The 112,714-nt window shown below is 73.4% G+C and carries 95 protein-coding genes and 5 pseudogenes (1 of these 100 cut by a window edge); 53 read left to right on the forward strand and 47 right to left on the reverse strand.

Annotated elements, in window-relative coordinates:
- Positions 1 to 133 (forward strand): annotated as a pseudogene (locus ACZ7RU_RS23885) (transposase); the annotation flags it as partial.
- 75 nt (positions 134 to 208) lie between these two features.
- Here the strand turns inward: ACZ7RU_RS23885 and ACZ7RU_RS23890 are convergent.
- The 3 genes and pseudogenes from ACZ7RU_RS23890 to ACZ7RU_RS23900 all read right to left on the reverse strand — a co-directional run.
- Positions 209 to 406: pseudogene (locus tag ACZ7RU_RS23890) on the reverse strand (DNA primase); the annotation flags it as partial.
- A 377-nt stretch (positions 407 to 783) separates the two neighbouring features.
- On the reverse strand, positions 784 to 1,197 hold the full coding sequence (locus ACZ7RU_RS23895; protein WP_470342985.1) for a hypothetical protein: 414 nt from the start codon (positions 1,195 to 1,197) through the stop codon (positions 784 to 786).
- 153 nt (positions 1,198 to 1,350) lie between these two features.
- Positions 1,351 to 1,578 (reverse strand): hypothetical protein, encoded by a 228-nt coding sequence (locus tag ACZ7RU_RS23900; RefSeq protein WP_387755465.1) that lies wholly within the window; start codon positions 1,576 to 1,578, stop codon positions 1,351 to 1,353.
- 502 nt (positions 1,579 to 2,080) lie between these two features.
- Here ACZ7RU_RS23900 and ACZ7RU_RS23905 point away from each other — a divergent pair.
- A complete protein-coding gene (locus ACZ7RU_RS23905) occupies positions 2,081 to 2,284 on the forward strand; it encodes a cold-shock protein (protein WP_030303996.1) in 204 nt (67 codons plus the stop codon).
- Positions 2,285 to 2,652: 368 nt separating this feature from the next.
- A complete protein-coding gene (locus ACZ7RU_RS23910) occupies positions 2,653 to 4,170 on the forward strand; it encodes a DEAD/DEAH box helicase (RefSeq protein WP_470342986.1) in 1,518 nt (505 codons plus the stop codon).
- Between the two features lie 152 nt (positions 4,171 to 4,322).
- Here ACZ7RU_RS23910 and ACZ7RU_RS23915 read toward each other — a convergent pair whose 3' ends face one another.
- Together ACZ7RU_RS23915 and ACZ7RU_RS23920 are read right to left on the reverse strand one after the other, a co-directional pair.
- On the reverse strand, positions 4,323 to 5,045 hold the full coding sequence (locus ACZ7RU_RS23915) for an alpha/beta hydrolase (protein WP_470342987.1): 723 nt from the start codon (positions 5,043 to 5,045) through the stop codon (positions 4,323 to 4,325).
- A gap of 180 nt (positions 5,046 to 5,225) precedes the next feature.
- A complete protein-coding gene (locus ACZ7RU_RS23920) occupies positions 5,226 to 6,416 on the reverse strand; it encodes a CapA family protein (protein WP_470343176.1) in 1,191 nt (396 codons plus the stop codon).
- A gap of 268 nt (positions 6,417 to 6,684) precedes the next feature.
- Here ACZ7RU_RS23920 and ACZ7RU_RS23925 point away from each other — a divergent pair, with 268 nt between their 5' ends.
- From ACZ7RU_RS23925 to ACZ7RU_RS23935, 3 genes are all read left to right on the forward strand, one after another.
- A complete protein-coding gene (locus ACZ7RU_RS23925; RefSeq protein ID WP_470342988.1) occupies positions 6,685 to 7,251 on the forward strand; it encodes a GNAT family N-acetyltransferase in 567 nt (188 codons plus the stop codon).
- 157 nt (positions 7,252 to 7,408) lie between these two features.
- Positions 7,409 to 7,981 carry a type 1 glutamine amidotransferase domain-containing protein gene (locus ACZ7RU_RS23930; RefSeq protein WP_470342989.1) on the forward strand — a complete coding sequence of 191 codons (573 nt, stop codon included), beginning with the start codon at positions 7,409 to 7,411 and terminating at the stop codon, positions 7,979 to 7,981.
- A 161-nt stretch (positions 7,982 to 8,142) separates the two neighbouring features.
- Entirely contained in the window at positions 8,143 to 8,364 is a 222-nt protein-coding gene (locus ACZ7RU_RS23935; protein ID WP_387755482.1) for a DUF6480 family protein, read from the forward strand.
- Between the two features lie 269 nt (positions 8,365 to 8,633).
- Here ACZ7RU_RS23935 and ACZ7RU_RS23940 read toward each other — a convergent pair whose 3' ends face one another.
- Positions 8,634 to 9,305, reverse strand: coding sequence for a hypothetical protein (locus ACZ7RU_RS23940; RefSeq protein WP_470342990.1), 672 nt, complete (start codon positions 9,303 to 9,305; stop codon positions 8,634 to 8,636).
- A 109-nt stretch (positions 9,306 to 9,414) separates the two neighbouring features.
- On the opposite strand from ACZ7RU_RS23940, the gene ACZ7RU_RS23945 reads away from it, so the two are divergent.
- The 4 genes from ACZ7RU_RS23945 (at position 9,415) to ACZ7RU_RS23960 (ending at position 11,201) form a co-directional block, all read left to right on the forward strand.
- Positions 9,415 to 9,849 carry an Hsp20/alpha crystallin family protein gene (locus ACZ7RU_RS23945; protein WP_470342991.1) on the forward strand — a complete coding sequence of 145 codons (435 nt, stop codon included), beginning with the start codon at positions 9,415 to 9,417 and terminating at the stop codon, positions 9,847 to 9,849.
- 125 nt (positions 9,850 to 9,974) lie between these two features.
- On the forward strand, positions 9,975 to 10,253 hold the full coding sequence (locus ACZ7RU_RS23950; RefSeq protein ID WP_470342992.1) for an STAS domain-containing protein: 279 nt from the start codon (positions 9,975 to 9,977) through the stop codon (positions 10,251 to 10,253).
- A 64-nt stretch (positions 10,254 to 10,317) separates the two neighbouring features.
- The gene (locus tag ACZ7RU_RS23955; protein ID WP_470342993.1) at positions 10,318 to 10,722 is read left to right on the forward strand and encodes a DUF2267 domain-containing protein; all 405 of its coding nucleotides are present in this window, start codon (positions 10,318 to 10,320) and stop codon (positions 10,720 to 10,722) included.
- Between the two features lie 77 nt (positions 10,723 to 10,799).
- Complete coding sequence (locus ACZ7RU_RS23960) at positions 10,800 to 11,201, forward strand: DUF2267 domain-containing protein (protein WP_470342994.1); 402 nt, start codon at positions 10,800 to 10,802, stop codon at positions 11,199 to 11,201.
- A 439-nt stretch (positions 11,202 to 11,640) separates the two neighbouring features.
- Here ACZ7RU_RS23960 and ACZ7RU_RS23965 read toward each other — a convergent pair whose 3' ends face one another.
- Positions 11,641 to 12,912, reverse strand: coding sequence for an MFS transporter (locus ACZ7RU_RS23965; RefSeq protein WP_470342995.1), 1,272 nt, complete (start codon positions 12,910 to 12,912; stop codon positions 11,641 to 11,643).
- 182 nt (positions 12,913 to 13,094) lie between these two features.
- On the opposite strand from ACZ7RU_RS23965, the gene ACZ7RU_RS23970 reads away from it, so the two are divergent.
- The 6 genes from ACZ7RU_RS23970 to ACZ7RU_RS23995 all read left to right on the forward strand — a co-directional run bounded on the left by ACZ7RU_RS23970 (position 13,095) and on the right by ACZ7RU_RS23995 (position 18,862).
- Positions 13,095 to 14,114 (forward strand): ABC transporter substrate-binding protein, encoded by a 1,020-nt coding sequence (locus tag ACZ7RU_RS23970; protein ID WP_470342996.1) that lies wholly within the window; start codon positions 13,095 to 13,097, stop codon positions 14,112 to 14,114.
- On the forward strand, positions 14,104 to 15,162 hold the full coding sequence (locus tag ACZ7RU_RS23975; protein ID WP_470342997.1) for a FecCD family ABC transporter permease: 1,059 nt from the start codon (positions 14,104 to 14,106) through the stop codon (positions 15,160 to 15,162). Before ACZ7RU_RS23970 ends, ACZ7RU_RS23975 begins: the two co-directional genes overlap by 11 nt.
- On the forward strand, positions 15,159 to 15,962 hold the full coding sequence (locus ACZ7RU_RS23980; protein ID WP_470342998.1) for an ABC transporter ATP-binding protein: 804 nt from the start codon (positions 15,159 to 15,161) through the stop codon (positions 15,960 to 15,962). The genes ACZ7RU_RS23975 and ACZ7RU_RS23980 overlap by 4 nt, the downstream gene beginning before the upstream one ends.
- Positions 15,963 to 16,051: 89 nt before the next feature.
- Positions 16,052 to 16,849 (forward strand): Rossmann-like domain-containing protein, encoded by a 798-nt coding sequence (locus ACZ7RU_RS23985; protein ID WP_470343177.1) that lies wholly within the window; start codon positions 16,052 to 16,054, stop codon positions 16,847 to 16,849.
- Entirely contained in the window at positions 16,846 to 17,916 is a 1,071-nt protein-coding gene (locus tag ACZ7RU_RS23990; protein WP_470342999.1) for a GHMP family kinase ATP-binding protein, read from the forward strand. Before ACZ7RU_RS23985 ends, ACZ7RU_RS23990 begins: the two co-directional genes overlap by 4 nt.
- Positions 17,837 to 18,862, forward strand: coding sequence for a pyridoxal-phosphate dependent enzyme (locus ACZ7RU_RS23995; RefSeq protein ID WP_470343000.1), 1,026 nt, complete (start codon positions 17,837 to 17,839; stop codon positions 18,860 to 18,862). The genes ACZ7RU_RS23990 and ACZ7RU_RS23995 overlap by 80 nt, the downstream gene beginning before the upstream one ends.
- A 105-nt stretch (positions 18,863 to 18,967) precedes the next feature.
- Here ACZ7RU_RS23995 and ACZ7RU_RS24000 read toward each other — a convergent pair whose 3' ends face one another.
- From ACZ7RU_RS24000 to ACZ7RU_RS24040, 9 genes are all read right to left on the reverse strand, one after another.
- A complete protein-coding gene (locus ACZ7RU_RS24000; RefSeq protein ID WP_470343001.1) occupies positions 18,968 to 21,994 on the reverse strand; it encodes a glycoside hydrolase family 2 TIM barrel-domain containing protein in 3,027 nt (1,008 codons plus the stop codon).
- Between the two features lie 195 nt (positions 21,995 to 22,189).
- Complete coding sequence (locus ACZ7RU_RS24005) at positions 22,190 to 22,864, reverse strand: hypothetical protein (RefSeq protein WP_470343002.1); 675 nt, start codon at positions 22,862 to 22,864, stop codon at positions 22,190 to 22,192.
- Positions 22,865 to 23,168: 304 nt separating this feature from the next.
- The gene (locus tag ACZ7RU_RS24010) at positions 23,169 to 23,339 is read right to left on the reverse strand and encodes a hypothetical protein (protein ID WP_470343003.1); all 171 of its coding nucleotides are present in this window, start codon (positions 23,337 to 23,339) and stop codon (positions 23,169 to 23,171) included.
- A 141-nt stretch (positions 23,340 to 23,480) separates the two neighbouring features.
- The gene (locus tag ACZ7RU_RS24015) at positions 23,481 to 24,041 is read right to left on the reverse strand and encodes an SRPBCC family protein (protein ID WP_470343004.1); all 561 of its coding nucleotides are present in this window, start codon (positions 24,039 to 24,041) and stop codon (positions 23,481 to 23,483) included.
- 72 nt (positions 24,042 to 24,113) lie between these two features.
- A complete protein-coding gene (locus ACZ7RU_RS24020) occupies positions 24,114 to 25,460 on the reverse strand; it encodes a carotenoid oxygenase family protein (protein WP_470343005.1) in 1,347 nt (448 codons plus the stop codon).
- A gap of 50 nt (positions 25,461 to 25,510) precedes the next feature.
- Entirely contained in the window at positions 25,511 to 25,951 is a 441-nt protein-coding gene (locus ACZ7RU_RS24025; RefSeq protein ID WP_470343006.1) for an SRPBCC family protein, read from the reverse strand.
- Positions 25,952 to 26,003: 52 nt separating this feature from the next.
- Positions 26,004 to 27,446, reverse strand: coding sequence for an MFS transporter (locus ACZ7RU_RS24030; protein ID WP_470343007.1), 1,443 nt, complete (start codon positions 27,444 to 27,446; stop codon positions 26,004 to 26,006).
- Positions 27,447 to 27,506: 60 nt separating this feature from the next.
- Positions 27,507 to 27,962 carry an SRPBCC family protein gene (locus ACZ7RU_RS24035; protein WP_470343008.1) on the reverse strand — a complete coding sequence of 152 codons (456 nt, stop codon included), beginning with the start codon at positions 27,960 to 27,962 and terminating at the stop codon, positions 27,507 to 27,509.
- An 82-nt stretch (positions 27,963 to 28,044) separates the two neighbouring features.
- A complete protein-coding gene (locus ACZ7RU_RS24040; RefSeq protein WP_470343009.1) occupies positions 28,045 to 30,750 on the reverse strand; it encodes an ATP-binding protein in 2,706 nt (901 codons plus the stop codon).
- A 199-nt stretch (positions 30,751 to 30,949) separates the two neighbouring features.
- On the opposite strand from ACZ7RU_RS24040, the gene ACZ7RU_RS24045 reads away from it, so the two are divergent.
- Together ACZ7RU_RS24045 and ACZ7RU_RS24050 are read left to right on the forward strand one after the other, a co-directional pair.
- Positions 30,950 to 31,315 carry a MerR family transcriptional regulator gene (locus ACZ7RU_RS24045; protein WP_470343010.1) on the forward strand — a complete coding sequence of 122 codons (366 nt, stop codon included), beginning with the start codon at positions 30,950 to 30,952 and terminating at the stop codon, positions 31,313 to 31,315.
- Between the two features lie 46 nt (positions 31,316 to 31,361).
- The gene (locus ACZ7RU_RS24050; protein ID WP_470343011.1) at positions 31,362 to 32,363 is read left to right on the forward strand and encodes an NADPH:quinone oxidoreductase family protein; all 1,002 of its coding nucleotides are present in this window, start codon (positions 31,362 to 31,364) and stop codon (positions 32,361 to 32,363) included.
- Positions 32,364 to 32,564: 201 nt separating this feature from the next.
- Here the strand turns inward: ACZ7RU_RS24050 and ACZ7RU_RS24055 are convergent, their stop codons facing one another.
- A complete protein-coding gene (locus ACZ7RU_RS24055; protein WP_470343012.1) occupies positions 32,565 to 33,026 on the reverse strand; it encodes an ATP-grasp domain-containing protein in 462 nt (153 codons plus the stop codon).
- A gap of 201 nt (positions 33,027 to 33,227) precedes the next feature.
- Entirely contained in the window at positions 33,228 to 36,272 is a 3,045-nt protein-coding gene (locus ACZ7RU_RS24060; RefSeq protein WP_470343013.1) for a hypothetical protein, read from the reverse strand.
- 109 nt (positions 36,273 to 36,381) lie between these two features.
- Here ACZ7RU_RS24060 and ACZ7RU_RS24065 point away from each other — a divergent pair, with 109 nt between their 5' ends.
- On the forward strand, positions 36,382 to 36,696 hold the full coding sequence (locus tag ACZ7RU_RS24065; RefSeq protein WP_470343014.1) for a transposase: 315 nt from the start codon (positions 36,382 to 36,384) through the stop codon (positions 36,694 to 36,696).
- On the opposite strand, the gene ACZ7RU_RS24070 is transcribed toward ACZ7RU_RS24065, so the two are convergent.
- A complete protein-coding gene (locus ACZ7RU_RS24070) occupies positions 36,686 to 37,675 on the reverse strand; it encodes a site-specific integrase (protein ID WP_470343015.1) in 990 nt (329 codons plus the stop codon). The genes ACZ7RU_RS24065 and ACZ7RU_RS24070 overlap by 11 nt on opposite strands.
- A 306-nt stretch (positions 37,676 to 37,981) precedes the next feature.
- A complete protein-coding gene (locus ACZ7RU_RS24075) occupies positions 37,982 to 38,941 on the reverse strand; it encodes a pirin family protein (protein ID WP_470343016.1) in 960 nt (319 codons plus the stop codon).
- Positions 38,942 to 39,035: 94 nt separating this feature from the next.
- On the opposite strand from ACZ7RU_RS24075, the gene ACZ7RU_RS24080 reads away from it, so the two are divergent.
- Both ACZ7RU_RS24080 and ACZ7RU_RS24085 read left to right on the forward strand, forming a co-directional pair.
- A complete protein-coding gene (locus tag ACZ7RU_RS24080; RefSeq protein WP_470343017.1) occupies positions 39,036 to 39,524 on the forward strand; it encodes a carboxymuconolactone decarboxylase family protein in 489 nt (162 codons plus the stop codon).
- A 178-nt stretch (positions 39,525 to 39,702) separates the two neighbouring features.
- Positions 39,703 to 40,956 (forward strand): serine hydrolase domain-containing protein, encoded by a 1,254-nt coding sequence (locus ACZ7RU_RS24085; protein WP_470343018.1) that lies wholly within the window; start codon positions 39,703 to 39,705, stop codon positions 40,954 to 40,956.
- Positions 40,957 to 41,083: 127 nt separating this feature from the next.
- Here the strand turns inward: ACZ7RU_RS24085 and ACZ7RU_RS24090 are convergent, their stop codons facing one another.
- Entirely contained in the window at positions 41,084 to 41,836 is a 753-nt protein-coding gene (locus ACZ7RU_RS24090; RefSeq protein WP_470343019.1) for an acetoacetate decarboxylase, read from the reverse strand.
- A gap of 167 nt (positions 41,837 to 42,003) precedes the next feature.
- On the opposite strand from ACZ7RU_RS24090, the gene ACZ7RU_RS24095 reads away from it, so the two are divergent.
- Positions 42,004 to 42,885: a 3-hydroxyacyl-CoA dehydrogenase family protein gene (locus tag ACZ7RU_RS24095; RefSeq protein ID WP_470343020.1), complete on the forward strand. Its 882-nt coding sequence runs from the start codon at positions 42,004 to 42,006 to the stop codon at positions 42,883 to 42,885.
- A gap of 23 nt (positions 42,886 to 42,908) precedes the next feature.
- Here the strand turns inward: ACZ7RU_RS24095 and ACZ7RU_RS24100 are convergent, their stop codons facing one another.
- A complete protein-coding gene (locus ACZ7RU_RS24100) occupies positions 42,909 to 43,793 on the reverse strand; it encodes an IS5 family transposase (RefSeq protein ID WP_470343021.1) in 885 nt (294 codons plus the stop codon).
- Positions 43,794 to 44,080: 287 nt separating this feature from the next.
- On the opposite strand from ACZ7RU_RS24100, the gene ACZ7RU_RS24105 reads away from it, so the two are divergent.
- The 5 genes from ACZ7RU_RS24105 to ACZ7RU_RS24125 all read left to right on the forward strand — a co-directional run bounded on the left by ACZ7RU_RS24105 (position 44,081) and on the right by ACZ7RU_RS24125 (position 48,408).
- Positions 44,081 to 44,809, forward strand: coding sequence for a hypothetical protein (locus tag ACZ7RU_RS24105; protein WP_470343022.1), 729 nt, complete (start codon positions 44,081 to 44,083; stop codon positions 44,807 to 44,809).
- A 117-nt stretch (positions 44,810 to 44,926) separates the two neighbouring features.
- Positions 44,927 to 45,532 carry a TetR/AcrR family transcriptional regulator gene (locus tag ACZ7RU_RS24110; RefSeq protein WP_470343023.1) on the forward strand — a complete coding sequence of 202 codons (606 nt, stop codon included), beginning with the start codon at positions 44,927 to 44,929 and terminating at the stop codon, positions 45,530 to 45,532.
- Between the two features lie 85 nt (positions 45,533 to 45,617).
- Positions 45,618 to 46,385 (forward strand): leucine-rich repeat domain-containing protein, encoded by a 768-nt coding sequence (locus ACZ7RU_RS24115; RefSeq protein WP_470343024.1) that lies wholly within the window; start codon positions 45,618 to 45,620, stop codon positions 46,383 to 46,385.
- A 243-nt stretch (positions 46,386 to 46,628) separates the two neighbouring features.
- Positions 46,629 to 47,915, forward strand: a complete 1,287-nt coding sequence (gene thrS, locus ACZ7RU_RS24120) for a threonine--tRNA ligase (RefSeq protein ID WP_470343025.1) — start codon at positions 46,629 to 46,631, stop codon at positions 47,913 to 47,915.
- A 208-nt stretch (positions 47,916 to 48,123) separates the two neighbouring features.
- Positions 48,124 to 48,408 (forward strand): hypothetical protein, encoded by a 285-nt coding sequence (locus tag ACZ7RU_RS24125; protein WP_470343026.1) that lies wholly within the window; start codon positions 48,124 to 48,126, stop codon positions 48,406 to 48,408.
- Positions 48,409 to 48,528: 120 nt separating this feature from the next.
- On the opposite strand, the gene ACZ7RU_RS24130 is transcribed toward ACZ7RU_RS24125, so the two are convergent.
- Positions 48,529 to 48,936, reverse strand: a complete 408-nt coding sequence (locus ACZ7RU_RS24130) for a VOC family protein (protein WP_470343027.1) — start codon at positions 48,934 to 48,936, stop codon at positions 48,529 to 48,531.
- Between the two features lie 81 nt (positions 48,937 to 49,017).
- Here ACZ7RU_RS24130 and ACZ7RU_RS24135 point away from each other — a divergent pair, with 81 nt between their 5' ends.
- Entirely contained in the window at positions 49,018 to 49,503 is a 486-nt protein-coding gene (locus ACZ7RU_RS24135; RefSeq protein ID WP_470343028.1) for a MarR family winged helix-turn-helix transcriptional regulator, read from the forward strand.
- Positions 49,504 to 49,566: 63 nt separating this feature from the next.
- Here the strand turns inward: ACZ7RU_RS24135 and ACZ7RU_RS24140 are convergent, their stop codons facing one another.
- From ACZ7RU_RS24140 to ACZ7RU_RS24165, 6 genes are all read right to left on the reverse strand, one after another.
- The gene (locus ACZ7RU_RS24140) at positions 49,567 to 50,193 is read right to left on the reverse strand and encodes a C40 family peptidase (protein ID WP_470343029.1); all 627 of its coding nucleotides are present in this window, start codon (positions 50,191 to 50,193) and stop codon (positions 49,567 to 49,569) included.
- Between the two features lie 260 nt (positions 50,194 to 50,453).
- Positions 50,454 to 50,942, reverse strand: coding sequence for an SRPBCC family protein (locus ACZ7RU_RS24145; protein ID WP_470343030.1), 489 nt, complete (start codon positions 50,940 to 50,942; stop codon positions 50,454 to 50,456).
- Positions 50,939 to 51,346 (reverse strand): ArsR/SmtB family transcription factor, encoded by a 408-nt coding sequence (locus tag ACZ7RU_RS24150; protein WP_470343031.1) that lies wholly within the window; start codon positions 51,344 to 51,346, stop codon positions 50,939 to 50,941. The genes ACZ7RU_RS24145 and ACZ7RU_RS24150 overlap by 4 nt, the downstream gene beginning before the upstream one ends.
- 209 nt (positions 51,347 to 51,555) lie before the next feature.
- Positions 51,556 to 52,836, reverse strand: coding sequence for a hypothetical protein (locus tag ACZ7RU_RS24155; protein ID WP_470343032.1), 1,281 nt, complete (start codon positions 52,834 to 52,836; stop codon positions 51,556 to 51,558).
- A 71-nt stretch (positions 52,837 to 52,907) separates the two neighbouring features.
- The gene (locus ACZ7RU_RS24160; protein ID WP_470343033.1) at positions 52,908 to 53,753 is read right to left on the reverse strand and encodes a DUF4389 domain-containing protein; all 846 of its coding nucleotides are present in this window, start codon (positions 53,751 to 53,753) and stop codon (positions 52,908 to 52,910) included.
- A gap of 185 nt (positions 53,754 to 53,938) precedes the next feature.
- The gene (locus ACZ7RU_RS24165; RefSeq protein ID WP_470343034.1) at positions 53,939 to 54,523 is read right to left on the reverse strand and encodes a hypothetical protein; all 585 of its coding nucleotides are present in this window, start codon (positions 54,521 to 54,523) and stop codon (positions 53,939 to 53,941) included.
- Positions 54,524 to 54,689: 166 nt separating this feature from the next.
- Here ACZ7RU_RS24165 and ACZ7RU_RS24170 point away from each other — a divergent pair, with 166 nt between their 5' ends.
- The 5 genes from ACZ7RU_RS24170 (at position 54,690) to ACZ7RU_RS24190 (ending at position 60,899) form a co-directional block, all read left to right on the forward strand.
- Positions 54,690 to 56,072: a BTAD domain-containing putative transcriptional regulator gene (locus ACZ7RU_RS24170; RefSeq protein ID WP_470343035.1), complete on the forward strand. Its 1,383-nt coding sequence runs from the start codon at positions 54,690 to 54,692 to the stop codon at positions 56,070 to 56,072.
- A 149-nt stretch (positions 56,073 to 56,221) separates the two neighbouring features.
- The gene (locus ACZ7RU_RS24175) at positions 56,222 to 57,598 is read left to right on the forward strand and encodes a M14 family metallopeptidase (protein WP_470343036.1); all 1,377 of its coding nucleotides are present in this window, start codon (positions 56,222 to 56,224) and stop codon (positions 57,596 to 57,598) included.
- Positions 57,599 to 58,173: 575 nt separating this feature from the next.
- Positions 58,174 to 58,911, forward strand: a complete 738-nt coding sequence (locus ACZ7RU_RS24180) for a ScbR family autoregulator-binding transcription factor (RefSeq protein ID WP_470343037.1) — start codon at positions 58,174 to 58,176, stop codon at positions 58,909 to 58,911.
- A gap of 300 nt (positions 58,912 to 59,211) precedes the next feature.
- The gene (locus ACZ7RU_RS24185) at positions 59,212 to 60,054 is read left to right on the forward strand and encodes an AfsR/SARP family transcriptional regulator (RefSeq protein WP_470343038.1); all 843 of its coding nucleotides are present in this window, start codon (positions 59,212 to 59,214) and stop codon (positions 60,052 to 60,054) included.
- Positions 60,055 to 60,188: 134 nt separating this feature from the next.
- Positions 60,189 to 60,899, forward strand: a complete 711-nt coding sequence (locus tag ACZ7RU_RS24190) for a TetR family transcriptional regulator (RefSeq protein WP_470343039.1) — start codon at positions 60,189 to 60,191, stop codon at positions 60,897 to 60,899.
- Between the two features lie 155 nt (positions 60,900 to 61,054).
- Here ACZ7RU_RS24190 and ACZ7RU_RS24195 read toward each other — a convergent pair whose 3' ends face one another.
- Complete coding sequence (locus tag ACZ7RU_RS24195; RefSeq protein WP_470343040.1) at positions 61,055 to 64,090, reverse strand: DUF7507 domain-containing protein; 3,036 nt, start codon at positions 64,088 to 64,090, stop codon at positions 61,055 to 61,057.
- A gap of 376 nt (positions 64,091 to 64,466) precedes the next feature.
- On the opposite strand from ACZ7RU_RS24195, the gene ACZ7RU_RS24200 reads away from it, so the two are divergent.
- Positions 64,467 to 65,258 carry a putative protein N(5)-glutamine methyltransferase gene (locus ACZ7RU_RS24200; RefSeq protein ID WP_470343041.1) on the forward strand — a complete coding sequence of 264 codons (792 nt, stop codon included), beginning with the start codon at positions 64,467 to 64,469 and terminating at the stop codon, positions 65,256 to 65,258.
- 97 nt (positions 65,259 to 65,355) lie between these two features.
- Here ACZ7RU_RS24200 and ACZ7RU_RS24205 read toward each other — a convergent pair whose 3' ends face one another.
- Complete coding sequence (locus tag ACZ7RU_RS24205; RefSeq protein WP_470343042.1) at positions 65,356 to 65,784, reverse strand: PPOX class F420-dependent oxidoreductase; 429 nt, start codon at positions 65,782 to 65,784, stop codon at positions 65,356 to 65,358.
- A 224-nt stretch (positions 65,785 to 66,008) separates the two neighbouring features.
- Between ACZ7RU_RS24205 and ACZ7RU_RS24210 the strand changes: the two genes are divergently transcribed.
- A complete protein-coding gene (locus ACZ7RU_RS24210) occupies positions 66,009 to 66,455 on the forward strand; it encodes a hypothetical protein (RefSeq protein ID WP_470343043.1) in 447 nt (148 codons plus the stop codon).
- Between the two features lie 110 nt (positions 66,456 to 66,565).
- Here ACZ7RU_RS24210 and ACZ7RU_RS24215 read toward each other — a convergent pair whose 3' ends face one another.
- Complete coding sequence (locus ACZ7RU_RS24215; protein ID WP_470343044.1) at positions 66,566 to 67,972, reverse strand: pyridoxal phosphate-dependent decarboxylase family protein; 1,407 nt, start codon at positions 67,970 to 67,972, stop codon at positions 66,566 to 66,568.
- 273 nt (positions 67,973 to 68,245) lie between these two features.
- On the opposite strand from ACZ7RU_RS24215, the gene ACZ7RU_RS24220 reads away from it, so the two are divergent.
- From ACZ7RU_RS24220 to ACZ7RU_RS24240, 5 genes are all read left to right on the forward strand, one after another.
- Complete coding sequence (locus tag ACZ7RU_RS24220; RefSeq protein ID WP_470343045.1) at positions 68,246 to 69,652, forward strand: cytochrome P450; 1,407 nt, start codon at positions 68,246 to 68,248, stop codon at positions 69,650 to 69,652.
- 79 nt (positions 69,653 to 69,731) lie between these two features.
- Complete coding sequence (locus ACZ7RU_RS24225) at positions 69,732 to 70,709, forward strand: terpene synthase family protein (RefSeq protein ID WP_470343046.1); 978 nt, start codon at positions 69,732 to 69,734, stop codon at positions 70,707 to 70,709.
- A gap of 86 nt (positions 70,710 to 70,795) precedes the next feature.
- A complete protein-coding gene (locus ACZ7RU_RS24230) occupies positions 70,796 to 71,995 on the forward strand; it encodes a cytochrome P450 (RefSeq protein WP_470343047.1) in 1,200 nt (399 codons plus the stop codon).
- Between the two features lie 189 nt (positions 71,996 to 72,184).
- Positions 72,185 to 72,466, forward strand: coding sequence for a hypothetical protein (locus ACZ7RU_RS24235; RefSeq protein ID WP_470343178.1), 282 nt, complete (start codon positions 72,185 to 72,187; stop codon positions 72,464 to 72,466).
- A 371-nt stretch (positions 72,467 to 72,837) separates the two neighbouring features.
- Positions 72,838 to 73,047, forward strand: a complete 210-nt coding sequence (locus tag ACZ7RU_RS24240; protein ID WP_470343048.1) for a hypothetical protein — start codon at positions 72,838 to 72,840, stop codon at positions 73,045 to 73,047.
- Between the two features lie 66 nt (positions 73,048 to 73,113).
- On the opposite strand, the gene ACZ7RU_RS24245 is transcribed toward ACZ7RU_RS24240, so the two are convergent.
- Entirely contained in the window at positions 73,114 to 73,830 is a 717-nt protein-coding gene (locus ACZ7RU_RS24245) for a TetR/AcrR family transcriptional regulator (RefSeq protein WP_470343049.1), read from the reverse strand.
- A 124-nt stretch (positions 73,831 to 73,954) separates the two neighbouring features.
- Between ACZ7RU_RS24245 and ACZ7RU_RS24250 the strand changes: the two genes are divergently transcribed.
- Positions 73,955 to 74,656, forward strand: coding sequence for an NAD(P)-dependent oxidoreductase (locus ACZ7RU_RS24250; RefSeq protein WP_470343050.1), 702 nt, complete (start codon positions 73,955 to 73,957; stop codon positions 74,654 to 74,656).
- Positions 74,657 to 74,899: 243 nt separating this feature from the next.
- Positions 74,900 to 75,388 carry a hypothetical protein gene (locus ACZ7RU_RS24255; RefSeq protein ID WP_470343051.1) on the forward strand — a complete coding sequence of 163 codons (489 nt, stop codon included), beginning with the start codon at positions 74,900 to 74,902 and terminating at the stop codon, positions 75,386 to 75,388.
- 188 nt (positions 75,389 to 75,576) lie between these two features.
- Here the strand turns inward: ACZ7RU_RS24255 and ACZ7RU_RS24260 are convergent, their stop codons facing one another.
- From ACZ7RU_RS24260 to ACZ7RU_RS24270, 3 genes are all read right to left on the reverse strand, one after another.
- Positions 75,577 to 76,467: a transglutaminase-like domain-containing protein gene (locus ACZ7RU_RS24260; protein WP_470343052.1), complete on the reverse strand. Its 891-nt coding sequence runs from the start codon at positions 76,465 to 76,467 to the stop codon at positions 75,577 to 75,579.
- Between the two features lie 153 nt (positions 76,468 to 76,620).
- Positions 76,621 to 79,599, reverse strand: a complete 2,979-nt coding sequence (locus ACZ7RU_RS24265; protein ID WP_470343053.1) for an RNA repair domain-containing protein — start codon at positions 79,597 to 79,599, stop codon at positions 76,621 to 76,623.
- Entirely contained in the window at positions 79,599 to 81,404 is a 1,806-nt protein-coding gene (locus ACZ7RU_RS24270; protein WP_470343054.1) for an RNA ligase family protein, read from the reverse strand. Before ACZ7RU_RS24270 ends, ACZ7RU_RS24265 begins: the two co-directional genes overlap by 1 nt.
- Before the next feature lie 197 nt (positions 81,405 to 81,601).
- On the opposite strand from ACZ7RU_RS24270, the gene ACZ7RU_RS24275 reads away from it, so the two are divergent.
- Both ACZ7RU_RS24275 and ACZ7RU_RS24280 read left to right on the forward strand, forming a co-directional pair.
- Positions 81,602 to 82,387: a class I SAM-dependent methyltransferase gene (locus tag ACZ7RU_RS24275; protein WP_470343055.1), complete on the forward strand. Its 786-nt coding sequence runs from the start codon at positions 81,602 to 81,604 to the stop codon at positions 82,385 to 82,387.
- 43 nt (positions 82,388 to 82,430) lie between these two features.
- A complete protein-coding gene (locus ACZ7RU_RS24280; RefSeq protein ID WP_470343056.1) occupies positions 82,431 to 83,147 on the forward strand; it encodes a flavodoxin family protein in 717 nt (238 codons plus the stop codon).
- A 224-nt stretch (positions 83,148 to 83,371) separates the two neighbouring features.
- On the opposite strand, the gene htpG is transcribed toward ACZ7RU_RS24280, so the two are convergent.
- Positions 83,372 to 85,306: a molecular chaperone HtpG gene (gene htpG / locus ACZ7RU_RS24285; RefSeq protein ID WP_470343057.1), complete on the reverse strand. Its 1,935-nt coding sequence runs from the start codon at positions 85,304 to 85,306 to the stop codon at positions 83,372 to 83,374.
- A 91-nt stretch (positions 85,307 to 85,397) separates the two neighbouring features.
- On the reverse strand, positions 85,398 to 86,084 hold the full coding sequence (locus tag ACZ7RU_RS24290) for a type III effector protein (RefSeq protein WP_470343058.1): 687 nt from the start codon (positions 86,082 to 86,084) through the stop codon (positions 85,398 to 85,400).
- 416 nt (positions 86,085 to 86,500) lie between these two features.
- On the opposite strand from ACZ7RU_RS24290, the pseudogene ACZ7RU_RS24295 reads away from it, so the two are divergent.
- Positions 86,501 to 86,653: pseudogene (locus tag ACZ7RU_RS24295) on the forward strand (flavodoxin family protein); the annotation flags it as partial.
- A 50-nt stretch (positions 86,654 to 86,703) separates the two neighbouring features.
- A pseudogene (locus tag ACZ7RU_RS24300) lies at positions 86,704 to 86,865 on the forward strand (pirin family protein); the annotation flags it as partial.
- Between the two features lie 64 nt (positions 86,866 to 86,929).
- Here ACZ7RU_RS24300 and ACZ7RU_RS24305 read toward each other — a convergent pair.
- The 4 genes from ACZ7RU_RS24305 to ACZ7RU_RS24320 form a co-directional block, all read right to left on the reverse strand.
- Complete coding sequence (locus ACZ7RU_RS24305) at positions 86,930 to 89,299, reverse strand: SDR family NAD(P)-dependent oxidoreductase (RefSeq protein WP_470343059.1); 2,370 nt, start codon at positions 89,297 to 89,299, stop codon at positions 86,930 to 86,932.
- A 202-nt stretch (positions 89,300 to 89,501) separates the two neighbouring features.
- Complete coding sequence (locus ACZ7RU_RS24310) at positions 89,502 to 91,208, reverse strand: acyl-CoA dehydrogenase (RefSeq protein WP_470343060.1); 1,707 nt, start codon at positions 91,206 to 91,208, stop codon at positions 89,502 to 89,504.
- Positions 91,205 to 97,177 carry a type I polyketide synthase gene (locus tag ACZ7RU_RS24315; protein ID WP_470343061.1) on the reverse strand — a complete coding sequence of 1,991 codons (5,973 nt, stop codon included), beginning with the start codon at positions 97,175 to 97,177 and terminating at the stop codon, positions 91,205 to 91,207. The genes ACZ7RU_RS24310 and ACZ7RU_RS24315 overlap by 4 nt, the downstream gene beginning before the upstream one ends.
- Positions 97,174 to 98,919 (reverse strand): methyltransferase, encoded by a 1,746-nt coding sequence (locus ACZ7RU_RS24320; protein ID WP_470343062.1) that lies wholly within the window; start codon positions 98,917 to 98,919, stop codon positions 97,174 to 97,176. The genes ACZ7RU_RS24315 and ACZ7RU_RS24320 overlap by 4 nt, the downstream gene beginning before the upstream one ends.
- A gap of 196 nt (positions 98,920 to 99,115) precedes the next feature.
- On the opposite strand from ACZ7RU_RS24320, the gene ACZ7RU_RS24325 reads away from it, so the two are divergent.
- On the forward strand, positions 99,116 to 99,685 hold the full coding sequence (locus ACZ7RU_RS24325) for an EF-hand domain-containing protein (protein WP_470343063.1): 570 nt from the start codon (positions 99,116 to 99,118) through the stop codon (positions 99,683 to 99,685).
- A 234-nt stretch (positions 99,686 to 99,919) separates the two neighbouring features.
- Here ACZ7RU_RS24325 and ACZ7RU_RS24330 read toward each other — a convergent pair whose 3' ends face one another.
- Positions 99,920 to 101,641 (reverse strand): hypothetical protein, encoded by a 1,722-nt coding sequence (locus ACZ7RU_RS24330; RefSeq protein ID WP_470343064.1) that lies wholly within the window; start codon positions 101,639 to 101,641, stop codon positions 99,920 to 99,922.
- Positions 101,642 to 102,106: 465 nt separating this feature from the next.
- Here ACZ7RU_RS24330 and ACZ7RU_RS24335 point away from each other — a divergent pair.
- Positions 102,107 to 102,250 (forward strand): annotated as a pseudogene (locus tag ACZ7RU_RS24335) (IS481 family transposase); the annotation flags it as partial.
- Between the two features lie 166 nt (positions 102,251 to 102,416).
- Here ACZ7RU_RS24335 and ACZ7RU_RS24340 read toward each other — a convergent pair.
- Positions 102,417 to 102,818: a MerR family transcriptional regulator gene (locus ACZ7RU_RS24340; protein ID WP_470343179.1), complete on the reverse strand. Its 402-nt coding sequence runs from the start codon at positions 102,816 to 102,818 to the stop codon at positions 102,417 to 102,419.
- 430 nt (positions 102,819 to 103,248) lie between these two features.
- Between ACZ7RU_RS24340 and ACZ7RU_RS24345 the strand changes: the two genes are divergently transcribed.
- The 4 genes from ACZ7RU_RS24345 to ACZ7RU_RS24360 all read left to right on the forward strand — a co-directional run bounded on the left by ACZ7RU_RS24345 (position 103,249) and on the right by ACZ7RU_RS24360 (position 107,994).
- Positions 103,249 to 104,754 carry a SulP family inorganic anion transporter gene (locus ACZ7RU_RS24345; RefSeq protein ID WP_470343065.1) on the forward strand — a complete coding sequence of 502 codons (1,506 nt, stop codon included), beginning with the start codon at positions 103,249 to 103,251 and terminating at the stop codon, positions 104,752 to 104,754.
- A gap of 627 nt (positions 104,755 to 105,381) precedes the next feature.
- Positions 105,382 to 105,858 (forward strand): universal stress protein, encoded by a 477-nt coding sequence (locus ACZ7RU_RS24350; protein ID WP_470343066.1) that lies wholly within the window; start codon positions 105,382 to 105,384, stop codon positions 105,856 to 105,858.
- Positions 105,859 to 106,438: 580 nt separating this feature from the next.
- Positions 106,439 to 107,221, forward strand: coding sequence for a hypothetical protein (locus ACZ7RU_RS24355; RefSeq protein WP_470343067.1), 783 nt, complete (start codon positions 106,439 to 106,441; stop codon positions 107,219 to 107,221).
- Between the two features lie 341 nt (positions 107,222 to 107,562).
- On the forward strand, positions 107,563 to 107,994 hold the full coding sequence (locus ACZ7RU_RS24360; RefSeq protein ID WP_470343068.1) for a helix-turn-helix transcriptional regulator: 432 nt from the start codon (positions 107,563 to 107,565) through the stop codon (positions 107,992 to 107,994).
- Between the two features lie 136 nt (positions 107,995 to 108,130).
- On the opposite strand, the gene ACZ7RU_RS24365 is transcribed toward ACZ7RU_RS24360, so the two are convergent.
- The gene (locus ACZ7RU_RS24365) at positions 108,131 to 108,550 is read right to left on the reverse strand and encodes a hypothetical protein (protein WP_470343069.1); all 420 of its coding nucleotides are present in this window, start codon (positions 108,548 to 108,550) and stop codon (positions 108,131 to 108,133) included.
- 210 nt (positions 108,551 to 108,760) lie between these two features.
- Between ACZ7RU_RS24365 and ACZ7RU_RS24370 the strand changes: the two genes are divergently transcribed.
- Entirely contained in the window at positions 108,761 to 110,917 is a 2,157-nt protein-coding gene (locus tag ACZ7RU_RS24370; protein ID WP_470343070.1) for an AfsR/SARP family transcriptional regulator, read from the forward strand.
- Positions 110,918 to 110,936: 19 nt separating this feature from the next.
- Here ACZ7RU_RS24370 and ACZ7RU_RS24375 read toward each other — a convergent pair whose 3' ends face one another.
- Positions 110,937 to 111,530, reverse strand: coding sequence for a sigma-70 family RNA polymerase sigma factor (locus ACZ7RU_RS24375; RefSeq protein WP_470343071.1), 594 nt, complete (start codon positions 111,528 to 111,530; stop codon positions 110,937 to 110,939).
- 229 nt (positions 111,531 to 111,759) lie between these two features.
- On the reverse strand, positions 111,760 to 112,714 hold the 3' portion of the coding sequence (locus ACZ7RU_RS24380; RefSeq protein WP_470343072.1) for an aminotransferase-like domain-containing protein. It continues 251 nt past the right edge of the window; only the last 955 of its 1,206 coding nucleotides appear in the window; its start codon lies beyond the right edge, outside the window — the gene reads right to left on this strand; the stop codon is at positions 111,760 to 111,762.

Below are 112,714 nucleotides of genomic sequence, written 5' to 3' on the forward strand. Positions count from 1 at the left end.
CGCTCGACCGGGCTCGAAGCACCACGTGATCACCGACGGCCGGGGCACGCCGCCGGCCATCACCCTGACCGGCGGCAACCGTCACGACGTCACCCAACTCCTGCCGCTGCTGGACTCGATCCCGCACCTGCGAGCGCAGCCGTGGCCGAGCGCACTGTTCTCGCCCCGGCACAGCTCCTCCCCGCACCCGTGGGGTCTGCTGACACCCGCGCCGCCAGACGGCGAAGCCACCGGTGCCCACCTCGGGGCGGTGGTTGCCGAGCAGCCAGAGCTTGTGGGTGGGCTCGAAGGAAAAGAAGTCCTGGCGCATCCGGCGGGCCTTGATCTTGTCGCCGCCGGTGAGCAGCTTGACCCGGGCCTCGTCGAAGCGGTCGCCGGGCTTGAGCTCGGAGCAGACGATGATGCGTCCCATGGTGGTCTCCGCCTTCCGTTCCGCGTGGTCCGGGCCTGAGGCCGCGGCGGTGGGGATGCTAACGCCCGGTCGGCGCGGCGACGGTGCCGGCTGCTCGCGCGCTCGACCGGCGCGTCGCCGGCCGACCGGGCGGGTGGACGGGGGCGGCTCGGAGCGGCGGCGCGATGGCCTGGCACGGAAGGGGTCCGGGCGGCACCTGACGGCACCCCCGGACGCGAGCGCGCCGCGCACGTCAGGTGCGCGGCGCGGAGGTCGTCAACGAGAACGAAGGAGGCCGAGGGAGCGGCCGGTGTTCGCGTGGGGGCGGTGGGTGCCGTGGCGGTGCGGGTCGAGCGGGCCGTCGGCCCGCTCGACCCTCCCTGGGCGATGCGTCACTGGTCGGAGTAGCTGAGGTCTCCCACCGTCCAGCAGCTGATGTCGGCGATGGCGATGCGGTACATGCCCCCGGTGTGGGGCAGGCCGTAGCTGCCCTGCAGGATGCGGGCGACGTGCAGGTGCAGGTGGGTCGGCGGTGAGGCGGGCGGCGCCGCTCCTTCGCCCGCCGCTCCACTGCCGGCGGTTGCGGGCGCGTCGGCGGTCGCGGGCGCGGCGAACAGTGTGGCGAAGGGCTTCAGGAAGTCCGAGGTGGCGAGGACTTCGGCCACCCGTTCGTTCCACAGGCTCTCCGGTGCCAACCGGCCGGTGATGACCGCCCCGGGGACGACCACGGTCAGGGGCATCTGGGTGCTGTGCTCGGACTCCACCATCGTGGCGATGTCGACGAGCAGCCCATCAGGGTTCGACATGGACTTGAGGATAGTGCCCGCCGGACGTTGCCCGCACGGACTTCCCCGGGCGGCCGCCGGCCCGCCGCCCGGCGGTGCCCCGGGGACGACACTCATCGGCCGCTCCGCCCGCGAGGCGTGGGACCACGGGCGGAGGAGCCGGGAGCGTCCGGGTCAGAGCGCGAACATCGCGCTGTACGGCGGGGTGACACGGGCCTGCTGCGAGCCGAAGTCGACGAGCACGGCGGTGTCGCCGTCACCCTCGACGCCGATGACCCGGCCCAGGCCGTACCTGTCATGGGTGACCCGGTCGCCGACGGCGAAGTGCTTGAGGGGCGCCTCCGGCGGGGCCTTGAAGGGGCTGTGCGGCAGGGGGCGGCGGACTGCTGCGAAGTTTTTCATCCCTGCCAGTATGGGCCGGAAATCGCGGGAGCGGGTCTTTTCGGCGCACTCGGGTTCGAGTCGGGGCCGCAACGCCGCAGGTGCCGTCCGGTACGCCTGTGGACGGCACCGGCGCGCGGCGCGATCACCCGCGCGGCGCCGGCGGGGCCGGGGCGACCTCGCCGTGCCCGCGGGAATCTTCCTTCCGGGCGCTCGGCGCCGACGCCGCGCGGTCACGCCAACCAGCCTGCTACCAAGCCGAGTTGAAGTCCGTGACGGCTTCGGCCGGTGACGCCGGGAACGCCCCGCCCGAAACTGGGGGTGAAATATCCGCCCACAACGTGCTCGGGCCTGCTACTGTCGTCTTAGTTGCAGTAGTGGTTCCCATGAACTTTGTGTGCGCCTGCTGATGTATTCGCAGGCGCATTTTTTCTTTCCCGGCTCTTCCGGGTGGGTGCCTCCCGCGGCGACTCGAAGCGTGCGCTGTGTGCGCTTCGGACAGCCCCTTGAAGGAGATTTCTTAATGGCTAATGGCACCGTGAAGTGGTTCAACTCGGAAAAGGGCTTCGGCTTCATCGAGCAGGACGGTGGCGGCCCCGACGTCTTCGCCCACTACTCGAACATCAACGCCAACGGCTTCCGTGAGCTGCTCGAGGGCCAGAAGGTCGAGTTCGACGTCACCCAGGGCCAGAAGGGCCCGCAGGCCGAGAACATTCGCCCGCTGTAATTTCTGCCACGGCACCCGCCAAGCAGCGAGGGGCCCGCACCGCGCACACACGCCTGGTGCGGGCCCCTCGGCATTGCGCCACGCGCATCCCCCGGCCGTTCAGGCCCCCCGGCTCCGCCACCGGCGCCCATCCCCACGCGAGACGCGCAGCGTCGCGTCCGGATCGGCGCCCTGCCGTGACATCTCACGGCTTCGAGGTTCCCCGCTCCCGCTCCGCGCGGTGAGCGCCGACCGTAGGTGACGTGCCGCACGGTTCCACCGTCCACGCTCCGACCGTCACATTTCCGGCCCGTTCCCTTGCGGTCTCCGCGCTGCCCTGCGCCGCGGAGCCTTTCTCGTGACGTGCCGCTCCGAGGAAGGTCTCCCGCATGAACCGCTCCAGCCGCTCCCCGTACCGGAACACCGACTCCCGCTCCGGCGGCAACTCCTTCTACGGTGACCGCCCGGCCGGAGGCCGGCGTCCGTTCGGCCGTGGCGCCGGCCAGGGCTCGTCCCCGTCCGGTGAGTTCGCGATGCCGGTGAGCACCACCCCGGCCCTGCCGGCCGTCGAGTCCTTCGACGAGCTCGACATGCCCAAGGCCCTGCTTCCGGTGCTGGCCCGCCGGGGCGTCACCGCGCCGTTCCCGATCCAGGCCGAGACCCTGCCGAACTCGCTGGCCGGCCGCGACGTCCTCGGCCGGGGCCGCACCGGCTCGGGCAAGACCATCGCGTTCGGCCTCGCCGTGCTGGCCCGCACCGCCGGGCAGCGGGCCGAGCCGCGCCGCCCGCTGGCCCTGGTGCTGGTCCCCACCCGCGAGCTCGCCCAGCAGGTCACCGACGCCCTCACCCCCTTCGCCCACGCGGTGCGCCTGCGGATGGCGACCGTGGTGGGCGGGACGTCGATGAGTCGCCAGGCGTGGCTGCTGAACCGTGGGGCGGAGGTCGTGGTCGCCACCCCCGGCCGGCTCAAGGACCTGATCCAGCGCGGCGACTGCCAGCTGGACGGGGTCGGCATCACGGTCCTCGACGAGGCCGACCAGATGGCCGACATGGGCTTCCTGCCGCACGTGACCGAGCTGCTCGACCAGGTCGCCGAGGGCGGCCAGACCATGCTGTTCTCGGCCACCCTGGACCGCAACGTCGACCGCCTGGTGCGGCGCTTCCTCAAGGACCCGGTCACCCACTCGGTCGACCCGTCCGCCGGAGCGGTCAGCACCATGGAGCACCACGTGCTGCACGTGCAGAACTTCGACAAGAACGCCACCATCGCCCACATCGCGTCCCGCGACGGCAGGGTGATCATGTTCACCGACACCAAGGACGGCGCGGACCGCCTGGTGGAGGACCTGCTCAGGAACGGGGTGAAGGCCGCGGCGCTGCACGGCGGCAAGTCCCAGCCCCAGCGCACCCGGACCCTGGAGCAGTTCCGCACCGGCCAGGTGACCGCGTTGATCGCGACCAACGTCGCCGCCCGGGGCATCCACGTCGACGGGCTCGACCTGGTCGTCAACCTGGACCCGCCGGCCGACCACAAGGACTACCTCCACCGGGGCGGCCGCACCGCCCGGGCCGGCGAGTCCGGCACCGTCGTCACCCTGGTGCTGCCCAACCAGCGCCGCGCGATGACCCGACTGATGACCACCGCCGCCATCACCCCCGTCACCACCAGGGTCAGCGCAGGCGACGACGACCTGGCCCGGATCACCGGCGCCCGCGTGCCCACCGGCATCCCCACCGTGATCCCCGACCCCGTCATCGAGCGGCCGCGCCGCGGCGCCTCCGCGAGTGGCCCCCGCCGCAGCCGCCCCGCCCCCACCGGGGGCGACCCGCGGGCCGCCGCGGGCCGCGACAACCAGGGCTCCTCCGGCCGCCGCCGGGCACCCCGGCAGGCCACCCTCGCCGCGTAGCGCGGTCGGGCCGGGTCGGGCCTGGCCCGGCCCGACCCGTCGAGGTCCACTCCACTCCCTCATCGAGAGGTGGAGGCGAACGCCTTCTCCAGCCGACCCCGGTCCGTCGATTTCATCGAGACCACCCGGTGTCCCTGGACCTGCGCACCGAGCTAGCCGGCCGGGGTGAGGCGGTCGGCGGTGGCCAGGTGGTGGAGTAGCCCGATGGTCTCCTCCTGGTGGGACGCGAAGACTCCGTGGTCGCTGTGCCAGGTGTGCACGTGGGTCGCGCGAGTGGCGAATCGGCGTTGCAGGTCCGGGTGCATGACACGGTCCTCGGTACAGACCACGTAGCTGCTGGGCCGTTGGTGCCAGGCGGCGCTGGTCGTCGGTTGATGGGCGGGGGCCATCAGCTGGGGGACGAGTCCGGCGGCGTGGCGGGCGCGTTCTTCGTCGCCGAGTCGGGAGTGGAAGAGCCGTCCCGCGGCCTCGGGGTCGATCGTCGTGGTTCCGGCGGGGTCGCCGATCATGCTGGTCGCCAGGTCGGTGGGCGGTGCACTGGCGAGGAGGCCGAGGGCGGTCTCGCCGAGGTCGGGCATCATCGCGGCGAGGTACACGAGGTGGTCGACCTTGTGCGGCGGAAGGCCGGTGATGACGGCGCCGCCGTAGGAATGGCCGCACACGACGGCGGGTCCGGCATCGGTCAGCTGGTCCAGTGCGCTCTCGGCCGTGGCTGTGTCGGCCGCCAGTGACCCGCGGTGCAGTTCGGCGACGGCCACGGCGACACCGCGTGCCCGCAGGCCGGCCGCGACGCCGTCCCAGGCACGGCCGGTGTGCCACGCGCCGTGCACCAGCAGCACCCCTCGGGACGCACAGGGGGACGGGGAAAGGTTCATGAAGGGCCTCTCGGTGTTCTGTCGATCGCGGAACAGGCGGAACCGGGGGAGCGCGGGCGGCACCTGCACGCGTGTGCCGATGTGCGGGACGGCGGCGCGCACCGCCCACGGCTCCGACCTGTAAGAGGCACCGGCCGGGGAAAAGGATTCGGCGTCCGCCCGGGCAGTCGTGGCAGGTGCTCAGGACGCCATGGTCAGCCCTGCCGCGCCGCCGCCGCGGCTCAGCACGACCGACCGGATGTGGTCCAGTGCCCGGGCGTAGTCGCCGCGGCCCGGTTCGCGGCGGACGGCCTCGGTCAGGTCGAGGACCCGGTAGGGCGGACCGAGGTCGGTCACCTGGGGGACGAACTCGGCCCTGGCGACGGTCCAGCGCTGCCCGGGCCCGGCCGGCGGCGAGAAGGTGAAGCGGGCGATCGAGCTCCAGTTCCCCCGTGGGTCCTCCGCGCCGGTGGGGTTGAACATGTGTCCGGCGAGCTGGTCGCCCAGGCCGTAGACGATCCAGGTGTCGTTGATCTTCTCGTAGGCCTGCGGGATGTGGGCGTGGGTGCCGAGGACCAGATCGATGTCCGGCCGACCTGCGGTCTGCCCGGCGGCCAGGTCGCGGGCGAGGGCGAGCTGCTGCCCGTCCGGCGCGTCCTGCCACTCGGTGCCCCAGTGGAGGCTGACCACCACGACGTCCGCCCCCTGCTCCCGGGCGGCCCTGGCGTCGGTGAGGATCCGCTCCCGGTCGATGAGGTTGACCGCCCAGGGGTGCTCCTTCGGCAGCGGGATGCCGTTGGTGCCGTAGGTGTAGGCGAGTTGGGCCACCGTGGCGCCGCCTGCCGTGAGCAGCGCGGGGCGGCCGGCCTCGTCCGCGCTGCGGGCGGATCCCGTGTGCTTCAGGCCGACGGCGTCCATGGCGTCGAGCGTGCGCCGGATGCCGGCCGGCCCGTCGTCGAGGGTGTGGTTCGAGGCCGTGTCGCAGGCGGTGTAGCCGGTGTCCCTGAGCGCCCGGGCCACCTGCGGGGGCGACTTGAACGACGGGTAGCCGGTGAAGGGCCCGCCGTCGGCGCCGTACACCGTCTCCATGTGGCAGATGGCCAGGTCGGCGGCGCCGACGACCGGCTTGACCCCGGCGAGCATCCGGGCGAAGTCGTAGCCGTCGCCCCCGGCGTCCTCCTGGGCCTGCCGGATGATCTCGGTGTGCGGCAGCACGTCCCCGGAGGCGACCAGCGTGAACGCCCGCGGCCCGGGAGGGGGCGGCGTGGCCGTGGTGCCGGGATCGCGCGGTGGCGACGGGACGGCCTGTCGGGCCTGCGGTGCCCCGCAGCCGGCGAGGGCGAGCAGCAGGGCGGTGGCGGCTGTGAGGATCTCTCGGCGCGGGAATCGCATCATCGGCTCGTCCCATGATCGGCGGGTGTGACGGTCCGACTATGCGAGGCATCGACCGGCCGACGCGGGAACCCGCGCTCGGGGATCACCCGACGGGGCCAGCCGCCCCGGCCTGGCTCGGGGGCTTCGGCCCACGGCCACGTGAAATTCGATTGCGCAGCTGGTGGCGAGGGTCTAGAACGGCGTTGTTGTTCAGGACGAGTCGTGGGGGCTCCGCGGTCCGGTCGCTTCGGCCGGCGGGTGGCCCTCGGGGGAGAACGCCGGATCGATGACCATGCTCTCGCTGCCCATCACCACCGAACGGCTCTTTCTGCGTGCGTTCACGCCGGACGACCTCGACGACCTGTACGAGTACCAGAGCCTCCCCGAAGTCGCCCGCTACCTCTACCGGCCGCCGCTCACCAGGGAGCAGTGTGTGCAGGCCCTGAAGCGCCGCGCGGCCGCCACGGAGTGGGCCCGGGACGGCGACTCCCTGGCGGTCGCCGTCTGCCCGGTCGGCGGGTCGAAGGTCGTCGGCGAGATCGTCCTGAAGCTCGCGAGTGCGGGGGCGCGCCAGGCCGAGATCGGCTGGAGCGTCAACCCGGCGTACGGCGGGCGGGGTTACGCGACCGAGGCGGCGCGCGCGACCGCCGGGCGGGCCTTCGCCGAGCTGGGCGTCCACCGGCTCTTCGCCCGCCTCGACGTACTCAACACCGGGTCGGTGCGCGTGTGCGAGCGCCTCGGCATGCGCCGGGAGGCGCACCTCGTCGAGAACGACCTCGACGGCGAGCGCTGGGGGAGCGAGTACGTCTACGCGACACTCGCTCGCGAGTGGAAGGCCGATCGGGCCCGATGAGAGGTCCGGACGAAGCCGCCTGAGGCGCCCGGCCGCACCCGGTGACGCTCCGGATCGGGCCGGTGAACCCGGCATGGCCGGGGGCTCGGCGGGTACCCGCAGCGCTTGGGGTGCGCGTGCGCGCGCCCCGGGTGAACCGGCCCGAACAGGAGGAGACATGAACCGGCACGGCAAGGTCCTGGCGATCGTGACGAACTACGGCGTCGAACAGGACGAACTGCTCGTCCCCGCCCGGCACCTGCGCGAGAACGGCGTCCAGGTCGACATCGCCGCCCCCGAGCGGGACGACATCCGCACGCTGGTCGGGGACAAGGAACCCGGCGAGACGGTGCGCCCGACACTCACCCTCGACGAGGTCGACGCCACCGGCTACGACCTGCTGCTCATCCCGGGCGGCACCGTCAACGCGGACACCCTCCGGCTCCGGCAGCCCGCCGTCGACACGGTGCTCGCCTTCACCACCTCAGGGCGGCCCGTCGCCGCCATCTGTCACGGTCCCTGGCTACTGGCCGAGGCCGGCGTCGCGTACGGCAAGCGGCTCACCTCCTACCCGTCCCTGCGCACGGACCTCGCCAACGCGGGCGCCACCTGGACGGACGAGCCGCTGGTCACGGACGACACCAACGACTGGCGCCTGGTGACCTCGCGCAACCCCGACGACCTCGACCAGTTCCTGCACGGCATCGACGCCGCCCTGCAGGCCCGGGCCGAGGCGGTCAGCCCGCGCTGACGGAACGGGGCGGCGTGAGCCGACGGGAACCGGGGCCGGTCAGGGCGAGAGCTGGTGCCCGAGCTGTCGTGCCCGCCGACGTGGTGGCGTGTGTGACGTTTCCGGCCCCTCGCCCGGGGAAGCCGCCCCGCATCGGAGCCCCACACCTTCCGGGATGCACCATGACCACACCTGACCCAGACCCGGACCGCACTCCGGCGCTGGACGAGCACGGCGCCCTGCCCGGCGGGGACACCCCGCCGGCTGAGGGTGGCACGTCGGGCATCTCCCACCCCGAACCCGAGGAACTGCGCACGGCTTGGGGCATCTGGCCCGCGGTCGTGATCGTGGCGATCGCCGTGGCCGTGTCGGTCATGCTCGTCGCCATGATCTTCGTCGCCTGACCGGACCCGGCGTCGGTGGTTTGTCGTCCACGCGACCGGGCCCGGTGGGCCGGGGGTTGCCCGTGTCCCCGTCGTGCGGTCGCCCGTTTCCGGGTGGCTACCCCCCGGTCCAGGGCCAGGTGGGTTGGGCGAGCCGGTGGCGGAGGGCGTCGAGACGGGCGAGGTGCGCGTCGAGCGTTGCGGTGACCTCGTTGCCCACGGTGTGGACGTGCGCTTCGAGGGCGCCGATCCGGTCCAGGATTGGTTGCCACCGGTCCTGGTCGGCGTGGTCAGGCGCGTCGCCGGTTGCTGTCGTCGCGGAGCTGGTCGGTGCGGTGGGTGAGGGCATCGAGGTCGTTGGCGAGGTCGTGGTGGTCGGGACCGAGGTGGGGGCGGATGTCGGCGAGGGGTTCGATGAGGTCGGCGGCGTCGGTGCCGCCGAGGGCGGTGGTCAGGGCGGTCTGGGCGCCCCGGGCGCGGGCGCCGAGGCCGGCAGCGGTGATCCGGGCGGCCAGGACGCGCAGTTCGGCGGCGTTGTCGCGGGCCCAGGCGGTGACGGCGCGGTCGGCAGCCCGGCGGTCGCGGACCGCCTTCACCCGCTCCGCGCCGGTGTCGGTGGCGGTGCGGGCGGGGCGCAGGCGCAGGTAGCGGTTCTCGGCGGCCTGGCGGCTGGCGACGCCCATCGGGCGGGCGAGGTCCGCCCAGGTCGCGCCGCCGGCCCGGGCAGCCTCGACCAGCGGGGCCTCCCAGTCCGCGAGCTGGGCGCGCAGCTCGCGCAGCAGCACCAGGGCGGCCAGCGCCTGCCCGGCTCCGTCCTGTCGGGCGTCCCGGGGCGCGGCGTCGGGCGCGGCGTCGGGCGCGTGGGCGGAGCGGACCGCGTCGTCTATGGCGGCGAGCGCCGCGGCGGCGGCCAGGAAGGAGACCGGCTCGGAGCCGGGGGCGGGCGGTGGCTTCGTACTCATGACGTCATTCTACGAATGACACGCAGCATTTGTCATCGGATGGATGACGTGTTACAACGAAGACAGGTGAAGCGCACTGGCACCCATCGATCAGTGGAGGTGTTTCGCGATGCTGATGCGCACTGACCCGTTCCGCGAGCTGGACCGGCTGACCCAGCAGTTCCTCAACACGACGGGTACCTGGTCGCGGCCGACCCCGATGCCGCTGGACGCCTACCGGACCGGCGACGAGTACGTGATCTGCTTCGACCTGCCCGGGGTGGACCCGCAGGCGATCGACATCGACGTCGAACGGAACATGCTCACCGTCAAGGCCGAGCGCCGTCCGCGCCAGGAGAACGAGGGCGTGAAGTGGGAGCTCTCCGAGCGCCCGCTCGGGGTCTTCTCCCGGCAGGTCATGCTCTCCGACACCCTCGACCCGGAGGGGATCACCGCCGACTACGACTCCGGCGTGCTGACGCTGAAGATCCCGGTCGCCGAGAAGGCCAAGCCCCGCAAGATCGCGATCAGCCACAGCGGCGGTCGCAAGGAGATCCAGGCCTGATCGCCCCCGGAAGCCGTTCCGTGCCGCCGCTGATCCCCCCGGGCGGCGGCACGGGACACCCTCTTCCCGTACACCCGTACACCCGTGGCCCGGTACCCGCGGGCCCGCGGACAGCGAGCACTGCGATGACCACCCTGGTGAACCCGTTCACGGTCCGGGCGTGCGGCGAGATCGACCTCGACACCGCCCCGCGCCTCCGCCGTGAGATGGAACGCGCACTCGCCCAGCATCCGGAGGTGGTCCTCGATCTGTCGGAGGTCACCTTCATGGACTGCGCGGGCCTGAGCGCCCTCATCCGGGCCCGCGAGCTGGCCGAGCACCTCGGCCGACGCCTCGTCCTGCACGGCATCGGCCACCCCGTGGCCCGACTCCTCAAGCTCACCGGCGTCAGCCTGTCCCCATGACCCGGTCGGCGAGAGGTCGGACTCGTTCCGAGAGAAAGCTCGTCCCACGAGAAAGGAGAGCGCTGTGGCGATCCGCTGGGAGGCGTTCCTGGACCAGGTCCGGGAACGCGGCGAGTACGACACTCCTGCCGAAGCCGAACGCTGCGCCCGCGTCATCCTCGCGCTGCTCGGCGCCCACCTGGCCGGCACCGTACGCGCCCAGCTCGCGGCGCGGCTGCCCGAGACCCTCGCCCTGGTCCTGCTCAACCCCTTGCAGGCCGCCGAACCGCTCACTCCGGATCGGTTCGTGCGCGCCACCGCGGCCTGGATAGAGGGCGCCACCGAATCCACGGCGCTGTGGGACATCGGCGCCGTCCTGTCCACAGTCGCCGACGCCGCCGGTGACGAGCTCATGGAGCAGGTCCTGCTCCAGCTGCCGCCCGGCTACGACACCCTCTTCGGCCGCCCCGACTTCGGCCGACGCCCCTGACCCCGCCCCGCGCCGCCGCGACGTCGTGTCGTCCGCGAGTCGCGGCGGCGCGGCGACCGTCCCGGAAGGCCACCGCCATGACCCGGTACCGCCGACTGATCCAGCAGCTCCGCGCCCTCGGCCGCTACGCCGACGACGAGGAGGCCGAACGCGTCCTCGACACCGTCCTCGGCATCCTCGGCTCGCAGCTTACCGGCGAGGAACGATGCGACCTCGCCGCCGTCCTGCCCGACCACGCCCGCGCGAAGCTCGTCGCCCAGATCCCCCTCGACCGCCCCGTCACCGCCCCGGCCTTCGTCGAAGCCGTCGCCCACAACCTCAACACCACGCTCGCGAGCGCCCGCTGGCACACCTCCTGCACACTCACGGTGGTCGCCGACCTCGCCGGCGACCACCTCACCAACCGCCTCCTCGCCCACCTGCCCCGCGGCTACGCGCTCCTCTTCGGTCGCGCCGACCTCACCCCCGTCGCGGCCTGATCCGTACCGAAGGACGACCGCCCAACGGGCCCCTGCCAGCAGGCACCACAGCACACCGTCGACCCCTTGCCACCCCGGGCGGACGGCCGCGAACGCCGCGCCCGTCCGCCCGGGGCGGCAAGGGGTCCACCCACTCCCGCACCGCGTCTGGCAGCTCGGATCCAACTGACGGGTCGTCAATCCGCTGATCTGCCGCCCGAAATGCGACGGGGACGGCAGAGGTCGACGTGGCCGCTGCCCCGCAGGCGCGGGTTCGAAGAGAGACCCTGGCCCTTGCCGCCCTGGTTCATCATGCCGCCGAGGGCGCTGAGGTTGCCGGCGCCTGCGGGCTCGTGGACTGCCCACCACCGCGGTGGCCTGGGGGGCGACCGCAGTGGCACCGTCTCGAGGCCGAGGGCTGGGTCGGCGGCCTGGCGGCCGGCGGGCTCGGGCGGGTGGGTCAGTCCGTCGCCGGGGGTGTGCGGGCGAAGTGACGGGCGGTCGGGACCAGGGCGGCGGCGGCCGGTACCAGGAGGCAGGCGGCGGCGCACAGGGCGAGCACGGCCGTGACCCCGAACCGGTCGATCGCCGGGGCGATCACGGCCAGGCCGACCGGCGCCAGGCCGTAGGACACCAGGAAGTCGAGCGAGGAGACCCGGGCCAGCTTGTCCGGGGCGACCTCGCGCTGGGTGGCCGTGAACCAGGGGACGTTGAACAGCTCGATGCCGACGCCGGCCACCGCGTAGGCGGCGACGACCACGACCGGGTGCACGGGCAGCATCAGGCTGAGCGGGGCGACGCCGTACGCCGACAGTCCGGCGAAAGCGGCCCAGCCCTGGGAGCGGGGCCGCCATCGGGCGATGACCACGGCTCCGCCGAGGGCGCCGACCGTGTACGCCGTCATGGCGGCGGCCAGCACCCATTCGGTGCCGTAGCGGTCCCGGCTGATCAGTGGCAGCGCGACGCTGGTGGCCGAGTAGCCGAGGGCGATGACCGCGACGAGGGCGGCGAGTCCGGCCAGGAACCACGGGTGACGGCGCGCCTCGTGGATTCCCTCCAGGAACTCCGCGCGGAATCCGGCGCGCGGGGCCGCTCCGGAGGCGTGATCGGCGTCGGCGGCCGGGGCCGTGGCCGTTCCCCGGCCCGGGACGAGCGCGGCGACCAGCCAGAGCAGGCCGATCCCGAGCAGCAGCGCCCGGACGTCGAGGAACGCCGCGAGCAGTGCGGTCAGGGCCGGTCCGGCGAGCGTGGAACCGCGGACGGCCATGGTCGTCGCGGCGTTGGCCTGCTGGCGCCGCTCGGGCGCGACGGTCTCGGCCGTGAGCGCCTGGAACGCCGGGCGGCAGGCGCCCTGTCCGGCGCCGGCGAGCACGGCGGCGGCCGTCATCAGCACGAGCGAGCGGCCCAGACCGGCGGCGAGTAGGGGCGCGGCGAGCGCCGCCGCGAGGGCGGACCAGAGCACGACCGCGCGGCGGGAGTGCCGGTCGGCGAGCACTCCGCCGACGGCGACGGCGGCGAGGAAGCCCGCGGTGCGCGCGGCGAGGACCAGGCCGAGGCCGGCGGCGCCGAGGTCGCGGTGGAGGACGGCGAGTCCGAGGACGAAGGGCAGGGCCCAGGTCGCGAGTCCGGAGGCGGTGGTGCCCGCCCACAGGCGCAGGAACGCGGGGTCGCGGAGGACCGAACGCGTGGGCGGGGCACCGGTGTTGGCTGTCTGCGGGGGCGTGGTGGTCACGGTGTGGTGGGCTCCTTGGCGGTGCGGGAGCGGGGCGGCGGACCGACCCCGGGTGTGATTAATGGAAATGATTACCATTACAGTACCGTGAGGACGCGGCGCCTCGACCAGGGGTCGGGGTCGACCGACCGCGCCCGCGCCCAACCCGGACCCGCCCGCGCCCGACCCAGACCGGAGAACTCATGCGTCACCCCGCCCGCCTGGGCATCGCCCTGACCCTCGCTCTCACCGCCGTGGGCTGCGCCTCCGCCACCGGCGGCTCCGGGGCAACCACCGGCTCCGCCGCCCAGGCGGCCTCCGTCACCAGCTGCGGCCGCCAGGTGACCGTCACCGAGCCGCCGAAGCGCACCGTCGCGCTGGACCAGACCTCGACCGAGACGCTGCTCGAACTCGGGCTCCAGAACCGGATGGTGGGGACGGCCAACCTCAAGACCAGGATCCCCGCGAAGTACGCGGCCGCGTACGCCGCCGTGCCGGTGATCGCCCCCAAGATCGCCACCGGCGAGCAACTGCGCGCCGCGCTGCCGGACTTCGTCGTGGCCGGCGAGACCGGCCTGTTCACCAAGGACCGGGCCGGCACCCGCGAGGAGCTCGACGCCCTCAAGGTCCCGAGCTTCGTGAGCGCCGTCGACTGCCCGCAGCAGAATCCGGCCGGACGGACCCCGTTCGAGCTGCTCTTCTCCGACTACGAGAACCTGGGCCGGATCTTCGGCGCCGAGGAGCGGGCCGGCCGGCTCGCCGCCGATCAGCGGGCGGCCGTCGCCAGGGCCGGGGAGAACGCCGCCAAGGTGCCCCAGGGCGCGGAGCAGCCGACCGTGGTCTACCTCTACTCCGTCTTCAACGGGATGCCCTACGTGGCGGGCAGGACCGGCCTGCCCAGCGAGATGAGCCGGATCGTCGGGGCGAAGAACGCCTTCGACGACGTGGCCGAGGACTGGCCGGAGGTCACCTGGGAGGAAGTCGCCAGGCGCAACCCGGACTTCATCGTGATCGGCGACCTGTCCGAGCGCGGACGACCCGGCGACAGCGCCGCCGAGAAACGCGCCACGATGACCGGGCACCCGGTGGTCTCCAAGCTGCCCGCCGTACGGGACAACCGGATCCTGGAGGTGCCGGGCATCGAGCTGGACCCCTCGGTGCGCTCCGTCCACGCCCTCGGGCTGCTGGCGGACGGCATGAAGGGCCTCGGGTATGTCCGCTGAACCGGTCGCCCCGGCCGGGCCGGCCGCCGCTGCGGGCCGGCCTGCGGCCCGGGCACTCCTCCTCGTCCTCGCCGTCGGCGCCCTGGCCGGCTCGGTGGCGGCGGCCGTGCGGATCGGCACCGCCGACGTCGGCTGGGGCAGCCTCGCCCGGGCCCTCGGCGCCCGGCTCGGCCTGGCCGTCGAGCCGCTGCCCCCGCTGCTGGACTCCCTGCTCTGGGACCTCCGGCTGCCGCGCGTCCTGATGGCCGCCCTGGTCGGCGCCTCGCTCGCGGTGTGCGGCGCGGTGCTCCAGGCGGTCACCCGCAACGCGCTCGCCGACCCCTACCTGCTCGGCGTCTCCTCGGGCGCCTCGGCGGGCGCCGTCACCGTGGTCGTCCTCGGGGTCGGCGCGAGCACGCTCGGCGTCACCGGCGGGGCGCTGGCCGGGGCGCTGCTCTCGTTCGGGCTGCTCCTGCTGCTGCTTCGGCGCACCGGCCTCGACTCGCGTCGCATCGTCCTCACCGGTGTGGTCGTCGGCCAGCTGTTCACCGCGCTGACCTCGCTCGTCCTGATGGCCTCGGCGGACGCGGACACCACCCGGGCCGTCACCCACTGGCTGCTCGGCTCGATGGCGCCGGCCCGCTGGGACACCGTCGCGGTCTGCGCCACCGTCACCCCGCCGGGGCTGCTGGCGGTGTGGCTGTGCTCGAACGCCCTCGACGGTCTCGCCTTCGGCACCGACACCGCCCGGTCGCTCGGGATCGGCGTCCGGCCCACCCGGATGCTGCTGCTCGTGGTCACGGCCGCGCTGACCGCGGTGGCGGTGGCCACCGTCGGCGCCATCGGCTTCGTCGGGCTGATCGTCCCGCACGGGGTGCGGTTCCTGGTCGGCTCGCTGCACCGGGTGCTGCTGCCGTACACGGCACTCGCGGGCGCGGTGTTCCTGGTGTGGACGGACACGCTGGCCCGGGTCGCCTTCGCGCCCCGGGAGGTCCCGGTGGGCGTGGTCACCGCGCTGCTCGGCGTGCCGCTGTTCCTGCTCGTCCTGCGCCGCAGGGGTGAGCTGTGAGGATCACCGCCGAAGGGCTGAGCTGGTCGGTGGCGGACACACCGGTCGTCCGCGAGGTCGACGTGGACATCGCTCCGGGCGAGACGGTCGGACTGCTCGGCCCCAACGGCTCGGGCAAGTCCTCGCTGCTGCGCTGCCTGGCGGGCCTGCGCCCGCCGAACGCGGGCACGGTCCGGTACGACGGCGAGTCCGTCCGGGGCTGGAGCCCGCGTCGGATCGCCCGCAGGGTGGCCTTCGTGGAACAGGACTCGGGCGTGGACAGCGATCTGCGGGTCGCCGACGTGGTGGGCCTGGGGCGGACCCCGTTCCGGGACCGCTGGAGCGGACCGGACGCCACCGACCGGGCCGTGGTCGCGGCCGCGCTGGAGCGCGTCGGCCTCACCGCGCTCGCCGACCGCTCCTGGAAGGCGCTCTCCGGCGGCGAGCGCCGACGCGCCCACATCGCCCGCGCCCTGGCCCAGCAGCCGGACGCGCTGCTGCTGGACGAACCCACCAACCACCTCGACGTCAGGCACCAGTTGGAGCTCATGGAGCTGCTGACCGGCACCGCCCGGACGGTCCTGGTCGCGCTGCACGACCTCTCGCTCGCCGCCCGGTACTGCGACCGGCTGCTGCTCCTGCACCGCGGCCGCCTGGTCGCCGCGGGCCCGCCCGGCACCGTCCTGACGGCCGAGCGGCTCGCCGAGGTCTTCGAGGTGGACGCCGAACTCACCACCGACGCCTTCGGGCACCCCTCGGTCGCCTACCGGGGGCCGCTCGGCGTCCCGAACGCCATACCCACCCCCCAGCCCACCCCATGACGAGGAATCCCGTGAACCGGACAACCACCACCCCCGCCACCACCGCCCCGACCGTCGACGCGACCACCGCTCCGACCGTCGACGCGCTCATCGAGGCCGTCCTCGCGGGCCGACACGGCCCGCTGCCCGCCGACCTCGTCGCGACCAGCGTGTTCTGGATCCACCACGGCACCCGCCTGGCCGGCGGCGAGACCACCTACCTCAACCAGTACGTACTGGTCCGCCTCGGCGGCTCGTTCGGCGGCTGTGCCTTCGAAGCCGGCGAGATCGACCCCGTGATCTGCCGGAACTCCTCCGGCACCCCGCTCGACGTCCTGCTGCGCGAGGCCCCGCGCCCGTTGCGGATCGCCGCCCTCGACGCCTACCTCTCCGAGTCCCGCCCGCACCGCCTCGCCGCCGCGGCCGGCGAGGCCGAGCCCGTCACCCTCCCCACCGGCACCCCCGAGGTGCGCGCACGGGCCCGCGACGCGGCCATCGCCGGACTGCTGGACATCGAGAAGGGCGCCAAGGTCGGCCTGATCGGCGTCGTCAACCCCCTGGTCGCGGCGATCCGCGAGCGCGGCGGCGAACCGCTGCTCTGCGACTTCAACCTCCGGGCCACCCAGTGGGGCGACCCGGTCACCGACGACATGAACGAGGTGCTGGACCGGGCCGAAGCCGTCGTGGCCACCGGGATGACCCTGAGCAACGGCTCGTTCGACACCGTCCTGGCCCGCTGCCGGGCCCGGGACATCCCGCTGATCGTCTACGCGCAGACCGGCAGCGCCGTCGCCCGCGCCTTCCTCGGCTCGGGGGTCACCGCGCTCTCCGCCGAGCCGTTCCCGTTCTCCCAGTTCAGCGCCGAGGAGACGGTCCTGTACCGCTACCGCGTGGCGGACGGCGCATGACCTCCACCGCCCGAACGGGCGCGCCCGGTGCCGGTGGCCTCCCCACCGGCACCGGGTACGCCCCGTGCCACCACGGCGAGCTCCTCCAGGGCGTCTTCCGCGACGGCGACGGGCACCGGTGCGCGGGCCTGGTCACCCTGCCCATGGCGGGGCCCGGCAGCGACGCCCGGTTCGTCCGCCGACCCGGCACCCCGCCCGAGGCGCTGACCGTCCTGCCCGCCGACCGGACCAAGGCCGCGCGGGCCGCCGCCCTCACGGTGGCGGAGTGCGCGCGGCGGACCGCCCTGCCGCCCTGCGGCGGCGAGTTGAGGCTCACCGGCGACATCCCGGTGGGCCTGGGCATGGGCAGTTCCACCAGCGACGTGATCGCCGCCGTGCGCGCGGTCGCCGACTCGTACGGGCTGCGGCTCCCCGCCGACACCGTCGCCCGGCTGGCCGTGCGCGCCGAACTGGCCTGCGATCCGCTGATGCTGGACGGCCGGCCGGTGCTGTTCGCCCAGCGCGAGGGCCGGGTCCTGGAGGTCCTCGGCCCGGCCCTGCCGCCGCTGGTCGTCGTGGGCTGCACCCTCGGCGGGGGCACGCCGGTGGACACCCTGGCGCTGCCCGCACGGACCCCCGCCGAGGCCGGCGCCGACGAGGTCCGGGCCTACGAGCGGCTGCGCGCCATGCTGCGCCGGGCGGTGGCGACCGGCGACGTCCGGCTGCTCGGCGAGGTCGCGACCGCCAGCGCGCGGCGGGGCCAACAGGTGCTCCGGCACCCGGAGTTCGAGGCACTGACCGCCGTCGCCCGGCGGGCCGGGGCGGTGGGCGTACAGATCGCGCACAGCGGCGCGGTGGCCGGCGTGCTGTTCGACCCGGCGGCGCCGGGCCTGCGGCACCGCGTACGCGACTGCGTGCGGGGGCTGGACGCCCACGCCATTCCCGCCACCCGGACCTTCACCACCGTTTCCACCGCCACCACCGTCACCAGCAGCAAGGAGCCTGCGCATGGACCAGCACATCGCGGAGTCGATCGGCCGGCCGGACCTGATACGCCTCGACAGCCGGCTCGTCTGCCTGCGCTTTGAGACGATGAAGGTGGTCTCCGCCCTCGCGGCGGTACGCCACCTGCTCGACACCGGGGCCGTGCGGCGCGGGGACACCCTGCTGGACAGCTCCAGCGGCATCTACGCCTACGCCCTCGCCCTGGCCTGCCACCGGCACGGCATGCGATGCCACATCGTCGGCTCGACCACGGTGGACCACACGCTGCGCACCCAACTCGCCGTGCTGGGGGCGACGCTGGAGCAGATGGAGCCGTGCAGCGACCTCAAGCTCGACCAGAAGCGGCGGGTGGAGCGGATCCACGAGATCCTCGCCGAGCACCCCGAGTTCCACTGGATGCGGCAGTACCACGACGACATCCACTACCTCGGCTACCGCGCGATCGCCGACCGGATCCGGGAGGCCATCGGGGCGGACGGCCTCACCGTCGTCGGCGGTGTCGGCTCGGGTGCCTCCACCGGAGCCCTCGCCCGCTACCTGCGCGACGGTTCGCCGGCGGGGCCCGCCGACGTCGAGCTGGTCGGCGTCCAGCCGTACGGCAGCGTCACCTTCGGCGCCGAGCACGTCGCCGACCCCGAGATCATCATCGCCGGCATCGGCAGCTCGATCCCCTTCGGGAACGTCGCGCACGAGCTGTACGACACCCTGCACTGGGTCTCCTTCGACGCGGCGCTGGCCGGGAGCGTCGACCTGCTGCGGCGGCACGCGGTGTTCGCGGGCCTGTCGACCGGCGCCGGGTACCTCGTCGCCCGCCACGAGCGGCGGCGCGCCCCGGAACGGACGGTGCTGTTCGTCGCCGCCGACACCGGCCACCGCTACGTCGACACCGTCTACGCCCGGCACCGCGAGGCCGCGCGGATCGCGGACCTCGCGCCGCGCGAGGTGTCCGACCGCGGCGAGCTGGCCCTGCCCTGGTCCCGGATGCGCTGGAACCGGGCCCCGGCCCCGGACCTGGCGGTCGCGTCGTAGCACGGTCCGCCCGTGAGCGCGGGCGGCGTGGACCGGCAGACCGGCCCGAGGGCCACGCCGCCCAACCTCCGCTGGTCCGCCCGCGCGGGCGGACCGGTTCCGGCGTCACGAGCGGTGGACGGGTGTGAGGTCGAGGGTGAAGTCGGCGGTGCCGAGTTCGAGCCGGTGCTGCGGCAGGACGCCGGGTCCGCATGCGGCGCTTCCGAGGCCCTGGACGGCGTGGTCGGTGTGCAGGTGGACGAGCGGGCCGGGGGTCAGTTCCGTCGGGTGTCGGGCGGCGGCGAGCTGCCGGTCGGTCCAGGGGCGGGCGGAGAGGTGGAAGAGTTCCTCGCCCCGGACGTGGATGGTGTCGGAGCCGTCGCTGATCCGCGCCCACCGCACGTCCATCCGGTTGCCGTTCTCCTGCGGGCGCACGTAGGGCGTCTGCATCTGGTCGACCGTGGCGCGGAAGCGTCCGACGCGGGCCGCTTGCCGGGAGTCCGGGTAGGCCTCGCCGGGGCCTGCGCCGAACCACTCGACCTGTGACCAGTCGGCGGGGAGTCGCCAGTCGAGGCCGATCCGGGCGAGGGAGCGTGAGGTGTTGCGGCGGTCCAGTTCCCGGCGTTCGTCGGGCGGCAGGTCGGGGTCGATCATGGTGTCGGCGAAGGCGTCCGTCCGCTCGGGCCAGTGGCCGACCGGTTCGGTGTGCACGTGGAGCCGCAGGCCCGTCCCGTCGCTGGTCCAGCGGTAGGTCGTCAGGTAGCCGCAGGGAACGGCGGCGGCGGCGCTGCGGACCACGACGGTCAGGCCCTGGGCGTCGGGCGTGACGGAGACCGTGCGGTGGCGCAGCCGGTCCAGGCCGCGGTCCTTCCAGTAGGCGGCGTCGCGCTGGGACCAGCCGCGGTCGTTGTCGGTGGGAGCGCGCCACAGGCCAAGGGTGGGGCCCTGCAGGGGCAGTCCGTCGAGGTCGAGGAGGCTGCCGGTGGCATGGTCGAACCGGCCGGGCCCGAGCGTGATGACCCCGTCCGCGGTGTGCGGGGCCAACGGAGTGCCGTCCACACGGTCGCGTCCCGGTGCGGAGAGCTGGAGCTGTCCCCAGGCGACGACGTGGCCCTCGGGCGCCCAGGTGGCGGGCTTGGCCAGCTCCGCCTGGACGGTGAGCCACAGTTCACCGCCGTCCTCGTCAGCGGCCTGGCGGGCCGGTGCGGGCAGCGGCAGCCGGCCGTGCTCCCCGGCTGCCAGCTGTGGCGTGGGCAGTGTGCCCGCGGCGACTTCGACGCCCTCGCGCGCGAGCGACCAGGTGAACCGCAGGTGGGAGAGGTCCAGCACCTCGTAGTGGTTCTCGACGGTCAGCGTTCCGGGCTCGGGGCCGGTACCGATGCGGACGGGGGCGATGACCCTGGCGTACTCGAGCAGGCCGGGCGAGGGAGTGCCGTCGGGGAGGACCAGGCCGTCGCAGCTGAAGTTGCCGTCGTGCAGGTCCTCGCCGAAGTCGCCGCCGTAGCCGTAGAACTCGCGGCCCTCGGGGTCGCGCGTGCGCAGCCCCTGGTCCATCCACTCCCACACCCAGCCGCCCTGCAGCCGCGGGTACTCGTCGAAGAGCCGCGCGTACTCGGCCAGGCCGCCGGGCCCGTTGCCCATCGCGTGGGCGAACTCGGTGAGCAGGAAGGGCATGCGGTTGCGCGGGTCGTCGGCCGGGTCGCCGGAGCCGTCGCGCGCCGGGTAGTGGATCTCGCCCGGGCGCAGCTGCCCCCGTCCGATCCGGGCGACGGCCGCGGGTGGGCGGTACATCTGGCCGAGGACGTCGGTGTACTCGCCGAACCGGTCGGCCTCGTAGTGGATCGGGCGGGAGGGGTCGCGTCGGCGCAGCCAGTCGGCCATCGCGCGCAGGTTCCGGCCGTCGCCGGCCTCGTTGCCCAGTGACCACAGGATGATGCTGGGGTGGTTCTTGTCCCGCTCGACCGTGCGCTCGATGCGGTCCAGGTAGGCGGCTTGCCAGCGCGGGTCGTCGGAGGGGTTGCGCTCCCACCTCGTGGCGTCGGCGTACTCGAAGCCGTGGGTCTCCAGGTCGCATTCGAGAGTGACGTACAGGCCGAACTCGTCGCACAGGTCGAGGAAGGCGGGGTGCGGCGGGTAGTGGGAGGTGCGGACGGCGTTGATGTTGTGACGCTTCATCGACTCGACGTCGCGGCGCATGGTGTCGAGGGAGAGGGTGCGGCCGTGGTCGGGGTCGAACTCGTGCCGGTTGACCCCGCGCAGCACGACGCGGCGCCCGTTGACCCGCAGTACGCCGCTCTCGTCGATGGTGACGGTGCGGAAGCCGAACCGGATCCGCACGCGTTCGCCGCCGGTGGCCAGCTGGGCCTCGTAGCGGTGCGGGTCCTCCGCGCTCCAGGGCCGCACCGCCGGGAACCGCAGCTCGCTCCCGGCCGGCCGGTCGTGGACGCCGAGGGCAGGGACCGTGATCCGCACCGGCGCGTCCGCGTCCACCTCCACGCGCAACCGGCCCTCGCCGGTGGCGTCGTCGTAGTCGGCGCGGACGAAGACGTCCCGGATCCCGCCGACCGGGCGGGCCAGCAGTCGCACGTCGCGGAAGATGCCCGACAGGCGCCAGGTGTCCTGGTCCTCCAGGTACGTGCCGGCGGAGAACTGGTGCACCCGCACGGCCAGCACGTTGCGGCCCGGCCGCAACGCGGCGGTCACGTCGAACTCGGCCGCCAGGCGGCTGCCGTAGGTCACACCGAGTTCCGTGCCGTTGAGCCAGACCCGGGCACAGGAGTCCACCCCCTCGAAGCGCACCACCGCCGGCACGCCCTGCCAGGAGTCCGGCAGGTCGAAGACGCGGCGGTAGTCACCGGTCTCGTTCTCCTGCGGGACGAACGGCGGGTCGAGCGGGATCGGGTAGGCGATGTTCAGGTAGACGGGCCGGCCGTAGCCGCGCAGCTGCCAGTGCGAGGGGACCGGCAGCGCGTCCCAGGAACCGTCGTCGAACTCCGGGTCCTGGAACCCGTCCGACTCGGCCCGCAGCGCCGGCGAGAACCGGAACGCCCACGGCCCGTTGAGATCGATCCGGGGGCTGTCGGAGTCCAGGACCGCGCGCGGCGCAGTCCTCCCTCGGCCGGGCACGAAGTCCTCGAAGTAGCGTGCAGGCATGCCGAATTCCTCCGGGCGGTCTGGGGTGATGCGCGCGACCGTACTATCGAAGGCTTGTTGCGGGAAGACGCTCCCGCCACTGCGGCCTCGACGGGCGCGCGCAGAACGCCCTCGTCCAGCAGGCCCTGGCCGATCTCTCCCGTTCCCTCCCTCTGCCCCTCCTCCACGGTCAACGCGCCGCCTGACGCCGCACCGCTATGGCGTGACCGGCCGCCCGAGCAGCCGGCGGGCCTCCGTCCGGAGCCGGAACCAGCCGCCGACGAGGACGATCGCGGCCGCGCCGAGTGCCCCGGCGGTGTAGCCGATGAGGGCGAACAGCGGGTGCTCGGCGAGTTCGCCCGTCTTCGGGCTCATCCACATGCCGACCCGGGTGCCGTCCGGATGCGAGTCGCCCGGCAGCCTCCCGGTGCGTTCGTCGCCGTTGAACGTCCAGTGGTAGAGGCAGGCGACGTGCTCGAAGCCGACGGTGTCGAGTTCGTGGAACGAGCTCTCCGTCCGGCACTCGGTGACGGTCGCGGTGACCGCCTGCGGGGTGCGCACCCAGTCCCGGACGCCGCTCACGGCGAAGTCGGCCGCCGAGGCGCCGAGCCAGAGCGTGAGGATCAGCAGGGCCGTCCCCACGGTGGCGAGCGGCGTCCCGTCGCCGTCCCGTATCCCGAACGAGGCGGCCACCGCCACCACCAGCCCGACGGCGGCGGTGATCCAGAGCGGGAGGACGGGCAGCGGTGCCAGTGTCGATCCCCACGACCAGAAGAGCAGTGCCCCGCTGACCGCGCAGGTGAGCGCCGCCCCCACGGTCAGGGCGCGCCAGAACACCTGCCAGCCCCGGGACATCTCCTCCATCCCGGTGTTGCCGGCCTTGTCCGTCATGTCACCCTCCCCGCTCCGGACCGCCTCGTCCCTCTGCCTACCCCGATGTTCCCCGAGCGGCTCCGGTTCCCGGTCGTCGGGAGGCCGGCGGCCCGTACCGCACGCCGCTCAGCCGCTCGCTCGACTCCCATGGCCGGCGCCCGGGACACGGACCGCATCCGGAGGTCGAGCAGGGCGAGCGTGCCGCGCACTTCGGCGGCGCGGGCCTGGAGCGCGGCGCCTCCGCGGCCGGGGACCGCACGGCGGCCGTGAGGGCGGGCGGGGTTCCCGGGACGGTGGTCATCACGCGTCCTGTGTCGGCGGGTCAGGAAGGGCCGGAGCGGCAGGGGGCAGGGGAGCCGACGGCCGTACGGCCCACGACGGCGGCCACGTCGGCCGAGAGGACGGGACGGATCCCGACCGGGGCGAGGCGCACGGTGTCGCCGTCGGTGGCCTCGGCGGTGATGCCCCGCACGAACTCGAACTCACGAACCACCCTCCGAGAGCCGGCACTCGGGAAACCGGGTGCCGGCTCCTTCTGCTGCCGGGGCGGCTGGTGGTCGCCTGGTGGTCGCCCGTGCCCATGGGCCAGTCGTGGGTCGGCCAGTCGTCGGTGCCGGTGGTGCGGGCCGGTGGGCTACCGGGTTTCGGCTTCGTGCTTGAGGTTGGTGAGCCAGTTGTGCAGGGAGCTGTCGAGTGCGGTCTGCAGGGCGGCCTGGTCGGCGGTGACGGGTGCTCCGGTCCAGGACTCCTCGGTGTGGACGAGGACGCCGTCGCGGGTGGGCGTGAAGGTCCAGACGTGGACGGCGGTGATGCCCTGGGCCGGGCCGCCCCATGCGAGGCGCCTGCCGTGGTCGACCTGCTGGACGGTGGAGGTGATGTCGAGTCCTTCGGTGCTCCAGCGGAACGTCGAGCCGGGGCGCAACCGGCCGGGGGTGTCCTTGACGACGGTCTCGACGCCGGGCTGCCAGGCGGGCCAGTTCTCGACGTCGGTCTGGATGTTCCAGACGGTGTGCAGCGGGGCGTGGACGAGGACGTCGGCGCGGGTGATGACCGGTGCCTGTTCGTCGATCCGCACGTCGGTGCGGTGGTGGCCGGCGGCTGCGGTGGTCGGGCCGGTGGTGAGGGCGGACGCGGTGGGGGAGGTGGCGAGGAGGAGGGCGAGGGCGATGGTGGTGGCCGTGGCGGACGCGCGCATGGCAGTGCTCTTTCCTTGAAGGGTTTGCAGGCCCCGGGGGCGGGGACGCCCCCGGGGGCCGTTCGGCCGGGGTCAGAGGTCGGTGTCGGGGATCCAGGAGCCGTGGATGCCGGCGGTGACGCGGCGGGGGAGGTGGACGGTGGCGATCCGGTCGAGGCCGGCGGCGTCCAGGACGAGCAGCTGGGAGGCGTCCTGCTTGAGGTCGGAGACGACGGTGAGCAGGTAGCCGTCGTCCTCGCGGGTGGCGCCGGTGGCGGGGACGAAGACCGCCTCGCTGGGCAGTCGGGCGTCGCCGGCCTGGTGGATGCGGCGTTCGCCGGTGGCGCGGTCGTACTTGACGACGCCGTAGCCGCCGAAGCCCTGCTGGTCGGGGAAGGAGACGGCGTACTGGTAGCGGTTCTCGACGCCGAGGAAGTCCTCGTTGAGGGTGGGGAACTCGATGGCGAGGTCGTCGACGACCCGCTCGTCGACCCGTCCCGTGGTCAGGTCGACGGTCCAGCGGCGGTTGTGGGAGCGGGTGTTGGGCTCGCTGCCGCGGCCGGGGGCGCCGACCCACCAGTTCCAGGAGAGCTGGAAGCCCTCGCGGTCGACGGTGGGCCCCTCCAGTACGACGCGGCCGTGGGCGTCCTCGTAGGCGTTGGCGACGTGCAGCATGTTGCCGGGTTCGATCGGGAACCAGCGGATCGCGGCGGTGCCCTGCGCTCCGCGCGGCATGACGCCGATCCGGGCGGGCTGTTCGTCCTGCCAGGAGTAGGGGATTCCGGAGTGCTCGGCGGGGTCGAAGGTGACGGTGCCCTCCATGAAGACCACGTGGTGGCGGGTCACGGCGAAGTCGTGCTTGAGCGCGGCGGTGGCGCCGGGGACCTCGGCGCTGTGGGTGATGTGCCCGTGCGCGTCGGCGACGTGGTACACCAGGTACGGGGGGAAGGGCGAGGAGCCGAAGAAGTGCAGTTCGCCGGTGACGGGGTCGCTCTTGGGGTGGGCGGTCATCGCGCTGCGCAGCTTGCCGTCGAAGTCGTGGGGGCCGACGGTGTCGAGGTCGGGGGTGAGCTCGAAGGGGAGGTTGGCCTCGCACAGGGCCAGCAGCCGGCCGGCGTGTTCGATGACGTGCGTCCCGGCGGTGGAGGCGGTCAGGTCCGGGCCGTTCTCGGTCATGTAGGGGGCGCCGTCCAACGCGGGGGTCCGTACCCAGCGGTTGCGGTACCACTCGGCGCGACCGTCGCGCAGCCGGATGCCGTGCACCATGCCGCTGCCCTTGAACCAGTGGGTGGGGGTGACGCCGGGCTTGGGGTTGTGGCTGTTGCGGATCAGACGGCCGGTCAGCTCGGTGGGCAGGGTTCCCTCGACCGTCAGGTCGGTGGCGGTCAGCTCGTCGGCGACGGGCTCGTAGTGGCCGGTCAGGTAGGGCTTGGCGGTCATGGTCGCGGTCCTCGGGTCTTCGGGTCGGTGAGGGGCGGGTGGCGGGGAAGTCAGGAGAGCTTCTCGGCGCGGCTCTTGAGGCAGGCGAGCCAGTCCTCCAGGGAGGTGCGCAGGGCGGCGGCGAGCTGGTCGGTGGCGGCATCGACGGGCGCGCCGCTCCACGACTCCTCGGTGCGGACGACGACGCGGTCGCCGACCTGCTCGAAGGTCCACACGTGGACGCCTTCGATGCCGCCGGCGGGGCCGCCCCAGACGATCCGGACGCCGGGCACCACCTCGCGGACGGTGGAGGTGATCTCCAGCCCGTGGGTGCGCCAGGTGAACGAGGCGCCCTCGGTGAGCGGGCCCCGCAGACGGGCCTGGTCGATGTCGGGGTTCCAGACCGGCCAGTCGTCGATGCCGGTGTGCAGGGACCAGACGCGCTCCAGCGGGGCGTCGATCTCGGTGGACAGGCGGACGACGACGGGAGCGCTCTCGTCGATGGTGAGCACGGTGGTTCCTTTCGAGGCAGGGAGCGGGGGGAGGGAAGAGGGTGTCGGGTGGTCAGGGCCGGCCGGGGACGAAGGGCTCCGGGGCGGGCGTGCGGCGCGGCCGGTCGGCGGCGGGCGTGCGGCGCACCAGCACGGCGGCGAGCAGCGCGGTGCCGGCCAGGACTGCTGCGCCCAGGGCGAAGGCGGTGCGGTAGCCGGCGGTCAGCGCCTCCAGGGGCGGCTGGTGGGCGGCGGCACGGGAGGTGACGGATCCGGCGACGGTCGTCAGGACGGCGAGCCCGACGGCGCCGCCGACCTGCCGGGTGGTGTTGACCAGGCCGCCCGCCAGGCCGGCATCCGATCCGTCGACGCCCGCCACGGACAGGCCGGTGAGCTGGACGAAGGCGACGCTCAGGCCGAGCCCGACCAGGACGCTCGGGCCGAGCACGTCGGCGAGGAAGGTGCCGTCCGCGCCGATGCGGGACAGCCACAGCAGCCCGGCCGCCTCGGTCAGCAGCGCGGCGACGAGCGCGGCGCGTCCGCCGATCCGGCGGACGAGGGCGGGGGCGAGTGCCGCGCCGAGCATGTTCGCGAACGCGAGGGGGAGTTGGCCCAGCCCGGTGGCCAGTGGGTCCTCGCCGAGGACCTGCTGCTGGTAGAGCGGCAGGAAGAAGAACAACGCGATCCACACGGAGCCGAACAGGCCGGTCAGCAGGTTGCCGACCGTCACGTCGCGGGCGGCGAACAGCCGCGGCGGCACCAGGGGGGCTGCGCCGGTGCGCTCGACCCGCCAGAACGCCACGGCGAGCACGGCGGTGGCGGCGAACGCGGTCAGCACCCCGGGGTCCGTCCAGCCCGAACGGCGGGCCGTGGTCAGGCCCCACACCAGGGCGGTCAGGGCGAGGGCGCTCGTGGCGGTCCCGGCCCAGTCGAACCGGACGCGTTCCGCCGGGCCCGCGGCGGGGACGCACACGGCCGTCGCCACCAGCACCGCGAAGCTCCCGATCGCCACCGCGTGGAAGATCCACGGCCAGCCCCACGCCCGGGTCAACAGGCCGCCGAGCACCACCCCCGCCGCCCCGCCCGCCCCGGACACCGCGCCCCAGACCGCCAGGGCCCGGCCGCGGGCCGGGCCCGGCGGGTACAGGCCCATCGCGAGGGCGAGGGCCGCCGGGGCGACGGCCGCCGCACCCGCACCCTGGACGGCCCGTGCGGCGATCAGGACACCGGGCGAGGCCGCCAGCGCGGCGGTGGCGGAGGCGGCCCCGAAGACGCCGAGGCCGACGAGCAGGACGCGGCGCCGTCCCAGCTGGTCGGCGGCCCGTCCGCCGGCCAGCAGCAGCGCCCCGAACGCCAAGCCGTAGGCGTTGACGACCCAGGTGGCGGCGGAGTCGGACAGGCCGACGCCGTCCCCGATCTGCGGCAGGGCGACGTTCACGATCGAGGTCGCGAGCATGACGGTGAACTGGGCGGCGGCCAGCGCCGTAAGGACGGCGCCGCGGGGCGGACCGGGCATGGGAACTCCGTGAACTGGGCCGTGGGAACAGGCTGGTGGGAGGGAACGGCGCGGCCGGCGTCAGCGCGCGGCGCGCTCGGCGGCGGACTTGAGGTGCAGCAGCCACTGCACGAGGGAGCGGTCCAGGGCCCGGGCGACGGCGGTGGCGTCGGCCCGTACGGGCGCACCGTCCCAGGACTCCTCCGTGACGACGAGGGTCGCCCTGACCGAAGGCGTGAACGTCCACTGGTGGACGGCCGTGATGCCCTGCGAGAGACCGCCCCAGACGATCGACCGGGGCGCGTCCACCGCGTACACGGTGGAGGCGACGTCCACGCCGCCGGTGTGCCAGTGGAACACCGCGCCCGGCGTCAGCGGGGTCAGGGCGCGGGCCTCGGCGATGTCCGGCTGCCAGGTCGGCCAGCCGGGTACGTACGTCAGCAGTGCCCAGACGGTCAGGGCCGGAGCCCGGATCGGCAGCTCGCGGCGGGCGACCACCGGGGCGGCCCGGTCGATGCCCGAGGGCGTGTTCTTCATGCCCCCGAGTCTGGTCCGACCGACCGGGTTCCCTCATCGGCGAAAGTCGCCTAGGCGACTGCCTAAGTGAGCCGGCCCGGGCTCAGGCGTCCCGGCCGAGCACGTCGGCGAGTTGGCGGCGCGAGGTGATGTCGAGCTTGCGGAACACGCTGCGCAGGTGGGCGTCGATGGTGCGCGGGCTGAGGAACAGTCGGTCGGCGACCTGCCGGGAGGTCGCCCCGGTCGCCACCAGGCGGGCGATGTTCAGCTCCTGACCGGTCAACAGCTCCACCGCGCCGAGCACGGCGGGCCGGGCCTTTTCGCCGGTGGCGGCCAGCTCCGCCCGGGCCCGTTCGGCGAAGCCTTCCGCGCCCATCGCGGTGAACAGCTCGTGCGCGGCGCGCAGCGCCTCCCGGGCCGGGTCGCGGCGGCCCTGACGTCGCAGCCACGCGCCCTGGTGCAGCAGGGCGCGGCCGTGCCAGACCCGCAGGCCGGCGGCCTCCAACCGGGCCACCGCCTCGGCGTGGAGTTCCTCCGGGGCGTCCGACAACAGGGCGGCGAGGGCGGCGCGCACGCCCAGCGCCCAGTCGGTGCCCGCCGCCGACGCGTGTCGCGACAGCCGCGCGAACGCCTCCCGGGCGGTGTCCCGCTCACCGCACCGGACGGCCGCCTCGACGAGCTCGGGCAGGGCGAGGCTGGACATTCCGAGCTCGCCGTCGGTCACGGCCAGTCGGGCCGAGGCCAGGGCCGCGCGGTGGTCGGCGGTGCCGTTGGCGTGCAGTGCCGCGGCCGCGTGGACGGTCGCCGTCAGCATGCCCTTGCGCCGGGCGTGCGACTCGGCCAGCACCCGGTCGAACAGGGGCCGCGCCTCGGAGGCCGTTCCCCGCACCGCGGCCGCGAACAGTCGGCCGTACCAGTGCGGCGGGACGCCGGTGACCTCGGCTATGCCGTCGGCCTCGCTGTTCAGCGCCGCCGCTCCGAGCAGGTCACCGCGCTGGGTGGCTGCCATCGCCTGCATCCACAGGGCCACCGGGAGGACCATCAGCGTTCCGCCGGTGCGCGCGGCGTCCGCGGCCCGGCCGGCGAGCAGGTCCTCCAGGGCGACGTCCCACAGCTCGACGGCGAGCAGGGCGGCCAGCGACAGCCGGCCCGTCCACAGCGGGTCGGTGACCTCGGACAGCAGCCCGAGCAGCACCGGCACCGCCGCGAGGTCGCCGTCGAGGTAGCCGACGAGCGCGTCCAGCAGTTCGTCCGCGGTCGAGCGTCCACCGGTCGGGGCGGGCGCCCGCCGGGCCGCCGCCAGGGCGTCCCGCGCCGCGGGCGAGGACCGGCCGACCACCAGACCCGCCTGGAGGGCGTCCAGCAGGTGCATCCGCGCCCGCCCGGGATCGAGGGCGGCGGCCGCCACCAGGTGGCCGACCGCGTCCGCCGCGCCGTCACCGAAGAACGCCGCACGGCCGCGCAGGAGTTCGACCTCCACCCGGCCGGCTGCGTCGATCGGGCCGCCCTCGGCCGCCTCGACCAGCGTCAGCGCGCTCTCGAACGAACCGGCCGCCAAGGCGGCCCGGGCCGCGGCGAGACCGCGTTCGGCCCGCAGCCGCGGATCGGCCGTCAGGCCCGCGGCCTGCTCCAGGAACGCCGCCTCGGCAGCGGCCCCGCCCCGGAGCCGCGCCCGCTCCGCACAACGCAGCAGATCGGCCGCCACCTCCTCGTCCGGACGGGAGAGGGACTGTGCGCGGTGCCACGAACGCCGGTCGGGTGCCGTCAGCGGATCGGTGGCCGCCGCGAGGGCCCCGTGGACACGGCGGCGCTCCGCGGGCGAGGCCGCCGTGTACACCGCCGAGCGCACCAGCGGATGCCGGAACCGCGCCTGCCCGCCCAGTTCGATCAGCTCGCTCGCCTCGGCCTCCGGCCCGGCCTGCGGCCCCACACCCAGCAGGTCCGCGGCCCGCCACAACAGGACGGGGTCCCCCAGCGGTTCGGCGGCCGCCACCAGCAGCAGGGTCCGGGCGTCCTCGGAGAGCCGGGAGACCCGCTGCTGGTAGCTCAGCTCGATCCGGTTGGCCGGGGAGACCGGCGTCGGCAGCCCGAAGCCGCCCGCCAGCGCGGCGGGCCCGATCCGGCGCGGCAGCTCCAGCAGCGCCAGCGGATTGCCGCGCGCCTCGGCGAGGATCCGCTCCCGCACCTGGTCGTCCAGGGGAGCGAGCAGACGGGACGCCAGTAGCCGACGCGCCACGTGGTCGGACAACCGGGGCAGCGTCAGCACCGGCAGCCCCTCGAGTTCCGCGACGAGGTGCGGGTCGCGCACCCCGAACACGAACGCCACCGACTCGTCCGCCACCCGCCGCGCCGCGAACGCCAGCACTTGCGCCGATGCCCGGTCCAGCCACTGCGCGTCGTCCACCACGCACACCACGGGCCGCTCGTCCGCGGCATCCGACAGCAGCCCCAGCAGGGCCAGGCCGACGGCGAAACGGCTCGGCGCGCCCCCCTCGTCCAGCCCCAGCGCCACCGACAGGTCGTCCCGTTGCGTGGTGGGCAACCGCCCGATCCGCCCGTGCAGCGGGCGGGTCAACTGGTGCACGGCGGCGTACGCGAAGTCCGCCTCGAACTCCGCCCCGTTCACCCACAGCAGCCTCACGCCTGACAGGCCGTCGGTGACGTGGCGCAGCAGCGCCGTCTTTCCGATGCCCGCCTCGCCGCGTAGGACCGTCGTCCCGCCCCGGCCGACCCTTGCACCGGCCAACAGGTCGACGAGAGCGGTGCGCTCAGCGGGCGGTATGTACTCGGAGCCGGTCACGGAAGCCACCCCAGGATCATGCCATGCCCGCTGACCTCGGGATTTACCGATGTGTTCGGCCGCTTACCAGGTGTCGCCCCCGGGATGGGCCCGGGCGCGTTCCACAGCCGTATCGACCCCTCGCCGGCGGCGATCAGCGGCAGCCGCGTCCAGAATCGTCGCAGCGGGTGCCGGAAGTTTGCCGCGCCCTTGGATGTTGGCCGCATGTATGAAGATCAGCGATGCTTCCAGAGTCAGCGGCGTGAGTGCGCGATCGTTGCGGCACTACGAGGACGAGGGCTTGATCGTCCCTGGCCGATTCAGCAACGGGTTCCGTGACTACTGCCAGTCCACCATCGACCGGGTACTCGTCATCCGCTCGCTGCTGGACTCCGGGCTGCCCGTGCGGCTGATCAGGGAAGTCCTGCCCGGTCTCACCGACGGATCCGACGCCGGCACCGATGTGGTGTGCGCGGAGTTCCTCCGCGAGGTGCAGAGCCATCGCGATCGGCTCGCGGCCCGCATCGCCGTGCTCAGCGATCAGCAGGCGGCACTCGACGCCTACCTGCGAGAGGCCCGCCGTACTGATCTCTGACAGCCGCTTGACCTTGACGTAAGTGTCAGGTTCCTACCTTCGGTCCATGGAGATCAACAAGCAGCAGACCGTACGAGCACTGGTCCAGCACTCACACCGGGGACCGAAGGACCTGACTCTCACGACCGATCACCGCCGCCCCACCCCGGGGCCCGGCGAGTACCTGATCCGCGTCGGCGCAGCCGGGGTCAACTTCGCCGATGTCATGCAGACCCACGGCACCTACGGAGGAGGCCCACAGGCACCGTACGTGGCGGGCTTCGAGGCCGCCGGCGAGATCGTGGGGGTCGGCCCGGACGTCGAGAGTCCGCTGCAACTCGGCACCCACGTCGTCGGAGCCGGTCCGGGCGCCTTCGCGCAGTACATGACGATGCCGGCCGCGGGTGTGCTTCCCGTGCCGTCCGGCTGGAGCGACGCCGAAGCCCTCGGCCTGGTGCTGAACTGGGCCACGGCCCTGGCCGCGCTGAAGCCGCTGGGTGGGATCAAGGCGGGTGAGGCAGTCCTCATACACGCCGCGGCCGGAGGCGTCGGGCAGGCCGCCGTCCGCCTCGCCCGCCACTACGGCGCACGCGTGGTCGCCACGGCCTCGCCCGAGAAGCACCACACCGTCAAAGCGCTCGGCGCCGACGAGGTCCTGGACAGCCGACGCCTCGACCTGGCCGAGGAGATCACCCGCCTGACCGGCGGTGTCGACCTGGTCCTGGAATCAGTGGGACAGGCCACGTTCAAGACCAGCCTCTCCGTCGCCAAGCCCTTCACCGGACGCATCGTGGTGTTCGGCGCCGCCTCCGGCGACGCCACCCTCACCACCCACGACCTGGTCTTCACCCACCAGGTCCAAGTCAAGGGCCTGCACATAGGTGCACTGGCGGTCGCGGCCCCGTCCCTCTACCAGTCGTTGCTCGTCGAGATCGAGGCCCTCATCGCCGACGGCGTGTACCCACCCGGTACCCCCCACGTGCATCCCCTGGCCGAGGGACCGGCGGTGCTGCGGCAACTCGAAGCGGGCCGGACCCTGGGCAAGCTTGCCCTCGATCCCTGGCGCTAGGAACGCCTGTGGTGCGGTGGACCGGGGCATCGCTTCCCATGCTGGTCCGGGAGGCAGTGCGGCGACAGCCGACGGGCTCCGGTGACGCCGAGGTGACACCGAGGTGACGCCGACCGGTTCCTCGGTTTCTGCCCGCTTCGCCGGTGTCGACGCACAGGGCCTGGTGCCGGAGGGGTGAGGGCCTCGCGCCCGGGCGCCGTGTCAGTGCAGCGCGAGGGGCGAGCGAAGGCGATCTTCGACGTCTCGGAGCTGTGGTGTGTCTCGGGCGGGTCCTGCGCTGTGAGACGTTGGGCGAGGACGTGGGGGGCCGGTGCGGCGGACGTTGCTCTCGATGCCGTAGATCCGACCGTCGGGGGTGAGGCGGGCGTCGAGGGAGAACGGGCCGCGGTACCCGCTGTCCCACAGGTGCCGGCCCAACCGGTTCGCCATGTCGGCGAGGGCGTTCCGCACGGAGGCGGGAGCCTGGAGGTCACTCTGATTGCCCTGCGAGGCGTAGCCGCCGGGCGTCATGCGCATCTGTCCGTCGAACAGGATGCCGGTGCCGCCGCTGTGCACCTCGGCCTGCACGCTGACATCCCGGGCCGGGGCGATGCACTCCTCGACGATCCATCCGCCGGACGGCAGGTCCGCTTGGGCGAGGTGCCGTTCGAGTGCGGTCCGCACGTCGCTCCAGGCGCCGTGGCACAGGCGGGTGATGCCATAGCCGTTGCCGGAGCGGGCCGGTTTGACGATGACGTCCCCGCTCTGCGGCCCGTCCCGAACCGGCGAACCGGTCGGGGCGGGCCGCGGGTGCGGCTCCTCGGGTGCTGGGGCGGGAGGGCCAGGGGGGCGCTGCGGTCCCGCCCGCCGGGTGGTGCGGCGGGACTACTTCTTGTCCGCGCCGTCCTTGCCGCCCTGGTTCATCATGCCGCCGAGTGCGCTGAGGTTGCCGGCGCCGCCGGTGGCTATGGCCGGGGCCGCCTTGGCGGCTGCGTCTGCGGCGATCTGCGACATCTTCTGCAGGTGTTCGGTGGCGGTCTTGAGGGCTTCCTGGGCGCGTTCGCCAGCGGCCTTGTCGTTGCTCGCGGCGGCTTCGATGCCCTTGGTGAGGACCTGGGTGACGGTGTTGATGCCGCTCATGTCGCGGAACAGGTTGGCGGTGGCGATGGCCTGTGCGGTCTGGAGGCCGGCCGGGTCGGGCATCGCGACCAGCGGGGTGTACCGCGCCTCGGACGGGCTCAGGGCGGCCACCTTGGTGTCGAGGTTCTGCGCGCGGGAGGCGGTGGAGACCGGGGCGATGTCGGCCGGGGTGATCTGGATGGGCGAGTCCTTCCAGTTCCAGAACCGGGTGAGGTCGATCTTCTCGGCCGAGTTGGCCCGGCCGAGGACGGCTTCGGCGAAGACGCCCTTGGTGGCGATGGCGACCGTGTTGGTCACGGGCGTCCCGTAGGCGGTGGCGGTCGCCTTGCGGGCGTTGGTCCACGCCTCGCGCTCCTGCTCGCTGGTGAAGTTCCACCGGAACCCGAGGTAGTTGCCGGTCGTGGCGACCGGCTTCGGGTCCAACACCGTGCCGAGCAGGACCGGGGGCGCGGTCGAACCCGCGGGCGCGTAGGAGTAGTTGGCGAGGATGCGGCTGAGCGTCAGCTCGTCGGCGTTGGCCCACACGGCCTGGCTGTAGTGGCGGCGGTTGTCGTTCAGGTGGTCCAGGACCACCTGGGAGACGTTGCCGCCGCGCACGTAGAAGCCGAGGGAGGAGACGTAGGTGCGGCTGCCGGTCTTCACCGTCGCGCCGAACAGCCCGCAGATGGCCGAGGCGCCGCCGGCGTCCTCGGTCAGGTCGGGCGGGGTGGTGGTGGTCTCGGCGATCCCGAAGTTGGCCACACCGGAGGTCATCGTCAGGCGCAGGCCGGCGAGGCTGCCGCGGGCGGCGGTGCCGGACCAGGCGTCGACGGAGATCAGCTTGTCGGCGCCGCCGAAGGTGTAGGAGGCCTGGCGCAGGATGCCGGATCCGCCGGTGTCGCCGCAGCGGGCGGTCTGGCCGGGGAAGACGACCTGGATGCTGCGGATCCCGGCGTCGTCGTACCAGACGTCGATCCTGGAGGCGTAGGGGGAGTCGGCCTTGGGCGGGAAGTCGAACGGTGCCGGGGTCTCCCGTGGCACAGTGAGGAATCGCATCAGCGTCCCGTCGTTCCTGATGACCCAGTAGTCCCCGCCGACGGCCGAGACGACCCCGATCGTTCCGTTCGTGGCCGCCTTGAGCAAGGGGTTTGCGGACTGGCTCCAGGTCGCCGCTCCGGGCTCCAGCACGAGGGTCATCGTGGTGTCGTTGTTCTTGAAGACGCCCCACAGCGCACCGTCGGCGGTGGCGAACAGGCGGTTCGGGCTCCCGGTCCGTTCCGTCCACCCGCTGCCGCTGCGCTCGTAGGTCTTCCCCTGCCGGCTGTACCAGGTCTTGCTGCCGGCGGCGGCGACCTCGTCGGCCTCGACGTTCAGGGGCTGCCACGAGCCGTTCGGGGGGCGGTGCCAGAGCGTGTTGTCCCCGCTGACGACGAAGAGCGTGCCGTCGCCGCCGCAGGCCAGGCTCAGTCCCTTGAAGTTCTGGGAGTCGGCCTTCCAGGACGTCCCGTCGAAGTGGACGACCGTCTTGTCGGCCCGCAGCCCCCAGACGGTGTCCTTGCCCGGTGCGATGCGGTTCAGGCCGTTGGTCAGCCCGGCGGTGGGCATCGGGTTCCACTGCCGGGCCACCGGGTCGAAGCGGACCGGGCTGCCGTCGGCCTTGCGCACCCCGTACACGCCCATGGGCCCGCCGGCGATCTCGGCCAGGTCCACCCCGTCGAAGGCCTGGACCGGGAGCGCCTCGGGCGCGGTGAGTGCGTCGAGCTTGCGCACGGCGGTCTCGAACGGGTTCGCCGCCCGGATCCTCGCCGCCCACTCGGCCGGGGCCACCGTGGCGAGTACCTCCTTGTACCGCTGGAGGCTGGAGTAGGTGAAGGTGAGCTCCTGGAGCGGGATGAACAGGCAGCGTTCCAGCTTCGTCGGCTTGGTGGTCACGCTGTACACCTGCACGACCTCGTAGTACTGCACCGACATCGCGTGCATGTGGTTGTAGTTGGTGACGACCCGGGTCAGCACCTGGTCCTTCTCCGCCTGCGAGGTCTCACGCACCACCGTCATGTTCCGGCTGCGTGCCGCCGTCGCCAGCTGCTGGGTCCGCGCGCTGATGCGCTGCGACGCCTCGTCCGCGACCGATTTCACCCCGGTCGAGCGCGAGACCGCGCTCGAGAAGCCCGTGTTCGACGAATTGCTCCAGTTCCCGCCGATGCCGCCGCCGAACCACGCGATGCCGGCACTGCCGCCGGAGCTGGAGGACTTGCTGAACTGGAACGCCTGCGAGTCGCCGTGCTGCTCCTCGCGGGCGATCGCGTTCGCGAGCTCGCTGATCGAGCGGTTCTGGTCGGTGGTGGAGGAGAGGGTGTCGGCCTCGGTGGTCTTCTCGGTGCCGGTGGCCTTGGTGGTGCCCTGCCAGTCGACGACCGCGACCTTGGTGCTCTCCCCGGGCGCGAGCGCCAGGCTGTGCAGGAGGCGGCCGAGCGTGACGCCCTGGGCCGACCAGCTCTGCTCGGTCGTGACGATCATCCCCTCGGCCGGGCGGTCGTAGAACGGCAGGTTCTCCTCACCGAGGTCGATCGCGCCGGTCAGCTTGCGGGCCGGCTTCGCGTTGGGGATGTCGGTCAGCACCACCGAGCGGTACCGGACGATCTCGGTCGGGTAGTTGCCGGTGGTCGGCAGCAGGTCCGTCGGCGTCGCGCCGTCCAGGCTCGCCCGGTCCACCTGGATCGCGGGCGACGTACTCGCCGGGGTGGCCGTACTCGCCGGGGTGGCCGTGGTCGCCGGGGTGGTGGCGGGTGTTCCTGTGCTCGGGGTGGTCATCACGAATCCCGTCTGCGGAGGAGATGAGGGTGGGGCGGCACGACACCGGGCACCAACCGTGCCTGGCGCCAAGGCGAACGACGCCCTCCGGATCGGGAACCTACACAGCGTGATCACAGCAGCAGCACACTTTGACGAGAATGGCCAGAAACAGTGCCCGGACGAATTGCCGGACCGGACACCGAAGCGAGGAAGGTGGTGGCGGGATCACCGACAGGTGGTCGATGCGATGGCGTGGAAGTTCCAGACCGGCTCGCAGTGGGTGCACCTGCCCGCCGAGTACGGCTCGTGGAAGGGCGTTTGCACCAGGCTGCGGAACCGGGCGATCGACGGCACGTGGGGGCGGGTCTTCACGGCTCCACCGGCCGCAGACAGCCGCTGCCGACCGCTGTGCTTCGTCGTCAGCCGGCTGTCTATCGGCTGACGTGCGGCGATGGTTGTGGCCGGGCGACCAGGAGGGTCGCACCATCGGGGTCGGCCGGTTCGAGTTCGATGGCGCGGCGTAGTTGTTCCATGCGTTGGGGCAGGGGGTGCCAGCCGGGTTCTGCGGCCATCTCGGTGTTGAGGTCGTGGATTGCACGGGCGTAGGCGCGGGCCAGGCCGCGGAAGTGCAGGGGCAGGCCGGGGCGGGGGTGACCGCTGGGGGCGATGCTCACCCATAGGGCGTCGGTGGTCTCGTTGTCCGGGCCGACGGGTCGGGTGGTGTCGCGTGCGACGAGGTGGGCGCGGACGGTGAGCCAGTGGCGCAACGCGGCTCGGGTGGGGCCGGACAGGGCGACTGTTTCGATGGCGGGCGTGGTGTGCGGGTTGCGGTGCTGGGGGAGTCGGGTGAGGCGGATCGTGCCGCGGTGCAGGTCGACGTCGTCCGTGCGCAGGGTGCAGAGTTCGCCGGCGCGGCAGCCGGTGTCCAGCACGGTGCCGATGATGGCGAGGATCCGGCTGCGGGAGTCGGATCGGCCGGGGCGGGCGGAGTGTTCCAAGTGGCCGATAAGAATGCTGCGCGGGCGGGCGGCGACCACGGGCCGGAGCGCGACCCGCGGCGGGTTGCGCTCCGGGAGCGTGACGGCGATGCCGGCCCGGGCGCCGAGGATGCGGAGGCAGTCCTCCCGGACGCGCATGGACGCCGGTGAGGCCTGGCCTGGTCGTGCGGCGGGCTTGCGCCGCAGCAGGCCCCGCTCGGCGGCGGTGAGGTAGGCGGAGAGGGTGTCCGGGGCGAAGAGCAGGGCGAGTGAGTCGGCGGCCGTGGGCCCGAGCGCGCCCAGCTCCAGGGCGGTGCGCAGTTCGCCGGCGACCCAGCGCAGCTGCTTCGCCCGGGACGTGCCGGTCGGCGGTTCGCAGGCACACTCGACGAGGGCGTCCAGCGACTCGACCGAGGGTGCTGCTGTCGTCGGGGCGTCAGCCATGAGGTCACCCTAGCGGCGGGGCGGGGCGGGGGAGGTCCCGGATCTAATAACTGGCCTGAAGCAAGATCATCGATGGGGGTGCGGGCGGCATGGTGGCCGTTTTCTCCAGCCTCCTCCGTTCGGTGGTGACCGTCCTTCGGCAACCGGGGAGGGGCGCGCCAGGGCATTCGTTGGTTCTCGCGGCGGCACCCGACGATGACTTCCCGGACTCCGCGAGTGTCCCGATCGGTTCTGATGCACCGTCGGCAATCGGATCGAGGGTGCGGCGGATCCGGCCGCCGCACCCCCGATGGGCGAACCCCCGGGTCAGCGCACGTTCCCCCGGGGCTTGAGGGGGATTCCCGGGAGCTCAGGGGCGGGCAGGCGGTCGCCCGGGTAGCCTTCGACGGCGCCGAAGCGGTCGGGGTTCGCGGAGCTCATCCACTCCTCGCGGGCTCGGGTGATGTCCTCGTGGGACCGCCCGATGAAGTTCCACCACATGACGATCCGCTCCTGGAAGGGCGTGCCGCCGAGCAGGACCAGCCGGGCGTCGGTTCCGCCGGTGTTGGTGAGGGTGAGTGCGGTGCGGCCGGGGGCGACGTAGCCGAGGTCGGCGGGGCGCAGCGGGGTGTCGAGGAGGCGGACGTCGCCGCTGTCGACGAGCAGGCCGTGTTCGAAGGCGGGGTCGACGTCGAGGGTGACGGTGGCCTGCGGGCGCAGGGTCAGCTCGGCGCCGAGCAGCGGGGTGAAGGTGGGGACGGGGGAGGTGTCGCCGGCGAGGGTGCCGAGGAAGACCCGGGCCTCGCCGCCGTCCAGGGGGACCGGGCGGGGCGCGTGGTGGCGGAAGTCGCGCCCGGTGTGCCGGTGCTCCTCGGGCAGGGCGACCCACAGCTGTACGCCGTGCAGGACGGTGGTGGCCGGGGTGGAGACCTCGGAGTGGGCGATGCCGCGGCCGGAGGTCATCAGGTTGACCTCGCCCGGCCGGACGTGGGCGTGCACGCCGAGGCTGTCCCGGTGTTCGATCTCGCCAGTGAACAGCCAGCTCACGGTCTGCAGCCCGGTGTGCGGGTGCGGGGCGACGTCCATGCCGCCGGTGCTCGCGACGTCGTCGGGTCCGTAGTGGTCGACGAAGCACCAGGCGCCGATCATGGTTCGGGAGCGCTGCGGCAGGGTGCGGCGTACGGTCATCGCGCGCGGGCCGCCGAGCGGTACGTCCCGGGCGGGCAGGACCTCCACCCGCGGGTCGGCGGCAGGTGGCTGGACGAGGTCGGTCTCGGCGGTGCTCACGGGTGGGCCCTCCCAGGTGCCAATTAGTTCTATATTCAACTATCATGCCATGGCAGAGTGGCGGGCGACAGCATGATCAGCCTAAGGAGTCCAGGTGAGTGATGTGACGGTGGTTCCGACGGACCGGCGGGTGTTCATCGACAAGCAGAGCCCCCGGGCGTACCAGGCGCTGCTGGCCGCCGCCGAGGCGGCCCGCGAGGTCGCGGCCGACGCCGGGCTGGACCGCCGACTGATCGAGCTGGTCAACCTCCGCGTCTCGCAGATCAACGGCTGCGCCTACTGCCTGCACGTGCACACCAGGGCCGCGATCCGCGAGGGCGAGACCACCCAGCGCCTGGGCGTGCTCCCGGCCTGGCGCGACACCGAGGTGTTCAGCGACCGGGAGCGGGCCGCGCTCGGGCTGGCCGAGGCGACCACCGCCCCGGCGGACGCGGCGCTCCAGGAGGCCGCGTACGGCGTGGCGCGCGAGGTGCTGAGCGACGAGGAGATCTCCGCGGTGGTCTGGGTGGCGATCGCCATCAACTCCTTCAACCGGGTGTCCATCCTGAGCAAGCACCCGGTCCGCCCGGCCCCGGCCCGGTAGCCGGGCCTGCCGGAGGGCCTCCGCCTTCCACCGGAGGGCCTCCCCCTTCCGGCGGACGCCCTCCGTTGCCGGGCGTACGGCCGGCTCCTCCCGGCGGAGGATGACCGGCCGTCAGCGGTGCGGCGAGGCTGGGCGGTACGGGCGAGGAGCTGCTCGCCGACGGCGAAGGTGGGGTCGCATGGCACGTCGAACGGTTTCCGCGCTGGTGGGGGCGGTCTGTCTGGCACTGGCCGGGTCGGTGGTCTCGGCCGGTGCGGCGGGTGCGGCCGAGACCGCGGGCGGGCGGCCGGGTTCCGGCGATCCGCGGGCGGCGGCCCTGCGGGCGCTGACCGAGGCGGGTGCGGTCGGGGCGATCGCGGAGGTCAGGGACGGGAACGGGGCCTGGCGCGGGGCGTCCGGCGTCTCCGACCTGGCCACCGGCGCGCCGGTCCGCGCGGACGGACGGTTCCGGGCCGGCAGCGTCACCAAGATGTTCACCGCCACCACGGTGCTCCAGCTGGTCGGGGAGCGGCGGGTCGGCCTGGACGAGCCGATCGAGCGGTACCTGCCCGGGCTGGTCCCGAACGGCGACCACATCACCGTCCGCCAGCTGCTCAACCACAGCTCCGGGCTCTGGGACTCCACCAACGAGAAGGGCGGGGTGTTCCCCGACCTGGGCGACCCGGCGGCCTTCCGCGACTGGCTGGACCAGGGCGGCCTGACCCGGTCCATCACCCCGGCCCAGGTGGTGGCCGCCTCGGTCGCGCACGCGCCCGACTTCCCGCCGGGCGCCAGGTTCGGCTACTCCAACGTCAACTACACCCTGCTCGGCATGATCATCGAGAAGGTGACCGGCCACGGCTACGCCCAGGAGGCCACCGCGCGCATCCTGCGCCCGCTCGGCCTGAACGGCACCTACTTCCCGGGCTCCGCCACCGGTATCCGGGGCCCGCACGCGCACGCCTACTGGACGGTGCCCGAGGGCCCCGCCCCGGAGGACCGCAGCGACCGGGACGTGACGGTGGCGAGCGTCACCTGGGCGAACTCGGCCGGCGAGCTGATCTCCACCCTGGGCGACCTGAACCGCTTCGAGAAGGCCCTGCTGGGCGGCCGGCTGCTGCCGCCGGCACTGCTGAAGGAGATGACCACGACCACCCCGATCGAGGTCGAGGGCGTGCCGACCCAGTTGGGCTACGGGCTCGGGCTGGCCGGCTGGCAGCTCTCCTGCGGCCGGGTCTACGGGCACGACGGCTCGGTGCCCGGGTACAGCACCCAGCTGTGGAGCTCGGGCGACCGGCAGGTGTCGCTGTCGGTCACCCAGCGCGGCGACGGGACGCAGATCGTGGCGCAGCTGCAGGCGGAGGCGGGCTTCCTGGAGCAGGCCTTCTGCGGCACCGGGCAGGGCGCGGGCTCGGCGCACGGGCCGGCCGCCGTGGCGCCGAAGCTGGGCTGAGCGCCTGCCGGTCCCCGGTTTCACCGCTCCGGTTCGTCCTCGCAGGTCGTTGACCGCGGGGGCGGGCCGGAGCGGTGCCGTTTCGGCCGTCTGCCGTCCGACGGTCGGCAGGAGCCGTCGGCGATCTTCAGGCCGCGCGGCGCTGTTCCGCCAGGTAGTCGTGGACGGGCGTGGCGGGGGAGAGGGTGAGGTCGGTGAGGATGTGGCTGGCCGAGACGACCTCCAGGACCGGCAGGTCGGCCAGCGGTGCCATGACGTGTGCGGAGAGCTGGAGGCGGGCGGGGCCGGTCCAGGCCTCCTTGACGGTGACGTCGGTGATCCGGGTGCGGACCAGGTCGCAGACCCGCAGGCCGCCGGTGTAGTCGGGGACGATCTTCACCCCGTACGTGGGCACGGTGATCTGCTCGCGCGCCTCGGCCGGGTCCAGCGGCTGCCACTTGTAGGCCATGGTCGCGGTGGCGACGCGCTGGCTGCCGTGGTCGAGGGTGCCGACCAGGGCGCCGGCCTCGGTGAAGAGGCGGGGCGCGCCCATCACCTTGGGGTAGACGCTCAGCTCACGGCCGGCGGCGGTGGCGGCGAAGTTGTCGAGGTACATGGCGTGCAGGTACTCGCCCTCCTCGTCCCCGTACCGGACCGGGACGACCTGCCCGGCCTCGACGTACGGCCCGAAGCCGTCTACCTCGCCCATCTTCATGACCTCGAAGCGGACCAGCGGCTCGTCGATCTCCAGCGGTTCGGGGACGACCGCGCGCAGCGCCTCGGGGTCGGTCCGGTAGACGACGTTCAGGTACTCGCGGTCGGTGAAGCGGGTGGCGCGGGGCGGGTAGACGGGGGCGGTCAGCGGGGTGGTGGCGTGGCGGACGACCTGGTCGGGGCGCATCGGGGGCTCCTTCGCGGTGGCGGGTTGCTTGGTCTCCTCAAACGGATACCATGTGTATCGGATACATCGTGCATCCGATTGAGGCCGTGGTGCAAACGGTGCAACCGTGCGGGATCCCCCGTGCGGCACGGCCCTCGGAGCGCGGCACAGCCAAGGAAGTGATCTCGATGCCGTTCACCGTCCCCAACCCCACCGGCCGACCCGTCGCCGTCGTCGGAGCCGGCACCCTCGGGCGCCGCATCGCCCTGATGTTCGCCACCGGCGGCGGGGAGGTCCGGATCTACGACCCCTCGGCCGAGCAGCTCGCGGCCGCCCGCGGCTACGTCGAGGAGCAGCTGCCCGCCGTCGCCGCCGCGGTCGGCGGGGGAGTGCCGGGCACCGTCGCCGTCAGCGGCGACCTCGCCGAGGCGCTGCGCGGCGCCTGGCTGGTGATCGAGGCGGTGCCCGAGCGCCCGGAGCTCAAGCGGCGGGTCTTCGCCGACCTGGACCGGGCCGCCGACCCGGACGCCGTCCTCGGCAGCAACTCCTCGTCCTACCCGACCAGCCGCTTCGTCGACTGCGTGCGCGAGCCGGAGCGCCTGGTCAACATCCACTTCTACATGCCGCCGACCCAGAACGCGGTGGACGTGATGTCCAGCGGCCGCACCGACCGGGCCGTCATCGACCTGCTGCTGGCCGAACTCCCGCGCCACGGCCTGTTCCCGTTCGAGGCGCGCAAGGAGAGCACCGGCTTCATCTTCAACCGCATCTGGGCGGCCATCAAGCGCGAGTCCCTCGCCGTGGTCGCCGAGGGCGTCGCCACGGCCGAGGAGGTGGACGCCATGTGGTCCGTCAACACCGGCCTGCGCGGCGGCCCGTTCCGCGCGATGGACCAGGTCGGCCTGGACGTCGTGCTCGACATCGAGGAGCACTACGCCGCCGAGCGCCCCGGTCTGCCCACCGGCCCCCGCGAGCTCCTGGCGGAGTACGTCGGGGACGGCCGGCTCGGCGTCAAGTCCGGGCACGGCTTCTACGACTACGGCCCGGGAGACGGCGCGGCGGCCGCCTGAGAAAGTGTTGGGTTACCGGGTGATCACTCGTTCATGAGGTCGTCGGCGAGGCGGCGTGCTGCTTCGGTCTCGATGGGGCCGCGCGGTTCGATCGTCTCGCCGGCGAGGCGGGCGGCCATGAGCCGGATCATGGCGACCTTGATCATCGCTTCGGCGTGCGCGGTCTTGCGCTCGTAGTCCCGTGCCAACCGTCTGCACCGTCCCAGCCAGGAGAATGTCCGCTCGACCACCCACCTGCGGGGCAGCACCTGGAAGCCTTTCACATCCGCGTTGCGCGGTACCGCGACGATCTCCAGGCTCTCGTGCCCGGCGGCCCAGCCGACGAGCCCGGAATCGACGACGTTGACGTAGCCGCCGTCGACCCAGACCAGCCCGACCCGCGGGAACAGCTCCCGGATGCCGGCGAGGACCAGCTTCGCGCCCGCCCGGTCCTGGACCGAGGCCGAGTGCACGACCGCCCGCAGGACGAGGCCGCAGGTGTCCACGAGCAGGTGCCGCTCGCGGCCCCGCACGCGCTTGCCCGCGTCGTAGCCGATCGCCTGCCCGCCCTGACGGCTGCGGGCCGACTGCGAGTCGAGCACGGCCGCCGACGGCTCCGGATCCCGGCCGTCCGCCACCCGCACCCTGTCGCGCAGCGCGTCATGGACACGGTTCCAGGTGCCGTCGGCCGTCCAGGAACGGAACCAGCGGTAGGCCGCGTCCCACGGGGCGAGGTCGTGCGGCACCAGCCGCCACGCACACCCGCTGACCAGCACGTACAGCACGGTGTCCACGACCAGCCGATGCGGGAACTTCAGCGGCCGACCACCCCGGCGCGGATCCCGCTCCGGCAGCAGCGGCTCGATCACCGCCCACTGAGCGTCCGTCAACGACGAGTCGTAGGAAGGCTTGCACGAGCAGACACACATGGCGGTGATCTTCGCGGAAACTCGACCGCGAAGATCACCGCCCGAACATCACGTCACGCAGTTGATCAGTTACCCAACACTTTCTGAGGCGGCGGCGAAAGGGCCGGGCGGGTGCCGGGCGCTCCCGGCGAGGCGGGCACCCGGGCGAGGCGCCAACCCGGCTCGGGCGCCCGGGAAAACGGGTGGCGACCCGTCCCGGCGACGGTGAGAATGCACCGGTGATCCCCTCGCCGCTGTCTCCCGTCCAGGATCCCCGCGCCTGGTCAGTCGCCCCGGACTATCCGGGGATGGGGGGCCTGGTCGCCGGCCTGGAGGTGCCCGCCGGAGCCGCGGCGGGCGTCATGAGCGCACTGGAGACCTCCCGGGAACTCGTCCGGCACTCCTACTACCGCTACGAGTTCGCCACCGTCGCCGTCCCCCACGCGCTGTTCGCCCTGGAACAAGTCCTCGTCGACCGGCTGGCCGCCGAGGAGCCGCTCGGCGAACTGGTCGGGCAGGCCGTCGCCGAGGGGCTCCTCGCCGCCGGGCTCGCCGCCGGACTCGCGCCCGGCCTGCGGTTGCGCGAAGGGCTCGCACGCGGCGCGGCGACGAGCGACGCCATCACCCCGACGCGCGCCGTCGAGCTGGTGCGCGCCGTCTTCGACGCCGTGTCCGTGCTCCTCGGCCCGCCCGTGGTGGCGGACCCGGCCGACCCGGCCGCGGACGGGGGACGCGCCGCGGACCGGCTCGCCCGGCTGTGGGAGGAGCACCGGCGGGCTCCGTTCCCCAGGAGCTTCCTCGCGGTGGAGATCGCGGGGGTGGACCTCACCATCCTGGACGACGCGGTCGGCGCCGCCGTGTTCCGGGAGCAGTACCGAGAGTTCGACGACCGCAGCATCTCCGATCTCTGGCACCGCATCGCCGACCTCGACAAGGTCGTGCCGTTGATCGACGAGCAGTACTGCCGCGAGTACTTCGCCAGGCTCCGGACGGTGGCCGGGCTGGTGGCGGAGCGCCACCTCCCGCCCGCGACCTGATCCCGCGCCCGACCACGCGGACCGCGCGGACCGGCGCCGGGCCCGCCCGCCCGTAGACTGGGCCGGGCCGCCCGGCGGCACCGTCCAGCGAAGAACGAGAGCCGAGGACCGCAGTTCGTGCCCAAGTCACCCACGAAGCGGCGCCCGCTGACCGTCGCCGCCCTCAACGACAGCGCCCTCGCCCTGTTCACCGAGCACGGCTTCCACGCCACCTCGATCCGCGACATCGTCGCCCGGGCGGGGCTCACCCGGGGCGCCTTCTACTCCAACTACCAGGACAAGGAAGAGCTGTTCCTCGCCCTCTACGACCAGCAGATCGACCGGCTGCTCGACGACCTGCGGGCCGCTTTCGCGGACGCCGGGCCGGGCCAGGACCTCCCGTCCCGGCTGCTGCGCGAGCTGGCCGGGCGGCGGCGGGAGGACGAGGGCTGGTTCCTGCTCTCCATGGAGTTCACCCTGCACGCGGCCCGCCACCCGGAGGTCGCCCGCAGCCTCGCCGAGCACGAGGCCCGGCTGGTCGACGGGCTGGTGGAGCTGATCGAGGAGACCTCCGAGCCCACCTCGCGGGTCCGCCCGCGCGACCTCGCCCGGCTGCTGGTCATCCTGCACGAGGGCGCCACCGCGATGCGGCTGACCGAGGAGGCCCGCGGTGAACTCGCCGAGTTCCCGGAGGAACTCCTCCACCAGGTCGTGGACGGGCTGTTCCACGCCGGCGCCCGCTGAGCGGGCCGCGTCCGGCCCCGGGGTTCCAGCCGGCGTCCCGGGTGCGTACGGTGATCCGGACATTCATCGGAGAGGGGTGCGGTCCATGACCGAGGCGGCGGGCAGCGTGGACGGGAGGGGCGCGGCGGACGTGACGCTGAACCTCTGGCGCCGACCGCTCGACGAGGTGCCGGCCGAGGTGTGGGAGCGCACGGAGCTGACCGTGCTCATCCTCGCCGACACCGGCATCCGCGAACTCCCGCCCGGGATCGGCCGGTTGGCCGCGCTGCGGACCCTCGACCTCGGCCACAACCGGCTCGCCGGACTCCCCGATGAGCTCTGCGACCTCACCGGGCTCGGGGACTTCCTCTACCTGCACGACAACGAGCTGACCGCCCTGCCCGAGGAGATCGGACGGCTCACCGCGCTGCGCTACCTCAACGTGGGCGAGAACCGGCTCACCGAACTCCCGTCCACCGTCGGCGGCCTGACCTCACTGGTCGAGCTGCGCGCCCAGCACAACCGGCTCACCGCGCTGCCGGAGTCGATCGGCGGCCTCGGTGCGCTGCGCGAACTGTGGCTGCGCGGAAACGAGTTGGCCGCCCTTCCGGAATCCGTAGGCCGACTGGGCGAGCTGCGCGAGCTGGAACTCCGGGAGAACGCCCTCACCGAACTGCCGGCCGTGCTCGCCGGGCTTCCGCGGCTGCGCCGCCTCGACCTGCGCGGCAACCGGATCACCGAACTGCCCGACTGGCTGGCCGACCCGGGCGCGCTGCCCGCACTGGAGAAGCTGGACCTGCGGTGGAACGAGGTACGGCCCTCGGCCCGGCTGCTGGCGGCGCTCGCCGCACGCGGGTGCGTCACGCTCCACTGAGCCGCCGGAAACCGAGCCGCCGGAAACCGAGCCGCCGGAAGCCCGGTCCGGAAAAGATCACCGCGGGCGGCGCGGAGCTGTTACCGTGGAACGCATGAAGCGCGCTGCACTCGCCACGACGACGCCGGAGAGAGTCCCGGCGCGCTGACTGCTGACCTAGTCCGAAGCCCCGGGGCCGAGTGCCCCGGGGCTTCGCCGTTCCCGGACCCACTCGCCCCCGCAGACCGAGTGGAGACCACCCTCATGCACGACCGCCGGCCGCACGACCACGCCCACCAGCCGCAGGCTCACCCGGCGCACGACCACCGCAAGCTCGGCCGCGAACTCGACCTGTTCGACACCGACCCGCTGATGGGCTCCGGCCTGCCGTACTGGCTGCCCGACGGCGCCGCGATCCGGCACTCCCTGGAGGAGTTCATCCGCGGCCGCGAGCGCCGGGCCGGCTACCGCCACGTCTACTCCCCGGTGCTCGGCAAGCGCGAGCTGTACGAGATCTCCGGCCACTGGGCGCACTACCGCGAGGACATGTTCCCACCCATGGAACTCGGCTCCGAGGAGATGGTGCTGCGCCCCAGCCTCTGTCCGCACCACGCCCTGATCTACCGCTCGCGCCCGCACAGCTACCGGGAACTTCCGCTGCGCATGGCCGAGTTGGGTGGCATGTACCGCTCCGAGCTGTCCGGGGTGCTGGGCGGGCTGACCAGGGTCCGGGCGATCCAGCTGAACGACGCCCACGTCTTCTGCACCCCGGAGCAGGCGGCCGACGAGGCCGTCGCCGCACTGGAGTTGATCCGTGAGGCGCACCGGGCGCTGGGCGTCGTACCGGTCCGCTACCGCCTCTCACTGCCCGGCGCGGGCGGCAAGTACGTGGCGGACCCGGCGCTCTGGGAGCGGGCCGTCGCGCTGCTCACCGAGGTGCTGGAGCGGTCCGGGGTGCCGTTCGAGGCGGCGGAGGGCGAAGCCGCGTTCTACGGGCCCAAGATCGACGTGCAGATCGCCGACGGTGCCGGGCGCGAGTTCACCCTCTCCACCGTGCAGATCGACTTCCACCAGCCCGAGCGGTTCAACCTGCACTACATCGGCGCGGACGGCGCCAAGCACCGGCCGGTGATGGTGCACCGCAGCGTGATCGGCAGCGTCGAGCGGGTGGTCGCCCATCTGATCGAGCTGTACGGCGGCGCGTTCCCGGCCTGGCTCGCGCCCGTCCAGGTCGTGCTGCTGCCGGTCTCGGAGGCCGAACTGCCGCAGGCCGAACGGTTCCGGCAGCGCTGCCTGGACCTCGGGCTGCGCGCCGAGGTCGCCGGCCCCGAGCACGGCAGCCTCGGTGCCCGGATCCGCGGGGCCCGGCTGGTGCCCTACCAGGCGGTGATCGGGGCGAAGGAGGCGGTGGACGACCGGGTCGCGCTGCGGCTGCGGGACGGCCGACGGCTGGAGCCGCTGGCGGCCGAGGAGGCGTGGGCACGGATCGGCGCGCTGGTGGCGGCGTGCGACGCGGAGCTGTGGGCGGAGGGTGCCTCCCCGGTGGCCTGAGCGTCGGACCCTGCGGCGGACGCGACCTCCGCCGCCGCGGCGCCACCGGCCGGCGGCGGGGCCGACGGCCGTCCACGCGGCGGCGTCGGTACGACTAGTGCGGCGCGCGGTGTGTCGGCCGGGCCGTGGGTGGCGGCCGCCCGTCGAATGGGCCGGGCGGTCCGGTCCACGGCCGCCCGCTGTCCCCACCCGTACGGAGGTACGCCCGATGCGCATCCCACGCGGCTTCGCCGCTCCCGCCCTGGCCGGCTGTCTGGCTCTCGCCGGGGCAGTGGCCGCCACTCCGGCCGACTCGGCCGAGCTGCGCCCGCTGCCCAGCCCCGCCGTCCAGTACTGCGCCGCGGTGCTCGGGCACGTTCCCGGCGCCGACGCCGCGTCGCAGGCCCTCGGGCGGGCCTGCTCGTCGGACTTCCGGGTCGATCAACTCGCGCAGGACGGAGGCGGGTTCGAGGCCTCCGGATTGCCGGGCCGCCGCGCGCTGCCGATGGAGTAGCTCCGGCCGGGGCGCCGCGCCGACCGGCGGCGTCGATCGGCCGCGTCAACAGGCCCCGTCGATCGGCGGCGTCGATCGGCCGCGCCGCACGAGGCGCGAGTTCCGGGCGGCGCGGGCCGGTCAGTAGGACTGGAGCTCGATCAAGCGGCCGTCCGGGTCGCGCAGATGGGCGCTGCGCAGGGTGGGGCCCCACTCCGGGCGGTCGGCCGCCGGACCGGCCGGGGTGCCGCCGTGGCGCAGGCAGAGGTCGAGGGCGGCGTCCACGTCGTCCACCCGGAGCACCAGCATCGCGGCGTCCTGTGCGGGTGCGGCGTGGACGGGCGGCTCGGCGGTGCCGAGGGTGGCGGCCATCGCGGAGCGGTCGAAGAGGGCCAGAAGGGTCTGGTCGGCGAGGTCCCAGCTGGCGTACGGGCCTTCGGGTGCGCCCTTGGCCAGGGTGGCGCCGGTGAGCGGCGGGAGGACGGCGCGGTAGAAGGCGAAGCACTCGGCGAAGCGGGTGACGAGCAGGCGGGAGTACAGGGCGTCCACGGGCGAACTCCTGGCAGGGAGGGGCGGTTTCGGAATCAGTGGGTCGGCACCCACTATAGGGAGAGACCCTAGACTGCCGCCATGGCCTCCGAGAACTCCGAGAACCCGCTCCCTGTCGCCGAGCTTCCTCCGACCCTGCTGGACCTCAGCACCTACCTGCTCTCCCGGGTCGGCAAGGCGGCGCGCGGCCGGCTCGCCGAGCAGTTGGCCGAACGCGGCCTGCGGCTCTGGGACATGGCGGTGCTGGCCGCGCTCGCCGACTTCGGCCCGCAGGCCCAGCGGGACCTGGTGCGGCGGCTGGCCATCGACCCGAGCGACCTGGCCAAGGTCGCCGACCAGCTCGCCGCCGCCGGGTACGTCGAGCGCGCCAGGGACCAGGCCGACCGGCGGCGGGTCTCGGTCTCGGTCACCGACGCCGGGCGGGCGCTGCTCGCCGAACTGGACGCGCGGGCACGGGCGGTGCAGGACGAGGTGCTCGCGCCGCTGGACGCGGGGGAGCGGCAGGTATTGCAGGGGTTGCTGCTGCGGGTGCACCACGGGTTGGGGGAGCGGCGCAGCGGTCTGTGACCGTACGCGGGCCGGTCGCCCCGGGCGGCGGGGTCGGGAGACGGGCTGCCCGGGGCCGTGGCGTCAGGAGGCGGGCTGCCCCGGGCGGCGGGCGCCGGCGAACTCGCCCGCCCAGCGCGGGATGTCGAGCACGTTCTCGACCCGGGCGACCAGGGTGCCCGTCCGCTCGGCGTGGATCATCGCGCCCCCGCCGACGTGGATCCCGACGTGGTGCAGCGGAGCGTCGGGGCGGGAGAAGAACAGCAGGTCGCCCGGGGCGAGCGCGTCGCGCGGCACGGGGGCGCTGAGGTCGAACTGCGCGACGGTGTAGTGCCCGAGCTCGACGGTGCCGTGGCTGGCCCGGTACCAGCAGTAGAGCGACAGGCCGCTGCAGTCGAAACCGACCGTCTTCTCACCCATGCACTCGCCGTTCAGCCAGCCGTTCTCCTCGTCGCAGAAGCCGAGGCTGGCGCCCAGCCGGTCGCCACCGCCCCAGGCGTACGGCACGCCGAGCTGGCTCGCGGCCACGTCGGCGACCCGTCGGCCCAGTGCGGCGACCGGCACCGAGCGGGCCGACTCGGGCGCGGCGTCGGACGCCGCCTGGGCGGCCGGGCCGAGCGCGGGGACGAGGCCCGCCCCGAGTGCGAGGCCGAGCATGCGGCGCCGACGGAATCCGGAGGCCTGGTCGCGGTCGGACGGTTGGGGCTCCATGGCGGTGCCTCCCGGTGCTGGAGATCGGCGGGCGCGCGGGGCGTGGTGCCGGGCGCACGCACCAGGATTCCGCTCCGACGGGTCGGTCCGCCATCACCCGCAACGGTGAATCGCGGACGCACGGGCCGTCAACGGAAGGGAGTTCGCCGGTAGGTGATTTGACGGTCGCTCAGGAGAGGCCGACGATGAGCGCGAGGTGGAAGCCGGACCGGGCCGGACGGCCTGGGTGGGGCGGGTCCGGCCCGGTTCCGTCGGGTCGGTCAGGACTCGGCGAGCAGGGCGTCCAGCTTCTGGTAGCCCTCGACCACGCCGTGCTCCATGCCGCTGGCCAGGATGGCGTCCCGGGCCGCCAGGCTGTCGACCACCGACAGCACGGTGACGCGGGTGCGGCCCTCCCCGGCGGGCTCGAAGGTGGCGGTCTCCAGCGAGACGCCGTCCGGAACGCCCTCGTAGGTGAAGGTCTGCACCAGTCGGTCGGCCGCTCGGACCTCGTGGAAGGAGCCGTAGAAGGCCGCGATCTCCTGGCCGTCGCGGTGCGCCGAGTAGCGGTAGTGCCCGCCCGTCCGCCCGTCCCAGGTGTCGATCTTCATGTCGAGGTCCTTCGGGCCGAGCCAGCGCACGACCAGCTCGGGATCGATCCAGGCCCGGAACACCCGCTCCTGCGGCGCGTCGAACTCGCGGACGATCCGGATGGTGGGCAGCTGGGGGTCCGCCTCGATGCGGGTCTCGGGGCCGGTGGTGGAGGTCATGACGGGGCTCCTTCGCTCTGCTCGGGTCGGTCGTTCTCTTCGGTGTGCCGAGTGTCCGGCGCAGGTCCGGCGGGTTCGTCGTCGTCGCCCAGGTCGGCGAGCAGGGCGTCCAGTCGGCCGAACCGCTCCTCCGCCTGGCGCCGGTACCGCTCGATCCAGCTCGTCATCAAGTCGAACACCTGGGGCTCCAGATGGCACGGCCGTCGCTGTCCGTCCCGGCTGCGGCTCACCAGGCCCGCCTCCTCCAGCACCTTCAGGTGCTTGGAGACGGCCTGAAGGGACATCGCGTAGGACTCGGCCAGTTCGCCGACGCTCGCGTCCCGGATCGCCAGCCGGGCGACGATGTCCCGCCGGGTCGGATCTGCCAGCGCGACGAACGCCCGGGACAGCTGGTCGACGGCCACCGCACACCCCTGTTCCTATTCAACCGATCGGTTGAGAACAACGCTACTCCACCCGCCGGGCGTATTCAACCGATCGGTTGAGGAGCTGGCCGCCGCGGACGGGGCGTCGACCGTTCCGGCACCGACTCGGACGCCTGGATCCCCGACACCGCCCTCGCGTGACACCCCGGTGCCCGCGGCGACGGCCCCAGCGACCGCCCCCGGCGGGGCTACGCGGTCGCGCAGTCCAGGACCCGCCCGTCGGCCGTACCGACGAGCAGGCGGCCGGGCCCGGTGGCGGTCAGGGCGGTGGGGACGACGAGGACACCGGCGACGGTCAGCCGGTGGCGCCGGAGCGGGCCGCCGGTGCGCAGGTCCAGGGCGAGGACGTCGCTGTTGCGGTAGGCGAGGTAGGCCGTGTCCGGGTCGATGTCGAGATCGGTGGCGATGTGGTCGGCCCGGAAGATCCAGCGGGGCGTGCCGTCGGTGGCCGTGCGGCGGACGACGAAGGAGCCGCCGGGCTGTAGCCCGTGGCCGTGGTGGACGGTGCCGGCGTGCACCAGGTCGCCGTCGTCGGTCTCCGCGCCCGGGCCGGGGAAGTGGGTCTCCCCGGGCTCCCAGGAGAGCGGGAACAGGGGCCGGACGCCCGCGCCCCCGGGGGAGCGCACCGAGAGCCGGCACGGCTCCGAGCCCCGGCCGGCCGGTGGGGCCTCGGTGACGTAGTCCCGGCTGCCGTGCCGGATCCGCAGGCGATCGTGCGGGTCGACGTGGTCCACGGTCCGGTGCCCGATCAGCAGGCCGTCGGGGAGGGCGGTGCGCCCGGGCAGCTCCGGGTCGTCCTCGTCCCGGGCGAGGGTGGCCAGGACCGCGCCGTCCGGCAGTTCCTCGACGGCGAGGACGTGCCGCCGGGCCTCCCAGTCCGGGCTCAGGGCGGACAGCGCCCGGTGGGCGTCGTCGCGTCCGTCGGGGCGCGGGGCCGGGACCCGGGGGCCGGCCAGGTCGGCGGCGGTGAGCGAACGCGGTGCGACGGCGCGCCAGTCGGGCCGCCGCACCACGGCGACGTGGCCCTCGACGTGCGCCTTCCGGTCCTTCCAGTCGTCGGGCGGGGCCATCAGCACGCGCAGGGCCCGGCCGTCGAGCCAGCTCAGTCCGAGGACCTCGCGGCCGAAGTGGTGCTCGATGAGGGAGGCGGTCGTGCCCGTCTCCCAGTCGAGCAGGAGCAGCTCGCCCTCGAAGAGGTAGCCGCCGTCGTACCGGCCGGTGCCGACGGCGAGCAGGGGCGCATCGGGGTGGAAGGCCAGCGCGCGCACCGGGAAACGCGTCCGGAGCACGGCCCGGCAGCCGAGGTCGCCCGTGCCGTACACGCCCACCGTCGCCGTCCCGGCGAACCCGCGTTCGCCGGCGACGGCGAGCAGACCGCGCCCCTCGTGGGACACGGCGAGGACGGGCCGGCCGACCTCGGCGAACGGGCGGTCGCCGAGGACGCGGAGGACGCGGAGCGGGGAGGTCATACCGGAATCCTCCCAGCCGACGGCGCCGGGCCGGCGGTGGGGTGCGGACGCGCCCGGTGGCCGGGCGGACCTCAGGAACCGCCGAGAAGGTGCCGGGCCTCCTGGTCGGCGGGGCCCGGCACCAGGGGTGCGACGACGTTCCGGGCCGGGCCGGTGGTGTCGTCGTAGTCGTAGTCGTCGTCCGAGTTCACCGAGGCGGTGATCGAGCCCGTCGCCCAGGAGACCAGGCCGAGGATCAGGAAGAGCACGAGCAGGCCGCGCCCGGCGCCGCTCAGGACCAGCGGGCGGGTGGCCGACACCGGGCCGCCCGGCTCGCTGCCCGGCTCGTCGCCGAACAGCCGCTTGGGGTAGGCGGACGAGAGCATCACCAGGTAGGCGGTGAAGCGCATCCGGTAGCGCAGGATCGCGGTCGTCGCCTCGTACAGCGGCTGCGGCATCCGGCCCAGGACCAGCACCACCAGCCACAGGACGAACGACACCGCCCACCACCCCGCGAACACCAGGCCCTGCACGATCGAGGCCGGGATGACGAGGAGGACGCGGAAGAGCACGGCGAGCCGGTTCAGCTCGCCCGGCCGCAGCCCGACCCGCACCGGATGGTCGGGCGCCTCGAAGCGGAACGGCGGGTAGCGGTCCACGGTGAGCATCAGGTACGCGGTGACGCGGGTCTCGTACGGGACGAACGCGGCGAGGTAGGCCGCCGCGAAGCCGGGCAGCCGGCCGAGCACCAGCGCGCCGAACCACCCGATGACGGTGACGAGGAACGCCACCACCGACAGCACCCACACCACCACGAACTGGGGGATCAGCAGCAGCGCGCGCAGCAGCACCGTCCAGCGGTTCTGCGAGCCGGGCGCCGGCATGTCCAGGACCGGGAGCCACTCACCACTGACGGGGGTCGGGGGAGCCTGCCACATCCGGGCCTCCACGGTCTCGGGACGACGGGACCCGGCGGTCGGGCGCGGCCGGGTGCCCTCCGAAGATCGCAGTCCCCGGTCGGCGCCGCGCGCCGCGCTGCGCCGGACGGGGTAGTCGGCCGCCCGGCGCGGTCGGGGCACCCCCGGGCCCCCGAGGGTGTGTGCCGGCCGTACGCGTGGCGCGGTCAGGCGATCTTCGCGCAGAGCGGTTCGGCGGAGCCGTGCTCGATGGTCAGCGTCCGGTAGCCGGTGGCACTGATGTCGATGGTGTAGACGCCGTCGACGGTGTAGAGGTCGCGCGGCAGGTTGCCGCCGTCCGGGCCGACGCCGAGCAGGACCGGGCCGTGGGCGTGCCAGGTCTGGGAGCCGTCGGGCCGGTAGTCGACGACGGAGCGGCCGCCGGCGTCCGCGTCGTACCAGGCGCCGGTCGTGGTGTCGGTGATCCGCAGGACGAGGGCGCCCCGGAAGGCGGCGCGTCGCACGGTGGTGCCGTCGGGGGCGTACTCCAGGACCCGCCGCTCCACCTCGTCCACCACGGCCGCCATGTGCACGGGGAAGTCACAGCGGGAGCCGGCCGGGAGGTCGTACGTCGGCGTGGGCCACGGCTCCCACCCGTCCCGGCCGCCGCCGGCTCCGGTCGCTCCGGACGCTCCGGAGGAGTCGAGCGGGCCGGACGCGGCGCCCGCCGGGGCGGCCGCCAGGCCGGTCAGGGCGAGGGCGGTGACGGCGGCCAGCGCGCCGGACGCGGCGGAGAACAGGATTCGTCGCATGATCGGTCCTTCTGGTGAGGTGTCGGGCGGCGTGCGGAGGCCCAGCGTGGCAGGCACTCCTGACCGGATTCTCACCACGAGCCGGGGCCCTCGCCGCCCGGAAGCCCGGCGCGGCCCGCCGACGCGCGTTCGAGAACCGTCAGGGCCCTGACTAGGGTGGCCCGCCATGGAGTTCCGACTGCTCGGGTCGTTCGAGGCCGGCCACGAGGGCGAGTCCGTCCTGGGTGGCAGCCGCCGCCAGGAGCGGTGTCTGCTGGCCGTCCTGCTGCTGGAGGACGGCCGGGTCGTCACCACCGACCGGCTGATCGACCTGCTCTGGAACGGCAACCCGCCCGTCTCGGCCCGCGGCACCGTCCACACCTACGTCGGACGGCTGCGGGCCCGGCTGCGCCCGTACGCGGTGGTGATCGAGACCAGGCACCACGGGTACGCCCTGGTATCCGGCCAACACGCCGTAGACGTACGGGAGTTCCTCGAACTGACGGCCCGGGCAGCCGCCACCGGCGACCCCGGTGAACGGCTGCGCTGCCACGACCGGGCACTCGCGCTCTGGCGCGGGCCGCTGCTCGAGGACGTGGTGGACGAGGAACTGCGCGGACGATTGGGCCGCCGACTGGTCGAGCTGCGGCTGTCCGCCCTGGAGCAGCGGGCCGAGATCCTGCTCGCCATGGGCCGGCACGAGCAGGTGCTCGCCGATCCGACCGTGCCCTGGGCCGGGGCGCCCGCCGTCGACGGGTCCGCGCCGACCGGCTCTCCCGCCGACGACCTCCTCTCCCGCGAGCGCCTCGTCCTCGCCCTGATGACCGCCCTCTACCGGGCCGGCCGGCAGGTCGAGGCGCTCGCCCTCTACCGCCGGACCCGGCGCGTGCTGGTGGACGGCCTCGGCATCGAGCCCGGCGCCGAACTCGCCGCCCTGCACGACCGGATCCTGCGGGCCGACCCCCGGCTGGACCGCCCTCCGGCGCCGCTGTACGCGGTGCGGGTCGGCGAGCACTGGCTGCCGTGGAGCGCGGGCGGCCACCCGGCGCTGGAGTTCTGCAACACCTACGCCGGCTGGGGCGCCGCGCCGAGCGCCGGGTCGGACTGGCTGGTCGGCTACCCGGCGCTCGCGGTCTGGGCAGGTCACCACGACCTCGCCGACGAACCGGTGGTCGAGGCGCTGCTCCGCCGGGCGGCCGAGCGGCCCGAGGAGGCCGCCGCGGTGCTCGCCGACGCCCGTGCGTTCCGCTCGGCCCTCTACGGGTGCCTGACCGACCCGCAGGACGGCGCCGCCTTCGGCGCGGTGGCGGCGGTGGTGCAGGAGGCCGGCCGGTCGGCGGTCTTCACCCGGGGCGGGGACGGCCTGGCGCACTGGCGGCTGCCGCCGACGGCCGGTCTGCGGCTTCCGCTGTACGCCGCCGCCCGCGCGGCCGGTGAACTGCTCGCCGACCCGCGCCGGTTCACCATCCGGCGCTGCCCCGGCAGCGGCTGCGGCTGGCTCTTCCTGGACGCGAGCGGCCGGCGGCGCTGGTGCAGCCTGGCGACCTGCGGGACCGGGGCGGACTCCTGAGCCGTGCGCGCCGTCCCCCGCCCCCTCGCCGCCCGCGCTCCGCCCCCCCGATGTATTGACGAACCCATGACACTGACGGACCATCATGCTGGCGCGCGCCGCACCTCCTCCACCGTTCCGCCCCCACGGACCCCCACAGGAGGACAGTCATGCGACTGCCCCGCCGAGGGAAGCCCGCCGCAGCCACCGCCGTGCTGCTGGCCCTCGCCCTCGCCACCCCGCTCACCGCCCAGGCCGCCTCCGCCGACCGCCCGTCGGCGCCTTCGTCCGCCACCGCCGACACCACGATCGGTACCGCTGCCGGCACCGCGCGGCAGTACCGGCTCGACGGTCCCCGCACTGTCGCCGAGCGCACCGCCGTCGCCGCCACCGGCGCCTCCGTCGACGCCGTGCTGCCCGACGCGGTGGTGGTCACCGCCACCCCCGCCGAGGCCGCCCGACTGCGCGCGCTGGGCTGGTCGCCCGTCGCCCTGCCCGGCCCCCGCTACGGCGCCGAGGCCGGCGACGATGGCCTCGGCGGGTCGCTGTACGATTTCCCGCAGGCCGACTCCGGGTACCACAACCACGCCGAGGCCACCGCCGACATCGACGCGGTGGTCGCCGCCCACCCGGACATCATGAGCAAGCGCGTCATCGGCACCTCCTACGAGGGCCGGCCGATCGTCGCGGTGAAGATCAGCGACAACGTCGGCACCGACGAGAACGAGCCCGAGGTGCTGTTCACCGCCCACCAGCACGCCCGCGAGCACCTCACCGTCGAGATGTCCCTCTACCTGCTGCACGAGTTCGGCGACAAGTACGCCACCGACAGCCGGATCGCCAACGCCGTCAACAGCCGCGAGATCTGGGTGGTCCCCGACCTCAACCCGGACGGCGGCGAGTACGACATCGCGACCGGCCGCTACCGCAGCTGGCGCAAGGACCGCCAGCCGAACAGCGGCAGCAACAACGTCGGCACCGACCTCAACCGCAACTGGAACTACAAGTGGGGCTGCTGCGGCGGCTCCTCCGGTTCCACCTCCAGCGAGACCTACCGGGGCAGCGCCCCGGAGTCCGCCAAGGAGACCAAGGTGGTCGCCGACTTCGTCCGCAGCCGGATCGTCGGCGGCAAGCAGCAGATCACCGCCGCCATCGACTTCCACACCTACAGCGAACTGGTGCTCTGGCCGTTCGGCTGGACCACCGCCGAGACCACCACCGGCATGACCGCCGACGAGCACGACACCTTCGCCGCCCTCGGCCGCGGCATGGCCGCCACCAACGGCTACACGCCCGAGCAGTCGAGCGACCTCTACATCACCGACGGGGCGATCGACGACTGGCTGTGGGGCGCCCAGCGGATCTTCGCCTACACCTTCGAGATGTACCCCGGCCCGAACGGCAGCAGCGGCTTCTACCCGCCGGACGAGGTGATCGGCCGCGAGACCAGCCGCAACCGCGAGGCGGTCCTGAAGCTGGTGGAGACGGCCGACTGCGTCTACCGCGCGATCGGCAAACAGCAGCAGTACTGCGGCATTTCGGCCTGACCGGGCGTCCTCGGCCCGGGCCTTGAGGACGGCGGCCGCTGCGTGAGAAGTCGGACCGGCCGACTTCTCACGCGCCAGCCCCCTGCGTGCCGTGCCCGGGGCGGCCACGGCGGCGAAGTGCTCGTCGGCGGGCGTCAGGGATCGGGCGTCAGGGATCGGGCGTCAGGACATCGGCGGGTGGCCCGGCCGGGCCACCCGCCGCACCGTGTCGCGCTGTACGCGGGCGCCGGAATCCGGACCACCGGTCGAGGGCGGCCTGCGGGAGAGCGTCGCGGAATCGCCGATCCGGTGCGACGACCGGCCCGCGCAAGGCGGCCGGATATGCAGGGTGACGAACGCCTGGAGGAAACCGTTCGTTCGGTTTCTCGGGGGCGAACGTGGACCAGCCGGGGATCGAACCGCCGGGACGGTCGAGGTGATCGGTCGCCAAGGGGGCGGTGAGGCTTGACGGGTTGTGGGATCGGGAGTGGTCGGCGGTGATTCATCGACATCGTCTTGTCGGTCCCGGGTGGGGCGCAGCTAAGATACGGGGTGTTTGGTTTTGTTTTCCGGGAGCTCAGGGCGGGTGGTTTTCGGTGGTACGGCAGGAGCGGGCGCTCCGGACACGTCGGCTGATCCTGGAGGCGGCGGCCTCGGTCTTCGACGAGTTCGGGTACGAGGGCGCGACCATCGGCGAGGTGGTCTCCCGGGCCGGTGTGACGCGGGGCGCGGTGTATTTCCATTTCGCCTCGAAGCGCGATCTGGCGCAGGGCGTGGTGGAGGAGCAGTTCGTCCAGGACGGAGTTCCCGAACGCAGCTGCAAGCTCCAGGAGTTCGTGGACACCGGGATGGTGGTGGCGTACCTGATGCCGCGTGACCCGCTGCTCAGTGCGGGCGCCCGGCTCTCGCTCGGACAGGACTTCTTCGACGATCTCGGCGGCGGTGCGATCCCCGGCTGGATCAGCCGGTTCGAGGCGCTGCTGGTCGCGGCCGGCGAGCGTGGCGAGTTGCTCCCGCACGTCGTGCCGGAGGACACCGCGTGGCTGCTCGTCGCCGCGTGGACGGGGGTGCAGATCCAGTCCCAGAAGCTCTGCGGCCGGGCGGACCTGGAGTCGAGGGTGTCCGGGCTCTACCAGCACCTGATGCCGAGCATCGCGGTGCCGGGGGTGCTCGGTTCGCTGCGGATGGGGCCGAACCGCGGTGCCGAGGTGGTGGCCGAGGCCGAGGCGGCGCGGGCGGCCGCGGAGGGCGGCGGCCCGGACACCGCCGGCCCGGACGGTGGAGCGGGCGGTCCCGCGCGCGCCGAGGCGCAGGCGGAGGCCGGGGTGGGCTGACGGAGGCTCACCGGGCTTACCGTCCGGGGGAATCCGGGCGGTCGAGGGCTGACGGGCGGCGACGGGACCACGGGGGTCCGGCGCCGCCTTTGGTTTGCCCGGAGCCGTTCACGCACGGTAGTGGAAGTCGCGCCATGGTGACCGACTGTGTCTCCGTCAGAAACAAACAGCACGTTCGGTTTTGTATTGACAAACCACGCGTCCTGTTTTTGACTGGGTGGCAGTTGACCCAGGGTGTCGGCCCGGGTGCCGGCCGCGGCGAACGGGCCGCGGTGTTCCGTGTGATTGGGGTGGTCAATCGTGGAGATTCGGGTGCTCGGGGCGCTGGACGTCCGGGTGTACGGGGTGTCGGTGGTGCCGTCGGCGCCGAAGCCGCGGCAGGTCCTGGGACTGCTGGCGCTGCGGGCGGACCAGGTGGTGTCGGCCGAGGCGCTGGCCGACGAGCTGTGGTCCGGCCGTCCGCCGCGCAGCGCGCGTACCACCGTGCAGACGTACGTGCTCCAGGTGCGCGAGCTCATCGACCGGGCGCTCGTCGCGGCCGGTGCGGCGCGGGGGGCGTCCTGCGCCAAGGACGTCCTGGTGACCTCGCCGGGCGGCTACCTGCTCAACAGTGGCGGCGGCCCGAGGGACCTGCGGGAGTTCGAGCGGCTGGCCGCAAAGGGCTACCGGTCGATGGACGGCGAGGACTACCCGGAGGCCGCCCGGCTGCTCGGCGAGGCACTCGCGCTGTGGCGCGGGCCGGCCTTCGCGGACGTCCCGGTCGGCGGCCAACTCGCCGTCGAGGCCAGGCGGTTGGAGGAGACCCGGCTCTGCGCGCTGGACCAGCGGATCGAGGCCGACCTGCGGCTGGGGCGCCACCGGGTGCTGCTCGCCGAACTCACCGTGCTCGTGGACCGCTACCGCACCCACGAGAGCCTGCACGGCCAGTACATGACGGCCCTGCACCGCTCCGGCCGCCGGGGCGAGGCGCTGGAGGCCTACCAGCGCCTGCGGAACACCCTGGTGGGGGAGTTGGGCATGGAGCCCTCGATCGCACTGCGGCGGCTCCAGCGCTCCATCCTGCTCGCCGGGCCGGAGCGCGCGGAGCGCGAGCCCGCCGGGGTGGCCGGGGCCGCCGCGGCCAGGCTCAGCCGGGTGGGCTGAACCGGCCGGCCGTCCGGGTCGGCGCCGCGTCGGCGGAACCGGACCCGGACGGCGGTCGGAGGGCGCGGCGCCCGACGTGGGGCGGTCGCGGGCCGGTCGGAACCTGCTTGTCGTCGTGAGGGGTTGTGGGACGGGTGGTTCAGGAGAGGTCGGAACGGACACGCGGGCGGCTGGTGGTGGCGGGGGCGGCCCTGTTCGACCGTCGCGGCTACGCCGGGGCCACGCTCGGCGAGATCGCCGCGGCCGCCGGGGTGACGAAGGGGGCGCTGTACTTCCACTTCGCCTCCAAGGAGGATCTGGCCGGAGCGGTGTCCGGCCAGGCCGAGGGTGCACTGCGGTCGGCCTGTGCGGAGCTGCGGGCCTCCTCCTCCCCGCTCCAGGGGCTGATCGACGCCGGGTACTGGCTGGTCGACGCGCTCGGGGCGGACCCGGTGATCCGGGCGGCCTTCCGCCTCGGCCGCGAGGACGCCGGCTGGCAGGCGCCCGGCACGGCCAGGCCGGGCGCGGCCGGGTCCGCCGTGGCTGGGCCCGCCGCGCCCGATCCCGAGCAGCGGGCCCTGGCCGACCTGCGGGGCTTCCACGGCGTCTGGGCCGGGGAAGTACGCGCCCTGCTGGTCGGCGCCCGCCGCGCGGGCGAGCTGCGCGACCGCTCGGACGGCTTCGGCCCGGAGACCCTGGTGATGACCGCCGCCTGCGGTCTGGAGGTGGTGTTCGCCGACGGCTGCCCCACCGAGGAGCGCGCCCGCCGGGTCGGCGCCGTCTGGGAGTGGCTGCTGCCCTGCCTGGTGCCCCCGGGCACGGCCGCCGGATACCGCACCAGGCCCCCGGCCGCGCAGGTCGCCTGAGCCCGGGTCGGCTTGAGCCGGGCTCCGCCTGAGGCCGGTCCCGACCCGATCCGGCCCGCGGTCCGGCCCGCCGCCCGGACAGCGGGCCGCCCCCGGTGCCCGAAGGCGCCGGGGGTGGCCCGACCGCCGTCACCCGGCGGAACCGCGGGCGTCCGTCACCCCACGTACCGGTCGGCGGCCGCGCGGCGCCGGGCCCGGTGGAGCAGCAGACCGCCGAGGCTCAGCAGTCCGACCCCGCTCAGGCCCGCGGCCACGGCGGCGGTCGGCGCGCCGGTGTCCGGCAGCCCGTCCGGGCCGCCGCCCTGCGGCGGGACGGGGTGGTGGCCCGGGTGGCTCGGGCAGCCGTCGTCGCCCTTGTGGCCGTGCCCGTGCTCGTGCCCCTTCGGCGGGCAGGGCGAGACGACGACGCAGAGCTCGACCGGCGGGCTCTCCACGGTCTCCCCCTGCGGGTCGCGGGCGGAGGCCCGGGCGGTGTTGGTGATGCTGCCCGCCCGCGCGTCCGCCTCGGTCACGGTGTAGGTGCCCCGGCAGGTGGTGCTCTGCCCCGGGTCGAGGGTGGTCCGCTCGCAGGTCACCTGTTGGACGCGGTCGTCGTTGACGGTGACGCCGGTCAGCGTGGTCGCCCCGGTGTTGGTCACCGTGTACGTGTAGGTGACGGTGTCACCCGGGTGCACGGCCCCCTCGGCGTCGGCGCGCTTGGTGACGGACAGCGAGGACCCGCCGGCGGGGACCACCTGGACGGTGGCCTGGGCCGGCGGGCTCTGCACGGTCTGGCCCTGCGGGTCGGTGCCGTCGGCGTGGGCGGTGTTGGTGACGTGCCCGGCCCGGGCGTCGGCCGCCGTCACGGTGTACGTCCCGTGGCAGGTGGTGCTCTGGCCGGCGTCCAGGGTGGTCCGGTCGCAGGTGACCCCCTGGACGTGGTCGTCGGTCACGGTCAGGCCGGTCAGCGTGGTCGTCCCGGTGTTGGTGACCGTGTAGGTGTAGTGCACGGTGTCCCCGACGTGGAACGGCCCGGCGGAGTCGGCCTGCTTCCTCAGGCCGAGCCTGGCGACGCCCACCACCTTCAGCGTCACCTGGGCGATCGGGCTCAGCACCGTCTGCCCCTGCGGGCCCGAGGCGGTCGCCTGGGCGGTGTTGGTGACGTGGCCGAGCTGTTCGTCGGCGGCGGTCACCGTGTACGTCCCGTGGCAGGTGGTGCTCTGGCCGGCGTCCAGGGTGGTCCGGTCGCAGGTCACCTGCGGGGCGTGGTCGTCGGTCACGGTCAGGCCGGTCAACGTGGTCGTCCCGGTGTTGGTGACCGTGTAGGTGTAGTGCACGGTGTCGCCGGCGTGCACCGGACCGGCGGTGTCCGCCTGCTTGGTCAGGCCGAGCGAGGACGGGCCGACCACCGTGACGGTGGCCTCGGCCTCCGGCGAGGTGACCGGCTCGCCGTTCGACGTCCCGGTGGCGTGGACGTGGTTGGTGACCTGCCCGGCCTGCGCGTCGGCCGCTGTGACGACGTAGCCGCCGTGGCACCGGGTGCTGTCCCCGGGGCTGCCGGCCGGGGCCAGCGTCGTCGAGTCGCACGTGATCCCGGTGACCTTGTCGTCCGTCAGCGCGAGGCCGGTCACCTCCGTCCCGCCCGTGTTGGTGACCACGTAGGTGTACGGGACGGTGTCGCCGACGTGGAACGGCTCGGGCGCGTCCACGTGCTTGACGACGTTGATCCCCGGCGGCGCGATCACCGGCACGTCCTCCGAGGACGGCGGCGAGGTGACCGGTCCGCCGTCGGTGGTGCCGGTGGCCTGCGCCGTGTTGGCGACGTGGCCCGCGGCGGCGTCCGCGGCGGTGACCAGGTAGGTCGCCGTGCACGTCACCGTCTCACCGGGGGCCAGCGTACTCACCGGGCAGCTGACCGGCCCGACCTTCGGGTCACTGACGGCCAGGTCGGTGATCGGCACGTTCCCGGAGTTGGTGACCACGAAGTCGTACGGGACCGGGGTGCCCACCGTGATCAGCCCGGGCAGCGGCTGGTGCGCCTGCTTGACCAGGTTCAGCGCGGGCAGCGGCTGGTCGGTGTAGATGGTGACGTTGCGGATCAGGTGCACGTCGGTGAACAGACCGGTGGACCCGGCGAAGCCGAACTTGTAGGTCGCGGGCGCCGGTTGCGGCGCGGGGGTCTGGAGCACCTGGTGCGAGCCGGTGCCGTCGTTGAAGTCGACCGAGACCGTCAGCACCGGCGAGGTCCCGGGCGTCAGGTGGACGTTGACCCGGCGGCGCGAGGGCTCCAGCAGGGTCTGCGCCTGCTCCGGGGTGACCCCGGGCGGCAGTGTGGTGAGCGGGCCCTGCAGCTTGCCGGGCAGTGTGGAGGGCCATGGGCCGCTGGTGGTGAAGTTGCTGGTCGTCGCGGTCAGGAAGCAGTAGCCGGTGGTGCCGTCGCCGGGGCCCCGGACGGTGACCATGTTGGCGCCCGGGGCGGGGATCCGGAAGGACGTGCCGGCGGGGGAGCGCTGGGCGCAGCCGTTGCCGCGCTGCTCCCAGTCGCCGAAGTAGTTGCCGAGCACGTCGAGCCCGACGCCCAGGTAGCCGCGGTCGACGCCGGGCAGGAAGGCGAGGTTCGGGTTGTCGTCGGGCAGCTTCTGGGCGTAGCCGAGGCTGCCGCCGAAGGCGCCGGGGTGGGTGAGCGAGACGTCCCCGTTCACCAGGAAGAACGAGATGCCGTCGGCCGGGGTGTTCGGTGTGGTGCTGCCGTACTGCCACTGGTCGAAGGTCACGTCCAGACCGTTGGCCGCCGGCAGCGCCTGGTCGAAGAGCACCGCGCCGCTCTGGTCGTTGCTCGCGTCGGTGATCCGCAGGTAGCCGAGCGGCGCGCTGTTCAGCGGCGGCACCGGGCCGACCTCGGCGGTGGGACAGCCGCCGAGGGAGTGGTCGCCCGGCCCGGGTTGGGCGGGGGCCGCGCCGGTGAGGCAGGCGGAGCCGACGGCGACGAAGCGCGGGTCGGCGGTGGCGCCGGTGAAGGTCTCCTGGAGCAGGGGCGTGCCGGTGGCCCGGACACGCTCCGGCAGTGGCGCGGCAAGGTGGTGGACGGGGGTGACGGCCTGGGCGAGCGGGGCGGTGAGGCCGGGGCAGAGCAGGCCCAGGGTGGCCGCGGCGCAGATGAAGCGGGCCGTTCGGGCACGAAGCCGTGACGGTCCGCGGGAGTGTCTCGTCATGCAGTGAATATGCTCGTCCGCTACGGTCCGTTATCACCTCGGTACTTTCAGTGGGTCTGTCGAATCGCTCGGACGGGGGAGTGGGGAACCGGAGCCCCGCTGCGCCACCGGCTGCACGGGGCTCACGAGGTTCACGGGGCCCTTGGGATCATTCCGATCATCCTCGCGCGGCGATGCGGTAGGGTTGCCGGAGCCGATTGTGACCGCGACTCAGGGAGGTGGGACCCATTACCGGAATGTCCGAGCGGGTGCTCCCGGAGCGCGGCCGTGTGGGCGCCTCGCGCGCATAGCGCGGACGGCGCGCCGACGCGGTGTCGGCCCCCGCGGGAGCCCTGACGGAGTCATCAGCTTCCCGTCTTTCCCCCAAGGGGTTCTCTTGCCGGTCTTCTCCTCCGCCTCCCTCCGTTCCTCGGTGGTCTCCCGGCTGCGCGCCGCCGGGTGCGTCTTCGCCGAGGACGAGGCGCGGATCCTGCTCTCCGCCGCCGCCTCGCCCGCCGACCTGGCCGTGATGGTCCGCTCCCGCGCCGACGGCCGACCGCTCGAACACGTCGTCGGCTGGGCCGAGTTCGCCGGGCTGCGGATCGCCGTCGACCCGGGCGTCTTCGTCCCGCGCCGCCGCAGCGAGTTCCTGGCCGCCACGGCCACCGCGCTGACCGCCCCGGGCACGGTGGTGCTCGACCTGTGCTGCGGCAGCGGCGCGCTGGGCGCGGCGGTGGCCGCCGCGGCCGCGCACCCGGTCGAGCTCTACGCGGCCGACATCGATCCCGGCGCCGTCCGCTGTGCCCGCCGCAACCTGGCCGGCGCCGCGGCGGGGGTCTTCGAGGGCGACCTGTTCACCGCCGTGCCTGCGGGCCTGCGCGGCCGGGTGGACGTGCTGATCGCCAACGTCCCGTACGTCCCGACCGACGACCTCGGCCTGCTGCCGCCCGAGGCGCGGCTGCACGAGGCCCGGCCCGCGCTGGACGGCGGGTCGGACGGGCTCGACGTGCTGCGGCGGGTGGTCGCCGAGGCGCCGGGGTGGCTGGCGCCCGGCGGGGCGCTGCTGTTCGAGACCAGTGAACGGCAGGCGCCGACGGCCCTCGCGGTGACCCGGGCGGCCGGGCTGGTGGCGGTGGAGAGCCGGCAGGAGGATCTGGACGCCACCGTGGTCACGGCGACGGCGGGCTGAACCGCCCGTCTGCCGGCGGGAGTTCGCAGCCGGAGGCCCGGCCGCCGTCATCCCGTGGCGGCGGCCGGACTCTTGCGGGGCCGGTTCGGTCCGGCGGTCAGATACGGGTGCCGTACACGTGGTCGACCGGGATGGTGAGGAGCACCCGGCGGTCGGAGACCATCACCTCGCGGTACTCCGCCCAGTCCGGGTGCTCGCCGGCGGCGCGCCGGTAGTAGTCCACCAGTGCCTCGACCTCGGGCCCGTCGGGGTCGGTGCCCGGCCCGGTCAGGGCGGCCACGCCCTCGGCGGTGGCCCAGGAGCGGCCGTCCGGCCCGGTCACCTCCAGGCTGGCCCGCGGGTCCCGGCGCAGGTTGGCGGTCTTGGCCAGCCCGTCCCGGGTGGAGATGAGGATGGCGTTCGCCGTCCGGTCGTAGAACGGCATGACGGGGGAGAGCTGCGGCCGGCCGTCCGCCTTGATGGTGGCGAGGACGCCGAGGCGGCTCTGCTCGAGCAGCGCGTACGGGTCGAAAGGAGTGGCGGTCATGGCAGCATCATCGGCCTTCATGCCGGTGGTAGGGCAAGGTTCGGCCCGCGTGTTGGGCGAGGGAGGGCGAGGGAGGCCCCGCATGATGGCACGGGCGGGTGCGCCGGGGCGGGAGCTTCGGAAAAACCGCGGTGATCTCCGGTGCGAGCCGTTAGGGTCGGTCGGGAGAATGGTGACGGTGCGTCATCGAGTGCGTACCGTCCGAGCCGAGGGGATGCCGCACGATGGCACGCGAACGCAGGCAGGTGGAACTGCTGGAGTTCTCCGACGACCTCCACACCGATGACGTCACCCCGCTGCAGGCCTTCCTGGCCGCCCGCATGCGCGAGCTGGTGGCGGCCCAACCCGAGGGCAGCAGCGCCCGGTACGCCGCCGAGCGGCTGGCGCAGGTCACCGCCGGCGACTGCGTCTTCCTCTCGGACGTCCTGGTGGCCTGGGAGGAGGTCGTCCTGGAGGGCCGCAACGACGAGCCGGGCTGGACGCAGCGGATGCGCCAGGACGCCATGCTGTGGTGGGAGCGGCTGTGCGAGACGGCGGCCCGGTTCCGCGACCACCCCGACCACAGCCCCCGCTGGCGCCCGCTGCCGTTCATGAACCTCGCGCACGCGGAGTTCATGGCGAGCCTGACCGACCGCGCGGGCGGTGTCTACGGGGACGGCGCGCACCCGTGATCCCGGACGGACGGGGGCCGTGGCCGTAGGGCGGCGGCCGGGGCCGGTGGGGAGGGGGCCACGGCCGGAGCTGACCCGCGTGGGCCCCGCCCCGGTGCTCAGGCCGTCAGCTACCGGACGGCCCGGGCCAGCGCCTGCGCCGTCCGCCGGACGTCCGCCTCGGTGGTGCGCCAGTTGCTGAACGCCGCGCGCAGCGCGGGCCGCCCCGCGTAGCGGGTGGGGGTGAGGAAGGCCTCGTCGGCCAGGTCGGCGGCGAGCGCGGCCAGCCGCTCCGGGGTCGGGTCCGCGGTCAGCGAGAAGCAGACCACGTTCAGCCGTACCGGGGCGAGCAGCTCCAGGCCGTCGGTCCGGGCGACGTGCTCGCCGAGCGTCCGGGCGCCGGAGACGCAGCGCTCCACGATCTCCCGGTGCCCGGCGCGGCCGTACGCCCGCAGGGTGAACCAGGCGGCGAGGGCGCGCAGCCGGTGGGAGTTCTCCGGCGTGAGGTGGACCAGGTCGGGCTGGTCGCTCAGCGGGCCGAGGTAGGCGGCGGCGTTCTGGAAGACCCGGGCCTGGAGGTCCGGCCGGCGGGTGAACTGCACGGCGCTGTCGTACGGCACGTTGAGCCACTTGTGCAGGTCCACGCAGACCGAGTCGGCGAGGTCCAGGCCCGCCACCAGCCGCTCGTGCTCCGGCGACAGCGCGGCGAAGGCGCCGAACGCGGCGTCCACGTGCAGCCAGAACCCGTACCGCTCGCGGAGCGCGGCGATCGCGCGCAGGTCGTCGAAGTCGACGGTGTTGACCGTCCCGGCGTTGGCCACCACCACGCACGGCCCGTCCGCCTCGGCCAGCGCCCGTTCCAGCGCGGCCACGTCCACCGCCTCCCGGCCCGGCAGGACGGGCACCGTCCGCAGCGCCGTACGGCCCAGGCCCAGCACCGACAGCGCCTTGGCGACGCTGGAGTGGGCACTGCCCGACAGTACCCGGACCCGTCCCAGCGCGGCGGCCCCGTCCTCGGCGACGTCCACGCCGAGCCGCTCGCCCAGCCACTCGCGGGCGACCGCCAGTCCCACCGTGTTGGACATCGTCGCGCCGCTCACGAAGGTGCCGTGGTGCGCCGCCGAGAGCCCGAACAGCTCGCGCAGCCAGCCGACCGTCTCCCGCTCCAGCTGCTGACCGGCCGGGTCCAGGGCGGAGTTGGAGTTCTGGTCCACGGCCGAGGTCAGCCAGTCACCCGCGAGCGCAGCCGGTGTCGCCCCGCCGGTCACGAACCCGAAGTAGCGCGGCCCGGTGCCGGCCGACAGCCGCGGCTCCCAGCGCTCCGTGAACTCCGCCAGGGCGGCCGGTATCCCGCCGCCCTCCTCGGGGAGCGGGACGGGGACGGGCGGTGCGAGGGCAGCCGGTTCGGCCGGGGCGACGGCGGCCCGAGGGACCACCGGCCGCTCGTCGAGACCCGCCAGGAAGGCGAGCGCCCGCTGCCGGGTCTCCTCCAGCAGTTCGGGCAACCGGCCGAGATCGGCGGCGAGTTGGGGGTGCATGGCGCTTCTCCGGTGATCGACTGGGGCGGTGCGCCCGAGGCTATCCGCCGGGCCGGCCGGAGTCCCGGTCCAATCCGGGGCGGGTGGCCTGAAACGTGCGCCGGGGTGGGGGAATTCCCGCCGTTCGGCTCAAAACCACTCCGGCGGTGCATTTTCAGCCGCCCCTTGACCTCTCCGGAGGTGGCGGACGATGATCACCGTGCACCACGAACGAGCGAATGTTCCATTGTCGGGCGGACTTTCGATCCGAAACCTCAGGGAGGTTCAGGGCTCATGCGTTCCACCACAGCTCCCGGGACGGCACCCGTGGCGCCGGGGCGCATTCCACTGCTCGGCCACCTGCCGCGGCTGGCCGTCCAACGGGTGGGGTTCCTGCAGTCGGTCCGCGCGCAGGGCGACATCGTCAGGATATTCCTCGGGAATCGCCCGGTGTACGTCCTGAACTCCCCGGAGGCCGTCCACGAGGTTCTCCTGACGCAGAGCAGGAAGTTCGGCAAAGGACTGCTGTTCGACGTCGCGCGGCCTTTCATCGGGAACGGCATCATCACCTCCGAGCGGGATTTCCATCTCCGCCAACGGCGCGCGCTGCAACCCGCTTTCCGCCGGGACGGCATCGCCGGGTGCGTCGGCACGATGACCGACATCGCCGAGGAGCAGGTGTCGGCCTGGCACCCCGGCGAGGTGATCCCCATGGACCTGGTGCTGCGCCGGATGATGACCGTCATGCTCGTGGCGACCCTGTTCAGCACCGACCGCCCGGACGGTGCCGCGGCCGTCGCCGAACTGGGGGAACGCGTCGCCGAGCAGCTGACCACGGTGATGCGCGGCGTCTTCGTGGGCACCGTGCTGCCCGCGCCGATCGCCTCCTCGCCCCTGCTGGGGCACCGCAGGTACCTGGCCGCGGCCGCGGCGCTGCGCGAACTCGCGGACACCGCCGTCCGGCAGGCCCGGCAGGCCGAGCAGGGCGGACAGGAGCGGCAGGACGGGCAGGGCGGTGCCGGCCACGGCGACCTGCTGTCGATCATGTTCGCCGGCACCCCGGGCAACCCGCGGGGGATGACCGACGTGGAGGCCCGCGACGAGCTGCTCTCACTGCTCATGGCCGGCGCCGAGACCACGTCCACCACCCTCGCCTGGGCGCTCCACGAGATAGGCCGGCGCCCGGAGCTCACCGAACGGATCAAGGCCGAGTGCGACGCGCTGCCCGTCGGCTCCCTGCCCGCCGCGGCGACGCTCCCGTTCACCGAACGGTTCCTCCGGGAGGTGCTCCGGCTGCACCAGCCCAGCTGGCTGCTCATGCGGCGCGCCCTGGAACCGGTGCGGGTCCGCGGGATCGACCTGCCGCAGGGGGCCGAACTGATCTACAGCGCACTGACGATGCACCGGGACCCGGCCTACTACCCGGACCCGCTGCGGTTCGATCCGGACCGGTGGCTCGACCGCCCCGAGAAGGACCTGCCACCGGGCGCCTACGTCCCGTTCGCCCTGGGCAACCGGAAGTGCATCGGGGACCACTTCGCGATGACCGAGATGCTGGTCGTCCTCCGTTCGATCGTCTCGCGGTGGCGGCCGCGGCCGGTCGCGGGGCACCGCGTCCGGCCGGTGGTCCACGCGCTGATCCGGCCCAACGCGCTGCCCATGCGCGTCTCACCCTGGCCCGTCTCAGCCCGGCCCGTCTGACCCCGGCCCGTCTCACCCCGGACCGTCTCACCCTGGCCGGCCGACTGAACCGGCCCCGTTCCCGGAGGAGCGCCACCCCATGACATCGACGGCAGAGCCCCTCTCCCTGGACGCGGGGGCGCCGGCCCTCCACACCGTCCCCTTCCCGCGCCGGATCAGCCCGGACTTCCGGGACGCCCACGACCGCCACCTCGCCTGGCCCGAGTCCTTCGGCTTCCTGGCCACCGAGGCGGAGCGGGCGCACCACCTCAAGGGCCAGTTCCCGCTGATCGCGGCCATGTTCTATCCGAACGCGACCGGGAGCGAACTGGACATCGGCGTCGACCAGCAGAGCTGGTACTTCCTGTTCGACGACGCGCTCGACGAACAGTGGGGCCGGGAGCCCGAGCGGGTCCGCCACCTCGTCGAGCTCGTCAAGGAGGGCGTCACCGGCGAGGCGTCCCCGCTGCCGCTGGCCGCCGCCTTCGCCGACATGCGGCGGCGCAGCTGCCAGGACATGCCCGGGGACTGGATCCAGCGATCGGCCGCCCACTGGTCCTCCTACCTGGACCACCACGTCCACGAGGCGCGCAGCCGGCGGTCCGGCACGCCCCTGTCGCTGAGCGCCTACCTGCGGGTCCGGCGGCACACCATCGGGGTGGCGCCGGTCGTCGACCTCGCTGAACGGCTGTCCTCGTGCGTCCTGCCGGACCACCTGTACGCGCTGCCGCACCTGTCGGTCATGCGCGAGATGACGAAGACCTTCATCATCTGCGACAACGACATCGTCTCCCTGGAGAAGGACGCGGCCCAGGGGGAGCAGAACAACCTGGTGCTCTGCCTGGAACGGGAACACGGGCTCTCCCGCGCCGAGGCCGTCGCGCGGGCCGTGCGCCGCCGCGGCGAGGCCCTGGACCTGTTCACCGGCGCCCACCGGGCCCTGCTCGACGCCACGGTGACGGGCCACCTCGACCCGGCCGAGCGCGACCTGCTGCGGCGGTACTGCACGGAGGCGCTGCAGACCACCATCCGCGGCGCCTTCGACTGGCACCACGCCTCCACCCGGTACCACGGGTAGAGCGCTTCCGCCCGAACCCCGACCACGTTCCCGGGACCGGACCGCGACGGCGTTCCCGGGACCGATCCAGCTGAGGAGCCCGCACCATGTCCGAACACCGCTCGGCGTCCTTCGTCGCCTCCGAACGGGACCGCGGCTGCCCGTTCGACCCGTCGCCGGACCTCCGCCGGATGCGCGAGGAGGACGGCCTGCCGAGGCTGCGGGTCTCCCACCCGGTGCGCGGCGGGATCGAGGCCGTCGTCGTCACCAGGTACGCCGACGTCCGGGCCGCCTTCGCGGACGAGCGCCTGGTGACGGGCAACGGCATCGACCCGTCACTGCCGCGCACCCTCTTCAACCACCCCGGCTTCCTGCCCGCCTACAGCGGCCCGGAGCACACCCGCCTGCGCCGGATGCTCACCGGCAGCTTCACCGTCCGTCAGGTCGAGCGGCTGCGGCCCGCGATCGAGACGATCGTCGCCGACCACCTCGACGCCATGGCGGAGCGGGGGCCGGTCGTCGACCTGGTCGAGGCCTTCGCCCTGCCCATCCCGTCGCTGGTGATCTGCGAACTGCTCGACGTCCCGTACGGGACCAGGGCGATGTTCCAGCGCTGCTCCCAGGTGATCATGGACGGGACCGCCGACGCCGAACAACTCGTCGCCGCCTCGGCCGAGTTGAACACGGCCATGGCGGACATCGTCGCCCGCAACCGGGCCACCCCCGGCGACGGTGTGCTGGGCGCGGTGGTACGGCAGCACGGCGGGGAACTCACCGACGACGAGCTCATCGGCTTCGGCACCACCCTGCTGGTCGGGGGACACGAGACCACCGCGACCATGCTCGCCCTGAGCGTGCTGGCGCTGCTCCGCCACCCGGAACAGCTCGCCGCCCTCCGCGACGACCCCGAGGTCACCGGCACGGCCGTGGAGGAACTGCTGCGCCATCTCGCCATCCCCGCACCGCTGCTGCGCACGGCCGTGGCCGACGTCGACATCAACGGCCACCGGATCGCCGAGGGCGAGCACGTCCTGCTCTCCCCGCTGACCGCGAACCGGGACCCCGGCCTGGTCCCCGAGCGCCCGGACGACCTCGACCTGCACCGCCGCCCGGTCGCCCAGCTGTCCTTCGGGTTCGGCGCCCACCAGTGCCTGGGGCAGCAACTGGCCCGGCTGGAGCTGAAGGTCGCCCTGCCGGCCCTGCTGCGGCGCTTCCCCACCCTGCGCCTCGCCGTGCCCGACGCCGAGTTGCGCTTCCGCGAGGGCTCGACGGTCTACGGCGTCGAGGCGCTCCCGGTCACCTGGTGACCGGCGCTTCGCGGCTCCGCCGGGGGAAGGCTCAGCGGCCGGCGACGCGGGGAAGTCCGGCGCGGGCAGGCGCATCCGGCGCATCAGCTTGTCGAGCTTCTCGGGCACGGCCGGGGCCCGGGAAACGTCACGGTCGGTAATTCCTTCGTGGGTCGCGGTGGGCGCCGATAAGCTCGGCGGGTGATCAACATGGCGGTGCGCGGAGACAGTAGGAACGTCGTGGCCAGTGCCGAGGCGGGCGTGGAGTGGACGGCCGGATTCGCGGATCTGGACCCGGCGGAGTTCCCGATGCTCTCGGCCCTGGACCCTTATGGGGACGCGGTTTTCAACCGGCGGCAGGTGCCGATGCTGCGGGCGGAACTCAACCGTCTTCCTGCCGATTTGGGCGGTGACTGGGTCGGGCAGGCCCGCGAGCTGTGCCAGGTCGTGGAGCGCGGGCTGCATTTGTATCTGTGGTTCATCGGCGACTGACCGCGGTCAGTCGCCTCTCGGCTCCCGAGCCGCCGTCTGCTGCCGGCCCAGGGCTTGCCAGGCGATGGTGTCGTTCTCGACGGAGTGGGCCTCGTTCGCGCGGACGACCTGGCCGACGGGCTTTCTGACAGGGCACCGGACTTGGTGCGGGCCGTGATCGACAGACCGTCACCGACGACCCGGGCACGGGCACCAGACCTCGGCACCGGTGAAGCCGGGCGGGTCGAATAGCGCACCGAATTGAAGCCGGCCTGCGGCGACCATCAAGACGCTGCTGCTGGAGCATCTACTCGGTTTCATCGGCACGGACATTGCCGACCGCGGCGCGGACCCGGAAGGCGACGCGGTGCTGACGATCGCAGATGGAGCACGTGATCGCGACCTTGGTCGTCGGGGTCTGGCAGAAGCGTGAGCTGGGCGAGTACGCGCCGGCCTGGGCACCGGGCGAGAAGCGCACCCCGAACTCGCTGTTCGCGGCCGCGACCGCGCAGGGCGGCCTGGATCTGGAGATCCCCTCGCAGCAGCTCCACTACAAGCTGGGGCGGGCCCACCATGTCAAGATCCACCCGGGCCGGGGGTGAAGATGCTCGGCTGTCCGCCGCCAGGGACTGAAGCCACGCACGGACCCCCGGAGGTCCCGAAGGCCGTCAGCCCTTCGGCGCGAGACCCAGCGAAGCGACGAGCTGGGTCAGTTCCTCGCGGAAGAGCTTGTCGGGGCTCGCGGTCTGGGTGCGCAGGTGGCCGTAGATCTCCAGTGACACCAGGCCGTGGAGGTGGCCCCAGATGCGCAGGGCCAGGGCCACGCCGGCCGGGGGAAGGTGAGGGAAGGCGGGGCGGACCTTGTCGAGGAGGCCGGCGTCGAAGTCGGACCACTGGAAGTCGCTGTCCGCGTAGAGGCGTTCGGCGTGAGGCCAGGCGGCGACGGCGAGGCCGGTCAGGGCCGTACAGACCCGCTGCGCGGCATCCGGGGCGGCGCCGCCCTCGGGAGCGATGTAACCGGGCACCGGGTCGCCGTAGACGAGGCGGAAACCCTCGGGGTTGACGAGCGCCCAGCCGCGGAAGGCGTGCGCCCACGCCCGGATCCGGTCGGCCGGATCGGAGGCGGGGGTGGCCTCCCAGGCGGCGTCCACGGTGTCGGCGAGTGAGGTGTACACGTCGTTGATGAGCGTGGTGACCAGGTCGTCGCGGGTGGCGAAGTAGCCGTAGATGGCGTTGGGGGTCATGCCCATCTCGCGGGCGATGGCGCGCAGCGTGATCGCTCCGGGGCCTCCCGACGCCATCAACTCCAGCGCCACGCTCTTGATTTCGGCGGTCGTCTCGGCCCGCAGCCGCTCACGCCGTCCCCTGGTCCCGGTGCTTGCCATGCGCGCAGTCTACAGCGTCACTCTATTGCTTGGCATATCTAAACTATACGGCATATAGTTTCGTCACGGCATCCAAACGTATGGGCGCTAGCCAGTACGTCCGGGCATGAACAAGGGGAGAACCATGCACATCGGAGTGATCGGTGCCACCGGCACCATCGGCAGCCGGGTCGTCACGGAGGCGCTCGGCCGCGGGCATCGCGTCACGGCCCTGAGCCGCGATGCCTCACAGATCGACGAGAGTCGGGCGAACGTCACCTGGGCCGGCGTCGACATCCTCGACCCTGCGAGCATCGCTGCGATCCTGCCCGGTCTGGACGTGCTGATCAGCGGGTTCCAACCGGGCAACGCGGCCAAGGACCTCGCGGACACCGTGCGTCGGTCCATAGCCGACCCCACAGTCCATTCCATCGCGGCCCGGGCGCTGGTCAAGGCGCTGGAGAGCCACCCCAGGACCCGGCTCATCGTGATCGGCGGGGCCGGCAGTCTGGAGACAGCGCCCGGAGTGGTTCTCGCCGACGACGTCGACCGGATGCACGAGACCCTCGATCAGCTGGGGCTGCCCCGCGAGTACGCGGCCGCGGCGCGCGGAGCCCGGGACGGCCTGAACGTCCTGCGCACGTCGAACCGGCTCTGGACCTACTTCAGCCCCGCCGAGGAGATCGCCCCCGGCGAGCGCACCGGACGTTTCCGGGTCGGCGGCGACCAGGCGGTCCGGGACGCCGACGGCCGCAGCCGCATCTCCGCGGAGGACGCCGCCGTCGCCCTGGTCGACGAGGCGGAACTTCCCCGCTTCGTCCAACGCCGCTTCACCATCGGCTACTGACACCCCGCCGCAGCGGCCTCCAAGGTGCCCACGGGGGATCTTGGAGCGTCGCCACGGGGAAACATGCCGCGACCGGCCGCGGACAGTCCGGCTGAAGACCGGAGCAGGAGTCGACGACCTTGACCCACTCACAGCAGCAGCTGTGACTCGGCACACCCACTGTCGTGTCGGCGCGACGTCTGTCGTCTGGGCCTCGCGGGGACACGCGAGGCTGGCAGGAATCGACCTGGTTAGGCTTCGCTCATGGCGAGCCGGCACCGTTCGACGGGCTTCACCGAGGCCCAGCTGTCGATCATCGATGAACTGAGTGCCCTGCCGTTCCCTGAGCGGGACGGCAAGCCGGGGACAGGCGGTGGGAGGAGTGGGCCCGGATACCACGTGGCCGTGCTCCGGGAGAGCCAGGACTTCTGGGACGACCGTAGCGAGGAGATCGTCGAGGCGGCCGAGCGGGAGCTGGAAGTCGATCTCGATGCGCTGGCAGTCGTCCTGGCCGCCCGTTGGGGCAGCCCCACAACGGTGGATCTGTGGCCGTATCTCGGATTCGAAAATCCAGACCCTGGGTTCGCGGCTCCAGAGCCGCTCGGCTTCCTGTGCAACGTCGCCGGCAGCATGCAAGTGTGGCGGCCACCGTCCTCTGGCCGATGGCTCGCACTGGCCATCGGCCACGCGGATCGGGAGCTTCCTCTCCAACTGCTCGCCGCGATCGGTGAGGCGTCCTCGCTCCCGGGATGAGCCGGCTTCCGGGCCACCGGCACCCACCAGAACGTCATGCGAGGTGAAGGCGGGCGGCAGCGGTTCCGGGCGTTGGTCGAGGACGCTCGACGCCGGCTCTCCGATCCGGCCGATGGGAAGGCGGTTCGAGTCTTTGGAGGTGGGAGCTGCTGCGGGCACTGGACGTTCTGTGCGCCCGGGGCGGGCCGTCAGCGGAGGGTGACCTCGCGGGGGCCGTTGAAGGGGGCCAGGGAGAGGACGGTCTTCGGGGTGCGCAGGGCGTCGTGTTCGGTGAAGAGGCGGCGGACGGCGGGGAGGTCGATCGGGCCGACGGTCAGGTGGGCGACCTCGTCGTACGGGGCGTGGGGCGTGTTGGTGGAGCCGGTGCCCCAGGTGTCCCAGAGCAGGGTCTCGACCTTGTTGAGGGCGGCGAGGTCGAGCCGGGTGGAGTGGGCGACGAACCACTCGCCGTTGAGCGGGCCCTCCTCCGGCGGGTGGACGCCGAAGGCGTCGGCGGCGGCCCGGCCGGAGCGGATCGTGCGCCAGGCCCGGCCCGCGACCAGGAAGCGGTCGCGCGGGACGTCCATCGGGTCGAAGCCCACCTGCCAGGCTGCGATGACCCTCGGGTCGGCCAGCTGCGGGTCGGCGAGCAGCCAGCCGCGCCGGTCGTCCCAGTATTCGGTGGCCACGTGGTCGCCGTGGAAGCCGTCCGGGCCGAGGTAGTCGGCGAAGCCGCAGCGTAGCCGGGCCGGGATGCCGACATGGCGGAGGAACGAGCAGTGCAGCAGCGCCAGGTCCCGGCAGACGCCGACGAAGCGGTCGGCGGGCGCCCGGGGATGGTGGAGCGGGGCCGGGTCGCGGTCGGTGATCAGGTGCAGGATGTCGTCGAGGTAGCGCGTCTCGGCGTCGTGGTGGAGCCGGTCCGCCGGAATGGCATGGTGGAACAGCCGTCCCTCCAGGCGATGGATGATCAGATTGCGGGCGATCCGGGCGAGTTGACCAGGGTCCCTGGGGAGGTCGGCATAGCGGGGGAGGTGGGCCCCGGGGTCGGAGAACACGCTCTGCCCGAGGTAGAAGGCGGGGAAGTCGGCGGAGGGCACGGCGGAACTCCCATGGGGCTTCGGCCGCATGATCGATGGCTGGGCCGCTGGTCCTCACCGTGGCAAATTTCGGGGGCGATTGTCCAGAAGGGTCCGATGGGCAGGGGTGGTTCGGCCGATCGGGCGGGCGGATGGGGCGGGGGCGGGGGCGGGTCAGCGGGTCGGGGTGGGGACGGCGCCGCCGTCGACGTGCTCGACCCGGACGCCGGGCAGGGTGCGGGACCAGGCCTTGACGAGCGGGGCGAGTCGGGCGGCGGAGAGCGGGGCGGGGCCGAGGCCGATCGGCAGGTGGAGGCGGCCGTCGGCGGTCCGGTACGGGTGGGGCCAGGCGTGCAGCCGGGTGGCTCCGGCGTCCTCCAAGGCGGTCAGCAGGGCGCGGATGCGGCCCCGGACGAGGCCGAGTGACTCCTCGTCGGTGCCCACCACGGCCCAGGCGGCGTGCCGGCGGTGCAGCGGGGGAGCGGCGAGCAGGGCGGGCCAGGGGGCTCCGACGGCCTCAACGGTTTCGGCGGCCTTGGTGGTCTTGGTGGCCGCGGTGGCCTTGGTGGCCGCGGAGGCCTCGGTGGTCAGCTCCCAGGCGTGGTAGAGCTCCTCGGTGAGCAGGTCGCGGGTGTCGGCGCTGACCTGGGTGGTGCAGCTGCGGACCGGGGCGGAGGGCGTGAGGACGGTGAGCGGGCCCGACGGAAGGGCCGCGGGCTCGCCGGGGAGGGCGACGGGCCGGCGCCAGTCCCAGGTCGCCCAGGTCTCGGTGAACCGCTGGAAGAGGCCATCCTCGGGAACGCCGGTCGCGTCCAGGACGGTCCGGGCGGCCAGCACCGACCAGGCGAGCGAGGGCAGTTGGCCGAACGGCGCGGAGTCCAGGCCGCGCGCCCGCGCCCAGGCCTTGACCTGGCGTGCCAGCCGGACGAAGCGGGCGTGCCGGTCGCCGAGCGCTGTCAGGATGGCCTCGGCGTCCGTGACCGCGCTCAGCGCGACCGCCGCCGCCTCGCCCAGCTCCGCACGGCGGTCCACTGCTTGGGCCGGGTCGAGCGGGCCGGTGAAGACCACCACGAGGTCGACCGCCAGGCCGTCGGCCGTCAGCCGCAGCCCCGGAACCCGGGCGCCGCGCACCTCGCGCAGCCCTCGGGCCTCCGGCAGCGCGGCCGCCACCCGGGCGCGGACGGCGGGCAGGTCGGCGGGGCCGGGCAGTGCCGCCACCAGGTCCAGGTCGGCGCCGTCCAGCTGGCAGCCCAGTCGGCGGGAGCCGACGGTGTGCACCGCGCCCTCGGGCAGGGCCGCCGCGATGCGCCGGGCCAACGTCCGGGCGGCAGAGGTGTGTTGAGCGGACTCCGGGGCCGGCGAGGTGACCGGTGGCTCGGGCACCGGCCGCACCTCGCCCGTCCCCAGCGAGACCACCGCCCGCGGCCGCATCGGCTCGGCGCCCCGGCGGGAGAGCACCACCAGCTCGCCGACCCGGGCGGAGACGCCGGTGAGCCGGGCAGCACAGTCGGCGGCCGCGCGCTGGGGGCCGTCGCTGCGCCCGAGGGTCAGATGCGGGGTGAAGCCCTCCGCCCGGTCGCGGCAGCGGGGGAAGCGCCGCTCCAGCGCGTGCCGCAGTGCCGCCCAGGGGGCGGGGGAGGCGGCGGCCGGGTCCAGCCAGACGGTGGCGTCCTCGCGGTGTCCGAAGGTGTGGACGCCCTCCAGCCGTGCGGTGAACGGCGCCACCTCGGAGGCGGCCGCGCCGAGCAGCGGCAGGGCGCGGTCGAACTCGGCCTCCGGGACGAAGCCGAACAGCAGGTTGACGTGCGGGGGCCAGCGGCGCAGCTGCGGGTCGTACGCCTCGCGCAGCCGCTGGATCGGCGGCCACAGCTCCTCGGGCGGCAGCCAGGCGACGGCGGTGCGGGCGGTGGGCGGGGCGTCGAGGACGTCCGGTGTTCCGCTGTGGACGTGCTCGCGGTGGCGGGCGTCGCCGTGGTGGTCGTCTGCGTCGCCGTCGAGGCCGTCGACGAGGAGGTCGACGGCCACGCCGTAGTGGTCGGAGGGGAAGAGGCCGTCCTCGGCCGGGCGGTCGCCGAGCAGGGTGGCCGCGGTGACCCGGGTGTCGTCGGCCCGGTGCAGGACACGGTCCAGCCGGCCCGGGCGGCCGGTCAGCGAGGAGACCGCGGCGAGCGGGTTGGCCGTCGGGTCGAAGGTCGGAGTGTCGTCGGCCGGTCCGTGCACCTGGCTCCAGGCGTCCCGCAGGCCGAGTGCGGCGGCCGGGCCGGACGGGCCGGAGCGGCCGTCGTTGAAGTCCCCGAGCAGCAGCAGCTCGCCCTCGACGCCCGACAACCCCTCGGCCAGTCGGGCGAGTTCGGCCCGGCGGCGGTCGGCGCCGTCCGGCGAGTGGTCGCTGCTGAGGTGTACGGCGGCGACGGTCAGCGGTGCGCCGGCGGTCCGTACGGACAGCGCGGTGACGGCCTTGTGCGGGCCCAGGGCGTGCCGCCCGGCCGCCAGCACCGGCAGCCGGCTGAGCAGCAGCAGGCCGTGCTCGCCGACCTCGGGCCCGAGCGGGTCGGCGCCGAGGGTGTACCCGGAGCGGACCCAGCGGGCCGCCAGCAGCAGGGCGACCAGGGCGGGCTCGACCTCCTGGAGCGCGATGAGGTCGGCGTCGGCGGCCTCCAGCGCGGCGAGCAGCAGCGGGCGGCGCCGGGCGGTGGCGATCCGGTCGGCGTCGTAGCGGTCCCACAGGGTGTTCCAGGTGACCGCCCGCAGGCCGGTGGCCGTCGGGACGTCCCGCACGGCGGCTGCGGCTGCGGTAGCAGCGGTAGAGGTGGGGCCGGCGGCGGTGTCGGCGGGTCGCCAGCCGCCGCCCGGGTGCCAGGCGTACGGGGTGGTCGCGGTGAAGAAGGGCGCGGGCAACCGGGGCGGGGCGGTGCGGCGTCCGGCCCCGGTGCTGTCGAGCAGGTCGACGCCCGAGGCGCGGTCCCAGACCCGCACGCCGTCGGCCTCGACCCAGTACACCCGGTGCCAGGGGATCTCGCCGGAGGCCGCGAAGGCCTCCAGGGGTACCCGCTCGGTGCGGTCGTCGCGCTGGCGCACGCCCAGCGTGAACCGGGCCGGGTCGAAGCGGGCGTCCCAGCGGATGCGCTGGCAGATCTGTTCGATGGGACGCATCAGTCCTCCTCTCCGTCGAGCGTGCCCGCCGTGTCCTCCACGGTGCCACCGGGCCCGACGTACCAGGTGCGGTGCGCCTGGCCGGGGTAGGGCGGGCCGAAGCGGTGCAGCTGCGCGGTGAGCACCTCGGCGGGCACCGGGTGCGGCCGGACGGCGTTGCGGCGCAGCAGCTCGTCTTCGCCGACCACCAGCACCACCTGGGTGACCAGGGCGTCGCGGCCCTGCGCGACGGCGTGGACGTGGGAGCGCTGCTGGCGGTTGAGCGAGGTGGCGTCCCAGACGACGGTGCTCGTACGGGTTCCGGTGCCTGGGCCTCCGCCGGTGCCCGCGCCGCCGGTGCCGGCCGTGTCGCCCGCTCCGCCCGCGCCGGCCAGGGCGGCGTCCAGCCGGGCCAGCCCCTCGCGCAGCACGTCGGCGTTGTCGCGCTGGTCGGCGCGCGAGCCCCGGGCGGCGCGCAGGTCGTCCAGGCTGATCCGGGCGGCCACGTCGGTGAGCCCGGCGGCGAAGCTGCTCTTGCCGCTGCCGGAGGGGCCGCACAGGTGGACCAGCCGGGGGAAGCGGCCGTCGCGCCAGCGCCAGGTGGCCGCCACGGCCTCCTCGGCGGTGGCGATCCGGCCGAGCGCGTACGCCTCGCGGGCCTGGGCCCAGCAGCGGTCGGCGGCGTCGCGGTCCAGGTCGGCCAGGGCTTCGCGCAGCCCGGCCCGCAGCCGGGCGAGCGGCGCCTCGTCGAGCAGCCCGGCGTCCTCGGCGTACAGCGCCGACCAGGCGACCTGCTCGCGCTCCGCCCGTCCGGGGGCGGCGGTCGCGGCGAGGGCGTGCAGCACCCCGAGGTCGGCGGCGGCGGACAGCCGGACCAGTCCGGCGCGGCGCTCCTCGTCCGGGTACGGCCGGTGAAGGGCGGGGTGCAGTCCGACCAGGTCGGCGACCCGCCGGGCGAGCGGCAGGCCGAGCGGCCCGGCGAGCCGCGGGGCCAGCGACTGGCGGCGGTCGGTGCGCAGTGCGGTGGCGAGCACACCGGCCAGCCGGGCGTCCCCGCTCCGGCCCAGTTCGTCCAGCCGGGCCGACACCTCGGCCAACTCCTCGGGTGGGCAGGTGAGTTCGGGAACGCCCAAGGCGGCTGCGAGGGCCGGGGGTTCGGGCAGCGCACCGGAGCGCACGGCCCAGAGCGCGGAGTTCGGGCCGAGCCCGTTCTCCACCACCGCGGCGTGCATCCAGTGGGTGTCGGTGCGCACGTGCCGCGGGCGGACCCATTTGGCGACCCGCTCGCCGAACCGGGCCCGGGGGAAGCCCCGGACGGTCCGCACCACGTACCCCTCCTGCCGGTCGAGGTCCAACCGCAGGGCGCGCAGGGCCCGTTCGTCGTAGCGGCCGCGCCACAGCACCCGGGGGACGGGGACGCCGAGGCGGCGCAGGAAGCGGACGGTGTCGTCCCAGTCCAGGCAGTGGTCCTGGCCGTCGGGCCCGCCCGTCCATACCGAGAAGCCGTAGAACCAGCTCTCCAGGTCGGTGTACGGGATCGAGTGCCGGGCGAACAGGTTCTCGCCGCAGATCCGCCAGCCGTCCGGGATGCGCGGGGCGATCCGGCCCTGGAGGCCCTTCACCCAGGCGCGGGAGGGGTGGTGGGCCGAGTCCAGCGAGCGGGCGTGCAGGCCGTCGCGGTAGAGCGTGGTGTTCTCGCCGTCCAGCTTCTCGGTGACGACGACCTCGGCGCCGGCCAGCGCGGACAGGTCCCCGGTCCGTACGTCGTCCGCCGCCGCGCCCGGTGACCAGGGCAGATGCGGCGTCCGGGGGTAGTGCACACGCATGTCCTGCTCCCTGGGCGTTCTTGATCCGGCGGACACTGTAGGAGCGGTCGCGAAGCCCGGGCCACCGATTAATCGCCGCGCCTCCGGGTGCGCGGAGGCCGGGACGACACGCGGGCAGGAACGTCCCTGCACCTCCGCGCCGCGCCCGTGCGGTGCAATGGCGCGACCCGACACGACGTCAACAGGGGAGGCCGCCGGTGGAGACCAGGACGAAGGACGCGGACCCGGTCCGGGTGCTGGACGTGGCGAGCGCCGACTACCGCCGGGCGTTCGAACTGTTCCTGGCCGGGACGGACGAGAAGCCCGTCACCCACGCCCGGCTGAGCGAGATCGCTGCCGCCCTGCCGCACCGCCGGGTCCTGCTGGACCTCGGCGCGGGCGACGGCCGCACCACCGCCCACCTGAGCCGCCTCTTCGACCGCACGATCGCGGTGGAACCCAGCGCCTCGATGCGCGAGAAGCTCGGCGCCGTCTGTCCCGACGCCCTGGTCCTCCCGGAGCCGCTCGACCGGGTCCACCCGCCGGAGCAGGGCGACCTCGTCCACCTCTCCCACGTGCTCTACTACGTGCCCGAGGCGGACTGGCCGGCCACCGTCACCCGCGCCCTGGACTGGACGGCCCCCGGCGGCGCCCTCCTGGTCGTGCTCCAGAACCCGGAGAGCCCCTGCATGCGGATGGCCGCGCACTTCACCGGAGTCCGCTACGACCTCAGCCCCCTCGCCGACCGCCTGCGCCGGCGCCACCCCGAGCACGACTACGCCCTCGAGAGCCTCGACCTCCACTACCGCGCGTCCGACCTCGCCGAGGCGGTGGACGTCGCCGAGTTCATGGTCAACGTCGCCGACCTGGCCACCCTCGACCCCCGCCCCACCCGCGCCGACCTGACCGCCTACGTCCAGGAGCACTTCGCCCTCCCCGCCGGCGGCTACGCCATCGGCCACACCCAGGACATGCTCATCATCCGCCGCGCGCCCCAGGCCTGACCGCCGCCCCAAGCGCCCACCACCGACCAGGACGCCATCACCGATGCCCGACACCGCCCCCTCCTACCGCGACCTCCGCGCCCTGGTGATCAACTGCACCCTCAAGCGCTCCCCCGAACGCAGCCACACTCAGGGCCTGATCGACATCTCCACCGGCATCCTGGAACGCCAGGGCGTCGCGGTCGACGTCCTGCGCGCCGTCGACCTCGACATCGCGACGGGCGTCTGGCCGGACATGACCGAACACGGCTGGGAGACCGACGAGTGGCCGGTGATCTACTCCCAGGTGATGGCCGCCGACATCCTCACCCTGGCCGGACCGGTGTGGCTGGGAGACAACTCGTCGGTGATGAAGAAGGTCGTCGAGCGCCTCTACGCCTGCTCGTCGATCCTCAACTCCGAGGGCCAGTACGCCTACTACGGCCGGGTCGGGGGCTGTCTGATCACCGGGAACGAGGACGGCGCCAAGCACTGCGCGATGAACGTCCTGTACAGCCTCCAGCACCTCGGCTACACCATCCCGCCACAGGCCGACGCCGGCTGGGTCGGCGAGGCCGGCCCCGGCCCGTCCTACCTGGACGAGGGCTCCGGCGGACCGGAGAACGACTTCACCAACCGCAACACCACCTTCATGACCTGGAACCAGCTCCACCTGGCCCGCATGCTCAAGGACGCCGGCGGCATCCCGGCCCACGGCAACCAGCGCTCGGAGTGGGACGCCGGCTGCCGCTTCGACTTCGAGAACCCCGAACACCGGTGAACCGAGTCAGTGTCGCCCGCTCGGGAACATCGACGGATGACGGCCGGGCACTGCGCCTGCCCTGCCCGGCCGTGCACCGCGCCGCGGACCCGCCGGCACGCCACCGTCCACGGAGGCGTCGTCCCCTGCCCTCCCGGGGGCGCATCGCGCGGGGACGGCCGGATGCGGTGCGGGGTGCGTCAGGCCGGGCCGTTGGCGCGCGGCCTGACGCACCCCGCGGGGGGTCACAGGGCGTGGGTGAGACGATCGGTCAGCAGGCGGGTGAAGCGGGCGGGGTCGGGCAGGTCACCGCCTTCCGCGATCAGGGCGCTGCCGTGAACGAGTTCGGCGAGTTCGGCGAGCGCCGGGTCGTCGGCGTTCGCACCGTGTGCCCGGCGCAGGGCGATGATCAGGGGGTGGGTGGGGTTGAGCTCCAGGATCCGCTTCACGGCCGGGAGTTCCTGGCCCATGGCCCGGTACATCTTCTCCAGGGTCGGGGTCAGGTCCTGTGCGTCTCCGACCAGACACGCCGCGGAGGTGGTCAGGCGGGATGAGAGACGAACCTGCTTGACGTGCGCGGCCAGCGAGGTCTGGAGCCAGGCGATGAGGTCGGCGAAGTCCTGCTCGCGCTGAGCCTTCTCCGTTCCGTCAGCCCCTTCCCCGTCGGCGTCGTCGTCGAGGTCGACCTGGCCCTTCGCGATGGACTGGAAGCGGTGGCCGTCGAAGGCGGGGACCTGGTCGGTCCAGACCTCGTCGACGGGGTCGGTGAGGATCAGGACCTCGTAGCCCTTGGCGGTGAAGGCCTCCATGTGCGGGGAGTTCTCGACCATCTGGCGGTTCTCGCCGGTCAGGTAGTAGATGGTGTCCTGGCCGTCCTTCATCCGCGCGACGTACTCGTGCAGGGTGGTCGGCTTCTCCGCGTCATCGGTGGAGGCGACGCTGACCAGTCCCAGCAGTGCGTCGGTGTTGTCCCGGTCCTCGATCAGGCCCTCCTTGAGGACCCGGCCGAACTGCTCCCACACCTTCGCGTAGGTCTCGCCGTTCTTGGTCTGCATGTCCTTGAGAGCGGCGAGCACCTTCTTGACCAGGCGCCGGCGCACCGCGGTGATCTGGCGGTCGTGCTGCAGGATCTCCCGGGAGACGTTGAGGGAAAGGTCGTGGGCGTCGACGACGCCCTTGACGAAGCGCAGGTAGTTCGGCATCAGCGCGTCACAGTCGTCCATGATGAACACCCGCTTGACGTACAGCTGCACGCCCCGCTTGGCGTCACGGGAGAACAGGTCGAACGGCGCGTGGGCCGGGATGAACAGCAGCGCCTCGTACTCGAAGGTGCCCTCGGCGCGCATGTGGATGGTCTCGACCGGGGCCTGCCAGTCGTGGCTGATCTGCTGGTAGAACTCACTGTACTCGGCCTCGGTCACCTCCGAACGGGGGCGGGCCCACAGCGCCTTCATCGAGTTCAGCGTCTGCGGCTCACCGGAGGCCCCGTCCGCGGCGCCGGGCTCGGCGTCAGCGCCGACGGTCGTGGCAGCCATGCGGATGGGCCAGCGGATGAAGTCCGAGTACTGCTTGACGATCTGGCGGACCTTCCACGCCGCGAGGTAGTCGCCGACCCCGTCCTCGCCGTCCGCCGGCTTGAGGTGCAGCGTGACCGAGGTGCCCACCGGCAGGTCGTCTGCCTCCGCGATCGTGTAGGTCCCCTCACCGTCGGACTCCCACACGGTGCCCTGCTCGGTGCCGGCGCGGCGGGTGTGCAGGGTCACCTTGTCGGCGACCATGAACGCCGAGTAGAAGCCGACGCCGAACTGCCCGATCAGGCTCTGCGCCGCTCCTGCGTCCTTGGTCTCCTTGATCTTCTGGAGCAGGCTCGCGGTGCCGGACTTGGCGATGGTGCCGATCAGGTCGACGACGTCGTCGCGGGTCATGCCGATGCCGTTGTCCCGCACCGTCAGGGTGCGGGCGTCCCCGTCGACCTCCAGCGTGATGTGGAGGTCCGAGGTGTCGACTTCGAGGTCGGCATCGGTGAGGGATTCCAGGCGGAGCTTGTCGAGGGCGTCGGAGGCGTTGGAGATCAGCTCGCGCAGGAAGATATCCTTGTTCGAGTAGATCGAGTGGATCACCAGCTGCAGCAGCTGGCGGGTTTCCGCCTGGAACTCCAGGGTCTGGGCGGGGTTGGACACGGGATGCGTCTCCTTCGTGTGCACGTGGCGGGACGTGTTCGAACGGGTCTTCGGGGGCTGGACGGTCGTGTCGCACGGCCGACCCGGGTGGTCACCGGTCGACGGGGGACGTGTGGCGGCGCCGGTCACTGTCAGTGCGAAGCTGGTCGGCTCGTGCGGCGAGCTGATCGAGGCGGTCCGCGATCTTCGGGTGCTCCGCCTCCAGGAGGGGCCGGGTTTCGGCGAGCGGGGCGAGCAGGCGGGCGGGGTCGTGGTGGCCGAGCGCGTCCAGGAGCCGCTCCACAGCGGGGGCCGCCTGCGCGCTGACGCCGTCCAGTGCTCCGATCTGTCCGGCGAGGCGGCGCAGGTCGGCGGCATTGTCCCGGGCCCACGTGGTCACCGCGCGGTCGGCGGCGCGCCGGTCGCGCGTGGCCTGGACGCGTTGCTCGCCGGTGCTCCCCGCCCCGGTGCCGACATCCGTGTGGGGCCGCATGCGGAGGTAGCGGCGCTCGGCAGCCTGGCGGCTCCGGACTCCCAGCGGCGCCGCGAGATCGGCCCAGGTGGCGCCGGCACTGCGGGCGGTCTCGATCAGGCCGGTCTCCCAGCCGGCCAGTTCCTCGCGAAGGTGACGCAGCAACAGGATTGCGGAAAGGGCCTGTTGTGGATCGCTCTGGCCTGTGTCGTCCGGGGGCGCGTGCCGGGCGGTGCGGGCGACGGCGTCCATCATGCCCAGCGCGGCGGCGGCGGCCAGGAACGAGATCGGCCCCACCCCGGCCGGGCCGGTGTCCTGGGTGTCCATACCGTCACTCTTTCGCTGACTGGATCATTGTCATCGTATGGATGACACGGTACAACGGGTTCGTGTCCACCCACCAGCCCGGGGCGAGCCACGCCGCGACAGCCGAGGAGTCCGCGCTGGTCGCAGGCCACGGCATCGGCAGAGCTCGGTCCGGCCCGGGAAGACCCCGTGTTCGCTTGCGTGCCCGGCCATCCGTGGTGTCAACGGTTCGGCGACATGCGTCGGCGGTCTGTCCAGGCCGTCGTACTTGGAGGCGGTCTTGGCGGGCTGCTGGACGCCCGGACGGGGGTGATGGCCAGGTAGGTGTGAGCGTTCCACTTCACGACGCCGGCGTACCGGCCCCGTTCGGTGCAGGCCAGGGCTTCCTTTCCGCCGGCTTCGTCCTGGTCAGGTGTCTGCGTGGGGTCGATGTCCTCGCTACCAACCGCAACACCACTTTCATGACCTGGAACCAGCTCCACCTGGCCCGCATGCTCAAGGACGCCGGTGGCATCCCGGCCCACGGCAACCAGCGCTCGGAGTGGGACGCCGGCTGCCGCTTCGATTTCGAGAATCCCGAACACCGGTGAACCGGTGACCTCGGTGAAGCAGGGTCCGAAGCCTCCGGCGAGCCTGGCCGATGGTCATGTGGTGGAACTTCGTCGGCTGATCCGGTGACGAGATCGTAAAGGCGCGAAACGACTGGGAGAAGGGAATTCGCTTCGGCGAAGTCCACGGCTACGACGGAGACCGGCTGCCCGCTCCGCGGTTGAGCTGCTCAACGCCACCACCGCCGACCTGACCGCAGACCACCGGGGCATTCCGGAGTTCCTGGCCGTGCAGACCCCGTCACCTACCCCGCCTGGCTACTTTCGTGGGCCACGCGAATCACCGAGCCGGTGCTCCGGTGCGCTGTTGAGGGCGGGGTGGTCGGGGGTGAGGTACTGGCCGGACAGGTCGTCGGCCGCGCCTGCGGCGAGCAGCAGCGCGCCGCGGGCGCTGAGCGCGGTGGGGGTGGTCCGGCCGGCGGCGTGCTCGCGCAGGTACCAGCGTTGGATCCGCTCGTCCCAGGTGCCTGGTTCGGGGCGGCCGTCCAGCTGGCGGGTGGCCATGCCGATGGTGAGCAGTCCCGGGTGGTAGGCGAAGGCTCGTACGCCGTGGGGGCGCAGTTCGGCGGCCAGGTTCTCGGTGAGTTTGATGACTGCGGCTTTGGAGACCGAGTAGGCCGACATGTGCGGCCACCGGTGCGCTCCGGCGCTGCTGGCCACGGTGATGATCCTGGCCTTGCGTTCGATCAGTTGGGGGATGAAGGCGTGGCAGGTGAGGAAGGTGCCGTGGACGTTGGCGTGCTGGGCGGACCACCACTGGCCGGGGTCTGTCTCCCACGCGGGACCGCAGGGCCCGGGTGTCCCGGCGTTGGCGACCAGCACGTCCACGCCGCCCCATCGGGTCCGTAGCCGGTCGGCGAGTTCGCGCAGAGCGCGGTGGTCGGTGCTGTCCACCGCCGCAGTGTGCAGTTCCCCGCGCGGGGCCAGCTCGGCGTTCACCTGGTCCAGGGTGGCCTGGTTGCGTCCGGTGATGGTGACGCGGGCACCATGGTCGAGGAAGGCTTCGGCCAGTGCCCGGCCCAGGCCACGGGAACCGCCCGTGATGAGCACGGTCTTCTCACTGAAGTCGGGACACGGGCGGCGGTCGACTGCCGGGGCCGGGTGGGGGATGGTGGGGGTGAGGAGGCGGCGCAGCGGTTTGCCGGAGACGGTCCGCTCGATGAGTGGGACCTCCCGCACTAGACGTGGCTGCTTGTGGGTGGCGAGGCGGGCCGCGACGAACTCTTTCAGCTCAGCCGCCAGTTCCGGGGTGAGGTGGACACCGGAGGCGGGCACGATGCAGGCCAGCGGAAGCTGTCCGGCCCTCTGGTCGGCCACCGGGACCAGGGCCGCGTCGGTGACTGCCGGGTGTTCGCGCAGCACCGTTTCCACCTCGGTCGGGGAGATCTGGTGGCCGTTGTACTTGATGACGTCCTTGAGGCGGTCGACTACGTAGAGGCAGCCGTCGGCGTCGACTCGTGCCAGGTCACCGGTGGCCAGCCAGCCTTCGGCGTCGGTGATCGCGACGAGCCTGCCGTCCGGGCCGAGGTAGCCGGGGGCGACCTGCGGACCGCGCAGGTGGAGTTCGCCGGTGCCGGCCGGCCAGTCACGGCTCTCGTCCTCGTTGGGGTTGCCCGGCGCCACCAGCCGGTATTCGGTGCCGGGTACGGGGTGTCCGCTCGATCCGGGGCGGCGTGCGCCGCCGCGCCGGGTGAAGTGACAGGTGTTGACCTCGGTGAGTCCGTAAGCACCGTCCACCGGCACACCCAGCGCACGCTCGCAGCGCTCGGCCGTCTCCGGGGCCAGCGGGGCGCCGCCGCTGAGCACCTGCTCCAGGCGGCTTGACCGCCAGGGCCGGGTGCCGTCCCGCATGGCGTGTTCGGCGGCCGCTGCGAGGTCATGGACCATCGGCGGCACGGTATGCAGCACGGTGATCCCGTGCTCTGCGACCGCGCGCAGTGCCGCCGCGGCATCCCAGTGCGGGAGCAGGACCACGCCGGCGCCGGACAGGAGCGCGTGGTTGAGGATGTACTGCATCCCGAACAGGTGGCAGAACGGCAGCACGCCGAGCAGCACGTCGTCGGGCCCGAGCGGCTGGGCTGCGGCCAGCTGGACGAGGCCGGCCACCGCGTTGCGATGGGTGACGGCGACCGGCTTGGGGCTCCCGGTGGTGCCGGAGGACCAGGGCAGCAGGGCGAGGCCGGCCGGCGCTTCGGAGGTACGGATGCCGGGGCCGGCGTGGAGCCGGCTGAGCCGGCCTGCCGGGCCTCCCAGCAGCAGCCCGGCGCCGATCGCTTCGGCCTGGTGGGCCAGTTCGGGCGCCGGGGTGCGGTGGCCGACCGGGCTGACGACCGCGCCCGCGGCCAGCAGACCGAGCAGTGCGGCGGCGAAGTCGACGCCGTTGGGCAGGGCGAGCAACACCCGCTGCCCGGGCGCGAGCCCGGCCTGGCGCACGTCATGTGCGCAGGCCGACGCGCGCTCGCGGACCTCCTGATGGCTCCAGCACTCACCGGTGCTGCCGTCGATCAGCGCGGTACGGGCGCCGGCGCCGCGCGGCAGCGGCAGCAGCAGCTCGTCGAGAGTGACCTCGGGGATCTGCGGCGCGCTCTCGCTGCCGAACACGAGGCGCGAGGGGGGCGCGGTGGACATTGGTCACCTCCGGGTGAGGGTGGTGGGGGGCTGACGGCGTCATGCGCCATCCACCGTGAGGGCAATGGAGTGGATTGCTTCCCCGGCGCCTGTGTGCGGCGGCTCTCAGCGCTCGTTCGGCGGGAGTCGAGACCGCCACGGCAGATCCAACGGGCACGGCGGCCGGCGGAAACGAGTTCGACGTTCCGTGGGGGCGATCAGGTTACGGGTGGAGTGGTCCGGGCAGGATCGCGTCGGGTACCTGGAGCAGCTCGGTGAGGGCCTGGGCGTGGGGGGCCAGGCGGCGGCACGTCTGGTCGGCTTGCTCCGGCAGAGCGAGTACCTGCTGCGCGGTGAGCAGGCCGTGGGCGAGGTACCAGCCGCTGTGGGCGTCGATCTGTTCCAGGCAGTGCAGCTGGTACAGGTCGGCGAGCAGTGCATGAGCCGGAGCGGGAAGCAGGGTCGGGGTGTGCCACTTCTCGTGCAGGGTCTCGGCGGTGGTGCGCGCCGCGTGGGCCAGGGCGAAGCGCTGGGCCAGCTCGGTCCGCTCGTTCCAGAGGTCGAAGGTGACGGCGCTGTCCGCGGGCCTGGGCAGGTGGGCGGTGAGTTCGGTGTGCAGGAGCCGTTCGCGGGCGCGGAGCAGCCGGGTGTGGTCGTCCGGTGCCAAGTTCTCGTCCGGCGGCTGGTAGTCCGGTCCGGTGGCCATGGTCCAGGCGGCGTCCAGCAGGATCATCCGGTTGTCTCCGCCCGCGGAGGCGTATGCCTGGGTGAAGGACTGGTAGCAGCCGAGGCGGCTGAGTGAGAAGAAGGCGGCTGTGCCGCCGGCGGAGCGGCAGCGGGTCACCGCCGCGTCGGCGAGGAGGTCGGTGGTGACCTTGGCCAGGGCCAGCTCGCGCATGACGGATCCGTCCGGGCCGCTGCCGCGCCCGCCGCCCGGCGGGATGTGCCAACTGCGGCGGGTGGCCCGGTGGGCGACGGCGGTGGCCGCGAGGGCCTGGGCGGTGGCGCCGAACAGCAGGCGCTGCTGGCCCAGGTGGTTCAGGGCAGGGATCCGGCCGGCCAGGCGGTCGGCGGTCCGGCGGTGGCGGGCGTGGGTGAGGGCGAGTGCTGCGCTGCCCCGGGCCACTGCCGCAAGTCCTGCGCTGAGCGCGCCCCAGCAGAAGCGGGCCATGCCCAGGCTGCGCCGGGTGCGGGCGTCGGCGGTTTCCAGCGGGTCGTGGAAGGACCCGTCCTCGGCGATCCACGCTCCGTCGGCGAGCCAGCGGGCGTGGGGAACGCGGACCTGGTCGAAGCGGACGGTGGCGTAGTCCATGGGCAGCTGTGCGACGGGTGGGAGGGCTTCGATGGCGACTCCCGGGCAGGGGCCGTCCTGGTCACGTAAGGCGACGAGGAACAGTGCGGTTCCGCGGTCGGTCCCGGCGGTGAGGAGCCTGGCGCTGACGACGGCCAGGCGCGCATAGCCGTCCAGGCCGACGTTGGCTGGGCCCTTGGCGGCCTCAGGTGTCGGGGTGTGCAGCACGAAGTCACCGCGCGCGGGGTCGTAGCGGGCCTCGGTGCGGACGGCCGAGCTGCTGTTGCCGCAGCCGGTCTCGTTCATCAGGGCGGCGCCGATCCACTCCACTGAGGCGAGGGCTGCCACGTCCTCTTGGCAGGCGCCCTGGTCGAGCGCGGTGCCGATCGTCATGCAGTGGTGGAGGAACATCGTGTGGAACAGCCGTGGATCGCTGATCGCGCACAGCTCCAGCAGCGAGCGCAGCCTGAGCCGGTCGGCGATCAGGGGCTGCTTCTCGTCCAACAGGGTTTGAAGGTGGCGCAGGCCCTCGTACGGTGCCGCCGGCCACGGCCGGTCGCCCGTCGGGGTGGGCGTGGCGAGCAGGGAACGGATGAACAGCTGGGCGAGATCGCCGTCGGACGGGGTGGTCGTGGTCACTGGGCTTCTCCAGGAAGCGGACGGGCGGCGGTGGTCAGGTGGGGTGAGGCGGCCTGGGGCCCCGGACCGGGGGCGGGGTCCCAGCTGCCGATCGCCTCCGCAAGCGCGGGGGCGTGGTGGGTGAGCATCGTGAAATGGTCGCCGGGGACGTCGACCAGGGTGTGCGGCAGCTGCCACGCTGTGGCCGCCAGGCCGTTGGCGGCGAGGGACTCGGTGGGATCTTGTGCGCGCAGCAGCAGGGAGGGGGTGGTGACGGGGGCCGGTCGCCGGCCTGCCAGCAGGCGCAGGTACGCGCCTGCGGCGGTGAGCCGGTCGGTGTCGATGCCGGACGAGGCGAGGGCCTGGGCGGCGGTGTGTTCCAGGACGCGCGGCAGCAGTCGGTGCAGCAGCGTGTCGTCGGGCCAGGGGGTGTCCAGCAGGACGAGTCCGAGCGCGGGTCGGCCGAGACCTTCGAGCCTGGCCGCGACCGCGTGCGCGACCAGCCCACCGGAGGAGTACCCGCAGAGCAGGAACCGCCCGGGCCCGGCGTGCCGCCGCAGTGCGGCCACGTGCGCGCCGGCCAAGGCGTCGAGATCGGCCGGGAGCAGCCGGCCCGGCTCGACGCCGGGCTGGGCGAGCACCTGCACCTCGCGGACACCGCGAAATGCCGCGGCGAGCGCCGTGTACTCGTGGGCGCCGGAGGTGGGAAGCAGGGACGGGAAGCAGAACAGGGCGGGTCGTGCGGCGGCTGGTGCGAGGCGGGTCACCTCGGACGCGTGGTCGCCGGCGTGGGCGGCCGTGAACGTCGGGCGGAGCTTGGATGCCGCGCCGATCAGCTCGGCGGCGACCGTCCCCCGTCCGGTTCGGCAGGCGTGCAGGTAGAGGGCGTCGAGTGTGTGCGGCGGCTCCGTGCCGGGGGCTGCGGGTACGACGCTGCGGGCGTCCGTGTCCTGCCGCAGGCTCCGCAGGTGGGCGGCGAGGGCGCGGGGCGTGCGGTGGTCCAGGACGACCGCTGCGGGCAGGGACAGGTGGAGCAGGCCGGCCAGGCGGGTGCGCAGTTCGACGGCTGTCAGCGACGTCGTGCCCAGGGCGGCGAACGCCTCGTCCGGTCCGATGCGGGTGCCGTCGCGGTAGCCGAGGACGATCGCGGCCTGCTCGCGGACCAACGCCAGCAGGTCCGCTTCGTCGGGCCGGGCGGGCGCGTCCGCCTGCTGGACGGCGGTGACCGCAGTCGCGGGGCGCCGGCGGGGTGAGGAGGGGGTGGTGAGCCAGTAGTGCTCGCGCTGGAACGGGTAGGTCGGCAGGTCGGTGTGCTGCGCCTGGGGGACGGCGAACAGGGTGGGCCAGGAGATGGGCGCCCCGTTGGTGTAGGCCTGCGCGGCCGAGAGCAGGAAACGGCGTAGTCCGCCCTCGCCGCGGCGTAGGGTGCCTACTCCGGTGGCCGTCCGGCCGGTTTGTTCGGCGGTCTCCAGGATCGCGTGGGTGAGTACGGGGTGCGGGCTGATCTCGATGAAGTGGCGGCTGCCTGTGCTGAGCAGGGCGCGGATCGCGGCGCCGAACTCGACCGGGTGGCGCAGGTTCTGGTACCAGTACCGGGCGGTCAGGGTGGTGGTGTCCAGGGGGCCGGGGGCGAGGGTGGAGTAGAACGGCACCTCGGCCGACCGGGGTCGCAGCCCACTGAGGCCGTTCGTCAGGCGGGCCTCGGCGGGTTCCATCGCGGGGCAGTGGGAGGCGTAGTCGACGGCCAGCATGCTGGCGCGTACGGTGCGCCGGTCGAGTTCTGCGACCAGCTGGGTCACGGCGTCGGCGGTGCCGGAGACCACGGTCGAGCGGGGGCCGTTGTCCGCCGCCAGCCAGACCTGGCCCGGGTACCGGGCCAGGTGGTGGTCGAGTTCGCCGCGGGGCAGTGCGACGGCTGCCATGCGCCCGCCGGACAGTGCGTTGACCGCTTTCGCTCGCTGGGCCACCACCTTGGCGGCTTCGTCGAGGGTCAACGCGCCGCAGACGTGGGCGGCGGCGATCTCGCCCTGGCTGTGTCCGACCACGGCGTGCGGGCGCACGCCGAGATGGGCCCACAGTTCGGCGAGGGCGACCATCACGGCGAACAGGCAGGTTTGCGCCACTTCGACCTGCTCCAGCCCTGGTTGGCGGGCGGCCCCGCGCAGGACGGCACGTACGGACCAGTCGACGTGCGGTGCGAGGGCCTCGTCGCAGGCGGCCATGGCGTCGGCGAACACGTCGGACTCGGCGAGCAGGTCAGCTGCCATGCCTTGCCACTGCGCGCCCTGCCCGGGGAAGACGAAGACGGTGCGGCCCGCCGGGCGGGCCAGCCCCGTGACCGCGTCGGCGGACAGGGTGCCGTCGGCGAGTGAACGCAGGCCCGCGGCTGCCTCGGCGGGCTCGCGCGCGATGACGACCGCGCGGTGCTCGAACGCCGTCCTGGTCGTGGCCAGGGCCCGGGCCGCCGCGTGTGACTGGGCGCCGGTGGCGTGCGGCACGAGGCGGGCGGCGAGTTCGCGCAGGGCGGGTGCGCTGCGGGCGGACAGCACCCAGGGCATCCAGGGCGCCGGCTGTCCGCCGATCGGGGCCTGTCCGCAGGCCCGATCGCTGCCGGTGTTCTCGCACGCTGTCGGGGTGAGCGGCTCCGTCTGCGGCTTGGGCGCTTCTTCGAGGATGACGTGGGCGTTGGTTCCGCCGATGCCGAAGGCCGATACCCCGGCGCGGCGAACGCCCTGCGACGGTGGCCACGGCTCGGATTGCGGCAGCAGCCGAAGAGCGCCGCCGTGGTTGCCGCCGCAGGGGTGGAGGGTGTGCGTGTGCGGGGTGCGGGGCAGCTGGCCGTGGCGTAGCGCCAGCACCGTCTTGATGACTCCCGCCATGCCGGCGGCCGCCTGGGTGTGGCCGATGTTCGCCTTGACGGATCCCAGCCGCAGTGGGCGCGCCGGGTCGCGGCCGGGCCCGAAGACGGCGTACAGCGCCTCGGCCTCGATCCGGTCGCCGAGCGGTGTGCCGGTGCCGTGGGCCTCGATGACATCGATCTGGCCGGGCTCCAACCGGGCATCGGCCAGGGCTCGGCGGATCAGCTGTTGCTGGGCGAGCCCGTTGGGGGCGGTCAGGCCGTTGCTCGCCCCGTCCTGGTTGACGGCAGTCGCGGCCAGGACGGCGAGGACCGGGTGCCCGTTGCGCTTGGCCCGGGACAGTCGCTCCAGTACCAGGACGGCAACTCCCTCTCCCCACGCCGTGCCGTCCGCGGTGGCCGAGAACGCCTTGCAGCGCCCGTCCGGGGCAAGTGCGCCCTGGCGGCTGAAGTCGACGAAGGAGACCGGGGAGGCCATCACGGTGGCTCCTGCGGCCAGCGCCAGTGAGCACTCGCCCCGGCGCAGCGACTGGGCGGCCAGGTGCATGGCGACCAGGGAGGAGGAGCAGGCGGTGTCGAGGGCCAGGGCGGGGCCGGTGAGGCCGAGGGTGTAGGAGATCCGCCCGGCGGCGACGCTCGCGGCGTTGCCGGTGAGCAGTAGGCCGTCGAAGAGCTCGGGGGCTTCGGTGAGGCGGGGAGCGTAGTCGCCGGCCATCTGGCCGACGAACACGCCCGTGTCGGATCCGCGCAGCGCGGTGGGGTCCAGCCCGGCCCGTTCCAGGGCTTCCCAGGCGGTCTCCAGCAGCAGCCGCTGCTGCGGGTCCATCGCCAGCGCCTCGCGCGGTGAGATGTCGAAGAACGCGGCGTCGAACTCGTCGGCGCCGGTCAGGAAGTGGCCGAGGTGGGTGCTGGAACGGCCTGGACGGGAGGGGTGCGGATGCCGCAGCCGCTCCAGATCCCAGCCACGGTCGGTGGGGAAAGGGCCCGCCGTGTCGGCGCCGTCCACCAGGAGCTGCCACAGGTCCTCGGGGGTGGTGACACCGCCGGGGAACCGGCAGCCGATTCCCACGACAGCGATCGGGTCGTCCAGGTCCCCGGCCTCGGTGGCCCGCGACGGGGCCGTTTCGAGGGCCGGCGCCGTCGTAGCGGCCGGGTGGTCTCCGGGCGTCTCGTCACGGTGGGCGGTGGCGAGCGCTGCCAGGTGGCGGGCCAGTGCCTCGGGGGTGGGGTGGTCGAAGGCCACGGTGGTCGCCAGTGCGAGCCGGGTCGAGCGAGCCAGGGCCAGCGCCAGGCGCACCGCGCCGAGCGAGTCCACACCCAGTGCGCGGAACGACAGCCGGTCGGTCTCCGGCCGGACGGCGTGGGCCGGGAGCAGTTCGGCGAGGTGCTCGTGGACCGACGCCAGAGCCGCACGGGCCTGTTCGGCTGCGGGCAGGGCGGCCAGCCGGGTCCGCCACTGGTCCGCCCCCGCCGACCGGTGTGCCGTGTCGGCGGTCAGGAGCGCGGCCAGCCGCCCGCGGGCCACCTTTCCGGTGGGCGTGAGCGGCAGCTCGTCGACGAGGACCAGTTCCAGCGGCTGCTGGTACTCCGCCACGCCCTTGGCTACCAGATGGGCGCGCACCGCCGCCAGATCGACGCTCGCGCCGGGACGCGGGGAGGCGACCAGGCACGGGTACTGCCCCAGCCGGGCGTCGGTGCGCGGGACGAGGGCCGCGGCGGCCAGCTGCGGGATGTCGCTGAGCAGGGCCTCGACGGTGGAGGCACTGAACTTCAGGCCGCCGACGCTGATCACCTCCACGTCACGCCCGTGGAAGGCGAAGGTGCCGTCCGGTTGGCGGCTGGCCAGGTCCCCGGTGCGCAGCCAGCCGTCCGGGGTGAAGGCAGCCTCGGTGGCCTGCGGGTCCCCCAGGTAGCCGCGGAACAGGTGCGGGCCGCGGTACTGCAGTTCGCCGACCTGGCCGACGGGGGAGCTTCGCCCGGCCTCGTCCACCACGCGTGCGCTGGAGCCGGCGATCGGCCGGCCGATGCTGCGTGCGGAGGCCTGCGGCGCATCGTCCGGGCCGGTCATGGTGCCCGCGCCGAGCTCGGACATGCCCCATTGGACGACTGTCGCCGCCCCGGTCAGGCTTCGCACCTCGCTCACCAGCGAGCCGGGCACCGCCGCACCGCCGGTGCGCACCTCACGCAGCTCAAGACGCCCGCGTGACCCTGAAGCACCAAGGCATTGGACGAGGTCCCGTAGCTGGGCCGGCACCGCGAACAGCACGCTCGCCCCGGCGGGCCCCGCCAGGCCCAGAAAGGCCTCGGCATCCCAGCGCGGCAGCAGCGCCTGCCGCGCGCCGGTGAGGACGGCCCGGTGGACCGAGAGCAGCCCGAACAAGTGGGTGAAGGGGCTGGCGCTGACGATGGTGTCACCGGCGCTCGCACGTCCGCCCTCCGCCACCACCTGGGCGTTCGACACCAGCGCGCCGTGGCTGTGCAGGCAGAGCTTCGGCCGGCCGGAGACGGTCCCCGACGACGGCAGCACCACGAACGGCAGCTCGGGGTCCACCACGATGGGATCAGGCCGCGCGCCCCGGTACTCGCGCAGCAGCGCCTCCACGGTCCCGAACGCCACCGCCCGGGCACCACCGTGCGCATCCTGCGGCGCCTGGCTCACACCTCCGACGGTCAGCACCCACTCCAGCGAGCCTGGCCCCACCGGCGAGCCGCCGTCGAGCACTGCCGCGTGTGCTGCGCCATGCTCGGCCGCCACAATCAGGCCACGGGCCTTCGCGCGTGACAGCAGTGCGGCCACGTCGGCCCTTCCGTAGGCCATGTGCAGCGGCAGAAGGACAGCGCCGAGCTGTGCCAGGGCGACGTGGGCGACCAGGAACGCCCAGGAGTTCGGGAGCTGGACGGCCACCACATCACCGGGGCCGGTGCCCAGGCGCTGCAGTCCGCAGGCCAGTGCACCGGATTCGGCACTCCACCGGGTCCAGGACAGCGGTTGCCCGCTGCCGACGACGGCCGCGGTGTCGCCGAAGGTCTCGACCGCCGCGTCGAACACCTCGCCAAGGGTCCGGTAGTGCTCCCGCTTCGCAGGAAGGAGGGCGTGGGTCAGGTAGTCGTCGACCGAGATCGCCGGACTCATCGTGCCCGGCCCGGTGCCGGCGCCCGGAGCGGGGACGGTCCGCGCCGACGGGCAGTCAGGAGGCTGGCGTCCAGAGGAAGTCCGCTGACCTGGACCAGGTCGAACCCGGCCGCGTCCAGCAGCTGCTCGTACTCCTTGGCGCTGCGTTCCCGTCCGCCCACGTTGCACAGCATGTGCAGATCCCACCGCGCCGCCAGCGAAGCCTTCCCGTGGCCGGGCAGCAGACGCTCCACCAGGAGCAGCCGCGCACCGGCGTCCATGGCCTGCGCGCACCGGCGAAGGATCGCCGCGCACCTGTCGTCGTCCCAGTCGTGCAGGACCCGCGCCAGCACGTACACGTCCCCGCCCGCGGGGAGGGCCTGGGTGAAGTCGCCGGCCACGAGGTCGCAGCGCTCGGCGCACCCGGCCTCGGCGAGCCGCTCGCGGGCCCGCTCCAGTACGTGCTCCCGCTCCAGCAGTACACCGCGCAGGTGGGGCGCGCTCCTCAGAATCCGGCTCAGAAGCTCACCGCTGCCGCCGGCGACGTCCACCACCACCCGGTCGGCGGAGAAGTCGACAAGGCCGGTGATCGGCTCGAACATCGGCGAACTGGCGGCCATCGCGGCGTCGAACAGCGCTGCCGCCTCGGGATGCGCGGCGAAGTAGTCGAAGTGAGGTTGGCCGAACACCACCTCGAACGCCTCGTGTCCGGTACGCACCGCGTGGGCCAGGGCGGCGAACGACTGGTAGAACAGCCCGCCGTACAGCAGCGCGAGCGGGCGCAGTGAGTGGCGTGCATCGCGGCGAAGCGTTTCTCCAAGCGGTGTCAGCTCGTAGGAGGCGCCGGCCGGCGCCACCACGCCGACGGCTGCCAGGTAGCGCAGCAGACGCGCCAGGCCCTCCCGGTCGACGCCGAGGCGACCGGCCACCGTCTCCACCGGGTCGGGCACCCGCCCCGCGCCCGGCTGGGGCAAGTGGTCGGCCAGCCCCAGTTCGGCCGCCACCGCGATCGCCTGTGTCGTCCACGCCCCGGTCATCAGCCCGAGCAGCCCGGTCGCCGGATCCTCCGCCCCCTGGCCCCGGTGCCGGGACAGGACCAGCGGGTGGTGGCCGTCCACCCGCAGCTCCAGCCGGTGCCACCCGCCGCCCGCAGCATCGATCCCGGTGCTGCGGAAGTACAGCACCGTGCAGTCCTCGTGCGCGTTGTAGCCGCCGCCGTCGGACCTCAGTGCGCCGCTGTCGGCCACCAGTGCACGCAGCCCCGCCACGACAACGTCGTCTCCGGTGGTGACCTGCAACGCGACGTGGGACTCGTGGCGCAGCGCCCGCTCACGTACCGCGATCGCGGACAGGTCAGAACCCGGCGGCACCTCCAGGGCGAACAGCTCGACCATCCGTGGTCCGCGGTCGCCGGCCGGCAGACGGACGTGCACGATCACGACGTCCAGAGCGTCGACGGGTACCCCGTAGCGACGGCTGAGCCGCTCCCGCACCACCACGCTCGGCCGGGGTTCGTCGACAGTCAGCCCGCGCGCACGCAGGGCGGCCGTCATGGCCTGGACCGAGGCTGGGAAGACCAGGACCGCTGCGTGGGCCACCTGGCAGTGCGAGGCCAGCGAAGTCCGCTGGCGGGGAGACAGTTGGGGGGCCAGGTGTGCCAGGACGCTGCTCGTGTCCGCCTCGTGGATGTAACGCAGAGCATCCTCGATCAACACCTGATCAGCGCGTTCGACCTCGACCGGCCAGGCCTGCCCCACTGTCACCCTTGCTCCCCTTCGACCCGGCGGCTCCCTCCCACCCCCTGTCCAACGAGCCATCGAGCAGACGGACACGGAAATGATCTGCAGCGAGCGGCGGTCGGCCCCCGAAAAGGCACGAGAGGAGTGTCCATCCCCCCGGCAGCTCGTTGTGCCGGTGACGGCTCTGCGCTGTGGACTACAGCTGACACAAGGAGAACCAGTGTCCGATGACCTGTTGATCGCCAAGATCAGCTACGGCTTCGATCATCTCGACGCCGACGGAGACGGCCGCCTCACCGAAGACGATCACGTCCTCATGGGGCGGTCGTCAGCTCGTTCCCTCGGCCATGCGGAGGGTTCAACGCAGGAAGCCGGGATCATCGCGGCGTACGTCGCCATCTGGCGGGACCTGCACCTGCCCACACTCCCGCCGGGAACCGAGGCCATCAGCCGTGCGGAGTTCATCGGCAGTACGGCGACCCTCGCCGACGATCCGGCCGCCGCGCAGGCCACGGTCGGAGCTCTCGCCAAGGCGTTCCTGTCCATCGCGGACGCCGACGGCGACGGCCGGGTCACTCCCGAGGAGTTCTTCACCTTCCAGCGCGGGCACTTCCCCAACCTGGAACGCGCGGCAGCGGATGAGGCCTTCCGCCACCTCGACCGGGACGGCAACGGCACGCTCTCCGCGGAGGAGTTCATCACCGCGGCGATCGAGTACTGGAGCAGCCGTGATCCCCAGGCCCCGGGGAACTGGTGGGCCGGCAACCCCGCTCTGGCCGGTACCGCCTGACACGCCGGCCTGCGCGCAGTCGTCCACGGACAGGCATGGTCCGTGGACGACTTCGCGGTAGACCGCGCCGACTGGGGGCTGTAGGGGGTCAGGGGCCGGTGGCAGAGCGTCTATGGACCCGGCGGCAACGGCCGCAGTGCCGTGAGGCCGCGGCCGGAGCGGTAGCCGATGGCCGCGGCCTGGGTGCCGTTGCCGCGGCCCCCGCAGCTGGTACCGCGGGGAAGCTGGGGCGGTTCAGTGGCTGCGGTCGGCGGCGACCAGGTCGGGCTGGGCCTCGATCAGGCTGCCCGCCCCGATGGCGAACCAGATGCCGTGCCACCACTGCTCCATCACCAGTGCCACCACGGCCGCGGCGTAGTCGGGCGAGAAGCCGGTGACGTGACCGCTGCGGACGACTGCGGCGAAGTGGTCGCAGTAGGTGCGGTCCATGTGGCGCAGGAACGTATCTGCGTCGATGCGGCCGTCGCGGAGCAGCAGCGGGACGACCAAGCCGTACTCGACCAGCAGCATCGGCAGCACGCCGCCCTCGACGCCGTCGGCCAGGGCCTTGTGCACGTCGAGCTCGCCCCGGTGCCGGGCGCCGTCGACCAGCACGTCGTACCGTAGTGGCCGGCGCGGCGCCGTGACACGGTCGGCCCCTGACGGTGTGCTCGGGACGAGCGATGGTGTGTAGCAGTCGGCGAGCTGCCCGGCCGCGTACAGGTCGCGCCCGGCGGCGGCCTCGCACAGGTCGGGTGCGAGGGCGAAGTACCGCCAGAGGTCTTGCCGGTGGTTGCACATCTGCCACACGCAGGTGGCGACGGTGAGCGCGGCGGAGCTGTACCGGCCGCTCTTGACGTAGCCGCGCGGCGTCAGTTGTGCGTTCATCATCCACACGGTGCGCTCGTAGCAGTCGAGCAGGTCGTCCTGGACGATCGAGCCTCGGGTGAGGGCCAGTACGCTCTGCCCGCTCTCCTCGTGGCGGAGGTCCGGCCCGAGGTCGACCCAGTCGTTGACCAGGCCGGTGACCATCATGTCGTCGCGGCCCGCGGTGCCCGCGGGGAAGGACAGGTAGTGGCCGAAGATGCCGCTGTCGGACGCCTTGGAGTCCCGCCAGCTGTCGCGGTCGGCGTAGACCCAGGCTGACCGGCCGTCGGTGCGCGCGCCCTGGTGCTCCGCCTCGTTGCGGCGCTTGGTGTCGAAGTAGGCCATCTCGCAGGCCATGTGGAGACGGCGGGCCCGGAGTTCGGCCTCGAGCCCGGGCATGTCCCACAGCAGTTCCAGTTCCCGCACCGTCCGGCCGCCGTTCACCCGGTCGACGTTGTACTCGAAGTAGAACGCGTGGTCGAGCAGGGCGATGTAGTGCTGCCGCCAGTCCCGGTGGTCCGCGCTGAGCAGCGCCATCCACCAGCACCCCACGGCGATGTTCGGGTAGGCGGCGGCCCCGGCCAGGCCGAAGGTGTCGGTGACCGCCCGCCAGGGGGAGGCGGGGCAGGTGCCCAGCTTCGACTTGGTGGACCGTCCCGCGTTGGCGCCCGCCTGTCCGCGGGCGTGGATCTCGCCCACCCGGTCACGGCCGACCGCCACCCGGCGCAGCCCGACCCGGGCATCCGCAGCCCTGTTCTCGCGCACGTCGCGGACCTCCGCCAGCAGTCCGCGACCGGTCCGGGCCATCTCCGCGCAGGCCCGCGTCCACGGTGCGAACCGCTCCCCGAGGGCCGCCGGATCGGCCAGTGCCTCGGCCAGCCGGGCCTCCGGGTCGTACCGCCACCCCGGGCCGCCGCCCTGATGGCCGGCCTCCAGCTTCTGCCGCACGTCCTGCTGGTGACGGTCCACCGGGGAGCCGGCTCCGGCGGTCGGCACCCACAGGAACGACATCGGCATCGTGTCCAGGATCGGGCGGACCGTGCGGACCCCCGGTCGGTGCACCCGCACCGCCACCGGCGCCAGTTCCGTCGTCATTCCCTCGCGCAGCACTGCGACCACCCTTCGCATCACCGGCGCCCCGCATGCCTGCCGGACGGCGCCCGGGCCCCTGCCCGGCCAACACCCTGCCAGGCATACGGACTTCGGCCATCCGCTTCGCCGCTGGACAACACGGACGAGTGAGGCTCGCCGACGAAACCCGCCGGCATCAGTCGGTGCGGAGCCGTTGTCCGCAACGGGCCTGACCGGTCGTAACGCCCCACCGGCCGCCGTCCCGCCCCGCCCGGCAAGCCGACCTCAGCGACCACGGCGGACCAGCGTCACCGGCGTCACCGGCGAGCAGTACGCATCCTCGACAACGAACCCGCGATCACCGCCAACCCCAGGCGGGGCGACGAAGCCGCGCTGACGACAACGGACTTTCCCGCTTTCGCCGGGGACCGCCGGGGCATGCGGAGTCTGGCGCCGCATCTGGTCGCCAGAACCGAGCAGAAGGGGGAGGGCTTGATGCGGGTCGGTGCCGTCGGCGACGACATCGGCGTTCTCAACGACAAACTCCGGGAACGGGAGGACTACTACAACTTCCACCGCCCCCACGGCGCTCTCGGCGGCCGGACGCCCTACGAACGCCTCCAGCAGAAGACCGAGACCCACGTGTAACCGAGCTTCGGCACATGCACACCGGCTCCAAGTCGAAGGCCACCCTGCTCGCAGACGTCACCGAGCACCTGTGAGGGACGGGGTCGGCACCGCAGCGACTCTGCCTTCCGAGAGCAACGTGCGGCTGTCCCGGCGGCTCGGCGTGTTCGCCGAAGCACGGTCGGTGTCACGGCACCGGCGGGGGATCCCCGGCTGCACGCAGGCGGGCTTGCAGGGTGGCGGCGAAGTCCTCGGCGCGGGACAGCTGGACACGCAGGTCCGCGATACGGTCGGCGGCGGCCCGTTCGTAGCCGCGCACCCGCTCCAGCAGCTTCTCCCGCTCCGCAGCCTCGACGGCCTCGTCGGCGTCGAGGAGGTCGGTGGCCTCCAGCAGGTCGCGCATCTGGTCGAGGGTGAACCCGAGCGGTTTCATCCGGCGGATCACCATCAGGCGGGCGACGTCCCCCTCCGTGTAGAGACGGAATCCGCCTTGGGAGCGGGCGGAGGGCACCACCAGGCCCGCTTCCTCGTAGTGCCGGATCGTGCGCAGGGACAGCTCGGTGCGCGCGGCGACCTCGCCGATCTGCATGTGCTCGGATGCCACGCCCGTCGCCCTCGGCCTTCTCGTCCGTGCGGTGTCCCCGGGGCCCGACGACCCCAGCGATCTCTACCCTCACGTTAGGGTACAGTTCGGGAAGTGCGGGAGCGGCACCAGGATTGCCCTGCCCACCGCTCGGCCTGCCGTCGCGGCGGGCTGTCCGACCGTAGGGCCAACGAAGCTCCTCGGACCCGTTGAGCAGGAGAAACAGCGTGCGCATGCCCCAGGTGCTCCGCGCCGCCGCCTGTCCCCCGTGACGTACCGGACCACCGTGAGCTGACCGGCCCTGCGGGCCTCGCTCGCTTCTCGGACTTCCGCCCGCCACTTCGGGCGATCCGCGGGATGTCGCCGTCGGCATTCCGTGCCCTCTGTTCCGCGCGCCCTGCCGGCCGCGCCCGAGCACGACAGGTATCCACTTCCCTTGTCCACTGCCGCTGTCTCTCCCGCCGCGCGCCTGCGCGGCCTTCGCCCCGACTGGCTGAACAACCCGAAGGTCTGGCGCTCCGAGGTGCTGGCCGGCCTGGTGGTCGCGCTCGCGCTGATCCCGGAGGCGATCTCGTTCTCGATCATCGCCGGGGTCGAACCCGCAGTCGGCCTGTTCGCCTCGTTCACCATGGCCGTGACCATCTCGATCGTCGGCGGCCGCCGCGCGATGATCTCCGCCGCGACCGGCGCGGTCGCACTGGTCATCGGCCCGCTCAACCGCGCGCACGGCTTCGGCTACCTGGTCGCCGCCGTCATCCTGGCCGGCGCCATCCAGATCGCGCTCGGTGCGCTCGGCGTCGCGAAGCTGATGCGGTTCGTGCCGCGCTCGGTGATGGTCGGCTTCGTCAACGCCCTCGCCATCCTGATCTTCATGGCACAGGTCCCCGAGATGCACGACGTCCCGTGGCCGGTCTACCCGCTGATCATCGGCGGCCTCGCGCTCATGGTGTTCTTCCCCAGGCTCACGACGGTGATTCCGGCGCCGCTGGTCTCCATCGTCATCCTGACCGTCATCGCGGTCGCCGCCGGTATCGCGGTGCCGACGGTGGGTGACAAGGGCAAGCTGCCGTCCTCCCTGCCGGTGCCGGGCCTGCCCGACGTGCCGTTCACCCCGCACACCTTGACGATCATCGCTCCGTACGCGGTCGCGATGGCGCTGGTCGGGCTGATGGAGTCGCTGATGACCGCCAAGCTGGTCGACGACATCACCGACACTCGCTCGAACAAGACCCGCGAGTCGATCGGCCAGGGCGTCGCCAACATCGTCACCGGGTTCTTCGGCGGCATGGGCGGCTGCGCGATGATCGGCCAGACCATGATCAACGTCAAGGTGTCCGGCGCCCGTACCCGCCTGTCCACCTTCCTTGCGGGCGCGTTCCTGATGGTCCTGTGCATCGTCTTCGGTCCGATCGTCTCCGACATCCCCATGGCCGCCCTGGTCGCCGTCATGGTGATGGTGTCCTTCGCCACCTTCGACTGGCACTCCATCGCGCCGAAGACCCTCAAGCGGATGCCGGCCGGGGAGATCGCCGTCATGGTGATCACCGTCGCCTGCGTGGTCGCCACCTCCAACCTCGCCATCGGCGTCGTCGTCGGCTCCGTCACCGCGACGGTCATCTTCGCCAAGCGTGTCGCCCATCTCGCGCACGTCGCCGCCGTCACCGACCCCGACGGCGCGAGCGTGGTGTACCGGGTGACCGGGGAGCTGTTCTTCGCCTCCTCGAACGACCTCGTCGGACAGTTCGACTACGCCACCGACGCCGACAAGGTCGTCATCGACCTCACCGACGCCCACATCTGGGACGCCTCCTCCGTCGCCGCCCTCGACGCCGTCGAGACCAAGTACAAGCAGCGCGGCAAGAGCGTCGAGATCATCGGCCTCAACGACCCCAGCGCCGACCTCCACGGCAAGCTCAGCGGCGAACTCGCCGGCAGCCACTGACGCGCGGCGATGGGCCCGCCGGCGTCTCCGGGCGAAACCCCGACCACGGAAGCAGGAAGCCTCGAGCAGTGATCACATCAGCCGGGTAGGGAGTCCCATGCACAGGAGGCCGGTACGGGGAGCACCCGACGGCCGGCCGCCACGACGGCGACGGATGACACCGGTCCCGGGCACCGGCCGTAACGAGCTGACCCGGTCCGTCGACCGGGTACGCCGCCGTCTCGCGCCGGCCACTCCAGTGCTGCTGCTCGCAGCCCTGGGTCTCGCCGTCCTCGTGGCCCACGTGCACCATGCGGGCACGCAGTCCCACGCCCGGGGTCGGCGCGAGCACGTGCACCCGGTGGAAGCCCTGCTCACCGGACCGAGCGTGCCTGCTGCGGCCATCACCGAGCACAAGCTGCCTCGTGCACGGGCCGAAGCGACGCGGCTGACTCCCGACGGCCGGCCCACGGGCGGTCGAGTGCCGGTCGTCCCTGGTCGCCGACCCGAACCAGCCGGCGTGAGCTGTCCGAAGGCCACGCCCAAGTCCGGGATCACGCGCTACCAACTCCGGGGAGGAGACTGGAGGTAGGAGTCGAAGCGGCCCGGTGGGTGCCACCGGCATCGGTATGGCAGGCGGTGAGAAAGATGGACGGACAGTCCGTTCAAGAACGGCGAATCGTCGTCGGGGTCGACGGCTCGTCTTCCTCGGTTCGCGCGCTGGGCTGGGCGGTCGACATGGCGCGTCTCACAGACGGTGTTGTGGACGCGGTGGCTTGCTGGCAGCCGCCGAGCATGTACGGCTGGATGGTGCACCCGAAGGACACCGACCATGAGGAGGCTGCCCGGAAGACCCTCGCCGAAGCAGTCGCCGAGGCGCTTCCCAGCACATCGCCGGTACCCGTACGGCAGACCGTCCTGCCGGGGAACGCTGCCGAGGTGCTGGTGGAGCAGTCCCGCGAGGCCGGTCTGCTCGTCGTCGGCAGTCACGGACACGGTGGATTCACCGGGGGGCTACTCGGGTCGACGAGTCACAAGTGCGTCCAGCACGCCTTCTGCCCAGTAGTCGTCGTCCGGCCGAACGTTACGAAGGCCTCCTCCGAAGACCAGCCAGGACGAGACTGAGCATTGCTCGGCAGTCAGATGCGACCTGGCGTGCTGGTTGTCGGGATCGGCACGAGTCTGCCGGAGCCGGCCGGCTCCGTTTTCGCGGCAGCCCGTGATGAGCGTCCGATCGCGTCCGCGGCGTCGTTCGGCCTGCTCACCGAGGGCGGCCGGCCGGCGCGCACTCGCCCCGGCCTCGCTGAGGCACCCCGACTCCCTGCCGCAGCACCACCTCTGCCCGCCCTCCACAGCCGGCGGCGCGGGGCGGCGGGTTGGGCGTCGGGCGACGATGGGTCGCCAGGACCGGCGCCTCCGGGCTCAGGCGCGGCGATCGGACCACCGGGAGGATGACCACGATCACGGCGGGAGCCGGCTCGCTGGGAGGAAGCGGCGGAGCAAGCGCACCGGTTGTTGCTCGAGGACGCGATCGACGCCGACAGGGAGCTGAAGCTGCGAACCATGAGCCGTACGATCGGGGTCCGTTCCGCCGCGATGGCAGCCGCACCGCCGCGTGGTGGACGACCCGGCCGCGGCCGGCCGACCGCGAGCCGATGATCCGGCCGTCTGCGGACGGACCCCGAATCGATGTGTGGAGATCCAGGTGACGACCCTCGCCGACAACGACAGCCTCCTGCCCGGTGCCCCCCAGTTCTGGGATGTCGTCAGTGACGTCCTCACCTCGTGGTTCGGCGTCGGCAGCGTGGCCGCCACCGTCGCCGCGACCCTTATCGCGGTGCGGATGTGGTATTTGGCGGGGCGGGAGGGCTACCGGGCGGCCCGGGCTGGTGGCCGCACCGTCGTGGCCGCCGTCCGCTTCAGCGCTCGTCACCTGGGCCGCATCCCGGGACACCAGAAGCTCTACGCGAGCCTGACGACCCTGGCGGTCCTCGTCCTCCAGGCCCTGTGGCTCGTAGGGACGTACTTCTTCATCAGTGTGCTCGTCGCCAACGTGCGCTCCATGTTCGGCGGCGCGCCGGTCGGCGACCTGCACGATCTGCTCCGATGGGGCGGCGTCAACGGCTACTACACCGTCGGCTGCTCGCTGCTCCTGGTGGCGGCGTACGCGTTGACCGTCACCGGCAACCGGGAGACGACCTCGGTGCTCGGTGTCCTGCCCGCCGTCCTGCCGGCCCTTTCGGCGGGGCTGCTCTTGTTGTTCGCCGTCTTCGCGACGCTCGTCTACGGCCTGCTCGCGCTCTTCGGCTCCGACGACATCTCCTGGGCCGATGTCGGCTTCTTCTGGTGCGCGGTCGTCGTCCTGACGCTCTACGCGCTCGCGGGCTTCGCGGCGATGGGCGCCACCGCTCTGACCGCTGCGGCGTGGCGCTCCGACGAGTCGTCCGTCGCCGTCGGCGGTCCCACCGAGGCGGAGGGAACTGCCTGATCCGTGACCGCCGGAACCCCGGTCGAACGACTCCCACCGATCCGGTGACCGGCCCGGTGCTGCGCCGAGGAAGACCTCCACCGGACTTGATGGGGTGATGTCGGGGCTGTTCGCCACTGGTGCTTCGGCGCCGCCTCTGACGAGACGTCCGAGGCGGCGCCGGCGGCGGGGCCGCGACCGCGTGGTCGGTCACGGGCGTAGGGGGGCGTCCAGGACCGCCAGGGCCTCGGGGTGGACCAGGGTGCCCGGGAGGCGGGGGTGGGGTGCGAGGGTGCCCGCCGCGAGGAGGCGGGCGAGCGGGGATGCCGGGTCGTGGGGGATTGCGGTGGCGAAGCCAGGGCGTGGAGACCGCCGGGCCGGAGCGCAGGCAGGCCAGGACGGCCGCCTCGGCGGTGTCGCCCCCGGTGCGGGCGATCGCCGCGTCGATCAGGGCCCGCTCCTTCCACGAGGCCCTCGGCCCGGCCGAGGCCTGCGGCCGTCTCGACACGGCCGGGACGATCGCGCGCACCCACGCAGCGCTGCTCGTGGAGAAGCAGGTCACCCGGATGCGCGCCGAACTGTCGGCGGACCGGCGCCTCCACCCCCTCGGGCTGCTCGGCGACCGCGAACGGGAGATCGCCGAGCCGGCCGCGGCAGGGCTGCGCACCCGCGAGATGGCCGGGCAGCCCTTCCTCAGCCGCCGCACGGTAAAGACCCACCTGTCCCGCGGCTACCGCAGACTCGGCGTCTCGTCCCGGCTCGCCCTCCCCGACCTCCTTCGCCGGAACGGGTAGCCGAGGGCTGCGGCGCGGGCGGCTGTCACCGGCCGCCCAGGCCCGCTCGGCGGGTGGCGTTCAGGTCCGTCGGGTGTCGGGTACGCCGTCGCCCGCGAAGCCACCGCCGGGCCGAGGACCGCGGCCGCGTCCGAGATCAGGCGTCCTGGCCGATGCGGATGAGTACCGCCGTGAGACGGCGGATGGCGGCTTCGGCGTCGACGAGTTCATCGACGCTGGGCAGGACGGTGCCGAAGGTGCGGCCCTCCGGCGCGTCGAGGGCGCGCCAGCGCAGGACCGGGGTGAGGGCGCTGGCGCACCGGGCGAGGAACCAGGCGAGGTGGCCGTGGGTGCGGGCGACGGTCAGGGCGAGGGCGGCGACGGCCTCGCGCAGGGCGGCGAGGCGGTCGATCCGGGGCAACCGCTGTTGCTGGTCGGCGGGGCCGACGGCCTCCCGCAGGGTTTCGGCCGTCTGCGCCGCGAGGGACGAGTCCCTGACGACGAGCTTCCAGGTGCCGTCCGCGAGTTGGCTCTCCGCTTCCCGGACGACCTCGTTGACTTCCTCGAACGTGCCCATGGTGGGCAGCCTACCGGCGATCACGTCGGAGGCGGAGCCCGTCGCACGGCCGCTCGGCCGGTGCACCGGTGCGGACCTCGGCGGCGGAGGGCGGCTTGACAGTGGGTGCCGGGGGGTGAGACGGTCACGAATGAGTAACCCCCCAGAATGGTTATGCAGGGGTGCTGCTCACACCGGCGGGACGTGGAAGGACTGCGAGGTCAACCCGAGATGGACGCACCGGTCCGCTACTCGATCCTCGGCGCCGTGCGGGCCACGCGCGGCACCACGGAGCTGGAACTGGGGCCTCCCAAGCGCATGGCGCTGCTCGCGCTGCTGCTGCTCCGGGCGCCCGGGCCGATCACCCTGAGCGAGGCCGTGGACATCCTCTGGGACGACGATCCGCCGCCCAGCGCCGTCAACGTGGTGCACCGTCACATCGGCGCGCTGCGCCGGACGCTGGAGCCGGGCCTGCGCAGCCGCACCGAGGCGGAGCACCTCGTGCGGGCCGCGGACGGGTACCGGCTGCTGGTGGACACCTCCGCCTCGGACCTGCTCCGCTTCCGCGCCCTGCGCGCGCAGGCGCAGCAGGCCGTCCGCTCCGGCGCCGCCGAGCTGGGCGCGCAGGACTTCGTGGCGGCACTGGGCCTGTGGCACGGGCCGACCATCGCGGCCGGCACGTCCGTGGCGCAGCACCCGCTGTTCACCGCGGCGGGGCACGAGTACGTCGCGACCGTCAAGGAGGCCGCCGACGTGGTCCTCGCCTCGGCGCCCGCGCTGACCGACGAGGTCCTGACGGCGCTGCGCCGGGCCGTCGACTGCCACCCGTTCGACGAGGCGCTGCACGCCCGGATCGTCGCCGCGCTGGCGGCGACCGGGCGCCAGGTCGAGGCGCTCCAGCAGTTCGACAGCATCCGGCGCACCCTGGCCGACGAACTGGGGGTCGAGCCGGGGCCCGGTCTGCGTGCCGCCCGGCAGCAGGTGCTGCGCCGGCAGGCCGCACGGCCGGCGGACGGGCCGGACCGGGCCGCCGCTCCGGCGGTGCGGCCCGCACGACTGCCCCCGGTGCACCTGCCCTTCGCCGGCCGCCGGCAGGTCCTCGACCACTGCCTGGAGGCGCTCACCCCGGAGGGCGGGCAGGCCCCGCCGCCCACCACCGTGGCCGTCTGCGGGATGGCCGGCGTGGGGAAGTCGACGCTGGCCCTGCACTGGGCGCACCTGGTCGCCGGGCGCTTCCCCGACGGGCAGATCCACGTCGACCTCCGCGGGCACCACACCGCACAGCCGCCGCTCACCCCGGCCGCCGCGATGACCGAGGTGCTCGGCGCGCTCGGCGCACGCCCGGACCCGGAGCCCGCGAGCACGGCGGATCTGGCCGCCCTCTACCGCGGGACGCTGGCCGGCCGTCGGCTGCTGATCGTCCTGGACGACGCCAGGGACTGCGAGCAGGTGCGTCCGCTGCTGTCCGGCGCCGCTGGATCCCTGACGATCGTCACCAGTCGCAGCCGACTGGAGGGGCTGGCCGTCACCGACGACGCCAGGCTGCTGGCACTGGCTCCGATGACCGGGCCGGAGGGCCTGGAACTGCTCGAACACCGGTTGGGCGCGGATCGGATCGCGGACGCGCGGGCGGCGGCGGAGGAGATCGTCGGGCTGTGCGGCGGACTGCCGCTGGCCCTGGCCGTGGTCGCCGCACGCGCCCTGACGCGCCCCGACTTCCCGCTCGGCGCGCTCGCCCAGGAGCTCCGCGACAACCGGGACAGCCTGGTGGCCTTCTCCAGCCACGACGCCCGCACCGACCTCCGCAGCGTCTTCTCCCGCAGCTACGACACGCTGAGCAGCGGCGCCGCGGCCCTGTTCCGCCTGCTCAGCCTGTACCCGGGGCCGGATTTCTCGCTGCCCGTCGTCACCAGTCTGTCCGGTACCCACCCATGGTCGGCCCGGGTGCACCTGGCCGAACTCGTGGACCGCAGCATGGCGGTGGAACGGGTTCCCGGCCGGTACGCCTGCCACGGGCTGCTGCGCGGTCGCGCGGCGGAGCTGGCCCACTGCGTGGACGGGGACGAGGCCCTGGCCGAGGCCCGGGCCCGGCTGTCCGAGCACTACCTGCACAGCGCGGACGCCGCGACCGCCCTGCTCGTGCCGCACGGCGACGGCGGGCGCGAGGGCGGGGGCGACCGCGACGGCGGTGTGCCGCTGCCACCCCCGAGGGCCGGGGTCCGCCCCCAGCGGTTCGACGACCGGACGGGCGCCGCCCGGTGGATCGCGGCCGAGCGGCCCGCCCTGGCGGCGCTCCTACGGGAGGCGGGCGGCGGCCCCGGGGCCGCCGCCCTCCGTCAACGCCTCACCACCGCACTGGATCCGGGCGCCCGGTTCGCGACGCCCTGACCCTCCGGGGCGCGTCGGTTCAGGCGGCCCTGGGCCCGGCCACGGCCCGTAACCGGCGCAGCGCGTGGTGCTGACGGGACTTCACCGTCCCGAGCGGCACCCCGAGGATGCCGGCGGTCTCCTGGATGGTGCGGTCGCACAGGTAGATGTGGACCAGGACGGCGCGGTGCTCCGGCGACAGCCGCCGCAGCAACAGCCGGGCCAGCAGCACGTCGTGCACCGATTCGGTGCCGTCGCGCACCGCGTCGGCGGCCTCCCGCCGTACGGACGGCTCCTCGTGCGACCAGCCCACCACCTCCCGGCGGGCGTGCGGTCGGCGGACCGAGTCGATCACCAGGTGCCGGGTGACGGTGAAGAGCCAGCCGCGCACCGAGCCCTCCAGGCCGACGAGGCGGTCGATGTTCCGCCAGGCGCGTACGGCGGTCTCCTGGACGATGTCCTCGGCGAGCCCGTGGTCCCCGGTCATCCGCTCCGCGTAGGCCAGGAGGGCGTCCCGGTGCTCTCTCATGATCGCGCCGAGGAGGTCCGACCGGGTCGCGGTCGTACGGCGCGTGGTGGCCGTGGTGGCCGTGACGGTCGTGGTGGTCATGGCGGCCGTCGGTCGCTGAGTCATCCTGGTCCCCTGTCACACGGTGGGCGGGTGCGGGATGTGTCCTCCGGCACCGCGTGATCCGCACACTAGGAGTCCCCCTGTGTCCGAACAGTGACGTTTCCCTGCCGCCCGGGTGCCGGTGCGGCAGCCGGGACGACGGCCTTTCGTCAGCGCGCGTCACACACCGAACCCCCGGCCCCCTGCCGCGACTCAGGCGGCGGGGGACCGGGGGCGCGGACGGGGACGCGGCTCAGCCCGTACCGGCGAGCACGTCGGCGAGCCGGCCGAGTCCCTCCTCGATCACCTCGGGGCGGTGGGCGGCGAAGGACAGCCGCATCGTCCCCGGGTCCGCGGGACCGGCGTGGAAGGGTGCGCCCGGCAGGTAGGCGACCCCCTGGGCGACGGCGTCGCGCAGCAGCGCGCCGGTGTCGTGACCGGCCGGCAGCCGGGCCCAGACGAACATCCCGCCGTCCGGCCGGCTCCAGGTGCTGCCCGCCGGCAGCACCCTCGGGAGCGCGGCCAGCATCGTCGCACAGCGCTCCCGGTACGCCGCGCGGACCGACACCAGGTGCGCGTCCAGGTCGTGGTCCGCCAGGTACCGCGCGGCGGCGGCCTGGTCGACGGTCGAGGAGTGCAGGTCGAGCGCCTGCTTCGCCAACAGGCAGGCACGGCGCAGCGTCCCCGGTGCGCGGAGCCAGCCCAGCCGCAGACCCGGTGCGACGGTCTTGGACAGGCTGCCCAGCAGCGCGGTCCGGTCCGCCGCCTCCGGCTGCGAGGCGATCCACGGCACCGGGTCGCCGCGGAAGCGCAGTTCGCGGTACGGGTCGTCCTCCACGATCCGGAACCCGTGTTCCGCCGCGAGGCGCGCCACCGCCCTCCGGCGGTCGGCTGCCATGGTCTGCCCCGTGGGGTTCCGGAACGTGGGGACGAGGTACAGCAGCCGGGGCCGCGCGGTGGCGACCACCCGCTCCAGCGCCTCGACGACGATCCCCCCGTCGTCCGAGGGGACGGGCACGACCTTCGCGCCCGTGTAGGCGAAGCACTGCAGGGCCGCGAGGTAGGTGGGGTCCTCCACGGCCACCACGTCCCCGGGGCGCAGCAGCGTGGTGGCCAGCAGGGCCAGGGCCTGCTGCGCCCCGGTGGTGATCAGCAGGTCGTCCGGGCGGGTCGGCAGGCCGTGCCGGGAGAGCCGGGCGGCGATCGCC

It is taken from the genome of Kitasatospora sp. NPDC114501 (genome assembly GCF_055633695.1).

What these genes read in the sequence shown, in the direction of transcription:
- ACZ7RU_RS23895 (WP_470342985.1), bottom strand. Translation starts at nt 1,197, where the DNA reads ATGTCGAACCCTGATGGGCTGCTCGTCGACATCGCCACGATGGTGGAG.
- ACZ7RU_RS23900 (WP_387755465.1), bottom strand. Translation starts at nt 1,578, where the DNA reads ATGAAAAACTTCGCAGCAGTCCGCCGCCCCCTGCCGCACAGCCCCTTC.
- ACZ7RU_RS23905 (WP_030303996.1), top strand. Translation starts at nt 2,081, where the DNA reads ATGGCTAATGGCACCGTGAAGTGGTTCAACTCGGAAAAGGGCTTCGGC.
- ACZ7RU_RS23910 (WP_470342986.1), top strand. Translation starts at nt 2,653, where the DNA reads ATGAACCGCTCCAGCCGCTCCCCGTACCGGAACACCGACTCCCGCTCC.
- ACZ7RU_RS23915 (WP_470342987.1), bottom strand. Translation starts at nt 5,045, where the DNA reads ATGAACCTTTCCCCGTCCCCCTGTGCGTCCCGAGGGGTGCTGCTGGTG.
- ACZ7RU_RS23920 (WP_470343176.1), bottom strand. Translation starts at nt 6,416, where the DNA reads ATGCGATTCCCGCGCCGAGAGATCCTCACAGCCGCCACCGCCCTGCTG.
- ACZ7RU_RS23925 (WP_470342988.1), top strand. Translation starts at nt 6,685, where the DNA reads ATGACCATGCTCTCGCTGCCCATCACCACCGAACGGCTCTTTCTGCGT.
- ACZ7RU_RS23930 (WP_470342989.1), top strand. Translation starts at nt 7,409, where the DNA reads ATGAACCGGCACGGCAAGGTCCTGGCGATCGTGACGAACTACGGCGTC.
- ACZ7RU_RS23935 (WP_387755482.1), top strand. Translation starts at nt 8,143, where the DNA reads ATGACCACACCTGACCCAGACCCGGACCGCACTCCGGCGCTGGACGAG.
- ACZ7RU_RS23940 (WP_470342990.1), bottom strand. Translation starts at nt 9,305, where the DNA reads ATGAGTACGAAGCCACCGCCCGCCCCCGGCTCCGAGCCGGTCTCCTTC.
- ACZ7RU_RS23945 (WP_470342991.1), top strand. Translation starts at nt 9,415, where the DNA reads ATGCTGATGCGCACTGACCCGTTCCGCGAGCTGGACCGGCTGACCCAG.
- ACZ7RU_RS23950 (WP_470342992.1), top strand. Translation starts at nt 9,975, where the DNA reads ATGACCACCCTGGTGAACCCGTTCACGGTCCGGGCGTGCGGCGAGATC.
- ACZ7RU_RS23960 (WP_470342994.1), top strand. Translation starts at nt 10,800, where the DNA reads ATGACCCGGTACCGCCGACTGATCCAGCAGCTCCGCGCCCTCGGCCGC.
- ACZ7RU_RS23970 (WP_470342996.1), top strand. Translation starts at nt 13,095, where the DNA reads ATGCGTCACCCCGCCCGCCTGGGCATCGCCCTGACCCTCGCTCTCACC.
- ACZ7RU_RS23975 (WP_470342997.1), top strand. Translation starts at nt 14,104, where the DNA reads ATGTCCGCTGAACCGGTCGCCCCGGCCGGGCCGGCCGCCGCTGCGGGC.
- ACZ7RU_RS23990 (WP_470342999.1), top strand. Translation starts at nt 16,846, where the DNA reads ATGACCTCCACCGCCCGAACGGGCGCGCCCGGTGCCGGTGGCCTCCCC.
- ACZ7RU_RS23995 (WP_470343000.1), top strand. Translation starts at nt 17,837, where the DNA reads ATGGACCAGCACATCGCGGAGTCGATCGGCCGGCCGGACCTGATACGC.
- ACZ7RU_RS24000 (WP_470343001.1), bottom strand. Translation starts at nt 21,994, where the DNA reads ATGCCTGCACGCTACTTCGAGGACTTCGTGCCCGGCCGAGGGAGGACT.
- ACZ7RU_RS24005 (WP_470343002.1), bottom strand. Translation starts at nt 22,864, where the DNA reads ATGACGGACAAGGCCGGCAACACCGGGATGGAGGAGATGTCCCGGGGC.
- ACZ7RU_RS24015 (WP_470343004.1), bottom strand. Translation starts at nt 24,041, where the DNA reads ATGCGCGCGTCCGCCACGGCCACCACCATCGCCCTCGCCCTCCTCCTC.
- ACZ7RU_RS24020 (WP_470343005.1), bottom strand. Translation starts at nt 25,460, where the DNA reads ATGACCGCCAAGCCCTACCTGACCGGCCACTACGAGCCCGTCGCCGAC.
- ACZ7RU_RS24030 (WP_470343007.1), bottom strand. Translation starts at nt 27,446, where the DNA reads ATGCCCGGTCCGCCCCGCGGCGCCGTCCTTACGGCGCTGGCCGCCGCC.
- ACZ7RU_RS24035 (WP_470343008.1), bottom strand. Translation starts at nt 27,962, where the DNA reads ATGAAGAACACGCCCTCGGGCATCGACCGGGCCGCCCCGGTGGTCGCC.
- ACZ7RU_RS24045 (WP_470343010.1), top strand. Translation starts at nt 30,950, where the DNA reads ATGAAGATCAGCGATGCTTCCAGAGTCAGCGGCGTGAGTGCGCGATCG.
- ACZ7RU_RS24050 (WP_470343011.1), top strand. Translation starts at nt 31,362, where the DNA reads ATGGAGATCAACAAGCAGCAGACCGTACGAGCACTGGTCCAGCACTCA.
- ACZ7RU_RS24060 (WP_470343013.1), bottom strand. Translation starts at nt 36,272, where the DNA reads ATGACCACCCCGAGCACAGGAACACCCGCCACCACCCCGGCGACCACG.
- ACZ7RU_RS24070 (WP_470343015.1), bottom strand. Translation starts at nt 37,675, where the DNA reads ATGGCTGACGCCCCGACGACAGCAGCACCCTCGGTCGAGTCGCTGGAC.
- ACZ7RU_RS24085 (WP_470343018.1), top strand. Translation starts at nt 39,703, where the DNA reads ATGGCACGTCGAACGGTTTCCGCGCTGGTGGGGGCGGTCTGTCTGGCA.
- ACZ7RU_RS24090 (WP_470343019.1), bottom strand. Translation starts at nt 41,836, where the DNA reads ATGCGCCCCGACCAGGTCGTCCGCCACGCCACCACCCCGCTGACCGCC.
- ACZ7RU_RS24095 (WP_470343020.1), top strand. Translation starts at nt 42,004, where the DNA reads ATGCCGTTCACCGTCCCCAACCCCACCGGCCGACCCGTCGCCGTCGTC.
- ACZ7RU_RS24100 (WP_470343021.1), bottom strand. Translation starts at nt 43,793, where the DNA reads ATGTGTGTCTGCTCGTGCAAGCCTTCCTACGACTCGTCGTTGACGGAC.
- ACZ7RU_RS24105 (WP_470343022.1), top strand. Translation starts at nt 44,081, where the DNA reads ATGGGGGGCCTGGTCGCCGGCCTGGAGGTGCCCGCCGGAGCCGCGGCG.
- ACZ7RU_RS24115 (WP_470343024.1), top strand. Translation starts at nt 45,618, where the DNA reads ATGACCGAGGCGGCGGGCAGCGTGGACGGGAGGGGCGCGGCGGACGTG.
- thrS (WP_470343025.1), top strand. Translation starts at nt 46,629, where the DNA reads ATGCACGACCGCCGGCCGCACGACCACGCCCACCAGCCGCAGGCTCAC.
- ACZ7RU_RS24125 (WP_470343026.1), top strand. Translation starts at nt 48,124, where the DNA reads ATGCGCATCCCACGCGGCTTCGCCGCTCCCGCCCTGGCCGGCTGTCTG.
- ACZ7RU_RS24135 (WP_470343028.1), top strand. Translation starts at nt 49,018, where the DNA reads ATGGCCTCCGAGAACTCCGAGAACCCGCTCCCTGTCGCCGAGCTTCCT.
- ACZ7RU_RS24140 (WP_470343029.1), bottom strand. Translation starts at nt 50,193, where the DNA reads ATGGAGCCCCAACCGTCCGACCGCGACCAGGCCTCCGGATTCCGTCGG.
- ACZ7RU_RS24145 (WP_470343030.1), bottom strand. Translation starts at nt 50,942, where the DNA reads ATGACCTCCACCACCGGCCCCGAGACCCGCATCGAGGCGGACCCCCAG.
- ACZ7RU_RS24155 (WP_470343032.1), bottom strand. Translation starts at nt 52,836, where the DNA reads ATGACCTCCCCGCTCCGCGTCCTCCGCGTCCTCGGCGACCGCCCGTTC.
- ACZ7RU_RS24160 (WP_470343033.1), bottom strand. Translation starts at nt 53,753, where the DNA reads ATGTGGCAGGCTCCCCCGACCCCCGTCAGTGGTGAGTGGCTCCCGGTC.
- ACZ7RU_RS24165 (WP_470343034.1), bottom strand. Translation starts at nt 54,523, where the DNA reads ATGCGACGAATCCTGTTCTCCGCCGCGTCCGGCGCGCTGGCCGCCGTC.
- ACZ7RU_RS24170 (WP_470343035.1), top strand. Translation starts at nt 54,690, where the DNA reads ATGGAGTTCCGACTGCTCGGGTCGTTCGAGGCCGGCCACGAGGGCGAG.
- ACZ7RU_RS24175 (WP_470343036.1), top strand. Translation starts at nt 56,222, where the DNA reads ATGCGACTGCCCCGCCGAGGGAAGCCCGCCGCAGCCACCGCCGTGCTG.
- ACZ7RU_RS24195 (WP_470343040.1), bottom strand. Translation starts at nt 64,090, where the DNA reads ATGACGAGACACTCCCGCGGACCGTCACGGCTTCGTGCCCGAACGGCC.
- ACZ7RU_RS24205 (WP_470343042.1), bottom strand. Translation starts at nt 65,784, where the DNA reads ATGACCGCCACTCCTTTCGACCCGTACGCGCTGCTCGAGCAGAGCCGC.
- ACZ7RU_RS24210 (WP_470343043.1), top strand. Translation starts at nt 66,009, where the DNA reads ATGGCACGCGAACGCAGGCAGGTGGAACTGCTGGAGTTCTCCGACGAC.
- ACZ7RU_RS24215 (WP_470343044.1), bottom strand. Translation starts at nt 67,972, where the DNA reads ATGCACCCCCAACTCGCCGCCGATCTCGGCCGGTTGCCCGAACTGCTG.
- ACZ7RU_RS24220 (WP_470343045.1), top strand. Translation starts at nt 68,246, where the DNA reads ATGCGTTCCACCACAGCTCCCGGGACGGCACCCGTGGCGCCGGGGCGC.
- ACZ7RU_RS24225 (WP_470343046.1), top strand. Translation starts at nt 69,732, where the DNA reads ATGACATCGACGGCAGAGCCCCTCTCCCTGGACGCGGGGGCGCCGGCC.
- ACZ7RU_RS24230 (WP_470343047.1), top strand. Translation starts at nt 70,796, where the DNA reads ATGTCCGAACACCGCTCGGCGTCCTTCGTCGCCTCCGAACGGGACCGC.
- ACZ7RU_RS24235 (WP_470343178.1), top strand. Translation starts at nt 72,185, where the DNA reads ATGGCGGTGCGCGGAGACAGTAGGAACGTCGTGGCCAGTGCCGAGGCG.
- ACZ7RU_RS24245 (WP_470343049.1), bottom strand. Translation starts at nt 73,830, where the DNA reads ATGGCAAGCACCGGGACCAGGGGACGGCGTGAGCGGCTGCGGGCCGAG.
- ACZ7RU_RS24250 (WP_470343050.1), top strand. Translation starts at nt 73,955, where the DNA reads ATGCACATCGGAGTGATCGGTGCCACCGGCACCATCGGCAGCCGGGTC.
- ACZ7RU_RS24255 (WP_470343051.1), top strand. Translation starts at nt 74,900, where the DNA reads ATGGCGAGCCGGCACCGTTCGACGGGCTTCACCGAGGCCCAGCTGTCG.
- ACZ7RU_RS24265 (WP_470343053.1), bottom strand. Translation starts at nt 79,599, where the DNA reads ATGCGTCCCATCGAACAGATCTGCCAGCGCATCCGCTGGGACGCCCGC.
- ACZ7RU_RS24270 (WP_470343054.1), bottom strand. Translation starts at nt 81,404, where the DNA reads ATGCGTGTGCACTACCCCCGGACGCCGCATCTGCCCTGGTCACCGGGC.
- ACZ7RU_RS24280 (WP_470343056.1), top strand. Translation starts at nt 82,431, where the DNA reads ATGCCCGACACCGCCCCCTCCTACCGCGACCTCCGCGCCCTGGTGATC.
- ACZ7RU_RS24290 (WP_470343058.1), bottom strand. Translation starts at nt 86,084, where the DNA reads ATGGACACCCAGGACACCGGCCCGGCCGGGGTGGGGCCGATCTCGTTC.
- ACZ7RU_RS24305 (WP_470343059.1), bottom strand. Translation starts at nt 89,299, where the DNA reads ATGTCCACCGCGCCCCCCTCGCGCCTCGTGTTCGGCAGCGAGAGCGCG.
- ACZ7RU_RS24315 (WP_470343061.1), bottom strand. Translation starts at nt 97,177, where the DNA reads ATGAGTCCGGCGATCTCGGTCGACGACTACCTGACCCACGCCCTCCTT.
- ACZ7RU_RS24340 (WP_470343179.1), bottom strand. Translation starts at nt 102,818, where the DNA reads ATGCAGATCGGCGAGGTCGCCGCGCGCACCGAGCTGTCCCTGCGCACG.
- ACZ7RU_RS24350 (WP_470343066.1), top strand. Translation starts at nt 105,382, where the DNA reads ATGGACGGACAGTCCGTTCAAGAACGGCGAATCGTCGTCGGGGTCGAC.
- ACZ7RU_RS24365 (WP_470343069.1), bottom strand. Translation starts at nt 108,550, where the DNA reads ATGGGCACGTTCGAGGAAGTCAACGAGGTCGTCCGGGAAGCGGAGAGC.
- ACZ7RU_RS24370 (WP_470343070.1), top strand. Translation starts at nt 108,761, where the DNA reads ATGGACGCACCGGTCCGCTACTCGATCCTCGGCGCCGTGCGGGCCACG.
- ACZ7RU_RS24375 (WP_470343071.1), bottom strand. Translation starts at nt 111,530, where the DNA reads ATGACTCAGCGACCGACGGCCGCCATGACCACCACGACCGTCACGGCC.